The sequence below is a fragment of the Streptomyces sp. NPDC055962 genome (assembly GCF_042270185.1).
In the GTDB taxonomy this organism is placed as follows: domain Bacteria; phylum Actinomycetota; class Actinomycetes; order Streptomycetales; family Streptomycetaceae; genus Streptomyces.
In genome coordinates this window covers 113,569-225,463 of sequence record NZ_JBHJYN010000007.1, presented here as the reverse complement: position 1 = coordinate 225,463, position 111,895 = coordinate 113,569, and the positions used below count along the sequence as shown (strand labels likewise).

General features: G+C 70.6%; 105 protein-coding genes, 2 tRNA genes and 3 pseudogenes (2 of these 110 running past the window's edge). 60 read left to right on the top strand and 50 right to left on the bottom strand.

The window, feature by feature from the left end:
- Positions 1–359, top strand: the 3' portion of a protein-coding gene (locus ACFC51_RS21710) for a polysaccharide deacetylase family protein (protein WP_376530291.1). 409 nt of this gene lie to the left of the window's left edge; the window shows 359 of its 768 coding nt (coding positions 410–768); its start codon lies beyond the left edge, outside the window; the stop codon is at positions 357–359.
- Between the two features lie 125 nt (positions 360–484).
- Here the strand turns inward: ACFC51_RS21710 and ACFC51_RS21705 are convergent, their stop codons facing one another.
- Positions 485–1,624 (bottom strand): PucR family transcriptional regulator, encoded by a 1,140-nt coding sequence (locus tag ACFC51_RS21705; RefSeq protein ID WP_376367807.1) that lies wholly within the window; start codon positions 1,622–1,624, stop codon positions 485–487.
- A gap of 86 nt (positions 1,625–1,710) precedes the next feature.
- Here ACFC51_RS21705 and ACFC51_RS21700 point away from each other — a divergent pair, with 86 nt between their 5' ends.
- Both ACFC51_RS21700 and ACFC51_RS21695 read left to right on the top strand, forming a co-directional pair.
- Positions 1,711–2,766, top strand: a complete 1,056-nt coding sequence (locus ACFC51_RS21700) for a ferredoxin reductase (RefSeq protein WP_376530289.1) — start codon at positions 1,711–1,713, stop codon at positions 2,764–2,766.
- Between the two features lie 7 nt (positions 2,767–2,773).
- Positions 2,774–3,892, top strand: a complete 1,119-nt coding sequence (locus ACFC51_RS21695) for a fatty acid desaturase family protein (RefSeq protein ID WP_376367810.1) — start codon at positions 2,774–2,776, stop codon at positions 3,890–3,892.
- Positions 3,893–3,924: 32 nt separating this feature from the next.
- On the opposite strand, the pseudogene ACFC51_RS21690 reads toward ACFC51_RS21695, so the two are convergent.
- Together ACFC51_RS21690 and ACFC51_RS21685 are read right to left on the bottom strand one after the other, a co-directional pair.
- Positions 3,925–4,050 (bottom strand): annotated as a pseudogene (locus tag ACFC51_RS21690) (NADP oxidoreductase); the annotation flags it as partial.
- 126 nt (positions 4,051–4,176) lie between these two features.
- A complete protein-coding gene (locus tag ACFC51_RS21685) occupies positions 4,177–4,674 on the bottom strand; it encodes a hypothetical protein (RefSeq protein WP_376530286.1) in 498 nt (165 codons plus the stop codon).
- 489 nt (positions 4,675–5,163) lie between these two features.
- Here ACFC51_RS21685 and ACFC51_RS21680 point away from each other — a divergent pair, with 489 nt between their 5' ends.
- Positions 5,164–7,773 carry a hypothetical protein gene (locus tag ACFC51_RS21680; RefSeq protein WP_376530284.1) on the top strand — a complete coding sequence of 870 codons (2,610 nt, stop codon included), beginning with the start codon at positions 5,164–5,166 and terminating at the stop codon, positions 7,771–7,773.
- Positions 7,774–7,926: 153 nt separating this feature from the next.
- Here the strand turns inward: ACFC51_RS21680 and ACFC51_RS21675 are convergent.
- The 9 genes and pseudogenes from ACFC51_RS21675 to ACFC51_RS21635 form a co-directional block, all read right to left on the bottom strand.
- Positions 7,927–8,028 (bottom strand): annotated as a pseudogene (locus ACFC51_RS21675) (DNA-binding protein); the annotation flags it as partial.
- Between the two features lies 1 nt (position 8,029).
- Positions 8,030–8,779: an SDR family NAD(P)-dependent oxidoreductase gene (locus ACFC51_RS21670; protein ID WP_376530281.1), complete on the bottom strand. Its 750-nt coding sequence runs from the start codon at positions 8,777–8,779 to the stop codon at positions 8,030–8,032.
- An 819-nt stretch (positions 8,780–9,598) separates the two neighbouring features.
- Entirely contained in the window at positions 9,599–9,943 is a 345-nt protein-coding gene (locus ACFC51_RS21665; RefSeq protein ID WP_376530279.1) for a transcriptional regulator, read from the bottom strand.
- A 255-nt stretch (positions 9,944–10,198) separates the two neighbouring features.
- Positions 10,199–10,587, bottom strand: a pseudogene (locus ACFC51_RS21660) (DNA-binding protein); the annotation flags it as partial.
- Positions 10,588–10,601: 14 nt separating this feature from the next.
- Positions 10,602–10,832: a hypothetical protein gene (locus ACFC51_RS21655; RefSeq protein WP_376530276.1), complete on the bottom strand. Its 231-nt coding sequence runs from the start codon at positions 10,830–10,832 to the stop codon at positions 10,602–10,604.
- Between the two features lie 132 nt (positions 10,833–10,964).
- Complete coding sequence (locus ACFC51_RS21650) at positions 10,965–11,711, bottom strand: hypothetical protein (RefSeq protein WP_376530273.1); 747 nt, start codon at positions 11,709–11,711, stop codon at positions 10,965–10,967.
- Positions 11,712–11,922: 211 nt separating this feature from the next.
- Entirely contained in the window at positions 11,923–12,555 is a 633-nt protein-coding gene (locus ACFC51_RS21645) for a hypothetical protein (protein ID WP_376530271.1), read from the bottom strand.
- Positions 12,552–12,989: a hypothetical protein gene (locus ACFC51_RS21640; protein WP_376530268.1), complete on the bottom strand. Its 438-nt coding sequence runs from the start codon at positions 12,987–12,989 to the stop codon at positions 12,552–12,554. Before ACFC51_RS21640 ends, ACFC51_RS21645 begins: the two co-directional genes overlap by 4 nt.
- Positions 12,990–13,255: 266 nt before the next feature.
- A tRNA-Gly gene (locus tag ACFC51_RS21635) sits at positions 13,256–13,329 on the bottom strand.
- Between the two features lie 465 nt (positions 13,330–13,794).
- Between ACFC51_RS21635 and dcd the strand changes: the two genes are divergently transcribed.
- Together dcd and ACFC51_RS21625 are read left to right on the top strand one after the other, a co-directional pair.
- Positions 13,795–14,370, top strand: a complete 576-nt coding sequence (dcd, locus tag ACFC51_RS21630) for a dCTP deaminase (RefSeq protein WP_103515797.1) — start codon at positions 13,795–13,797, stop codon at positions 14,368–14,370.
- A 6-nt stretch (positions 14,371–14,376) separates the two neighbouring features.
- Complete coding sequence (locus ACFC51_RS21625; protein ID WP_376367863.1) at positions 14,377–14,877, top strand: phosphoribosyltransferase; 501 nt, start codon at positions 14,377–14,379, stop codon at positions 14,875–14,877.
- 60 nt (positions 14,878–14,937) lie between these two features.
- On the opposite strand, the gene ACFC51_RS21620 is transcribed toward ACFC51_RS21625, so the two are convergent.
- The 3 genes from ACFC51_RS21620 to ACFC51_RS21610 all read right to left on the bottom strand — a co-directional run bounded on the left by ACFC51_RS21620 (position 14,938) and on the right by ACFC51_RS21610 (position 19,149).
- The gene (locus ACFC51_RS21620) at positions 14,938–15,867 is read right to left on the bottom strand and encodes a Yip1 family protein (protein ID WP_376367865.1); all 930 of its coding nucleotides are present in this window, start codon (positions 15,865–15,867) and stop codon (positions 14,938–14,940) included.
- 262 nt (positions 15,868–16,129) lie between these two features.
- The gene (locus tag ACFC51_RS21615) at positions 16,130–18,397 is read right to left on the bottom strand and encodes a (Fe-S)-binding protein (RefSeq protein WP_376367867.1); all 2,268 of its coding nucleotides are present in this window, start codon (positions 18,395–18,397) and stop codon (positions 16,130–16,132) included.
- A gap of 92 nt (positions 18,398–18,489) precedes the next feature.
- Entirely contained in the window at positions 18,490–19,149 is a 660-nt protein-coding gene (locus tag ACFC51_RS21610) for a sugar transferase (RefSeq protein ID WP_376367868.1), read from the bottom strand.
- A gap of 345 nt (positions 19,150–19,494) precedes the next feature.
- On the opposite strand from ACFC51_RS21610, the gene dnaK reads away from it, so the two are divergent.
- The 4 genes from dnaK (at position 19,495) to ACFC51_RS21590 (ending at position 23,724) form a co-directional block, all read left to right on the top strand.
- Positions 19,495–21,348, top strand: coding sequence for a molecular chaperone DnaK (gene dnaK, locus ACFC51_RS21605; RefSeq protein WP_376367870.1), 1,854 nt, complete (start codon positions 19,495–19,497; stop codon positions 21,346–21,348).
- Entirely contained in the window at positions 21,345–21,998 is a 654-nt protein-coding gene (gene grpE, locus ACFC51_RS21600; protein WP_376367872.1) for a nucleotide exchange factor GrpE, read from the top strand. The genes dnaK and grpE overlap by 4 nt, the downstream gene beginning before the upstream one ends.
- A 93-nt stretch (positions 21,999–22,091) precedes the next feature.
- Positions 22,092–23,276 carry a molecular chaperone DnaJ gene (dnaJ, locus tag ACFC51_RS21595; RefSeq protein ID WP_376530266.1) on the top strand — a complete coding sequence of 395 codons (1,185 nt, stop codon included), beginning with the start codon at positions 22,092–22,094 and terminating at the stop codon, positions 23,274–23,276.
- A 1-nt stretch (position 23,277) separates the two neighbouring features.
- Entirely contained in the window at positions 23,278–23,724 is a 447-nt protein-coding gene (locus ACFC51_RS21590) for a heat shock protein transcriptional repressor HspR (RefSeq protein ID WP_014155378.1), read from the top strand.
- A gap of 30 nt (positions 23,725–23,754) precedes the next feature.
- Here the strand turns inward: ACFC51_RS21590 and ACFC51_RS21585 are convergent, their stop codons facing one another.
- Both ACFC51_RS21585 and ACFC51_RS21580 read right to left on the bottom strand, forming a co-directional pair.
- Complete coding sequence (locus ACFC51_RS21585) at positions 23,755–24,759, bottom strand: LuxR C-terminal-related transcriptional regulator (RefSeq protein ID WP_376367971.1); 1,005 nt, start codon at positions 24,757–24,759, stop codon at positions 23,755–23,757.
- 190 nt (positions 24,760–24,949) lie between these two features.
- A complete protein-coding gene (locus ACFC51_RS21580) occupies positions 24,950–25,960 on the bottom strand; it encodes a helix-turn-helix transcriptional regulator (RefSeq protein WP_376367876.1) in 1,011 nt (336 codons plus the stop codon).
- A gap of 125 nt (positions 25,961–26,085) precedes the next feature.
- Here ACFC51_RS21580 and ACFC51_RS21575 point away from each other — a divergent pair, with 125 nt between their 5' ends.
- Positions 26,086–26,373, top strand: coding sequence for a hypothetical protein (locus tag ACFC51_RS21575; protein WP_376367878.1), 288 nt, complete (start codon positions 26,086–26,088; stop codon positions 26,371–26,373).
- Complete coding sequence (locus ACFC51_RS21570; RefSeq protein WP_376367880.1) at positions 26,370–26,690, top strand: (2Fe-2S)-binding protein; 321 nt, start codon at positions 26,370–26,372, stop codon at positions 26,688–26,690. The genes ACFC51_RS21575 and ACFC51_RS21570 overlap by 4 nt, the downstream gene beginning before the upstream one ends.
- 129 nt (positions 26,691–26,819) lie before the next feature.
- Here ACFC51_RS21570 and ACFC51_RS21565 read toward each other — a convergent pair whose 3' ends face one another.
- The gene (locus ACFC51_RS21565) at positions 26,820–27,221 is read right to left on the bottom strand and encodes a pyridoxamine 5'-phosphate oxidase family protein (RefSeq protein ID WP_376367882.1); all 402 of its coding nucleotides are present in this window, start codon (positions 27,219–27,221) and stop codon (positions 26,820–26,822) included.
- Positions 27,222–27,357: 136 nt separating this feature from the next.
- On the opposite strand from ACFC51_RS21565, the gene clpB reads away from it, so the two are divergent.
- The 3 genes from clpB (at position 27,358) to ACFC51_RS21550 (ending at position 32,204) form a co-directional block, all read left to right on the top strand.
- Positions 27,358–29,958 carry an ATP-dependent chaperone ClpB gene (gene clpB / locus ACFC51_RS21560; protein ID WP_376367883.1) on the top strand — a complete coding sequence of 867 codons (2,601 nt, stop codon included), beginning with the start codon at positions 27,358–27,360 and terminating at the stop codon, positions 29,956–29,958.
- 349 nt (positions 29,959–30,307) lie between these two features.
- A complete protein-coding gene (locus ACFC51_RS21555) occupies positions 30,308–31,576 on the top strand; it encodes an MFS transporter (RefSeq protein ID WP_376367885.1) in 1,269 nt (422 codons plus the stop codon).
- Positions 31,577–31,646: 70 nt separating this feature from the next.
- Positions 31,647–32,204, top strand: coding sequence for a YbjN domain-containing protein (locus ACFC51_RS21550; RefSeq protein ID WP_376367887.1), 558 nt, complete (start codon positions 31,647–31,649; stop codon positions 32,202–32,204).
- Between the two features lie 84 nt (positions 32,205–32,288).
- On the opposite strand, the gene ACFC51_RS21545 is transcribed toward ACFC51_RS21550, so the two are convergent.
- On the bottom strand, positions 32,289–33,470 hold the full coding sequence (locus ACFC51_RS21545) for a pyridoxal phosphate-dependent aminotransferase (protein WP_376530263.1): 1,182 nt from the start codon (positions 33,468–33,470) through the stop codon (positions 32,289–32,291).
- 124 nt (positions 33,471–33,594) lie between these two features.
- On the opposite strand from ACFC51_RS21545, the gene ACFC51_RS21540 reads away from it, so the two are divergent.
- The 16 genes from ACFC51_RS21540 (at position 33,595) to ACFC51_RS21465 (ending at position 49,956) form a co-directional block, all read left to right on the top strand.
- The gene (locus ACFC51_RS21540; protein WP_376367891.1) at positions 33,595–33,864 is read left to right on the top strand and encodes a hypothetical protein; all 270 of its coding nucleotides are present in this window, start codon (positions 33,595–33,597) and stop codon (positions 33,862–33,864) included.
- A 313-nt stretch (positions 33,865–34,177) separates the two neighbouring features.
- The gene (locus ACFC51_RS21535; protein WP_376367893.1) at positions 34,178–34,699 is read left to right on the top strand and encodes a DUF2617 family protein; all 522 of its coding nucleotides are present in this window, start codon (positions 34,178–34,180) and stop codon (positions 34,697–34,699) included.
- A 194-nt stretch (positions 34,700–34,893) separates the two neighbouring features.
- Positions 34,894–36,504, top strand: a complete 1,611-nt coding sequence (locus ACFC51_RS21530) for a polyamine aminopropyltransferase (protein WP_376530261.1) — start codon at positions 34,894–34,896, stop codon at positions 36,502–36,504.
- Positions 36,505–36,587: 83 nt separating this feature from the next.
- The gene (locus tag ACFC51_RS21525) at positions 36,588–37,532 is read left to right on the top strand and encodes an SRPBCC domain-containing protein (protein ID WP_376530259.1); all 945 of its coding nucleotides are present in this window, start codon (positions 36,588–36,590) and stop codon (positions 37,530–37,532) included.
- Positions 37,533–37,562: 30 nt separating this feature from the next.
- A complete protein-coding gene (locus tag ACFC51_RS21520) occupies positions 37,563–38,357 on the top strand; it encodes an aldose 1-epimerase (RefSeq protein WP_376530256.1) in 795 nt (264 codons plus the stop codon).
- Positions 38,358–38,387: 30 nt separating this feature from the next.
- On the top strand, positions 38,388–38,927 hold the full coding sequence (gene pyrE / locus ACFC51_RS21515) for an orotate phosphoribosyltransferase (protein ID WP_147958720.1): 540 nt from the start codon (positions 38,388–38,390) through the stop codon (positions 38,925–38,927).
- Between the two features lie 167 nt (positions 38,928–39,094).
- Positions 39,095–40,126, top strand: coding sequence for a class II fructose-bisphosphate aldolase (gene fbaA, locus ACFC51_RS21510; RefSeq protein ID WP_267074899.1), 1,032 nt, complete (start codon positions 39,095–39,097; stop codon positions 40,124–40,126).
- Between the two features lie 82 nt (positions 40,127–40,208).
- Positions 40,209–41,372, top strand: a complete 1,164-nt coding sequence (locus ACFC51_RS21505) for a MalY/PatB family protein (protein ID WP_376530253.1) — start codon at positions 40,209–40,211, stop codon at positions 41,370–41,372.
- Positions 41,373–41,590: 218 nt separating this feature from the next.
- Entirely contained in the window at positions 41,591–43,099 is a 1,509-nt protein-coding gene (locus ACFC51_RS21500; protein WP_376530250.1) for a DHA2 family efflux MFS transporter permease subunit, read from the top strand.
- 3 nt (positions 43,100–43,102) lie between these two features.
- A complete protein-coding gene (locus tag ACFC51_RS21495) occupies positions 43,103–43,516 on the top strand; it encodes a DUF3151 domain-containing protein (protein WP_329230404.1) in 414 nt (137 codons plus the stop codon).
- Between the two features lie 155 nt (positions 43,517–43,671).
- On the top strand, positions 43,672–44,520 hold the full coding sequence (locus ACFC51_RS21490; RefSeq protein ID WP_376367904.1) for a tryptophan 2,3-dioxygenase family protein: 849 nt from the start codon (positions 43,672–43,674) through the stop codon (positions 44,518–44,520).
- Entirely contained in the window at positions 44,513–45,700 is a 1,188-nt protein-coding gene (kynU, locus tag ACFC51_RS21485) for a kynureninase (protein ID WP_376367906.1), read from the top strand. Before ACFC51_RS21490 ends, kynU begins: the two co-directional genes overlap by 8 nt.
- A gap of 115 nt (positions 45,701–45,815) precedes the next feature.
- Entirely contained in the window at positions 45,816–46,691 is an 876-nt protein-coding gene (locus ACFC51_RS21480; protein WP_376530247.1) for an alpha/beta hydrolase, read from the top strand.
- A 74-nt stretch (positions 46,692–46,765) separates the two neighbouring features.
- Positions 46,766–48,076: a histidine kinase gene (locus ACFC51_RS21475; RefSeq protein ID WP_376530244.1), complete on the top strand. Its 1,311-nt coding sequence runs from the start codon at positions 46,766–46,768 to the stop codon at positions 48,074–48,076.
- On the top strand, positions 48,073–48,741 hold the full coding sequence (locus tag ACFC51_RS21470) for a response regulator (protein ID WP_376367912.1): 669 nt from the start codon (positions 48,073–48,075) through the stop codon (positions 48,739–48,741). The genes ACFC51_RS21475 and ACFC51_RS21470 overlap by 4 nt, the downstream gene beginning before the upstream one ends.
- A gap of 9 nt (positions 48,742–48,750) precedes the next feature.
- Entirely contained in the window at positions 48,751–49,956 is a 1,206-nt protein-coding gene (locus ACFC51_RS21465; RefSeq protein ID WP_376530241.1) for a cytochrome P450, read from the top strand.
- Here ACFC51_RS21465 and ACFC51_RS21460 read toward each other — a convergent pair.
- From ACFC51_RS21460 to ACFC51_RS21450, 3 genes are read right to left on the bottom strand one after another with little or no spacing between them, the layout of a single operon-like run.
- The gene (locus tag ACFC51_RS21460; protein ID WP_376367916.1) at positions 49,939–50,325 is read right to left on the bottom strand and encodes a hypothetical protein; all 387 of its coding nucleotides are present in this window, start codon (positions 50,323–50,325) and stop codon (positions 49,939–49,941) included. The genes ACFC51_RS21465 and ACFC51_RS21460 overlap by 18 nt on opposite strands.
- Before the next feature lie 36 nt (positions 50,326–50,361).
- Positions 50,362–52,020 carry an ABC transporter permease gene (locus tag ACFC51_RS21455; RefSeq protein WP_376530239.1) on the bottom strand — a complete coding sequence of 553 codons (1,659 nt, stop codon included), beginning with the start codon at positions 52,018–52,020 and terminating at the stop codon, positions 50,362–50,364.
- Positions 52,017–52,961 carry an ABC transporter ATP-binding protein gene (locus ACFC51_RS21450; RefSeq protein ID WP_376530236.1) on the bottom strand — a complete coding sequence of 315 codons (945 nt, stop codon included), beginning with the start codon at positions 52,959–52,961 and terminating at the stop codon, positions 52,017–52,019. The genes ACFC51_RS21455 and ACFC51_RS21450 overlap by 4 nt, the downstream gene beginning before the upstream one ends.
- A 92-nt stretch (positions 52,962–53,053) precedes the next feature.
- Here ACFC51_RS21450 and ACFC51_RS21445 point away from each other — a divergent pair, with 92 nt between their 5' ends.
- Positions 53,054–53,644: a GbsR/MarR family transcriptional regulator gene (locus ACFC51_RS21445; protein ID WP_376530233.1), complete on the top strand. Its 591-nt coding sequence runs from the start codon at positions 53,054–53,056 to the stop codon at positions 53,642–53,644.
- A gap of 47 nt (positions 53,645–53,691) precedes the next feature.
- Here ACFC51_RS21445 and ACFC51_RS21440 read toward each other — a convergent pair whose 3' ends face one another.
- Positions 53,692–54,528, bottom strand: coding sequence for a diacylglycerol kinase (locus tag ACFC51_RS21440; RefSeq protein WP_376367923.1), 837 nt, complete (start codon positions 54,526–54,528; stop codon positions 53,692–53,694).
- Positions 54,529–54,714: 186 nt separating this feature from the next.
- On the opposite strand from ACFC51_RS21440, the gene ACFC51_RS21435 reads away from it, so the two are divergent.
- Positions 54,715–55,998 carry an adenylosuccinate synthase gene (locus ACFC51_RS21435; protein WP_376367925.1) on the top strand — a complete coding sequence of 428 codons (1,284 nt, stop codon included), beginning with the start codon at positions 54,715–54,717 and terminating at the stop codon, positions 55,996–55,998.
- Between the two features lie 280 nt (positions 55,999–56,278).
- Here the strand turns inward: ACFC51_RS21435 and ACFC51_RS21430 are convergent, their stop codons facing one another.
- Complete coding sequence (locus tag ACFC51_RS21430) at positions 56,279–57,832, bottom strand: PstS family phosphate ABC transporter substrate-binding protein (protein ID WP_376530230.1); 1,554 nt, start codon at positions 57,830–57,832, stop codon at positions 56,279–56,281.
- A gap of 266 nt (positions 57,833–58,098) precedes the next feature.
- Here ACFC51_RS21430 and ACFC51_RS21425 point away from each other — a divergent pair, with 266 nt between their 5' ends.
- Together ACFC51_RS21425 and ACFC51_RS21420 are read left to right on the top strand one after the other, a co-directional pair.
- Positions 58,099–58,986, top strand: a complete 888-nt coding sequence (locus tag ACFC51_RS21425) for a glycoside hydrolase family 19 protein (protein ID WP_376367929.1) — start codon at positions 58,099–58,101, stop codon at positions 58,984–58,986.
- Between the two features lie 98 nt (positions 58,987–59,084).
- Positions 59,085–59,570, top strand: coding sequence for a hypothetical protein (locus tag ACFC51_RS21420; RefSeq protein ID WP_376367931.1), 486 nt, complete (start codon positions 59,085–59,087; stop codon positions 59,568–59,570).
- Between the two features lie 23 nt (positions 59,571–59,593).
- Here the strand turns inward: ACFC51_RS21420 and dnaN are convergent, their stop codons facing one another.
- Positions 59,594–60,712: a DNA polymerase III subunit beta gene (dnaN, locus tag ACFC51_RS21415; RefSeq protein ID WP_376530228.1), complete on the bottom strand. Its 1,119-nt coding sequence runs from the start codon at positions 60,710–60,712 to the stop codon at positions 59,594–59,596.
- Between the two features lie 363 nt (positions 60,713–61,075).
- Between dnaN and ACFC51_RS21410 the strand changes: the two genes are divergently transcribed.
- The gene (locus tag ACFC51_RS21410; RefSeq protein WP_376530412.1) at positions 61,076–62,713 is read left to right on the top strand and encodes a helix-turn-helix domain-containing protein; all 1,638 of its coding nucleotides are present in this window, start codon (positions 61,076–61,078) and stop codon (positions 62,711–62,713) included.
- 5 nt (positions 62,714–62,718) lie between these two features.
- Here the strand turns inward: ACFC51_RS21410 and ACFC51_RS21405 are convergent, their stop codons facing one another.
- From ACFC51_RS21405 to ACFC51_RS21395, 3 genes are all read right to left on the bottom strand, one after another.
- Positions 62,719–64,479, bottom strand: coding sequence for a protein kinase (locus ACFC51_RS21405; protein WP_376530226.1), 1,761 nt, complete (start codon positions 64,477–64,479; stop codon positions 62,719–62,721).
- An 85-nt stretch (positions 64,480–64,564) separates the two neighbouring features.
- Positions 64,565–65,113 (bottom strand): MarR family winged helix-turn-helix transcriptional regulator, encoded by a 549-nt coding sequence (locus tag ACFC51_RS21400; protein ID WP_376530224.1) that lies wholly within the window; start codon positions 65,111–65,113, stop codon positions 64,565–64,567.
- The gene (locus tag ACFC51_RS21395; protein WP_376530222.1) at positions 65,110–65,721 is read right to left on the bottom strand and encodes a DJ-1/PfpI family protein; all 612 of its coding nucleotides are present in this window, start codon (positions 65,719–65,721) and stop codon (positions 65,110–65,112) included. Before ACFC51_RS21395 ends, ACFC51_RS21400 begins: the two co-directional genes overlap by 4 nt.
- Before the next feature lie 176 nt (positions 65,722–65,897).
- Between ACFC51_RS21395 and ACFC51_RS21390 the strand changes: the two genes are divergently transcribed.
- The 3 genes from ACFC51_RS21390 (at position 65,898) to ACFC51_RS21380 (ending at position 68,821) form a co-directional block, all read left to right on the top strand.
- Positions 65,898–67,271, top strand: a complete 1,374-nt coding sequence (locus tag ACFC51_RS21390) for an aspartate aminotransferase family protein (RefSeq protein ID WP_376367941.1) — start codon at positions 65,898–65,900, stop codon at positions 67,269–67,271.
- Between the two features lie 93 nt (positions 67,272–67,364).
- Complete coding sequence (locus ACFC51_RS21385) at positions 67,365–68,081, top strand: GntR family transcriptional regulator (protein ID WP_376367942.1); 717 nt, start codon at positions 67,365–67,367, stop codon at positions 68,079–68,081.
- A gap of 89 nt (positions 68,082–68,170) precedes the next feature.
- On the top strand, positions 68,171–68,821 hold the full coding sequence (locus ACFC51_RS21380; RefSeq protein ID WP_376367944.1) for a hypothetical protein: 651 nt from the start codon (positions 68,171–68,173) through the stop codon (positions 68,819–68,821).
- Between the two features lie 26 nt (positions 68,822–68,847).
- Here the strand turns inward: ACFC51_RS21380 and ACFC51_RS21375 are convergent, their stop codons facing one another.
- Positions 68,848–69,636 (bottom strand): SLATT domain-containing protein, encoded by a 789-nt coding sequence (locus ACFC51_RS21375; RefSeq protein WP_376367946.1) that lies wholly within the window; start codon positions 69,634–69,636, stop codon positions 68,848–68,850.
- Positions 69,637–69,996: 360 nt separating this feature from the next.
- On the opposite strand from ACFC51_RS21375, the gene ACFC51_RS21370 reads away from it, so the two are divergent.
- The 7 genes from ACFC51_RS21370 to ACFC51_RS21340 all read left to right on the top strand — a co-directional run bounded on the left by ACFC51_RS21370 (position 69,997) and on the right by ACFC51_RS21340 (position 76,718).
- Positions 69,997–70,332, top strand: a complete 336-nt coding sequence (locus tag ACFC51_RS21370; RefSeq protein WP_329238763.1) for a YbaB/EbfC family nucleoid-associated protein — start codon at positions 69,997–69,999, stop codon at positions 70,330–70,332.
- A gap of 61 nt (positions 70,333–70,393) precedes the next feature.
- Positions 70,394–70,993: a recombination mediator RecR gene (recR, locus tag ACFC51_RS21365; protein ID WP_073750344.1), complete on the top strand. Its 600-nt coding sequence runs from the start codon at positions 70,394–70,396 to the stop codon at positions 70,991–70,993.
- A gap of 83 nt (positions 70,994–71,076) precedes the next feature.
- Entirely contained in the window at positions 71,077–71,736 is a 660-nt protein-coding gene (locus ACFC51_RS21360) for a DUF5063 domain-containing protein (RefSeq protein ID WP_376530219.1), read from the top strand.
- 344 nt (positions 71,737–72,080) lie between these two features.
- Complete coding sequence (locus tag ACFC51_RS21355) at positions 72,081–73,352, top strand: aspartate kinase (RefSeq protein WP_329230358.1); 1,272 nt, start codon at positions 72,081–72,083, stop codon at positions 73,350–73,352.
- Positions 73,349–74,413 carry an aspartate-semialdehyde dehydrogenase gene (locus ACFC51_RS21350; protein ID WP_376530216.1) on the top strand — a complete coding sequence of 355 codons (1,065 nt, stop codon included), beginning with the start codon at positions 73,349–73,351 and terminating at the stop codon, positions 74,411–74,413. The genes ACFC51_RS21355 and ACFC51_RS21350 overlap by 4 nt, the downstream gene beginning before the upstream one ends.
- A gap of 359 nt (positions 74,414–74,772) precedes the next feature.
- Positions 74,773–75,348 carry a SigE family RNA polymerase sigma factor gene (locus ACFC51_RS21345; protein WP_014155427.1) on the top strand — a complete coding sequence of 192 codons (576 nt, stop codon included), beginning with the start codon at positions 74,773–74,775 and terminating at the stop codon, positions 75,346–75,348.
- Entirely contained in the window at positions 75,345–76,718 is a 1,374-nt protein-coding gene (locus tag ACFC51_RS21340) for a hypothetical protein (protein WP_376367952.1), read from the top strand. The genes ACFC51_RS21345 and ACFC51_RS21340 overlap by 4 nt, the downstream gene beginning before the upstream one ends.
- A gap of 371 nt (positions 76,719–77,089) precedes the next feature.
- On the opposite strand, the gene ACFC51_RS21335 is transcribed toward ACFC51_RS21340, so the two are convergent.
- Positions 77,090–77,881 carry an SURF1 family protein gene (locus ACFC51_RS21335; protein ID WP_376530214.1) on the bottom strand — a complete coding sequence of 264 codons (792 nt, stop codon included), beginning with the start codon at positions 77,879–77,881 and terminating at the stop codon, positions 77,090–77,092.
- A gap of 62 nt (positions 77,882–77,943) precedes the next feature.
- On the bottom strand, positions 77,944–79,812 hold the full coding sequence (locus ACFC51_RS21330) for a prolyl oligopeptidase family serine peptidase (protein ID WP_376367956.1): 1,869 nt from the start codon (positions 79,810–79,812) through the stop codon (positions 77,944–77,946).
- Positions 79,813–79,901: 89 nt separating this feature from the next.
- Between ACFC51_RS21330 and ACFC51_RS21325 the strand changes: the two genes are divergently transcribed.
- Both ACFC51_RS21325 and ACFC51_RS21320 read left to right on the top strand, forming a co-directional pair.
- Entirely contained in the window at positions 79,902–80,738 is an 837-nt protein-coding gene (locus tag ACFC51_RS21325) for a class I SAM-dependent methyltransferase (RefSeq protein ID WP_376530211.1), read from the top strand.
- A 50-nt stretch (positions 80,739–80,788) separates the two neighbouring features.
- Entirely contained in the window at positions 80,789–81,208 is a 420-nt protein-coding gene (locus tag ACFC51_RS21320; RefSeq protein WP_376367960.1) for a nuclear transport factor 2 family protein, read from the top strand.
- A 118-nt stretch (positions 81,209–81,326) separates the two neighbouring features.
- On the opposite strand, the gene ACFC51_RS21315 is transcribed toward ACFC51_RS21320, so the two are convergent.
- Positions 81,327–82,121, bottom strand: coding sequence for an SGNH/GDSL hydrolase family protein (locus tag ACFC51_RS21315; RefSeq protein ID WP_376367962.1), 795 nt, complete (start codon positions 82,119–82,121; stop codon positions 81,327–81,329).
- A 371-nt stretch (positions 82,122–82,492) separates the two neighbouring features.
- Positions 82,493–84,406 carry a molecular chaperone HtpG gene (gene htpG, locus ACFC51_RS21310; RefSeq protein WP_376530208.1) on the bottom strand — a complete coding sequence of 638 codons (1,914 nt, stop codon included), beginning with the start codon at positions 84,404–84,406 and terminating at the stop codon, positions 82,493–82,495.
- 178 nt (positions 84,407–84,584) lie between these two features.
- On the opposite strand from htpG, the gene ACFC51_RS21305 reads away from it, so the two are divergent.
- Positions 84,585–85,814, top strand: a complete 1,230-nt coding sequence (locus ACFC51_RS21305) for a damage-control phosphatase ARMT1 family protein (RefSeq protein WP_376530205.1) — start codon at positions 84,585–84,587, stop codon at positions 85,812–85,814.
- On the opposite strand, the gene ACFC51_RS21300 is transcribed toward ACFC51_RS21305, so the two are convergent.
- Complete coding sequence (locus tag ACFC51_RS21300; protein WP_376530203.1) at positions 85,789–86,433, bottom strand: TetR/AcrR family transcriptional regulator; 645 nt, start codon at positions 86,431–86,433, stop codon at positions 85,789–85,791. The genes ACFC51_RS21305 and ACFC51_RS21300 overlap by 26 nt on opposite strands.
- A gap of 141 nt (positions 86,434–86,574) precedes the next feature.
- Here ACFC51_RS21300 and ACFC51_RS21295 point away from each other — a divergent pair, with 141 nt between their 5' ends.
- Together ACFC51_RS21295 and ACFC51_RS21290 are read left to right on the top strand one after the other, a co-directional pair.
- A complete protein-coding gene (locus ACFC51_RS21295; RefSeq protein WP_376381259.1) occupies positions 86,575–87,132 on the top strand; it encodes an NAD(P)H-dependent oxidoreductase in 558 nt (185 codons plus the stop codon).
- Positions 87,133–87,303: 171 nt separating this feature from the next.
- Complete coding sequence (locus ACFC51_RS21290) at positions 87,304–87,600, top strand: hypothetical protein (RefSeq protein WP_376530200.1); 297 nt, start codon at positions 87,304–87,306, stop codon at positions 87,598–87,600.
- 56 nt (positions 87,601–87,656) lie between these two features.
- On the opposite strand, the gene ACFC51_RS21285 is transcribed toward ACFC51_RS21290, so the two are convergent.
- From ACFC51_RS21285 to ACFC51_RS21270, 4 genes are all read right to left on the bottom strand, one after another.
- A complete protein-coding gene (locus ACFC51_RS21285) occupies positions 87,657–88,109 on the bottom strand; it encodes a DUF5615 family PIN-like protein (RefSeq protein ID WP_355119004.1) in 453 nt (150 codons plus the stop codon).
- Positions 88,106–88,780, bottom strand: coding sequence for a DUF433 domain-containing protein (locus ACFC51_RS21280; RefSeq protein ID WP_355119006.1), 675 nt, complete (start codon positions 88,778–88,780; stop codon positions 88,106–88,108). Before ACFC51_RS21280 ends, ACFC51_RS21285 begins: the two co-directional genes overlap by 4 nt.
- A gap of 249 nt (positions 88,781–89,029) precedes the next feature.
- Positions 89,030–89,103: transfer RNA gene (locus ACFC51_RS21275), tRNA-Pro, on the bottom strand.
- 87 nt (positions 89,104–89,190) lie between these two features.
- Positions 89,191–90,129 carry a metallophosphoesterase gene (locus tag ACFC51_RS21270; protein ID WP_376368712.1) on the bottom strand — a complete coding sequence of 313 codons (939 nt, stop codon included), beginning with the start codon at positions 90,127–90,129 and terminating at the stop codon, positions 89,191–89,193.
- Positions 90,130–90,208: 79 nt separating this feature from the next.
- On the opposite strand from ACFC51_RS21270, the gene ACFC51_RS21265 reads away from it, so the two are divergent.
- Complete coding sequence (locus tag ACFC51_RS21265; protein WP_376530196.1) at positions 90,209–90,673, top strand: GatB/YqeY domain-containing protein; 465 nt, start codon at positions 90,209–90,211, stop codon at positions 90,671–90,673.
- 127 nt (positions 90,674–90,800) lie between these two features.
- Here the strand turns inward: ACFC51_RS21265 and ACFC51_RS21260 are convergent, their stop codons facing one another.
- The 3 genes from ACFC51_RS21260 to ACFC51_RS21250 form a co-directional block, all read right to left on the bottom strand.
- On the bottom strand, positions 90,801–91,190 hold the full coding sequence (locus tag ACFC51_RS21260) for a hypothetical protein (RefSeq protein ID WP_376368710.1): 390 nt from the start codon (positions 91,188–91,190) through the stop codon (positions 90,801–90,803).
- Positions 91,191–91,284: 94 nt separating this feature from the next.
- Positions 91,285–91,860: a PASTA domain-containing protein gene (locus ACFC51_RS21255; RefSeq protein WP_376368709.1), complete on the bottom strand. Its 576-nt coding sequence runs from the start codon at positions 91,858–91,860 to the stop codon at positions 91,285–91,287.
- Positions 91,861–92,368: 508 nt separating this feature from the next.
- Positions 92,369–94,600 carry a transglycosylase domain-containing protein gene (locus ACFC51_RS21250; RefSeq protein ID WP_376368708.1) on the bottom strand — a complete coding sequence of 744 codons (2,232 nt, stop codon included), beginning with the start codon at positions 94,598–94,600 and terminating at the stop codon, positions 92,369–92,371.
- Positions 94,601–94,998: 398 nt separating this feature from the next.
- Here ACFC51_RS21250 and ACFC51_RS21245 point away from each other — a divergent pair, with 398 nt between their 5' ends.
- Entirely contained in the window at positions 94,999–95,373 is a 375-nt protein-coding gene (locus ACFC51_RS21245) for a WhiB family transcriptional regulator (RefSeq protein ID WP_376530194.1), read from the top strand.
- A 41-nt stretch (positions 95,374–95,414) separates the two neighbouring features.
- Here the strand turns inward: ACFC51_RS21245 and ACFC51_RS21240 are convergent, their stop codons facing one another.
- Together ACFC51_RS21240 and ACFC51_RS21235 are read right to left on the bottom strand one after the other, a co-directional pair.
- Positions 95,415–96,848 (bottom strand): ArsA-related P-loop ATPase, encoded by a 1,434-nt coding sequence (locus ACFC51_RS21240; protein WP_376530192.1) that lies wholly within the window; start codon positions 96,846–96,848, stop codon positions 95,415–95,417.
- Positions 96,845–97,879: an ArsA family ATPase gene (locus ACFC51_RS21235; protein WP_376368705.1), complete on the bottom strand. Its 1,035-nt coding sequence runs from the start codon at positions 97,877–97,879 to the stop codon at positions 96,845–96,847. Before ACFC51_RS21235 ends, ACFC51_RS21240 begins: the two co-directional genes overlap by 4 nt.
- Before the next feature lie 71 nt (positions 97,880–97,950).
- On the opposite strand from ACFC51_RS21235, the gene ACFC51_RS21230 reads away from it, so the two are divergent.
- The 4 genes from ACFC51_RS21230 to ACFC51_RS21215 all read left to right on the top strand — a co-directional run bounded on the left by ACFC51_RS21230 (position 97,951) and on the right by ACFC51_RS21215 (position 100,506).
- Entirely contained in the window at positions 97,951–98,109 is a 159-nt protein-coding gene (locus ACFC51_RS21230) for a DUF4177 domain-containing protein (protein WP_019992579.1), read from the top strand.
- Positions 98,109–98,579, top strand: coding sequence for a RidA family protein (locus tag ACFC51_RS21225; protein ID WP_376368704.1), 471 nt, complete (start codon positions 98,109–98,111; stop codon positions 98,577–98,579). The genes ACFC51_RS21230 and ACFC51_RS21225 overlap by 1 nt, the downstream gene beginning before the upstream one ends.
- Positions 98,580–98,752: 173 nt before the next feature.
- Positions 98,753–99,679, top strand: a complete 927-nt coding sequence (locus ACFC51_RS21220) for an NUDIX hydrolase (RefSeq protein ID WP_376368703.1) — start codon at positions 98,753–98,755, stop codon at positions 99,677–99,679.
- On the top strand, positions 99,676–100,506 hold the full coding sequence (locus tag ACFC51_RS21215) for an MBL fold metallo-hydrolase (RefSeq protein ID WP_376368702.1): 831 nt from the start codon (positions 99,676–99,678) through the stop codon (positions 100,504–100,506). Before ACFC51_RS21220 ends, ACFC51_RS21215 begins: the two co-directional genes overlap by 4 nt.
- A gap of 109 nt (positions 100,507–100,615) precedes the next feature.
- Here ACFC51_RS21215 and ACFC51_RS21210 read toward each other — a convergent pair whose 3' ends face one another.
- On the bottom strand, positions 100,616–101,290 hold the full coding sequence (locus ACFC51_RS21210; RefSeq protein WP_031090867.1) for a Crp/Fnr family transcriptional regulator: 675 nt from the start codon (positions 101,288–101,290) through the stop codon (positions 100,616–100,618).
- Positions 101,291–101,681: 391 nt separating this feature from the next.
- On the opposite strand from ACFC51_RS21210, the gene nth reads away from it, so the two are divergent.
- From nth to ACFC51_RS21195, 3 genes are all read left to right on the top strand, one after another.
- On the top strand, positions 101,682–102,497 hold the full coding sequence (gene nth / locus ACFC51_RS21205) for an endonuclease III (RefSeq protein WP_376368701.1): 816 nt from the start codon (positions 101,682–101,684) through the stop codon (positions 102,495–102,497).
- Positions 102,498–102,711: 214 nt separating this feature from the next.
- Entirely contained in the window at positions 102,712–103,455 is a 744-nt protein-coding gene (locus ACFC51_RS21200) for an NUDIX hydrolase (protein WP_376530190.1), read from the top strand.
- A 91-nt stretch (positions 103,456–103,546) separates the two neighbouring features.
- On the top strand, positions 103,547–104,752 hold the full coding sequence (locus tag ACFC51_RS21195; protein WP_376368699.1) for a MarP family serine protease: 1,206 nt from the start codon (positions 103,547–103,549) through the stop codon (positions 104,750–104,752).
- Between the two features lie 97 nt (positions 104,753–104,849).
- Here the strand turns inward: ACFC51_RS21195 and ACFC51_RS21190 are convergent, their stop codons facing one another.
- The 6 genes from ACFC51_RS21190 to ACFC51_RS21165 form a co-directional block, all read right to left on the bottom strand.
- Complete coding sequence (locus tag ACFC51_RS21190) at positions 104,850–105,053, bottom strand: hypothetical protein (RefSeq protein ID WP_376368698.1); 204 nt, start codon at positions 105,051–105,053, stop codon at positions 104,850–104,852.
- Positions 105,054–105,158: 105 nt separating this feature from the next.
- Positions 105,159–106,136, bottom strand: a complete 978-nt coding sequence (locus tag ACFC51_RS21185) for an alpha/beta fold hydrolase (RefSeq protein WP_376368697.1) — start codon at positions 106,134–106,136, stop codon at positions 105,159–105,161.
- Positions 106,133–106,663 (bottom strand): phage holin family protein, encoded by a 531-nt coding sequence (locus ACFC51_RS21180; RefSeq protein ID WP_376368696.1) that lies wholly within the window; start codon positions 106,661–106,663, stop codon positions 106,133–106,135. The genes ACFC51_RS21185 and ACFC51_RS21180 overlap by 4 nt, the downstream gene beginning before the upstream one ends.
- A 39-nt stretch (positions 106,664–106,702) precedes the next feature.
- On the bottom strand, positions 106,703–108,142 hold the full coding sequence (gene nhaA / locus ACFC51_RS21175) for a Na+/H+ antiporter NhaA (protein ID WP_376530188.1): 1,440 nt from the start codon (positions 108,140–108,142) through the stop codon (positions 106,703–106,705).
- A 465-nt stretch (positions 108,143–108,607) separates the two neighbouring features.
- Positions 108,608–110,566 (bottom strand): acetate--CoA ligase, encoded by a 1,959-nt coding sequence (acs, locus tag ACFC51_RS21170; RefSeq protein WP_376530186.1) that lies wholly within the window; start codon positions 110,564–110,566, stop codon positions 108,608–108,610.
- A 244-nt stretch (positions 110,567–110,810) separates the two neighbouring features.
- Positions 110,811–111,895 carry the 3' end of a SulP family inorganic anion transporter gene (locus tag ACFC51_RS21165; RefSeq protein WP_376368693.1) on the bottom strand. It continues 1,423 nt past the right edge of the window, so the window shows 1,085 of its 2,508 coding nt (coding positions 1,424–2,508); its start codon lies off the right edge, out of view; its stop codon occupies positions 110,811–110,813.

The following is a 111,895-nucleotide window of genomic DNA, read 5'->3' as shown; positions in this document are numbered from 1 at the left end:
AGAAGTCCGAGGCGTACCAGTCCCAGCAGATCCTGGATGCCGAGCGCATGATCACCGAGGCGTCCGGAGGCGTCCGTCCGCAGTACTACCGTGCCCCCGGTGGTGCCTTCACCCCGTTCAGCCGGCAGCTCGCCGCATCCAGGGGCATGCGGCCGCTGGGCTGGAACGTCGACACCAAGGACTTCGAGCACCCCGGCGCGGAGGCCATGGTCGCCACCGTCAAGAGCGAGATCTCCAACGGGCCGACCGTCCTCTTCCACGACGCGGGAGGCGAGCGCTCCCAGACCGTTGCCGCTCTGGGCGAGGTGCTGCCCTGGCTCAGGGAGCAGGGATACTCCTTCGGCTTCCCCGTGCGGTAGTCGAGGCCCGGCCCCTCCGCGCGCCCCGACGACCGGAAAGCCGTTTCCCGGGTCGCAGCGGCTCGGCACCGGGAACGGGCAGGATCTCCGGACACTCGCGGAGGCGGCGGCAGACGGGTGACGCGTCAGCGACCCCGGAGACCGACCGCCAGCGTCAGTTCAAGGACCCGGTGTGGTGATGCGAGATCGGGAAACAGCTCCCGGAGCTGCGACATCCGGTATCGGACCGTCTGAGGATGGACGAACAACTCCGCCGCGACCTCGTCCCGTCTGCCCTGGTGCAGCATCCACGCCCGCAACGTCTCCTCCAGCCGTCGTGCGGTCGCGGCAGGCAGGGTCTGCAACGGTGCGAGGGCCCGGGCGCGCAGGTCTGCGAACGCCTCCGCGTCGGCGCTGAGCACCAGGTCGGGCAGGTGGTCCTCGGTGTCGCGGATGTCGGAGGAAAGGGAGCGCGCGCGGAGGGCTCGCGCGTACGAGGCGGACGCGTGGGTCCATGGCCGGGCCGGGCCGACCACGGCGACGCGGTCGGTCAGCTGCCGTAGGAGACGTGATCGGTCGGCATCGGGGACGAGGAGCACACCGGTGGCATCCGGCAGGTCGTCGAGGACGAGGGTGTTCGGGTCGAGTGCCCGGTAGGCGGGCCGGGTCTGGGCGGCGGGCAGCAGGACGGCGGTCAGCGAAACCGGAGGCTGCCACCTGGCCCGTTGGCCGGAGGCCAGCAGCACGTCCGGACTCGCGCCCGCGAGGAGGTCGCGGGCCAGGTGCTCCAGGTGGCGCTCGTGGTCTCTGCCCCGGGCGGCCAGTTCGTCGGCGTGGCCCGCGGCGCTCGCGGCGGAGAGCTCGTCGATGTAGGCGAAGGTCAGCTCGGCGAACTTCGCGACCTCGGCGGCGGGCAGACCCGCGGGTACGGCACCCGCTGCCAGACATCGCCAGGCGACCCGGGCGCCGACGCGGTAGGCACTGAGCAGGGCGTCCATCGAACGGCCGTCGCGCACCTCGCCGCGGCCCAGCTCGTAGGCGGCGTCCCCTGCGTCGCCGCCTGTGGCGTTCCCGCTCGCAAGGTCCAGATAGTGCCCCAGGGCGGTGCGGACGGCCCTGCGGATGGTGGCGCCCATGCGGCCCGACAAGGCACGGGCGTAGGGAGGAACCTCGTCGATGATCGCCTGGACGACTTCGTCGGCGGTGGTCTTCAGCGCGGCCCGAAGGGCGGTGACCGTCGTCTCATCCAGGGTCAGTTCGCTGGCCCTCCGGATTGCATAGCTCATTTTTTGTTCCCTGCGAACAATTCGGCCGACCAGATTTACGTCCTGTGGTCAGGACTTTACGCCTGGAGGCGCAGCAAGCTGGGGCCATGACGAGTACAGCCCTCCGCGGCAGGGCGTGGAAACTGCTGGAGATGGTCACGACGCCGCTGCTGCCGTCGGACTACCTCGACCTGGTCAGCCCGCTCCGTACGGGCGCCGACCTACGGGGGCGCATCGAGGCCGTGCACCCCGAGACGAGTGACGCCGCGACGGTCGTGATCAGGCCGGGGCGGGGCTGGCGCGGCCACACAGCCGGCCAGTACGTGAGGATCGGGGTCGACGTCGACGGAGTGCGCCTGTGGCGTGCCTACTCCATCACCTCGCCGACGAACCGCCGGGACGGCCGTGTCACGATCACCGTCAAGGCGATCCCGGACGGCAAGGTCAGCAACCACCTGGTCCGCAGGGCGAAACCGGGCACGCTGATCCAGCTCGACCAGCCGACCGGCGACTTCGTCCTGCCGCGGGCCAAGCCCGCCAAGGTGCTCTACCTGACGGCGGGCAGCGGTATCACGCCCGTGATGGGCATGCTGCGCGACACCGGACTCGACGACGTCGTCATGGTCCACTGCGCGCCACAGCCTCAGGACGTGATCTTCCGCAAGGAACTGCACCGCCTGGTCGCGGACAAGAGGCTTCGGCTCACCGAGGTGCACACCGACACGGACGGCACGCTCGACATCGCCCGCCTCCAGGAGCTCGTGCCCGACTGGGCCGAGCGCGAGACCTGGGCGTGCGGGCCCGCAGGTCTGCTCGACGCCGCCGAGGAGCACTGGGGAGAACACGGCGTCCATGAGCGCCTGCACACCGAACGCTTCCGCCCCGGCATCGTCGTCGCGGGCGAAGGCGGCGAGGTCACGTTCAGCGTCACCGGCAGGACCATCGGTGCGGACGGCGCCACGCCGTTGCTGGACATCGGCGAGGAGAACGGCGTGCTCATGCCCTCCGGGTGCCGTATGGGCATCTGCTTCGGGTGCGTCACGCCGCTCAAGGCCGGCGCTGTCCGCGACCTGCGTACCGGAGAGATCACCGAGGCCGAACCGGGCGTCCTCATCCAGACCTGTGTGTCCGCCGCGGCGGGCCCCTGCGACATCGAACGGTAGGAGCACCGTGACCGCCATCGACCCCACCGCCCACCTGACCGCGGAGCAGATCGAGGAGCTGGGACGCGAGCTGGATGCCATCCGCGACGAGGTGATCGCCGACCGCGGCGAGAAGGACGCCGCCTACATCCGGCGGGTCATCGCGGCGCAGCGCAAGCTGGAGCTGGTCAGCAGGGGTGTGCTGCTGTTCTCGATCTTCCCGCCCGCGTGGCTGATCGGCACCGCCGGGCTGTCCGTCGCGAAGATCATGGACAACATGGAGATCGGCCACAACGTCCTGCACGGCCAGTGGGACTGGATGCGCGACCCGAAGATCCACTCCACCACCTGGGAGTGGGACCACGTCTCGCCGTCCGACCAGTGGAAGCACTCGCACAACGAGCTGCACCACACGTACACCAACGTGATCGGCAAGGACAACGACCTCGGCTACGGCATCATGCGCGTGGACGAGGACCAGCGGTGGCACCCCTTCCACCTCGGCCAGCCGCTGTGGAACTTCCTCAACGCCTGCTTCTTCGAGTACGGCATCGCGGCGTACGACCTGGAGCTCGGCAAGAACCTCACCAAGCGCCGCCGCAAGAACCCGGAGTTCCGCGCGCGGGCCAGGGCCGTGGGGCGCAAGATCCGCAAGCAGGTGCTCAAGGACTACGTGATCCACCCGCTGCTCTCGGGCCCCTCGTTCCTCACCACGCTCGCCGCCACGTTCACCGCGAACCTGGTCCGCAACCTCTGGACCCACTCGGTGATCATGTGCGGGCACTTCCCCGAGGGCGTACAGGTCTTCGAGCGGCGGTCGATCACGGGCGAGACACGCGGCCAGTGGTACCTGCGCCAGATGATGGGCTCGGCGAACATCAGCGGCAGCAAGGCCATGCACTTCATGACCGGCAACCTGTCGCACCAGATCGAGCACCACCTGTTCCCGGACCTGCCGAGCAACCGGTACGCCGAGGTCGCGGTGAAGGTGCGCGCGCTGTTCGAGAAGTACGAGCTGGAGTACGTCACCGGCCCGCTGCCCAAGCAGGTGTTCTCCGCGTGGCACAAGGTCTTCCGGCTCGCCCTGCCGAACAAGCAGCACAGGGCCGGAACGCCGGACCGCGAGCAGGACCTCATCGCCGCCTGACTCCCCGGCCGCACCTCCGTCCCTTGGCGACGTCACTGCTGCGACACGTTCTCCGGTTCCTCGTGTCCCGGTCCGGCGGCATAGGCCAGTGGGGGTGCGATTGCCTGGGCATCGCACCCTTCGCCGACCCGTAGTCCGATGAAGAGCGCGGCGGTCGCGCAGCCCGGCTGTGTGACCCGTGGTGATCGCCGGGTGGTCACCATCAGTATTCGGTTGCGCCGATGGGCCGGCGGCAGACGCAGCAGGCCGGCTCCTGGGGCGCCCTGCTGCGGTGTGGCCGGTCGTCACCAGGCGGTCAGGTCGACTGCGTGGACACAGTGGGGGTCGGATGTGTCCGTCATCCAGCGTTCCTCCTCGCCGATGAGTGAGGGCAGGGCGGCGAGCAGTGCGGTCAACGCACCGGTGAGCTGTACGTCGGCCGCGATCAGGCCGTCTGCCTTCCCGCCTGCGAGGTAGAGACGCATGCTGTCCTGTCCGGTGAAGAGGAATCCGCAGAGTGCTGGGCTTGGCGGGGCCTCGACGAATGGCCAGGCCAACGTGCGCAGCACGCGCAGCGCTCGATCCGTGGGGGACGAGTCGGCGGGGTCGAGGACGGTGGTGTCCACCGGGATCAGCGGCATGCCCATCACGGTGGCGTCGGTGTGGGGAAGGGAGCCGGATACGAGCGTGCGTGTCCAGGCAAGGACCAGTGGAGCAGTCACCGGCTCCTCGTCCTCGTCCGACAACGGGACTTCGTAGGCGACCAGTTCGTGTGGTGCCACCGCGTCGGCGGCTCCGGTCACGACCCGGACCGCATCCCGCGCCGGCAGCACACCGCGGAGGAAGGTCCCCCCGGCAAGGGGCACCGCTGTCTATCGGTTCTGCCACCACATCAGGCCGCACGCGACGATGGCCGAGCCCGTCGCTGTCGCCGCCCCTCGTACGACACCGAAGAGGACGGTGCGTCCCCATCGGCAGGTGGTGTGCTGTCGCCGCCGCCGAGTCGTCTTCCCCATCACGGCCCCTTCGTCGATTGCGCCCGGAACTGCTCCGAGCCGTCGTCCCCGAGTCTTCTGCCGTGTGTGGAGAGGGGCCCGGAGTAGCGGGAGCACCGGGCGGATTCGTTCTACGCTGCAGTTCGGCGCGTTGCCCGTTGTGCCTGCTGCGGGCAGAGAGAGGGAGGACTGTTGCGGTCCCAGGAGTCCCGGGAACTCTACGAGCGCTTGCGCGCCCTGGAGCGACGAGCGGAGGACGTGCTCAGCCGGGCCGGCGACCGGTACTCACGGAGGAAGGTGAGCCAGGCACTCGGCAAGCCCCCGTACGGCAGAAGGATCGAGAGCCAGCGGATCAGCGCCTGGGTGCCCATCCGCGGCGAAGGAGATCCCCAGGTCCCGAGTGACAGGAGCAGCGACGACGTTCTGGCACTGGTACGGCTGTGGAGCGCCTGGGCCGGGGAGAAGGCTGATGAACGTGACTGGCGGAACCTGTTGGAGAGGGCGCAGCCGATACGGGCACTACGTGCGCCAACGGCTGCCTCCGGGAGGCCGGTTCGTGAGTTCGGGGATCCGTTCGCCCTGGAGGTGCACGAGGCCATCGACGGGGGGTGTGCCGACTCCGAGCTGCCGCTTCTGCCTCCGTATGTGGAACGGGAGCACGACCGACAGCTCAACGACGTGGTGGAAGGTGTCGCTCGGCCGGGCGCAGCGGGGCTGACTAGCGCCCTTGCCGTCCTCGTCGGCAATTCCTCCACGGGGAAGACGAGGGCGTGCTGGGAGGCGCTCCGTCTGCTTCCTCCGGACTGGCGGCTTGCGCATCCCCTCGCACCGAACCCCGCCGAGGCGCTGATCACAGTGCTGGACGACACCGCTCCCCGTACAGTCCTGTGGCTCGACGAGATCCACCGCTTCCTGAGCGACGACCGGGGTGAGCAGGCAGCCGCCCGGCTCCACGAGGCGCTCAACGACCCGCGGCGGAGCCCCCTTCTCGTCCTCGGCACGACCTGGCCCGAACAGTGGTCGGACCTGGTCAGGCCGCGTAGGCAGGGCGACCGCAGGGATCCGCATGCGCAGGCCCGCGCTCTGCTCACCGGCAAGCACCTCAGAGTGCCGGATTCCTTCGAGGGACCGGACATGCCGGAGTTGCGACGCCTGGCCGCGACGGACCCCCGGCTCCAAGAGGCCCTGGACCGTGGTGAGGAGGGGCAGGTCACCCAGTATCTTGCCGGTGGCCGGGCGCTGGTCGACCGGTACGAGACCGCCACGGCCTTGGAGAGGGCTCTGGTCGAGGCGGCCACGGATGCCCGCCGTCTCGGGCACGGCGTGGCCCTCCCGAAGCTGTTGCTGGAAGCATCGATACCCTTCTACCTCACTGCCCATCAGTACGAGGCGGTGGAGGACGGCGACATCGAGCGCGCTTTCGCGGATCTGAGGATTCCGTTGCGCGGTGCCCGTGGTCCCCTCACGCCCGTGACCATCCGCGAACCTGCCGCTTCCCTCGTCGTCACGGACAAGGTCAGACTCGCGGACTACTTGGATCAGCACGGCAGGGAGAAGCGGCACGGCAAGGTTCCACCGGCCCGTCTGTGGGACACCCTGACCGACTACGCGGCACGAGAGTCCCTGATCGCCCTGGCCGGATCGGCACGGGAAAGAGGGCATCTGCGGATCGCGGTGCGTCTCCTCGGGGCCGCAGCCGCGGCGGGGGTGCCGGGCGCCATTGCCGCGGCGTCGCGGACGCTGGAGGAAGAGGGCAGATACGACGAGGCACTGCTGTGGTGTCTGCCTCTCGCCGAGAGGGGAGACCCTGCGGCCATGAACCAGGTCGCCGGGATCATGGAGATGACTCACCAGCCGATCATGGCCGTCGCCTGGCACAAGAGAGCTGCCGAGGCAGGGCGTTGCAACAACTGGCTCTACGCCGGCCTGCTGCTGAAGCAGGCCGGCGACCACCTGGAGGCGGAGGCCTGCCTCAGGCGAGCGGCCGACGCGGGCGTCTACGGCGCGTTCGGAACGCTGGCCGACCTCCTGAAGTCGACGGCCCGTACGGAAGAAGCTCTTGCTTGCTACCAGCAGGAGGCCGAGGGCCACGGCGGACATGCCGTGGTGCAGACGGTCCTCCAGATGCGGGAGCGGGGCGACAGCGGCGCCACCGTACTGTCCTGGCTATTGCCGCGGGTATGGGAGGAGGAAAGCAGGAGTAGGGAGGGCGGTGTGAGGATTCCCTGGGCATCGCACGCGTTGCTTGAGCACCTGGCCCAGCACGCAGCACTTCGATCCAGCTTGCGGAGCCTTCTCGACCCGGGCGGAGAAGACGATGAGGCACAGCGCTGGCTAGTCACTGTGCTGGACTGGTCGGAGGAGATCGCCGGCGGCGGCCACCTAAGGAAGAGCGCGAGTGCCCCCGACGCGCTGAGGAAGGAAGGTCGCCTGGAAGAAGCGCTCGCGCTGTACGAACAGGAGGCAGTCGGCGGCCTGAGGGGTGCGGCGGCGAACGTCGCCGCTGTGCACGAGCAACTCGGCAGGGTCTCGGAGGCTGTCATCTGGTACCAGCGGGCTGCCGAGGAAGGGGACCTGGGCGCCCTGGGACAGACGGCTCGACTGATGACGAAGCTCATAGGGCCGGATGAGTCCTTCGCCTGGCTGAGATCATGCGCAGACCGCCATGTCGAGGACACTTATCCGGATCAGCGGTCCGTCGTAGCCGAACTGCTCCAAGACGCAGGGCGTACGGACGAGGCCCTGGACTGGCTCCGCCACGCTTCGCGAACCGGCGACCCGAACGCCTGGGGCCAGTACGCGAAGGTGCTGGAGTCCGCGGGCCGCACGGCGGAAGCGCAGCAGATGCGAAGGTACGGCTGGGAGCCGGACGGCGAGATCTCGACACCGTGGAGCGCGGCTCCTTAGCCGCCCGGACGACGACGAAGCCCCAGGCCACTGGCCTGGGGCTTCGTCTCTGCGAGCGGGTGACGAGAATCGAACCCGCGCTCTGAGCTTCGGAATCAACGGTTATTGGGCCATCAGGTACGCCTTGACCCGGGCCTTCCCGTTGGGTGGGATGGCTGCCGCTTTCGCCGCTTGTCCGGTGAGTGGCTCCACCTTGACGCGGGACAGAGCCCAGTTCAGGCGAGGCATGTTGGTGCGGGAGTGGCTGACTTCCACGTCAACGCCCCCATGCTGCTCCCCCGTTCACGTGCACGATCTGCGCTGTCATGTACGCCGCTTCAGGTGACGCCACATAGTGCACCGCTGCGGCGATGTCCGAGGGGCGGCCCGCCTGGCCCGTCAGCGACTGCTTGGTCCGAGCGGCGACGAAATCGGGCGTGGCCCGGTCGCCGAAGAACTCGGTGTCGGCGACGAAGCCTGGGGCGACCGCGTTCACGGTGATGCCCTGTGGGCCGAGCTTCTGCGCCAGGTCGACGGTGTAGGTGTTGATGGTGGCCTTGGAGCCGCCGTACGAACCGGGGCCGCGCAGCGCGGCGATGGACGACATCTGGATGATTCGGCCGCCGGGCCGGGTGAGGTGCGGCAGCAATCCTTCGGTGAGCAGCACGGCGGTGAGCACGTTGGCCTCGAAGTTGCGGCGGAAGCTGTCCGCGACGCCTTCGAGGGTGCCGTCGTGGGCCGGTGCGACGTTGCCGCCGGCGTTGGCGACGACCACGTCGACCTGCGCGCCGCCCGCTGTGCAGAATTCCACGGCTCTGCGGGCCTGGCCGGGGTCGCTCAGATCGGCGGCGACCCAGGACGCCGTTCCCGTACCGTGCGCGGCGTCGAGCTCTCCTGCGGCCTTCTCCAGGGGCCCCTCGCGCCGCCCGATGAGGACGACGTGGTCGCCGTCCGCCGCAAAGACCTCGGCCACCGCCCGCCCGATCCCCGTACCGCCACCCGACACCACGACCTTGCGCTGCCCCACGACCCCACCCCATGTGCTCGTTTATGAACGACGGTCACATCTCTGTCCGCCGCACGCTACGACCGTCGACAGCCGGCGTCAACGGGCAGGTGCCGCAGGCTCCTCAGCCGGATGGCGGAGCCGCGATCTGCTCCCGCATCCGCCCCTTCGCCCCAGGTCGCCGATCCGGAACGGATCGCAAGAGGCCTTTGCCGTCTCGATCTTGAGTGCGGTGTGATCGAAGTGCCTGACAGGCCGGGTGATCCCGCGGTCCTTGTGCATGAAGACAGGGCCCCTGGCGCAGTCCGGAGTTACTGAGGCCCGAGTGCGTCAGGAGGCCCTGTTGCCCTTGTTGTACGTGCCGATGCCCGTGGACTTCAACTCATCCGACGTGTCGTGCGATTGTCTCGCTCACCGGTTCGTGAACGCGGCCGACCGGCCCGACCGGTCCGGCCTACGACTCGAATCTGGCGGATGCCGAGTGACAGCGGATCCGGCCGTTGCTGCAGGTGTCCGGGTGGCTGGAGAGCCGAGGGCTCGCCAGACGGTCAAGGCCGACGCGGTTGTTGGCGCCGGCGCCCGGGGCCTTGATGGCGCCAAGAAGATCAACGGCAGGCGCCGGCACCTGATTGCGACACCCTCGGCCTGCTGTTGATGGTTGACGTGACCGCGGCAATGTCCTCCATGCGATCTGGGTTCTCGGTCGCGACATCGAGGTCCTGGCTGAGCCGGTCCACCAGGCGTGTGCCTGGACCGCGTAGCCGACGGCGAGCGCGAGGGGGTACGCGCCGCCCACGGCGAGTACGTCTACATGTAGGCGGCGGTGCAGGTCGGTGAGGTTCACCAGCGACTCGCGCTGCCGCCCAGCTCGTCGAAAGCACTCTCCCAGACGTCACGGACATCCCGGCTGACCAGCCTGCGCAGTGTGGGCCACAGGCCCACGAGAAAGTCCCGATTGAGGTACTGAACCAGGTCGGCGTGCTGGCCCTCGGCCAGGAGGATGCGGTAGTAGCTCATCCGCAACCGGGGCTGGTCGAGGTCGAACATGGTCAGCCCTGACCATGCCAGGTGAAGTGGCAGGCGCACCGTGCCGTGCTCGGGGCCGACAAGCTCGGAGAGCTCTGCGGGCGTTCGCCGGGCGAACTTGGCACGGCGGAGATCAGAAAGACTGGGCTGTGATGCCATACGTCGATTATCCAGGGAGAGGCCACCGAAGCCGACCGGACGCATCCAAGATGACCCAACCAAAGAAGCACCGGGCTTGGGAATCAAAGGATCTTAGGTTGTTGCAGGGGCTCTGACCTGCGATTTCGGATTGGTCAGGTGGGCGGCGCCCGGTCTCTGGGAGTCGTATCCGACCGCTGTTGTCCGCTCTGCTGGGCACGGATGGGGCACGAGAGCTGGCAGTGCGACGCGTGCTCCGGGCGGGCCGACTGGGCAGAGGGGGATGATGCGGACCTGGTTGCCGCAGAGCCTGGCCATGTCGTCGCTCTCGGAGGTCAGCAGGGCGACGGGTTTCCGCTGGCGGAGTGCGACCTCGGCGACCGTGGCGTCGATGGCGTACTTGTGCCCGTGCAGTCCGGCGACTTTGAGGAGCTCAGCCGCTGCTTTCGCCGCCTGCTCGGTGACCGGCTCCACCTTGATGCGGGGCAGGGCCAAGTTCAGGCGGGGGGTGTGCGGGTTACTTCCACGATGGTGTTCGCCCCGATCACCAGGTCGGCTCCCATGTCGTGGAAGACCTGAAGCATGGCGAGGAAGTTGCGGTCGTGCGCGATCCAGGCGGAGAGCCCTTCCGAGTCCAGGACGATGGTCTCGATGCGCTCGCTCACGCGGCGTCCGCGTCCTAGGACGAGCCGGTGGCGCCGAAGATCTTCGCGTGGGCCTCGGCGAGCTCCTCGTCGCTGAAGCCTCCGTGCTCTTCTTCATGCCGGCGAAGGTCGTCGCCCAGAAGCTGGTGCCGGATCTGGCGAGCCACGGCCTCCGCCACGTAGCCGGAGACGTTGTCCGTGAGCTTGCGGAGCTCCGCCACCTGGTCGCTGGGGAGCCTGACGGTGATGCGTGTCGTGGAGGACATATGTCAAGCATGCTGGAGTATGCGCGAGAGGTCTTGGGTTGGCGGCATCGATCGTTCCGGCCAAGGTTTCACGACCGGAGGGTGCACGTTCCGGCGCTGGGAGTACAAGCCCGCGGGCCATGCGCGTATCGGTCAGAAGGGCGGTTCGAGATAGCTGAGGCCGTCGCTATGTGGCCCCCGGTTCCGGGGCTCCTCCACAACAGGCTCAAGGTCAGAGACCTCGTGGCCCCACGCTTCGAGCGCCTTCCGGGCAACACGCCGGTTGGGGGCATCGCCGCCGGTGTCCAGGATGGCGCGCGCGTGCACGGCGAGGTGATCGCGGTGCTCGGCGAGCGCGGGGTGCTCAGCGAGGATGAGGGCGGCAATGACGGCGGCTTCGCGCACGTCCTCGTGGCCGTCTCGGAGGAAGGGCGAGACGGCCCGATAGAGCATCGGGCGCAGGTCTCGGAAGGACGCCACGATGGTGCCGGGGGCGAGGAAGCCAGGGGAGTACTGCTCCGTGCGGCCCACAATCTCGTCGGAGGCGTCGTAGGCCGTGGAAGCCAACCAGTTCAGCAGCGCCGCGCGAACGGGGACGTTGCGATAGGGCCGAGGGGTCGTAGCCGCCGGGTGGGTGAGGATACCGGCGACATACTTGGCGGCGGGGGCAGTGGCTTCGTAGATGGTGTTCTGGTGGCCGACCATCTCACCTAGCTCTGACAGAGCCTTGACCTGGGCTCTGGGGTCGGGCGTCAGCAGCCGTGTGAGGACCTCGGGGAGGTTCTCACCGTCTCCGAAAGGCGTCTCGAGCGAACCCCAATCAGTCTCCGACAGGACTACCTGGTAGGGCGGCAAGTCGGGCTCGCGGGGTGCGCCGGCGTTGGAACGGCTCTGGTTCACAGGTCGATCATCCAGGAAGAGCCGGCAGTGAGCTGCTTGGTCCGCACGCAACACTCCTGTGAGCAGGAGACGGGCCTAACCGACCGCCGCCCGGCTGTGTGGCCAATGGTGATCGCCGGGTGGTCACCATCAGTATTCGACTGCGTCGATGGGCTGGCGGCAGACGCAGCAGGCCGGCTCTCGGGGCGCCCTGGTGCGGTGTGGCCGTTCGTTACCAGGTGGTCAGGTCGACTGCGTGGACACAGTGGGGGTCGGATGTGTCCGTCACCCAGCGTTCCTCTTCGCCGATGAGTGAGGGCAGGGCGGCGAGCAGTGCGGTCAAGGCACCGGTGAGCTGTACGTCGGCCGCGATCAGGCCGTGTGCCTTGTCGACTGCGAGGTAGAGACGCATGCTGTCCTGTCCGGTGAAGAGGAATCCGCAGAGTGCTGGGCTTGGCGGGGCCTCGACGAATGGCCAGGCCAACGTGCGCAGCACGCGCAGCGCTCGATCCGTGGGGGACGAGTCGGCGGGTTCGAGGGCGGTGGTGTCCACCGGGATCAGCGGCATGCCCATCACGGTGGCGTCGGTGTGGGGAAGGGAGCCGGATACGAGCGTGCGCGTCCAGGCAAGGACCAGTGGAGCGGTCACCGGCTCCTCGTCCTCGTCCGACAACGGGACTTCGTAGGCGACCAGTTCGTGTGGTGCCACCGCGTCGGCGGCTCCGGTCACGACCCGGACCGCATCCCGCGCCGGCAGCACACCGCGGAGGAAGATCCCCCCGGCAAGGGGCACCGCTGTGTAGTCGAGGAGGAAGCGCGTGATGTACGCCTGCTGCTCGGCTGTCTCCCCGCCGGGGTCGTTCACTCGTTGATCCAGTCCGGGCACCTGTTCATGCCCTTGCAGTAGGCGGTGATGACGCCGATCTTCTTGCCCCTGCCCGCGTCGTACTCGCCATCGGCCGTGCGGCGCGCGTACTGGACGATGACCACGATCTTGACCAGCTTGGTCTGGTTGCGGGCGACCCCGTAGTACTCGAGTCTGCCCCCGTTCTTCTTGTCGACCTTCCCGGCCAGGGCCGCGTCGACCACCCGAGACTTCTTGATGTTGTGCTTGCCGGAGAAGTGATTCCAGCCGAGATCGGCGTTGCCATAACGCGTTGGGATCACCCGTCCCTCGGGGTCGGTCTCCTCACACTTCACGTTCTTGTTCCAGCGCGCCGCCGCTGATGCCTCGCCCACGGGTGCGGCTGCGAGGCAGGTGCCGACGACAACTGCGGTCAGCGTCCTGATTATCTTCATGACCGGACCGTGCCACCTCACCGCACGGCACAGTCCCTCCCCGCGGACGGAATCGTTTCTCTTCACCTGGATGCATGAGGTCCGGTCAGTGTCGTCAGCTGCCTCGCGCAGGTCACTAATGCGGATCGCGCAGTTATCAAACAGCAGCAAGCGGGGAGGTCGATGAGCTCGGGCTGATGCCGGCGGTCTGCATCGGCCGGATCGCTCCACTCCAGCGCGTCGCGGACATGAAAACAGGCCCAGGTCGTCGACCTGGGCCTTCATCATGGAGCGGGTGACGAGAATCGAACTCGCGCTCTGAGCTTGGGAAGCTCATGTTCTACCATTAAACTACACCCGCGAGGCACGCTGATGATCGGCTGTGCATCGTCCCACACTGTACCCCATCCCGGACCCCCGGCGTGTTCGCCGTGGGGTCCGTGTGTCGTTGTGGGGGGTGGACGCGGGTGTGGGTGAGGGGAGTTGGGGGCGTAGCGTGGGTGGTCGGAGTGCCGCCTGGAGTGGCGTCCTGTTCATCCCCTAATGTGGCGGTCTCGTCCATGGCTGGTTGGGGAAGGGACTTGATGGAGTCGATGGAGCGCACCGTCGTCCGCTGTGCCGAAGGGCACGTTTTTGCTGCCTCGTCGTTCCCGATGCAGCAGCTCGGGTCCGAGCGGATCGGTCCCGGGCGGCTCATCCGCTGCCCGCGCTGTGCGCGGTTGAGGCAGGCCGTTCCTGTGGCGTTCGAGGAGCGCTAGAGGGGTGAGGCAGGCGCGCGGGGCGGTCCGGTTGGGGTCGGCTCGCGCGTTCTGCGTATCCTCGGTGCGTGCTTCTCTCAGACAAGGACCTCCGGGCCGAGATCGATGCCGGGCGGGTTCGCATTGACCCGTTCGACGCCTCGATGGTTCAGCCCTCGAGCATCGATGTGCGGCTGGACCGCTACTTCCGGGTGTTCGAGAACCACCGCTATCCGCATATCGATCCCGCCGTCGAGCAGGTGGACCTGACCCGTCAGGTCGAGCCCGAGGGTGACGAGGCGTTCATCCTCCACCCCGGAGAGTTCGTCCTGGCCTCGACGTACGAGGTCATCTCGCTCCCCGACGACCTGGCGTCGCGGCTGGAGGGCAAGAGCTCGCTGGGGCGGCTCGGGCTGGTGACGCATTCCACGGCAGGTTTCATCGACCCCGGTTTCTCGGGTCATGTGACGCTTGAGCTGTCGAATCTGGCGACCCTCCCGATAAAGCTCTGGCCGGGAATGAAGATCGGGCAGCTGTGCATGTTCCGGCTGACCTCGTCCTCCGAGTTCCCGTACGGATCCGAGCGTTACGGATCGCGCTATCAGGGCCAGCGAGGGCCTACCGCCTCGCGTTCTTACATGAATTTCCATCGGACACAGGTGTGATACGGCATGGCTGGTGAAGCTCGGGAGAATCTGACGTACGAGGCGTTCGGGCACGCCGTACGGGAGCTGGCGCAGACGGTCGCCGACGACGGGTACGAGCCGGACGTCGTGCTGAGCATCGCGCGGGGCGGGGTCTTCGTCGCCGGCGGTCTGGCGTATGCCCTGGACTGCAAGAACATTCATCTGGTGAACGTCGAGTTCTACACCGGGGTCGGGACCACGCTGGAGATGCCGGTCATGCTGGCACCCGTCCCGAACGCCATCGACTTCTCGCAGAAGAAGGTCCTCATCGCCGACGACGTCGCCGACACCGGGAAGACGCTGAAGCTGGTCCGTGACTTCTGCATCGACCACGTGGCCGAGGTGCGCAGCGCGGTGATCTACGAGAAGCCGCATTCGCTCGTGAAGTGCGAGTACGTGTGGAAGAAGACCGATCAGTGGATCAACTTCCCGTGGAGCGTGGAGAAGCCCGTCGTGCGCCGTGAGGGTCAGGTCCTCGACTCCTAGGCGCGCGCGAGACGCAGGAGGGCCCCGGTGCCGTGCACCGGGGCCCTCCTGCGCGTCGGGTCAGATCGTGCCGAGCTTGATGATCGAGAGCAGCGCGATCAGCTGGATGGCCGAGGCGCCCAGGGCCTTCGGCCACGGCAGGTCGTGGGACTTGCTCACCATCGAGGTGAACAGCGCCCCGGCGGCCAGCCAGGTGATCCAGCCGAGGATCTGCACCAGGGAGTTCTCGCCGCCGAGGAACAGGGCGAAGATCAGCCGGGGCGCGTCCGTGATCGACATGATCAGCATCGACAGGCCCACGGTCGGCTGCCAGGAGCCCGTGCCGCCGAGCTGGCGGGCCAGGGTGTGGGTGACCGCGCCGAGGACCAGGCCGCCGACGACGAAGCCGAGGCCCGTGAAGATCACGTACGGGGCGGCCGTCGAGACCTCCGCGTGGATCGCCTCGTCGCGCGCCTGGTCGAAGCCGAAGAGCGCGAGCAGGCCGTAGACGAACGTGACGACGATCGCGGGGCCCCAGACGGGGTAGTCGCGCATCTGCCAGAACGTCGGTCCCGGCCGCATCACGATGCCGCTCAGCAGCTGCTTCCAGGGGAGCCGCGGGCCGGAGGGCTGCACGGGGGCGCTGCCGGCCTGGTAGGTGCTGCCGTCGCCGTACGGGTCCTCGTTGATGCTGAACGCCTGGGTGTGCCCCGGGGCGTTGGCGTACGGGTCCTGCTGCGACGGCTGGTGGTGCGGGTCGCCGAAGTACTCCGGTTCGCCGTGCCCGCCTGTGTGTCCGTGCCCACCCCCGTGTCCGTTGCCGCCGTGCCCGCCGCTGTACGGGGCGCCCTGGGGGCCGCCGTACGGTGCGCCGTTGCCTCCTGCCGGGGGCCACGACTGCCCGCCGTACGGCGGCGGTGACGCCTGCGAGCCGTACGGCTGTTGCTGCTGCTGCGGGTGTTGTTGCGGTGTGCGGTTGTCCCGGCCGCGTCCGATCCTGAATCCAGCCACACATCGAACGTACCTGGTCCGTACGGGTGCGGTGTGAGGGCCGGGGGAACACGGGCCCTTTGCGGCCTAGCTGTGACATCCCCTAAGGGATCCCCGGGGGGTCCCCCGCCCCAGGCCCCGGGGGCCTCCGCCCCGGCCCCCGGGGGGTCCTCCGCCCCAGGCCCCGGGGGCCCGCCGCCCCTGCCCCGGCCTGCCCCGGACGTACGGAAGCGGCCGGTCCTGCCCCCGAGGCAGGTCCGGCCGCTTCCGCGGGCAGGGAGAGTTACTGGACGGGCTCGGGTTCCGGCTGGTCGGCCGTCTCCGCGTCGTCCGCCGGGTCGGCGGGTGTCTTCACCGACTCCAGGAGCAGCTGCGACACGTCGACGACCTGCACCGACTCCTTCGCCTGCCCGTCGTTCTTCTTGCCGTTGACCGAGTCGGTCAGCATGACGAGGCAGAACGGGCACGCGGTGGAGACGATGTCCGGGTTGAGCGAGAGGGCCTCGTCGACACGCTCGTTGTTGATGCGCTTGCCGATCCGCTCCTCCATCCACATCCGGGCCCCGCCGGCGCCGCAGCAGAAGCCGCGCTCCTTGTGGCGGTGCATCTCCTCGTTCCGCAGCCCAGGAACGCTCTTGATGATCTCGCGCGGCGGTGTGTAGACCTTGTTGTGGCGGCCCAGGTAGCAGGGGTCGTGGTACGTGATCAGACCCTCGACCGGCGTCACCGGGATCAGCTTGCCCTCGTCCACCAGGTGCTGGAGCAGCTGCGTGTGGTGGATGACCTCGTACTCGCCGCCGAGCTGCGGGTACTCGTTCGCGATCGTGTTGAAGCAGTGCGGGCAGGTCGCGACGATCTTCTTCGACGCCTTCGACTTCTTGGTCGAGTCGTCCTCGTCGTCCTCGCCGAACGCCATGTTCAGCATCGCGACGTTCTCCTGGCCGAGCTGCTGGAACAGCGGCTCGTTGCCGAGGCGGCGGGCCGAGTCACCGGTGCACTTCTCGTCACCGCCCATGATCGCGAACTTGACGCCCGCGATGTGGAGGAGCTCCGCGAAGGCCTTCGTCGTCTTCTTGGCGCGGTCCTCGAGGGCGCCCGCGCAGCCGACCCAGTACAGGTAGTCGACCTCGCTGAGGTCCTCGACGTCCTTGCCGACGATCGGGACCTCGAAGTCGACCTCCTTGGTCCACTCGACGCGCTGCTTCTTGGCGAGCCCCCAGGGGTTGCCCTTCTTCTCCAGGTTCTTGAGCATCGTGCCCGCCTCGGACGGGAACGCGGACTCGATCATCACCTGGTAGCGGCGCATGTCGACGATGTGGTCGATGTGCTCGATGTCGACCGGGCACTGCTCCACGCACGCACCGCAGGTGGTGCAGGACCACAGCACGTCCGGGTCGATGACGCCGTTCTCCTCGGCGGTGCCGATGAGGGGGCGCTCCGCCTCCGCGAGGGCGGCCGCGGGGACGTCCTTGAGCTGCTCCTCGGTGGCCTTCTCGTTGCCCTCCATGTCCTTGCCGCCGCCGGCCAGCAGGTACGGGGCCTTGGCGTGCGCGTGGTCGCGCAGGGACATGATCAGGAGCTTGGGTGAGAGCGGCTTGCCGGTGTTCCAGGCCGGGCACTGCGACTGGCAGCGACCGCACTCGGTGCAGGTCGAGAAGTCGAGGATGCCCTTCCAGGAGAACTGCTCGACCTGGGAGACACCGAAGGTGTCGTCCTCGCCCGGGTCCTCCCAGTCGATCTCCTTGCCGCCCGAGGTCATCGGCAGCAGCGCGCCGAGCGAGACCTCGCCGTCGGCGTTCCGCTTGAACCAGATGTTCGGGAAGGCGAGGAAGCGGTGCCAGGCGACACCCATGTCGGTCTTCAGGGCGACCGTGATCATCCAGATGAAGGAGGTCGCGATCTTCAGGCCGGCGAAGAAGTAGGTGAGGTTCTGGAGCGTGGACACGTCCATGCCCTCGAGCCAGGAGACCACCGGGTACGAGATGAAGAACGACGCCTCGTAGCCGTCCACGTGGTGCTGGGCGCCTTCGAGGGCGTGCAGCATGAAGATGCAGACGCCGACGATGAGGATGACGGCCTCGACGAAGTACGCCTGGCCGAAGTTGGAGCCGGCGAAGCGGGACTTGCGGCCCGGCTTGTCCGGCCTGCTGAGCTGGCGGATCACGATCAGGACCGCGATGCCGAGCACCGTCATCGTGCCGATGAACTCGACGAAGACGTTGTACGGCGCCCACTCGCCGACGATCGGCAGCAGCCAGTCGGCCTGGAACAGCTGGCCGATGGCGTTGACGATCGTCAGCAGCAGCGAGAAGAAGCCCACCGCCACGAACCAGTGCGCGACACCGACGATGCCCCAGCGGTTCATCCGGGTGTGTCCGAGGAACTCCTTGGCCACGGTGACGGTGCGCTGTACGGGTTCATCGGTGCGGGTGCCCGCGGGCACGTTCTGGCCGAGCCGCATGAAGGTGTAGATCTGCAGGAGGGCGCGGGCGAAAAGTGCCACGCCGACCACGATCAGAACCAGCGACACGATGATCGCGGCGAGTTGCATTTGGGGGCTCCTCGGGCCTGCGAGGGTGGGATCCAGCGCGTACAAGTGATTACTAAGCAGTAACTTAATCAGTCTGTGCTGACACTATCCACTTATTCCGCCACGCTGTAGCCGGGCAGGCGGTGATCTGTGTCGCTCAGGCGAGCCTTCCCCCGGTGGTGCAGCCGGCGTACGGCCGCACGTAGGGGGATGCGTGCGGATTGCGCCAGGATCGCGAGGTCGAGCCCGGTTCCATGATGCTCTGCGTAGTGCGCGTCCAGGAGGGCGGGTTCGTCCCAGGGCATTCCCGACCGGGCGCGCACCTGGGCCAGGCCCGTCAGGCCGGGGCGGAGGCCGTGCCGCCAGCGCCCCGCGGCGGGGCCGAGCAGGGCGTTCTCGTCCGGCGTGAGGGGTGCGGGGCCCACCAGGGAGAGCTCCCCCCTCACGACGTGCGGCAGCCGGGACAGGAGGCCGAGCCGGAGTCGGCGGGTGCGCAGCGAGCGCAGCTCGAAGGGGTGACCGCCCAGGCCGATGCGCGTCTCGCGTACCAGTACGCCTCCCCGGCCGCGCGGCGGCCGCAGCGAGAGGGTGAGGGCGGCGACGGCGAGTGCGGGGGACGTCAGCAGCAGGAGCGCCGAGCCGAGCGTGACGTCCAGGGCCCTCTTGAGGGTGACGGCCGCCAGGGCGCCGGCGGCGCGCCGCGCCTTGGCGGCCACCGCCAGCGCGCGGGGGGAGCGGCCGGCGGTGCGCACCGCCCTCGCCGCGGCGGACATGGCGGGGTGTCGCGTCCGTCGTGCCGCACTCTGCTTCGCGTACCGCATGGCACCTGCCCGAAGTCGGTGACGTGTGACGGTATGACCGTCTCGATGCATTTTGTGACAGAACGATCCCATGGTGCGAGGGTGGGAGGTGGTGTGTGTGACGTGCCGCGCATCCGGGTGTCGCGTGCCGTGGCCGCCACGGCGTGTCCGGATCGGTTCCGGTGGGCGGAAAGTGCCTGCTCAGCGGTTGCGTGAGCACATAAGTTGAGCGTAAGCGGCTCAGGTCCTTTGACTCCGGCAGGGGTGTCATGCATCCTTGAGTCAGATCCACTCAAGTAGTCAGTTGGAGGAATTGAAATGGCACGTGCGGTCGGCATCGACCTGGGCACGACTAACTCCGTCGTCAGCGTTCTCGAAGGCGGCGAGCCCACCGTCATCACCAACGCCGAAGGCGCCAGGACCACGCCGTCCGTCGTCGCCTTCGCCAAGAACGGCGAGGTGCTCGTCGGCGAGGTCGCCAAGCGCCAGGCGGTCACCAACGTCGACAGGACGATCCGTTCGGTCAAGCGCCACATGGGCACTGACTGGAAGATCGAGATCGACGGCAAGAACTTCAACCCGCAGCAGATGAGCGCCTTCATCCTGCAGAAGCTGAAGCGCGACGCCGAGTCCTACCTGGGCGAGAAGGTCGCCGACGCGGTGATCACCGTTCCGGCGTACTTCAACGACTCCGAGCGTCAGGCGACGAAGGAGGCCGGCGAGATCGCGGGCCTGAACGTCCTGCGCATCGTCAACGAGCCGACCGCCGCGGCCCTGGCGTACGGCCTCGACAAGGACGACCAGACGATCCTCGTCTTCGACCTCGGTGGCGGCACCTTCGACGTGTCCCTCCTGGAGATCGGCGACGGCGTCGTCGAGGTGAAGGCCACCAACGGTGACAACCACCTCGGTGGTGACGACTGGGACCAGCGGGTCGTCGACTACCTGGTGAAGCAGTTCGCCAACGGGCACGGCGTGGACCTGTCCAAGGACAAGATGGCTCTCCAGCGTCTCCGCGAGGCCGCGGAGAAGGCGAAGATCGAGCTCTCGTCCTCGACCGAGACCACGATCAACCTGCCCTACATCACGGCGTCCGCCGAGGGCCCGCTGCACCTGGACGAGAAGCTCACGCGCTCGCAGTTCCAGCAGCTGACCGCGGACCTCCTGGACCGCTGCAAGAGCCCCTTCCACAACGTCATCAAGGACGCGGGCATCCAGCTCTCCGAGATCGACCACGTCGTCCTCGTCGGTGGCTCGACCCGCATGCCGGCCGTCGCCGAGCTCGTCAAGGAGCTCACGGGCGGCCAGGACGCCAACAAGGGCGTGAACCCGGACGAGGTCGTCGCCATCGGTGCCTCGCTCCAGGCCGGTGTCCTCAAGGGCGAGGTCAAGGACGTCCTGCTCCTCGACGTGACCCCGCTGTCCCTCGGTATCGAGACCAAGGGAGGGATCATGACCAAGCTCATCGAGCGCAACACCACGATCCCGACCAAGCGGTCCGAGATCTTCACGACGGCCGAGGACAACCAGCCGTCCGTGCAGATCCAGGTCTACCAGGGCGAGCGCGAGATCGCGGCGTACAACAAGAAGCTCGGGATGTTCGAGCTCACCGGTCTGCCGCCGGCCCCGCGTGGCGTGCCGCAGATCGAGGTCGCCTTCGACATCGACGCCAACGGCATCATGCACGTCGCCGCCAAGGACCTCGGCACCGGCAAGGAGCAGAAGATGACCGTCACCGGCGGCTCCTCGCTGCCGAAGGACGAGGTCAACCGGATGCGTGAGGAGGCCGAGCAGTACGCCGACGAGGACCACCGTCGTCGTGAGGCCGCCGAGTCGCGCAACCAGGGCGAGCAGCTCGTCTACCAGACGGAGAAGTTCCTCAAGGACAACGAGGACAAGGTCCCCGGTGACGTGAAGGCGGAGGTGGAGACCGCGCTCACCGAGCTGAAGGAGAAGCTCAAGGGCGAGGACACCGCCGAGATCCGTACCGCCACCGAGAAGGTCGCGGCCGTCTCCCAGAAGCTGGGCCAGGCGATGTACGCCAACGCCCAGTCCGAGGGCGGGGAGCCGGGTGCCGAGGCGCCGGGCGACGGCCAGGCCAAGGCCGACGACGACGTCGTCGACGCCGAGATCGTGGACGACGAGAAGGACCAGAAGGGCGGTGCGGCGTGACCGAGGAGACTCCGGGCTTCGACGAGAAGCCTGACGTCCCCTCCGGCGCCAGCTCCGACGACGTCGAGTCGAAGGCCGCCACCCCCTCCGAGGAGGAGGAGGCGGCGGCCCCGGCCGGGGACGTACAGCAGACAGCGGCCCTGACGGCCCAGCTGGACCAGGTCCGTACCGCGCTCAGCGAGCGCACGGGCGACCTCCAGCGGCTGCAGGCCGAGTACCAGAACTACCGTCGCCGCGTCGAGCGCGACCGGGTGACGGTCAAGGAGGTCGCGGCAGCGGGCCTGCTGACCGAGCTCCTGCCCGTGCTCGACGACGTCGGCCGGGCCCGGGAGCACGGCGAGCTCGTGGGCGGCTTCAAGTCGGTGGCCGAATCCCTGGAGACGGTCGTCGCGAAGCTGGGCCTCCAGCAGTTCGGCAAGGAGGGCGAGCCCTTCGACCCGACGATCCACGAGGCCCTGATGCACTCGTACGCGCCGGACGTCACCGAGACGACCTGCGTGGCGATCCTGCAGCCTGGGTACCGCATCGGGGAGCGCACCATCCGCCCCGCGCGGGTGGCCGTGGCGGAGCCGCAGCCGGGCGCCACGCCCGCCGCGGCGAAGGAAGAGAAGGCAGACGACGAGGAGAGCGGTGGCACCGAAGAGGTCTGACATTCCGTCCGACCACTGCGGTGAACACCGACGGGGCGTGCGGCCGGCCACGGGGCCGGCCGCACGGCCGATCGTCCGGAAGGAGGGACGTCGATGAGCACGAAGGACTTCGTCGAGAAGGACTACTACAAGGTTCTCGGCGTCCCCAAGGACGCCACCGACGCCGAGGTCAAGAAGGCGTACCGGAAGCTCGCCCGCGAGTACCACCCGGACGCCAACAAGGGCGACGCCAAGGCCGAGGAGCGCTTCAAGGAGATCTCCGAGGCGAACGACGTCCTCGGTGACCCGAAGAAGCGCAAGGAGTACGACGAGGCGCGCGCGCTCTTCGGCAACGGAGGGTTCCGGGCGGGTCCCGGCGGCGCGGGCGGCAACTTCAACTTCGACCTGGGTGACCTCTTCGGGGGCGCCCCGGGCGGCGGCCAGACCGCGGGCGCCGGCGGTTTCGGCGGCGGCGGCATCGGCGACGTGTTCGGCGGGCTGTTCAACCGGGGCGGCGGTGGCACCCGTGTCCAGCCGCGCCGCGGCCAGGACATCGAGTCCGAGGTGACGCTCAGCTTCACCGAGGCGGTCGACGGGGCCACGGTCCCGCTGCGGATGTCCAGCCAGGCCCCCTGCAAGGCGTGTTCAGGCACCGGCGACAAGAACGGCACCCCGAGGGTCTGCCCGACCTGTGTGGGCACCGGCCAGGTGTCGCGCGGCACCGGCGGCGGGTTCTCGCTGACCGATCCCTGCGTGGACTGCAAGGGCCGGGGCCTCATCGCCCAGGACCCCTGCGACGTCTGCAAGGGCAGCGGCCGGGCGAAGTCGGCCCGCACGATGCAGGTCAGGATCCCCGCGGGGGTGCTGGACGGCCAGCGGATCCGGCTGCGCGGCAAGGGCAGCCCGGGCGAGCGCGGCGGTCCGGCCGGCGACCTGTACGTCGTCGTCCACGTCGACGCCCACCCGGTCTTCGGCCGCAAGGGCGACAACCTCACCGTCACCGTGCCCGTCACCTTCCCGGAGACGGCGCTCGGCGGCGAGGTGAAGGTCCCCACGCTCGGCGGGCCGCCGGTCACCCTGAAACTCCCGGCCGGCACGCCCAACGGACGTACCATGCGGGCCCGGGGCAAGGGCGCCGTGCGCAAGGACGGCACCCGTGGCGACCTCCTGGTCACCGTCGAGGTGTCCGTCCCCACGGACCTCGGCGCGGACGCCCAGGACGCGCTGGAGGCCTTCCGGAAGGCGACCGCGGGGGAGGACCCGCGGGCGGAGCTGTTCCAGGCTGCGAAGGGAGCTTGAGATGGACGGCCGTCGACGCAATCCGTACCAGCTGACCGACGAATCACCGGTCTACGTGATCTCGATCGCGGCCCAGCTCTCGGGCCTGCACCCGCAGACACTGCGCCAGTACGACCGCCTCGGCCTGGTCTCGCCGGACCGCACGGCCGGGCGGGGCCGGCGCTACTCGGCCCGCGACATCGAACTGCTGCGCACCGTGCAGCAGTTGTCTCAGGACGAGGGGATCAACCTCGCCGGCATCAAGCGCATCATCGAGCTGGAGAACCAGGTCGCCGCGCTCCAGCAGCGCGTCGCCGAGCTCTCCGCGGCGGTCGACGGCGCGGCCGTGGCCATGCAGCAGCGGGAAGCCCAGGTGCACGCCTCCTACCGGCGTGACCTGGTGCCGTACCAGGACGTTCAGCAGACGAGCGCGCTGGTGGTCTGGCGGCCGAAGAGGCCGAAGGACTAGGCAGGCCTGGCAGGGCCCGCCACCGGAGTCTCAGGACCCGGTGGCGGGCCCTTTCCGTGTGCCGGGTCCTTCCACGATGCCGGACCGCACGATGAGGACCCCGAGATGGGTGCGGCTGGTCGCCCCGAGCGCCTGCATGAGCCGGGCGATGTGGGAGCGGCACGTGCGGACGCTGATGCCCAGCTTGCGGGCCACCACGTCGTCGACGTGTCCCTCGCCGAGCAGGCGGGCGATGCTCTGCTGGACGGCCGTGACCTGGACGCCGGGGTCCGAGGCCGGCAGCTGCTGGGCGAAGGGCGTGGCCTGGGCCCAGAGGACCTCGTAGACCTGGACCAGGTACGCGACGATCGAGGGGTGCCGTATCCGCAGGGCGGTCCGGCGGTCGGGCGCCCCGGGGATGAACGCGACGCTGCGGTCGAACACGATCAGCCGTTCCACGGTCTGCTCGGTGGTCCGCACCTGGAGGTCCTGGGGGGAGATCAGGGCGAGGTAGTCGCGGACGGTGGCGCTGTAGCGCGCGGGGTGCTGGTAGATGTGCCGGAGCCTGGCTCCGCGCCCGATGGCCGTCCTGGCGTTGTCGATACCGCTCTGCATCCCTCCGCGCGGCCGGTCGCTGCCCGGCTGGGCCGTGAGCACCTCTTCGCGTACGGCGGCGGTGGCCTCCCGCAGGGCCGAGTCGATCGCCGGCTTCCCCTCCAGGAGCGTGATCGCCACATCGGGATCGGCACTGGCGACCGAGGTCAGGGGGGTCAGCGACCGGCTGAGCGCGGCGGCCAGCTGGACGCGCTCGTCCAGTTCGCGGGTGAGCGGCTGGAGCAGGTGGGCCAGGGCGGCGGACGGTGGTACGGGACGCATCCACGAGTCGTCGCCCGGCTGGGGCTGGACCAGGCCCATGTCGATCAGGCAGGGAGCGGCCGCGAGACCGGCGCGCGGGATGCGCCCCGCGGTCAGCGCCTCCTCGTACAGGCGCAGTCCGGTGGCGCAGAGCTCCGCCGGCCCGTGCGGATGGGTCGTGTTCGCCTCGTCCGTGGTGATGTGACCACCCCTCACTTCATGCACTGCAACAACATGACCGTGGCGTACGCGCGGCTGACGGGGGAGTGTGGAGCTGCCGGGAGTGCGGGGGACTCCCGGCGCCTGCCGGGCGTGACCGTGCTTCCGCGAAGTCCGCGCGGGTGCGCCCTCGGCCCGGGGTGGGGATGTTCCGGGGTGGGCGGGCGCGCGGTCAGGAGTCCTCGTCCAGGATCCCTGACCGCGCGATCAGATAACCGAGCTGGGCGCGGCTCGTACTGCCGAGGGTGGCGGACAGCTTCGCCACGTGGGCCCTGCAGGTGCGTACGTTCATGCCGAGACGGCGGGCTATCGAGTCGTCCACGTGTCCTTCGACGAGAAGCTGCGCGATGGAACGCTGGACACCGCTGATCCCCTTGGTCGGCGGGTCGTAGCGGGCCTCTCCGAGCAGCGGGGACGCTCGGCTCCACAACTGCTCGAAGACCTTCACCAGGTAGTTGACGAGACCCGGGTGGCGGAGTTCGAGGGCGACCTGGTCGTCGTTCTGCGCGGGGATGAAGGCGACCGTCCGGTCGAAGACGAGGAGGCGCTCGATGAGTTCCTCCAGCGTGCGTATCTCCACCTTGTCCTGGGCCAGGCGCGCGGCGTAGGCGAGCGTGCCCTGGCTGTGGCGGACGGTGTGCTGGTACAGCGTGCGCATGCTGACGCCCCGGTTGACCACCGACAGGGCCCGTTCCAGGCCCTCGCTGAGCCGGTCCTCGCCCCGGTCCCCGCCGGGCTGGACGGTGAGCACCTCCGTGCGGCACTCGGCCGTCGCGAGATCCAGCGCCGCGTTGATCCTGTTGCCGCCCTCCAGCACCGTGATGGCGTGGGTCGTCGGGGGGTCCTGGGCGCTGATGTCCATGAACATCTCGAAGGACTCGGCCAGCTCCACGGAGCGCCGCCGGCGCTCCTTTATCTCGCGTTCCAGGGGGTGCAGGCGCTGGGCGAGAGCGGCGGAGGGCGGTACGGGCCGGAGCCATGTCGTATCGTCCGGGTCCGGGTGCAGGAGCGCGAAGTCCATCAGACAGGGTGCGGGGCTCACCTCGGCGCGGGAGATGCGCCCGGAGCGCAACGCGCTGGCATAGAGGCGCTTTCCCTCTTCGCATAGTTCGGTGACCCCGTGAGGATGTGTCTGTGTTGTGTCACTTGTGGTCATATCTCCACCCCCCAGGTTCCTGAACATGCAGGAACATGATGCATCGTCCCAGTGGCGTTGGGGGGCTCGGGTGAGACATCGTCGTGGAGGCGGGGGAGAAGAATCCACAAGTGAGGACGAAGCCGACTATGTATAAGCGAATGCTTCGCTCGGTGCTTGCCGCCGCTTTCGTCGCGGCCCTGGGCCTCGGCGTGGCGGGCGGGGCGGCCGGAACCGGCGAGATCAGTTGGTCCGAGCAGGCGTCGGCGCCTGGCGAGATCAGCTGGTCCGTCCAGGCGGCGTCGGCGCCTGGCGAGATCAGCTGGGGGATGCCCGCGGCTGCTCCCGGTGAGATCAGCTGGTCCGTACAGGCCGCGGCTGCTTCCGGTGAGATCAGCTGGGGGATGCCCGCCGCCGGTGAGATCAGCTGGAGTGCGCCGGCCGGCGCAGCGGCCGCATGACCACCCCACCGGACGACCGCACCTTCCGCCGGGAGATGGCCACGGCGTATCGCTCAGGGTGGCATTTCATCGATCTGCTCACGGCACTCACCCGCCAGGGCGATTCGTTGATGGTCACCCTGTTCGGAGAGCCGATCGTCGTCGTGATGGAAACGGATGACGACATCCGCGCCTATCGCTGTCTTCGCCGGCCCCGCGGGGCGCCGCAGCCGGTTCGCTGTGCCGTGAGGTACGGCATGATTTTCGTGAATCTCGATCAGCGCGACCACGAGCTGTTCGACCAAGAAGCCATTTCCGCCACCCCCCGCAGTGCCTGAACGATTCCCCCGTCTTTCCATATCGTTCCGGCACTTCCCCCACACAGCGGCGCCATCGTGACCTGAACACGATGGCGCCGTTGTGCTGCCCGGAGTCTCTCTGAATTCCTCAGAATTCCTTCGGGCTCCTCACGCGTTTCCGAGAGCCCTGTCGACGGCGATCTCGATGACGATCCGCTCGGGGTTGTGCCGCGGGGTGCGCTCGTAGCGCTCCGCGTAACGGCGTACCGCGTCCTCGACCTCCGCGGGCTCCGTGCGCACGACCGCCCGGCCCTCCAGGGTGGCCCAGTGGCGCCCCTGCATCTGGCAGACCGCGACCCGTGCCCCCTCCGGGCCCGCCGCCAGGACGTGGGCGGCCTTCCTCGTGTTCCGGCCGGTGATGACGCGGGCGATCCGTGTCTCCGGGTCGTACGTCACCCCGACGGGCACCACGTGCGGTGTGCCGTCCGGGCGGAGCGTGGTCAGCGTGCACACGTGGCGTTCCCGCCAGAAGGCGAGGTACTCGGGGGTGAGGTTGCGTACGTCAGGCATGGGGTCAGCCTAGAGAAGAGGGACACCGACGGCCCGAGGAGTACTCTCTCAGCCTTGAGTGGAATAGACTCAACTTTGTACCCGTTGAGTGAGTCAGGGTTTCGATGAGGACCAGTACGAGGAGGAGAGAGAGCCCGTGGACGCCGAGCTGACCAACAAGAGCCGGGACGCCCTCAACGCGGCGACCGGCAGGGCCGTCAAGGACGGTCATCCCGATCTGACCCCCGGGCATCTGCTGCTTGCGCTGCTCGCGGGCGAGGACAACGCGAACATCACCGACCTGCTCGCCGCCGTCGACGCCGACCAGGCCGCCGTGCGCGCCGGGACCGAACGGCTCCTGGGGGCGCTGCCGAGCGTCACCGGCTCGACCGTGGCCCCGCCGCAGCCCGACCGCGAGCTGCTCGCGGTCGTCGCCGACGCCGACCGGCGGGCGAAGGAGCTCGGCGACGACTACCTCTCCACCGAACACCTGCTGATCGCCATCGCGGCGAAGGGCGGCCGCGCCGGTGAGATCCTCGACGGACAGGGAGCCGGTGCGAAGAAGCTGCTGGACGCATTCGAGAAGAGCAGGGGAGGGCGCCGGGTGACCACTCCCGACCCCGAGGGGCAGTACAAGGCGCTGGAGAAGTTCGGCACCGACTTCACGGCGGCCGCGCGTGAGGGCAAGCTGGACCCGGTCATCGGCCGTGACCAGGAGATCCGCCGCGTCGTGCAGGTGCTGTCGCGCCGTACCAAGAACAACCCCGTGCTCATCGGTGAGCCCGGCGTCGGCAAGACGGCCGTCGTCGAGGGGCTCGCCCAGCGCATCGTCAAGGGCGACGTCCCGGAGTCCCTGCGCAACAAGCGGCTCGTCTCCCTGGACCTCGGCGCGATGGTCGCCGGTGCCAAGTACCGCGGCGAGTTCGAGGAGCGCCTGAAGACCGTCCTCTCCGAGATCAAGGAGAGCGACGGTCAGATCATCACGTTCATCGACGAACTGCACACCGTCGTCGGCGCGGGTGCCGGCGGCGACTCCGCGATGGACGCGGGCAACATGCTCAAGCCGATGCTCGCCCGCGGTGAGCTGCGCATGGTCGGCGCCACCACGCTGGACGAGTACCGCGAGCGGATCGAGAAGGACCCCGCCCTGGAGCGCCGCTTCCAGCAGGTCCTGGTCGCCGAGCCGTCCGTCGAGGACACCATCGCGATCCTGCGCGGCCTGAAGGGCCGCTACGAGGCGCACCACAAGGTCCAGATCGCGGACTCCTCGCTGGTGGCCGCCGCGACCCTGTCCGACCGCTACATCACCTCACGCTTCCTCCCCGACAAGGCCATCGACCTCGTCGACGAGGCGGCGTCCCGGCTCCGCATGGAGATCGACTCCTCACCCCTGGAGATCGACGAGCTCCAGCGGTCCGTCGACCGCCTCCACATGGAGGAACTGGCGCTGAAGAACGAGAACGACGAGGGTTCCAAGCAACGCCTGGAGAAGATCCGCCGCGACCTCGCCGACAAGGAGGAGGAGCTGCGCGGCCTCACCGCTCGCTGGGAGAAGGAGAAGCAGGGCCTGAACCGCGTCGGTGAGCTCAAGGAGCGCCTCGACGAGCTGCGCGGCCAGGCCGAGCGCGCCCAGCGCGACGGCGACTTCGACACCGCGTCCAAGCTGCTGTACGGGGAGATCCCGGGCCTGGAGCGCGAGCTGGCCGAGGCGGACGAGGCGGAGCAGGAGGCCGCCCAGGACACCATGGTCAAGGAGGAGGTCGGCCCGGACGACATCGCCGACGTCGTCGGTGCCTGGACCGGCATCCCGGCCGGACGGCTCCTGGAGGGCGAGACCCAGAAGCTGCTGCGGATGGAGTCCGAGCTGGGCAGGCGGCTGATCGGGCAGAGCGAGGCCGTCCGGTCCGTGTCGGACGCCGTGCGCCGCACCCGGGCGGGTATCGCCGACCCCGACCGGCCCACCGGTTCGTTCCTCTTCCTCGGCCCGACCGGGGTCGGCAAGACGGAGCTGGCGAAGGCGCTCGCGGACTTCCTGTTCGACGACGAGCGGGCCATGATCCGCATCGACATGAGCGAGTACAGCGAGAAGCACAGCGTCGCCCGGCTCGTGGGTGCCCCGCCCGGCTACGTCGGCTACGAGGAGGGCGGGCAGCTCACCGAGGCGGTCCGGCGGCGTCCGTACAGTGTCGTGCTGCTGGACGAGGTCGAGAAGGCCCACCCCGAGGTCTTCGACATCCTGCTCCAGGTGCTCGACGACGGCAGGCTCACCGACGGGCAGGGCAGGACGGTGGACTTCCGCAACACCATCCTGATCCTGACCTCGAACCTGGGCAGCCAGTACCTGGTCGATCCGCTGACCGGGCCCGAGGTGAAGAAGGAGCGGGTCCTGGAGGTCGTGCGGGCGTCGTTCAAGCCGGAGTTCCTCAACCGGCTCGACGACCTGGTCGTCTTCTCGGCGCTGTCCGGCGACGAGCTCGCCCACATCGCGGGGCTCCAGGTGGCCCGGCTGGCCGGCCGGCTGGCCGACCGCAGGATCACGCTCGACGTCACCCCGGAGGCCCTCGCCTGGCTCGCCGAGGAGGGCAACGACCCGGCCTACGGCGCTCGGCCGCTGCGCCGGCTCATCCAGACGGCGATCGGCGACCGCCTCGCGAAGGAGATCCTCGCGGGTGACGTCAAGGACGGCGACACGGTCCGGGTGGACCGGGCCGGCGACGGCCTGATCGTGGGGACCGCGACGGCGGCCAAGACCCTGTAGACCGTCCCTCCGGTGTCCCCGGCCCGAGGCCTCGCTCCTCGGCCGGGGACATCGATGTGTGCGACCCGTGCATTGATGTGTGCATTCGGCACGCATCAATGCTGGAGCCGCCCCCGAAGCGCCCGCCAAATCGAGCCGAAAATCTCCATTGCCTGGCCGAATGGCGGACGAGGTGCCGCCCGGACCGCCGTTTTTTGTATCGGGCTGATACATATTCGCACCCATGGCCGAGGCCGTATCGGCGACGGTGCCGGTGAGCGTGTTCCGTGCAATATCGGACACTACGGGCCCTTTTTTCTTTTCTCCGGAGGGCGGCGGAAAGCAATTAGGAAACCGGTAGGGTACGCGCATGACGGAGCGGATACCCGGCGAGGCGAGTGCGGAGCCGAAGGATTGCAGAAGTGAAAGCCTCATTCGCCAGAGAGAATTTCGTACCCTGTGGGCGGCTTACGCGCAGTCGGTCCTCGGCGACCAGCTGGCGCGGGTGGCGCTGTCCCTGCTGGTCTTCGAACGCACCGAGTCGGCGGGGTGGACCGCGGCGACCTACGCACTGACGACCCTGCCCGCCCTGCTCTCGGGCGTGTTCCTGACCGGGCTCGCGGACCGGTTCCCCCGTCGTACGGTCATGATCGGCTGCGACCTGGTGCGCGCCGTCCTCGTCGGGCTGATGGCTCTGCCCGGTACGCCGCTGCCCCTGCTGGCCGGGCTGCTCGTGCTGGCGCAGCTCTGCGAGGCCCCGTTCGGTGCCTCGCAGGGTGCCCTGATGCCGTCCGTGCTCGGCGACCGCCTGTACGAACGCGGCCAGCGGGCCATCGTGATCACGCACCAGGCCGGCCAGCTGGTCGGCTTCGCCGCCGGCGGCGTGCTGGTCGTGTGGCTGGGCAGCCATCTCTCGCTGGGGCTGAACGCGGCGACGTTCCTGGTCTCGGCCGTCCTGATCAGGCTCGGTGTGAAGGCCCGGCCCGTGGAGGAGGGCGCGGACGCGCGGCCGAAGCGGATGCACATCCAGGTGAGGAGCGCGGCCGCACTGATCTGGTCGGACCCCCGGCTGCGGTCGCTCGTCGCGCTCGGCTGGCTGGCCGGCTTCGTCGTGCTCCCCGAGGGCCTCGCCGCGCCCTTCGCGGAGGAGGCCGGGGGGAGCGCCGCGTCGGTGGGCCTGCTGCTCGCCGCCCATCCCGCGGGCATGGTCCTGGGTGCCGCCCTCCTGGGGAGGCCGGGTGTCGGGGCGGAGCGCCGCCGCAGGCTGCTCGGCCCGCTGGCCGTGTGCGCGAATCTCCCGCTGCTCGTCTACTGGGCGGGCCCCGGTGTGACGGTGGCCCTCCTGGTGCTGCTCGTGTCGGGCGTCTGCTCGGCCTACCAGATCACCGCCGGGGCGACCTTCGTCATGCTCACCCCGCCCGACCAGCGGGGGCAGGCGCTCGGGCTGGCCAGGTCGGGGCTGACCGCCATGCAGGGGATCGGTGTCGCCGCGGGAGGTCTGGTGACGGAGCTGTCCGGCTCGTCGGCCCGGACCATCGGCGGGGCGGGACTCGTCGGGACGCTCTGCGCGGTCGTGGTCGCGGTTTCCTGGGCGCGCGCCCGTCAGACGGGCACCGGGACGATTCCCCTGAGCGCGTAGGACTACGGGCCGCGATCGCGGCTAGGGTCGGAGCCAGGAAACCACGCGCGATCCACAGGAGTACCCAGCGATGTCTATCGACCCGTCCTCGATCCCCAACTTCGGGGGCCAGCCCGAACCGCAGGCGTCAGGACCCGAGGGCCCCGTGGTCCCGGACCAGGACCTCGTCAAGCAGCTTCTCGAGCAGATGGAGCTGAAGTTCGTCGTCGACGACGAGGGCGACCTCGCCGCGCCGTGGGAAGACTTCCGGACGTACTTCATGTTCCGCGGCGAGGAGGAGCAGCAGGTCTTCTCGGTCCGGACCTTCTACGACCGCCCCCACGCCCTGGACCAGCGCGCCGTTCTGCTCGACGCGATCGACGACTGGAACCGCCGCACCCTGTGGCCCAAGGTCTACACGCACGCCCACGAGGGCGAGGAGGGCGCCGCGTCCTCCGTGCGGCTGGTCGGCGAGGCCCAGATGCTCATCGGCACCGGCGTCAGCCTGGAGCACTTCGTCTCCTCGACGGTCAGCTGGGTGCGGGCCTCGATCGAGTTCGACAAGTGGCTCGTCGAGCGCCTGGGCCTGGCGCCCGAGGAGAAGGCGGACGAGGGCGGCACCGGCACGGAGCAGTCCCCGGAGGCCTGATCCGGCACGGACGTACGACGGAGGCCCGGGACGGGGTTCGGCCGGTGAGGCCGGCACCCTGCCCCGGGCCTCCGCCGTGTTCGCTCAGCCCGCTCCGAGGCCCTTCAGCCGGGACACCGCCTCGGCGAGCACGTCCGTGCGCTTGCAGAAGGCGAAGCGGACGAAGGGTGCGCCCTGATCCCGGTGGTCGTAGAAGACCGCGTTCGGGACGGCGACGACCCCGCAGCGCTCCGGGAGCGCCCGGCAGAAGGCGAAGCCGTCGCTGCCGCCGCCGAGCGGGCGGATGTCGGTGGTCACGAAGTACGTCCCGGCGGGCTCGTAGACGCCGAAGCCTGCCTCGGCGAGACCGGTGCTCAGCAGGTCGCGCTTGGCACGCAGGTCCGCGCGCAGCCCGTCGAAGTAGCTGTCGGGCAGGCGCAGGGCCTCGGCGACGGCGTACTGGAAGGGGCCGCCGGAGACGTACGTCAGGAACTGCTTGGCGGAGCGGACCGCGGTGACCAGGTCCGGGCTCGCCGTGATCCAGCCGATCTTCCAGCCCGTCAGCGAGAACGTCTTGCCGGCGCTGCTGATGGTGACCGTGCGCTCCCGCATGCCGGGGAAGGACGCGAGGGGGATGTGCTCGCCCTCGAAGACCAGGTGCTCGTACACCTCGTCGGTCACGACCAGGAGGTCGCGCTCGCACGCGAGCGCGGCGACGGCCGCCAGTTCGTCCCGGGTGAGCACGGTGCCGGTCGGGTTGTGCGGGGTGTTGAGGAGGATCAGCCGGGTCCGGGGTGTCACCGCGGCGCGCAGCTCGTCGAGGTCGAGGCGGTAGGCACCCTCGTGGGGCCGGAGTGTGACGGGCACGCGCGTGCCGCCGGCCAGGGCGATGCAGGCGGCGTAGGAGTCGTAGTACGGCTCCAGGGCGACGACCTCGTCGCCGGGCTCCAGGAGGGCCAGCAGGGAGGCGGCGACCGCCTCCGTGGCGCCGGTGGTGACCAGGACCTCGGCGTCGGGGTCGTACTCCAGCCCGTAGTGCCGCCGCTGGTGGTCCGCGACCGCGGACCGCAGTTCGGGGATGCCGGGGCCCGGTGGGTACTGGTTGCCGTGGCCGGAGCGCAGGGCGCGTACGGCGGCCTCGCGGATCTCCTCGGGGCCGTCGGTGTCGGGGAACCCCTGGCCGAGATTGATCGATCCGGTCCGCACGGCCAGCGCCGACATCTCCGCGAAGATCGTCGTGCCGAACTCGCTGAGGCGGCGGTTGAGCAACGGTCGTCCCTGTGTCATGGACGCCATCCTGCGCCGAAGCTCTGGAGTTGCTCAAGTCTGCTTTGGTCCGGGCGGGGCGTGGGAATCCACCGGTCAGTCGAGAAGCGGACCTCGCTTCGGGGGACAGAAGGATGTGAGGTCGATGGAGTTGTTCGTCTTCATCGTGTTCCTGGTGGTCGTGGTGGCGGGGATCGCCGCCCTCGCCTCGGGATCGAGTGGCCGGAAGAAGCCGTTGGCGGGACGCGCCGGGCGTCGGGGGCGCAGCGGCTCGGACAGCGGCGGGGGAGGTGCCTCCGACGGCGGCAGCTGGTGGTCGGGGGACGGCGGCAGCGGCCACTCCTGCGGCGGCGGGCACTCCGGCGGGCACTCCTGCGGGGGTGGCGGCGGCTGCGGCGGGGGCGGCGGCGACTGAGACGGTTCCGCCGGCCCCGTACGGGGGGCGGGACGGGCGGGCCTGAGATGTCCGGCGGGAGTGAACTCCCTCCGGGCATCTTTTCGTTGGGCCCGTCGGGAACAGGTGAACCGTGCTGCCCCCTGAGGGATGGAAACCACGGCAAGTTGGGTAAAAACGCTGTGAGCGCGACGTACTTCGTGATTGCATCGATGTAGAGAACATTCAGCCCCTGGGCCCCAGTTGGGCCGGATCGGGCTCCCCCTCCCCCACGGCGCGCCGCACGGGGGTACCTCCTGTCCATGTGTCCCTGTGTGTTTTGCGGAGCCGATCCATGCTCACGACCCTCCAGACCGCCTACTCCGACACCCGAGCCGCCGACCTCGCATGGACGCTCGGGCGGGAGCCGCTGCCCGCCCTGGCCGTACTCGACCTCGAACTCGGCGGCGCCACGGTGCAGTTGCGGCTTCTCGGCGCCTCCCATCAGGTTCTGCTGGAGGAGGGGCGCCGGACGTGCTCCGAGACCGTCGCCTGCCTGCCGGGCAGCAGTACGCCGCTGCCGCTGGGCGTCGCCGAGTGTCTGGGTGACTGGGACTACGAGTTCGCGGCGCGCGTCGAGACGCTCTCCGCGGGGTCGTTCGCGGTGCGCGCGCAGGAACTGCTCGCGTTGGTGGCCGACCACCCGCACGGTCTGGCGGGGACGTTCCCCGGCAGCCCCTACGCCTTCACGGCGATGCTCGCGCAGCGCACGGAGGGGCAGGTGCGGTGGCGCACCTGGCACGCGTACCCGCAGGAGGGGCAGTTGGTCGTCACCCGGACGAAGGTGGGCGTGCGGGTGCCGGCCGCGGTCGGATGAGGGTGCCGGCCGCGGCGGCGGTCGGGTGCGGGTGCAGCCGGCGGGCGGGCGAAGGTGCCGCCGGTGGCCGGGGGAGGGGCGTGCGCCCGTCGCCGCCCCACGGTGCGCGTCCGGTGGAGCGCGCTTCCCGCGCAACCCACTTACACCCGTGTGGGTGACAAGCGGCGACCATCCGGTCACGTAGCGTTCATTTCATGATCGACCAGCAGATGCCGCTGCGAGGGGGCGCGACGCGGCTCCCCGTCCGGCCGAGGACCGGCCGCTTCCTCGTGCTGGCCACGGTGTTCATCTGTGCGGCCTGCGGTCTGGTGTACGAGCTGGAGCTGGTCGCGCTCGCCTCGTACCTGATCGGTGACTCGGTCACCCAGGCCTCGGTCGTGCTGTCCGTGATGGTGTTCGCGATGGGCATCGGGTCGCTCCTCGCGAAACGTTTACGCAACCGCGCCGCCGTGGGGTTCGGGCTGATCGAGGCCGCCCTGGCGCTGGTCGGCGGTACGTCGGCGCTCGTCCTGTACGCCTCCTTCGCCTGGCTCGGGGAGTCCCGTTGCGCCCTGGTGGGCTTCTCGCTCGCGATCGGGATCCTGATCGGCGCGGAGATCCCGCTGCTGATGACCCTGATCCAGCGGGTCGACCGGCAGGACGCGGGCGGGGCGGTCGCGGACCTCTTCGCCGCCGACTACGTGGGCGCGCTGGTCGGTGGGCTCGCCTTCCCGTTCCTGCTGCTGCCGATGATGGGCCAGCTGACCGGTGCGCTCTTCACGGGCACGGTCAACGCGGCGGCGGGCGGAGCGCTGGTGCTGTGGGTGTTCCGGCGCGATCTGGGCCGCCGGTCACGTCGGCTGCTGGTCCTCGTCAACGTCGTGGTGATCGCCCTGCTGGCCACCGCCTCGGTCCTGGTCGACGACTTCGAGCGCGCGGCGCGGCGCGCGGTGTACGGGGACGAGGTACGGGTCGCGATGCAGACCGGGGTGCAGGAGATCGTCCTCACCGGCCCGGCCCCGGGCCCGGGCAGGGGCCCGCTCGACCTCTATCTGGACGGCCGGCTCCGGGTCAGCTCCCGCGACGAGCACCGCTACCACGAGGCCCTCGTGCACCCGGCGATGAGGGGGAACCACCGGCGGGTGCTCATCCTCGGCGGGGGCGACGGGCTGGCGGCCCGTGAGGTGCTGCGTCATCCCGGCGTGGCGTCCGTCGTCGTGGTCGAGCTCGACCCGGCCGTCACCCGGTTGGCCCGTACGGATCCGGCGCTCTCCGCGCTGAACGGGCACGTGTACGGGGACCCCCGGCTGAGGGAGGTCTCGGGGGACGCCTTCACGTGGCTGCGGGACACCCTCGACCGCTACGACGTGGTGATCTCGGACCTCCCCGATCCGGGGATCACGGCCAGCACCAAGCTCTACTCCGCGGAGTTCTACGGGCTGGTCGCCGGCGCGCTGGAGCCCGGCGGCCGGCTGGTGGTGCACGCGGGACCGCCGAGCAGCCGGCCGGTGACGTTCTGGACGGTGGAGGCGTCGGTACGGGCGGGCGGCCTGTCGACCCGGCCCTACCGCGTCGACGGGCGCCTCACCGGATTCGCGGCGGGCCCGGACCGGGCCGCAGGCGGAGCGGGGGCGCCGCGGGACTGGGGATTCGTGCTGGCCGCCCGGGGTTCCGTGGCCCGGCCCGGCCTCGCCCCCGGCGCGCCCGCCCCACGGACGCTGGAGGAGCGCGAGCTGCTGGCCGGCCTGCGGTCGGTGGAGCGGGTCCGCCGGCACGGGGTCGCGCCGTCGACGCTGGTCCACCCCCGCTACCAGGAGGAACCGTGAGTACGGCGGGCCGGCGCGGCCCCACGGCGTACGGGGCGCGGAAGCGCTGACGGGACGGCCGGGGCTGAGTAGGCTCGGTCGGTATGGAGCATGAGGTGTTCGTTCCGGTTCCGGTCCCGGCCCTGCGGAGGACGCTGGGCGATCCCGCGCGGGTCGCGCGCTGCGTGCCGGGACTCCAGCAGGATGCCGACGCGTCGGCCGGCCCGCTGTCCGGACGGCTGAAATTCCGGGCCGACGGCCACACGATCACGTATCGCGGGGCGCTCACGCTGCTGCCCTCCGCCGGGGGTGGTTCCTTCTCCGTCACGGGGGAGGGCGTGGAGGCGCGGGGTGCGGGTTCGGCGAAGCTGGCCCTGACCATCGGTCTCAGAGAGGCGGACGGGGGGACGACGATCAAATTCACCGGCACGGCGAGCGGTGACGGCCGCATCGTGGAGTTGGACGACGCGGCGGCGCTCGCCGCGGCGCAGCGACTGCTGGACCGCTTCACGCAGCAGCTGGTGACGGAGTCCCTGGCGGCGGAGGGCGGCGCACCCGCAGGCGGTACGCCTGCCGCGGACAACCCGGCGGTGGAAACCCCGGCGGTGGAATCCGCCGACGCGTCCGCCGACGCACCGGACGCCGGGGTGCCGGACGCGGATGTGCCGGACGCCGATGCGGACGCGCCGGATGCCGGGGTGGCCGATGCGGACGCGCCGGATGTCGAGCCGGACTCACCGGACAACTCGCCGGGCAAGGAGTCGGTCTTCGACGCGCCCGTCCCGCCGCCGTCGCTCGACCCGTCCGCGGAGCTGGAGTTCACCGTGCCGGACGAGCCGCCCGCCGAGGCCGCGCACGCCCGCCGCACCATGATCGGCCGCAGTACGGAGGAGGTCGACCACGCCCCGCCGCGCGGTCGGTATGCCCCTGTGCCGTCCCCCGAGGCGGGCGCCGCGGGCATCACGCTGCGCTGGGCCGCTCCGGCGGCCGCCCTGGCGATCGCCTCGGCCGTGGTGGTAGGCCGGGCGCTTCGACGCAGAAGGCCGTAGCCGGGCGCCCCGCGCCAGTAGTGTCGGAGGGTGAGCAGAGTTGCGAAGAACGTCCGGCTGACCGCCGGCGACGTCGAATTGACCGTTGACCCCGAGAACGGCTGCCGGATCGGCAGCCTGCGGATCGGGGGGACCGAACTGCTGCGCCAGGGCGAGCGGTACGGCTGCTTCCCGATGGTGCCGTGGTGCGGCCGCACCGAGAACGGCCTGTTCCGCAACGGCGGCGAGCCGCATCAACTGCCGCTGAACTCGCCGCCGCACGCCATCCACGGCACGGGCCGCGACACCTCCTGGCAGCTCGCCCGGCAGAGCGACACGGAAGCGGCCTTCTTCTACGACCTGGCCGACCCGTGGCCGTACGAGGGCCGCGTGACGCAGTCCTTCGAGCTGACCGAGGAGTCGCTGACGCTGAGCCTCGGCGTCGAGACGTACGGGGACTCCTTCCCGGCGCAGGCCGGGTGGCACCCCTGGTTCCTCCGGAACCTCGGTGGCCAGGACGCGCGGATCGCCTTCGACGCGGCCTGGCAGGAGGAGCGGGGCGACAACCACCTGCCGACCGGCCGCCGGATCGACCCCCTGCCCGGCCCGTGGGACGACTGCTTCGGGATGCCCGAGGGCGTCGACGTGAAGCTCACCTGGCCCGAGCAGCTGGAGCTGACGGTCAGGAGCCGGGACGAGTGGGTGGTGATCTACGACGAGCAGGCCGAGGCCGTCTGCGTGGAGCCGCAGTCCGGGCCGCCGAACGGACTGAACACGGCACCCCGGCTGGTGACCCCGATCGAGCCCCTGGAGATCGCGACGACCTGGAGCTGGGTCCGGCTCTGACCTCCCGCGTCAGCGCTTACCCTCGTTGACATGACTGACGTACGCGCTGAGCTGCTCCAGCAGATCAAGGACAAGGCCGTGGTGCACGGCAAGGTGACCCTCTCCTCGGGTCTGGAAGCCGACTGGTACATCGACCTGCGCCGGATCACGCTGGACGGCAAGGCCGCGCCGCTGGTCGGGCAGGTGATGCTCGACGCCACCGCCGAGCTGGACTACGACTGCGTCGGCGGACTGACGCTGGGCGCCGACCCGGTGGCCACCTCGATGCTGCACGCCTCGGCGGCGCGTGGGAAGAGCCTGGACGCGTTCGTCGTCCGCAAGGCGCAGAAGGCCCACGGGATGCAGCGCCGCATCGAGGGCACGGACGTCAAGGGCCGCCGCTGCCTCGTCGTCGAGGACACCTCGACCACCGGCGGTTCGCCGCTGACCGCGGTCGAGGCGGTGCGTGAGGCCGGCGGCGAGGTCGTGGCCGTCGCCGTGATCGTGGAGCGCGGCGCCGCTCCGGCGATCGCCGAAGCCGGTCTGCCCTACGTCCACGTCTACTCCGTGGCCGACCTCGACCTGGCCTGACCTGCGGCTTCACCGAGGCGCTCCCTGTTTCACGTGAAACAGGGAGCGCTACTCCGACGGGCAGCGTGGAGCCGGCGCGAGAGTCTGGGAAGATAAGGGCGACGATGACGTCGCCCCCAGGTCAGGGACCAAGCACTGCACACCCGCACATCCCAAGGAGCGGACAGATGCCCATCGCAACCCCCGAGGTCTACGCCGAGATGCTCGACCGGGCGAAGGCAGGCAAGTTCGCCTACCCGGCCATCAATGTGACGTCGACCCAGACCCTGCACGCTGCACTGCGCGGCTTCGCGGAGGCGGAGAGCGACGGCATCGTCCAGATCTCCACCGGTGGTGCCGAATTCCTGGGCGGCCAGTACAACAAGGACATGGTGACGGGCGCCGTAGCCCTGGCCGAGTTCGCGCACATCGTCGCCGCCAAGTACGACATCACGGTCGCGCTGCACACCGACCACTGCCCCAAGGACAAGCTGGACGCCTACGTGCGCCCGCTGCTCGACGTGTCCGCGGAGCGGGTCGCCAAGGGTCTGAACCCGCTGTTCCAGTCGCACATGTGGGACGGCTCGGCCGAGACCCTCGCCGACAACCTGTCCATCGGCCAGGAGCTGCTGGCCAAGGCCGCCGCCGCCAAGATCATCCTTGAGGTCGAGATCACCCCGACCGGTGGCGAGGAGGACGGCGTCACGCACGAGATCAACGACGAGCTGTACACGACCGTCGACGACGCGCTGCGTACGGCCGAGGCGCTCGGCCTGGGCGAGAAGGGCCGCTACCTGCTGGCAGCGTCCTTCGGCAACGTCCACGGCGTCTACAAGCCGGGCAACGTCGTCCTGCGTCCCGAGCTCCTCAAGGACCTCCAGCAGGGCGTCTCCGAGAAGTACGGCAAGCCGGCCGGAAGCCAGCCGTTCGACTTCGTCTTCCACGGCGGCTCGGGTTCCACCGCCGAGGAGATCGCCACCGCGCTGGAGAACGGTGTCGTCAAGATGAACCTCGACACCGACACCCAGTACGCCTTCACCCGCCCGGTCGCGGACCACATGTTCCGCAACTACGACGGTGTCCTGAAGGTCGACGGCGAGGTCGGCAACAAGAAGACCTACGACCCGCGCACGTGGGGCAAGGCCGCCGAGGCGGGCATGGCCGTGCGTGTCACCGAGGCGTGCGCCAACCTGCGCTCCTCGGGCACCAAGCTGAAGTAAGTACGTCACGGACGCAGGTGCGGGCCCGGTCTCCCCTCGGGGGGCCGGGCCCGCTCCGTGTCCGAGGAGTGAGGGATCCACCGTGAGCACGCCCGCGCGCTACGACTTCGACACCGTCATCGACCGCCGCGGTACCTGGTGCGTCCAGTGGGACGGGGTCGCCGACCGCTTCGGGGTGGACGGGCTGCTGCCCTTCACCATCTCGGACATGGATTTCGAGACCGCCCCCGAGGTGCTGGCCGCGCTGCGGGGCCGGCTGGAGCACGGGGTCCTCGGCTACACCACCTGGCAGCAGGACGACTTCCGGTCGGCGGTCGCCCACTGGTACGCGACCAGGTACGCCACCCGCATCGACACGGACCGGCTGGTCTACGGCCCGTCCGTGCTCAACCAGCTCTCGCAGCTGCTCCGGATGTGGACCGCCGAAGGTGAGGGCGTCGTCGTCCACACCCCGACCTACGACGGCTTCCGCAAGGCGGTCCTCGGGCTCGGGCGGGAGCTGCGGGGTGTGCCGGTGGGGGACACCGAAGCCCTCGAACGGGAGCTGGCGCGCGCCGACGCGAAGGTCCTGGTGCTGTGCTCGCCGCACAACCCCACGGGGCGGGTGTGGACCGAGGCCGAGCTGCGGGAGACGGCGGCCCTGGCCCGCCGGCACGGGGTGGCGGTGATCAGCGACGAGATCCACGCGGATTTCGTGCACGAGGGGTACACGCATGTCCCGTACTACCGGGTGGCCGGTGACGGGCGCTGGGCCCTCATCACGTCCGCGTCGAAGTCCTTCAACTTTCCGGCGCTGACCGGTTCCTACGGGCTCATCGGGGACCCGGCGGACCATGCGGAGTACCTGCGGCGCATGGAGACGGCGGAGGGGCTCGCCTCGCCCGCCGTGCTGTCGCTGACCGCGCACATCGCGGCGTACCGCGAGGGCGCGGCGTGGCTCGACGAGGTGCGGGCGTACACCGCGGGGAACCTGGCGATGGTGGGGGAGCGGCTGGACGCGGACCTCCCCGAGCTGGGGTGGGAGCCGCCGCAGGCGGGCTACCTGGCCTGGATCGACGTCCGCCCGCTGGGCGTGGACGACGAGGCGCTGCAACGGGTGCTGATCGAGCGGGAGAGGGTCGCGATCATGCCCGGGGCGGTGTACGGGGCGCCGGGGTTCCTGCGGCTGAACGTGGGGTGTGCGCGGAGCAAGGCGGAGGCGGGGGTGGCGGCGCTGGTCCGGGGGATTCGAGCCGTGCGGGCGTGACACCCTGCCGCACGGGGCGGCGGGACCGGGCGTGACGGGCGGCGGGACCGGGCGTGCGGGGGGCCGGACCGGGCGTGACGGGCAGCGCGGCCGGGCGTGGGGCGTGGGGGGCGGCGGAAACGGGTGCGGGGCGGCGGGAAGCGGCGTGGGGCGGGCGGCGCGGCTGGAACAGGCGGTCATGAATGGCCTGCGGACCGGCCGGCGGAGATGCTGCTCCTATGACTGATGCTGAGGGTGCGGGCGGTACGGACGACGACGGGATCCGGGTCGCCTCGCCCGTGGGACGCTGGGTCGTCCTCACCACCGTGCTGGGTTCCAGCATGGCCCTGCTCGACTCGACGGTCATCAATGTGGCCCTCCCGCGCATCGGCGAGGACCTCGGCACCGATCTGGCGGCGCTGCAGTGGACGGTCAACGCCTACATGCTCACCCTGGCCGGACTGATCCTGCTGGGCGGGGCGCTCGGGGACCGCTTCGGGCGGCGGCGGGTGTTCGTCCTCGGGGTGGTCTGGTTCGCCGGTGCCTCGCTGCTCTGCGGGATCGCGCCGAACGCGGAGGTGCTGATCGCCGCGAGGGCGTTGCAGGGGGCCGGGGGAGCGCTGCTCACCCCCGGCTCGCTGGCGATCATCCAGGCGAGCTTCCACCCCGACGACCGGGCCCGCGCCGTGGGGTTGTGGTCGGGGCTCGGCGGGGTCGGGGCCGCCGTCGGGCCGTTCCTCGGCGGGTGGCTGGTGGACGGGCCGGGCTGGCGGTGGGTGTTCCTGCTCAATCTGCCGCTCGCCGCCGTCTGCGTGCCCGTGGCCCTGCGCCATGTGCCGGAGTCCCGGGACCCGGAGGCCCACGGCCGGTTCGACGTGCTCGGAGCCGCGCTCGCCGCGCTGGCGCTCGCCCTGGTCACCTACGCGCTGATCGAGGTGCCGGAGCAGGGCGCCTCCGTCACGGTGATCGGCGCGGCCGTCGGCGGCGTGGTCCTCGGGACGGCGTTCGTCCAGGTGGAGCGGCGCCGGGCCGACCCCATGGTGCCGCCGTCGATCTTCGCTTCGCGGCAGTTCACCGCCGTCAACATCGTGACGTTCTGTGTGTACGCGGCCCTCGGAGGGTTCTTCTTCCTCTCCGCGATCCAGCTCCAGGTGGTCGCCGGCTACTCGGCGCTCGGCGCGGGCACCGCGCTCCTGCCCACCACGGTCCTGATGCTGCTCTTCTCGGCGTCCGCCGGTGACCTCGGACGGCGTATCGGGCCCCGCATCCCGCTCACCGTCGGCCCGCTGCTCGCCGCCGCCGGGATGCTCCTGATGCTCAGGGTCGGGCCCGGCGCCTCCTATCCGACGGACGTCCTGCCCGCCGTCGTGGTGCTGGGCCTCGGCATGGTCACCCTCGTGGCCCCGCTCACCGCCTCCGTCCTGGCCGCCGTGGAGACCGGCCGGGCCGGACTCGCCAGCGGCATCAACAACGCCGCCGCGCGGGCCGCCGGGCTGCTCGCGGTGGCCGCCCTCCCGCTGCTGGCCGGAATGGGCCCGGAGGCGTACCGCGATGCGGGGGAGTTCGCCTCGACGTTCCGGCGGGCGATGCCGATGTGCGCCGGTCTGCTGGTGGCGGGTTCCGTGATCGCCTGGTGGTCCCTGCGGACGGTTCCCGCCGCCCGGGCCGGGGCCCGTCCGGCGTGTTCGACGCACTGCGGGGTGACGGCCCCGCCCTTGGAACCGGAGCCCCGGCCCAGGCACACTTGAACCATGTCCATCCACGAGAACCTGCTCGGGGGCCCCGCCCCGACCCATCTGCCCGACGACCCGGAGCCGCGCGAGCTGCTCGCAGCCGGCACGGCGCCCGCCGATGTCGCCGCGAAGTACCCCACGTCCTCGCTGGCCTGGGCGCAGCTCGCCGACGAGGCGTACGAGGGCGGCCGGGTCATCGAGTCGTACGCGTACGCGCGCACCGGCTACCACCGCGGCCTCGACGCCCTGCGCCGCGCGGGCTGGAAGGGCCACGGCCCCGTCCCGTTCGAGCACGAGCCGAACCGCGGCTTCCTGCGGGCCCTGCACGCCCTCGCCCGCGCCGCGCAGGCGATCGGTGAGCAGGAGGAGTACGAGCGCTGCTCGTCGTTCCTGCGTGACTCCTCGCAGACCGCCGCCGACACCCTGGGCTGAGACGGCCCCCGGCTTCCGGGCCCCGCGGGCGTCGACCTGCGGGGCCCGACGTGTCGGTGGGAAGGCCGTTAGGATGCCGAGCAGGGGACCGGAGCTCCACCACCTCAGAGGAAGGGGCGGACCGCTACCCGGAAGCTCGTGTCGAGGAGACAGAAATGTCGACGATCCACCCCGACCCCGAAGCCACCGGTGCGGAGACCCCGCACCTGGACTTCGCGGGAACGACTCCGTACGAGGACTACGTCCAGGCGGATGTACTGACCCACCTCCAGCACCTGCGCTCGGACGATCCCGGCGAGATGGTCTTCCTGGTCACCACCCAGGTCATGGAGCTGTGGTTCACGGTCATCGTCCATGAGTGGGAGACCGCCGCGCACGCCTTGCGCGAGGACCGGATCCCGGTCGCCCGGGACGCCCTGAAGCGCTCGCTGCGGGAGCTGGAGGCCCTGAACGCCTCCTGGAAGCCGCTGGCCGGCCTCACCCCCGCCCAGTTCAACTCCTACCGGGGCTCGCTCGGCGAGGGGTCCGGCTTCCAGTCGGCGATGTACCGCCGCATGGAGTTCCTGCTGGGCGACAAGTCCGCGTCCATGCTCGTGCCGCACCGGGGCGCCCCCCGTGTCCACGCCGAGCTGGAGAAGGCGCTCCACGAGCCCGGTCTGTACGACGAGACGCTCGCGCTGCTGGCCCGGCGCGGTTACCCCGTACCGCAGTCGGTGCTCGGGCGCGACCTGTCGCAGAAGTACGAGCCGTCGCCCGCGGTCGAGGCCGTCTGGGCGGAGATATACGCGGCCCCGGACCAGAACGACGAGCTCGTGCGGCTCGGCGAGGTGCTGACCGACGTCGGTGAGCTGGTGTGGCGCTGGCGCAACGACCACCTGACCGCCACCCGGCGGGCGATGGGGTCGAAGACCGGGACCGGCGGATCCGCCGGGGTCGCCTGGCTGGAGAAGCGGGCCACCAAGAGCGTGTTCCCCGAGCTGTGGACGGCGCGCAGCCATGTCTGACATCAAGGAGCGTGCCGAGGCGCTCGACGCCGCCGACGAACTGGCAGCACTGCGGGAGCTGTTCACCCTCGACGACACCGTCTACCTCGACGGGAACTCGCTGGGCGCGCTGCCCCGGCACGTGCCCGCGCGCATGCAGGAGGTCCTCACCCGTGAGTGGGGCGCGCTGCGCATCCGCTCCTGGGACGAGAGCGGCTGGTGGACGGCGCCCGAGCGGATCGGCGACCGGATCGCCCCGCTGGTCGGGGCGGCCGCGGGGCAGATCGTCGTGGGCGACTCCACCAGCGTGAACGTCTTCAAGGCCGTCGTCGCGGCGACCCGCCTGGCGGGCGACGGACGCGACGAGATCCTCGTCGACGCGACGACGTTCCCCACCGACGGGTACATCGCCGGTTCGGCGGCCCGCATGACGGGCCACCGTGTCGTCCCGGTCGCCCCGTCCGACGTACCGGCAGCGCTCGGGCCGCGTACCGCGGCCGTCCTGCTGAACCACGTCGACTACCGCACGGGCCGGCTCCACGACCTGCCCGGCCTCACCGCCGCCGCCCACGAGGCGGGCGCGCTCGCCGTCTGGGACCTGTGCCACACCGCGGGCGCCCTGCCGGTCGGTCTCGACACGCACGGTGTCGACCTGGCCGTCGGCTGCACGTACAAGTACCTGAACGGCGGCCCCGGTTCGCCGGCCTACCTGTACGTGGCCGAGCGCCACCAGGAGGCCTTCGACTCGCCCCTGCCCGGGTGGACCTCGCACGCCGATCCGTTCGCGATGACCCCCGGCTACGCCCCCGCGGACGGCTCCGTGCGGGGCCGGGTGGGCACCCCGGACATCCTGTCCATGCTGGCCCTGGAGTCGGCGCTGGACGTGTGGGACGGCGTGCGGGTGGAGGCCGTACGGGCCAAGTCCCTGGCGCTGACGGACTTCTTCCTGGAGTGCGTCGCCGCCCACGTCCCCGAGGGACGGGTCACCTCCGTCACGCCGGTTCCTCATGCGGAGCGCGGCAGCCAGGTCTCGCTGAGGTGCGACGGCGCGGCCGAGGTGATGCGGGTGCTGATCGAGCGCGGCGTGGTCGGCGACCTGCGCCGCCCCGACATCCTGCGCTTCGGTTTCACCCCGCTGTACGTCGGATTCGCCGACGCGGAGCGGGCGGCGCGGACCCTCGGCGAGGTGCTCGCGGCCTGAGCGTGCGCCGCCGTACGGGTCCGTGCTCCGGGCCCGTACGGCGGCGGCCCGCCGTACTGGTACCGTCCCCGCAGGTCAGTCCAGTGGGGCACAGGCGTAGGACGGTTGGAGCAGCATGTCGGATTCTGCCGCGCGTGATCGCGAAGCCTCCGAGACCGAGTCGGCGTTCGCCCATCCGGTGGTCGCCCCCGACGGGTCCGCCGCCTATGGGAGCCACCCCGACCAGGTTGTCGACTTCTTCGCGCCGAGGGACGGCAGGACCGGGGCTCCGCTCGTCGTGCTCCTGCACGGCGGGGCCTGGCGGGCGCCGTACGACCGGCAGCACGTCTCGCCGTTCGCGGACTTCCTGGCGCGGCGCGGCTTCGCCGTGGCCAGCGTCGAATACCGCCGCGGCGGGGAGATCCCGCAGCAGGGCGCCGCGGGCCCGGTCGCCGGGCGCTGGCCCGAGACCTTCGACGACGTGGCGGCCGCCATGGACGCCCTTCCGGCGCTGGCTGCCCGGGAACTGCCCGGAACCGATCTGCGCAAGACCGTGGTCACCGGGCACTCGGCCGGTGGGCAGCTCGCCCTGTGGGCCGCCGCCCGGCATGTGCTGCCGGAGGGGTCGCCGTGGCGGCTGCCCGCCGCGCCGCCGCTGCGCGGCGTGGTCGCGCTGGCTCCCATCGGGGACTTCGCGAGCGCGGTGGAGCTGGACGTCTGCTCCGGTGCGCTCCACCAGCTCCTCGGTGGGAAGGACGACTTCGAAGCGCGGAGCGCTCACGTGGATCCGGCGTTGCTGCTGCCGACGGGGATCGCGACGGCCGTCGTCCAGGGGGTGGAGGACCTGACCGTGCCGCAGGCCGTCACCGAGGCGTTCGTGGACGCCGCGGCGAAGGCCGGCGAGATGGTGGGGCTGACGCTGCTGGACGGAGTGGGGCACTTTCCCCTGATCGACCCCTCCGCGGACGCCTGCGCGGTGGTGGCCGAGGAGATCGCCCAACTGGCCTGGTAGTACTTGCGACGGACGGCCGCGGATCCGCATCACTGGTGACGACCGGGGCACGGGCCGCCGCCTACCGTGGAAACGTGACCGAGACCAAGACCAGAAGCCCGGAGTTCCGGCTGGCCGCAGGGGCGATAGGCGGCCTGCGGCAGGACCTCTTCCACGACGTGTTCGACTACCGCCCGCTCGGGCCGCTCGGCACGGACGGGCCGGTGATCCGCCGGCTTCCGAAGCCGGTCCGGATGCGGGCCGTCTGGTTCCCGCACGCGGTGGTGGGCGCGGTCGCGCTGATCGCGCTGCTCGAAGGCGTCTTCGCTGCGAACACGTACTCCCCGTTCGGGATCGCGACCCTCATCACCGCGTTCCTGCCGGCCGCCACGTTGCTCATGACCCTGCTCCGCCCCGTCCTCGCCTTCTGGGTGTCGATCGCCTCGGCCCCGGTGATGGCCTTCGTGGGCAGCGGGGACTGGCCGTGGGCGCCGAACGCCTTCGTCTGCCACCTGGCAGTCCTGATCGTCGTGGCGGCGCGGACCCGTCCGCGCACGGCGGCCTGGATGTGGGTGATCACCGCGTTCACCGGGACCTCCCTGGAGACCATCGGCCCCTGGAACCCCTCGTCGACCAACAGCGGCATGGTCTTCACGTCCGCCATGGCCCTGCTCGTCGTGACCGTCGTGCAGACCCGCCACGAGGCCCGGCGCGAGGTGACCGTGCAGCGCACCGTCACCGCCGTCGAGCGGGACCGGCGCACGCTGCTGGAGGAGCGCACCACCATCGCCCGCGAACTGCACGACGTCGTCGCGCACCACATGTCGGTCGTCGCCATCCAGGCCGAGGCGGCCCCGTACCGGGTGGAGAACCCGCCGCCCGAGCTGGAACAGGCCTTCCTGACCATCCGGGAGAACGCCGTGGCCGCCCTCACCGAGCTGCGCCGGGTCCTCGGTGTCGTACGCGCCGACGACTACGAGGTGCCGGACGCCCCGCAGCCCACGCTCGCGGAGCTGGACCGGCTGCTGGGCAACGTCCGGGAAGCGGGGCTGGAGACGGACAAGACCGTCACCGGCGCGGTGCGGGAGCTTCCGCAGGGTGTCGAGCTGTCGGCGTACCGGATCGTGCAGGAGGCGCTGAGCAACACGCTGCGGCACGCTCCGGGTGCCGCAGCGAGGGTGGAGATCGGCTATGTGCTCGGCGGGCTCGGGGTGCGCGTCGTCAACGGTCCCGCGCGGGGGCTGGTCAAGCCGTCGCCGGGGGCCGGTCACGGAATCACGGGGATGCGGGAACGGGTCGCGATGCTGAACGGCGAGATGACCGCGGGGTCGACGGAGGACGGCGGGTACGAGGTCGCCGTGTTCCTGCCCGTACCGGCTCAGCGCGACGGCGGTGAGGGCGCGTGAGCGAATCGCCGATCCGGGTACTGATCGTCGACGACCAGATGATGGTCCGCGAGGGTTTCTCCGTGCTGCTCAACGCGATGCCCGGCATCGAGGTCGTGGGCGAGGCCGTCGACGGGCGGCAGGCGGTCTCGCAGGTCGCCGCACTGCGGCCCGACGTGGTGCTGATGGACATCCGGATGCCCGAGCTCAACGGCATCGACGCGACCCGGGAGATCGTCGCCGCCGACGCGGACGCCAAGGTGCTCGTCCTCACCACGTTCGACCTCGACGAGTACGTCTACCAGGCCCTGAGGGCCGGCGCCTCGGGCTTCCTCCTGAAGGACGCCTCGGCACGGCAGCTCGCCGAGGGCGTGCGGGTGGTGGCGTCCGGCGAGGCGCTGCTCGCCCCGACGGTGACCCGGCGGCTGATCACCGAGTTCTCGAAGATCGCCGAGGCACCGCGGCCGCCCGCCATGGCCAGGATCGGCGACCTCACCGAGCGGGAGACGGAGGTGCTGGTGCTGATCGCCCAGGGGCTGTCGAACCTGGAGATCGCCACTCACCTGGTGGTCGCCGAATCGACGATCAAGACGCACGTCAGCCGCGTCCTGGTGAAGCTGGGGCTGCGGGACCGGACGCAGGCGGCCGTGTTCGCGTACGAGGCGCGGCTGGTCACGCCCGGATAGCGTCGGCCCATGCACGTGTCCTTCGACCCCTGGTCCCCGGCGTTCGTCGCCGATCCGTACCCCGCCTACGCCGCGCTGCGCGCCACCGGCCGGGCGCACTACTTCGAGCCGACGCGTCAGTGGCTCGTCCCGCACTACTCCGACGTGTCCGGGCTGCTGCGCGACCGGCGGCTGGGGCGGACGTATCTGCACCGCTTCAGCCACGACGAGTTCGGCGTCGACGCGCCGCCCCCGGCCCACGAGCCGTTCCACACGCTCAACGGGAACGGGATCCTCGACCTGGAGGCACCCGACCACACCCGGATCCGGCGGCTGGTCGCCAAGGCGTTCACGCCCCGCCGGGTCGAGGCGCTCGCCCCGACCGTGGAGCGGCTGGCCGCCGGACTCGTCGACGACTTCGTCGAGGCGGGGGGCGGCGACCTGCTGAGCGCGGTCGCCGAGCCGCTCCCCGTGGCCGTCATCGCCGAGATGCTGGGCGTCCCGGAGGCCGACCGGGGGCTGCTGCGGCCGTGGTCGGCGGCGATCTGCGGGATGTTCGAGCTGAATCCGACGGAGGAGACCGCAGGGGCCGCGGTGCGGGCCTCCGTCGAGTTCTCCGCATATCTGCGCGGTCTGATCGAGGCGCGGCGCGCTGATCCGGGGGCGGACCTGATCTCCGGCCTCATCGCCGCCCACGACGACGAGGACCGGCTGACCGAGCAGGAGATCGTCTCCACCTGTGTGCTGCTGCTCAACGCCGGTCACGAGGCGACCGTCAACGCCACCGCCAACAGCTGGTGGATGCTCTTCCGGCACCCGGAGCAACTGGCAGCCCTGCGGGTGGACCACGGCATGCTGCCGACCGCGGTGGAGGAACTGCTGCGCTACGACACCCCGGTGCCCATGTTCGCGCGGTGGGTCCTGGACGACATCGAGATCGACGGCACCGTCATCCCGCGCGGTGCACAGGTCGCGCTGCTCTTCGCGTCGGCCAACCGGGACCCTGAGCGATTCGCCGATGCGGAGACGCTGGACCTGTCCCGTGAGGACAACCCGCACATCTCCTTCGGTGCGGGCATCCACTACTGCCTGGGTGCGCCGCTGGCACGCCTCGAACTGAACGCTTCCTTCGGTGAGTTGCTGCGCAAGGCACCCGGGATGCGGTTGGCGGCCGAGCCGGAGTGGAACTCCGGGTACGTGATCCGGGGGCTGCGGGCGCTACAGGTCGAGATCTGAGGCGGCGGTGCCGGAGAGCCGTACGTGGTCCGGGTCCCGGGGGTTCGACCAGGTGTGCAGGCCCCACGTGGACAGGGCCAGGACTCCCGCCGTGCACACGGCCGCGACGAGGACCCGGGACCGCTGCCGTGCCCGCCCGCGGAGCAGACGCAGGGTCAGCAGCCAGGAGACCGGGGGGACCAGGGCCCCGGCGAGCAGGACGAGGGGCAGCTCCGTCCACAGGACGGAGAGGTCCCTGCCGTGCCCCTCGAAGCCCATGCCCAGGTGCACTCCGGTGCGGTGGGACGACCCCCAGACGTACAGGGCGGTCACCGCCCCGAGCGCCGCCGCCGCACATCCTCCGTACCCCGCCGTGTCCCTCTGGTCCATACGGGTCAGGACGTCGTCGCGTTCGTGGCCGGTTCCCTACGTGGTCAGCAGGTCCCGCCGCCGGAAGCCCTCCAGGCCGAGCAGGACCAGGGCCGCTGCGACCAGGGTGAGGACGGCCAGGGGCGTCCACTCCATGGGGGCCGCGGGCAGCTGCGGGACATGGCCGAAGGGGGACAGGTCGTTCATCCGGTCCGGGAAGCGGAGCAGCGGGCCCAGGTAGCCGGTCACGAACGCGTACACCGGGACGGCCCACGCGGCCGGGGCCGCCCGTGGCAGCCAGCCGTACAGGACCGCGGTCACCCCGGCGGTGACCCAGAGCGCGGGGGCGTAGGCGAGTGCCGCACCCGTGAGGGAGAGCACCAGCCCGGGGTCACCGGCGGACGCCGCCCCCAGGACGCCGATGCCGAGGCCCGCCGCCGCCAGGAGCGCCGTGCCGCCCGCGACGGCGACCGCGACATGGCTCCCCGCCCACCTGGCGCGGGACAGGCCGGTCGCCAGAAGGGGTTCGGCGCGGCCCGCGCCCTCCTCGGCCCGGGGGCGAAGGGATGCCATGACGACGTACACGGAGGACACGACGGCGAGGATCACCATGATCATCGATGCGAACGACTCGGCCGTGCTCGTGCCGCCGATCCTCCGCAGCGCGTCCTGGACCTGGTCGATGTTCTTCAGCATGTCGTCGGCCTCGCCGAGGATCGACCCGTACATCGCGCCCATCACGAAGAGCCCCGCGCCGAATCCGGCGAGCACCGGGCGGTGGAGCCGCAACGCGAATCCCAGCGGCCGGAGCAGCGCGGCGGACGCCGTCGGGCTGCCGGGCCGGCCGGCGCGGAGTCCCGCGCCTACGTCGCGCCGCGTCGACAGGACGAATCCGGTGCCCGCGCAGAGCGCGGCGAGCGCCACGCAGAGCAGCAGCGGCCACCAGCGGTCGTCCACCCAGGGGTAGGTCCGCTGGACCCAGCCGATCGGGGAGAGCCAGGAGAGCGCGTCGTCACCGCCCGCGTCACCGGCTGCCCGCAGGACGTAGGCGAGTCCGATGACGGCGAGCGCCAGGCCGGACGCGCCCCGGGTGTGGGCGGTGATCTGTGTGGTGATCGCGGCGACACCCGCGAAGACCAGGCCCACTGCTGCGTGCGCGAGGCCGTAGAGCAGTGCGCTCCCGGCGCCGCCCGGGGCCAGGTCCATGGCTCCGAGCCCGACGGCGAGCAGAGCCGCGAGGGCGAGGTCGGCGATCACCGCGACCCACAGCGCGGCGGCCAGGTGCGCGTGGCGTCCGACAACGGTGGAGCGGACGAGCTCGGCGCGGTCGGTCTCCTCCTCGTCCCGGGTGTGGCGGGTGATGACCAGGACGCTCATGAGCCCGACCAGCACGGCGACGAAGCCGAGCATCTGGTGGCCGAGCATCGAGCCGAAGGTGTAGTCGTCCAGGTAGTGCCGGGGCCCGGTCATGGCGAGCCCGGCGGGGCTGTCCATGGTGGTGACGACGGAGGCGCGGGCCTCGGCGCCTGAATAGAGCGTCCTGAACTTGTCGGCGGTGGCCAGCGTGCCGACGAGCAGCGCGAGGATCCACGCGGGAAGCCGGACGCGGTCCCTGCGCAGGTTGAACCGGACCAGGGCGCCGGTGCCCGTCAGCGACTCCGGCCCGGCGAAGGCCCGGGCCGGCGCGGGGGTGCCGGTGGCGGTCGTGGCGCTCATCGCGCGTCCTCGGGGGTGGGGGCGTGGCGGTGGGCGGCGAGCTCGTCGCCGTAGTGGCGGAGCATGAGCTCCTCCAGGGTCGGCGGATGGCTGATCAGACCGCGCACTCCGCATGCGGCGAGCTTGCTCACGGCCCGGTCGAGGTGTCCGCCGTCCACGGTGAACCGCACCCGGCTCCCGCCTCCCGCACCGTCGTCGGTGATCTCCACGGAGTGCACGCCGGGCAGCGAGTCGAGCCCTGCGGCCGGCCGCGCCGTCTCGGCCTCGATCGTCGTGCGCGTCAGATGCCGCATCTCGCTCAGCGATCCGGACTGCACGGTCCTGCCGAGCCTGATGATGCTGACCCGGTCGGCCAGCTTCTCGACCTGGGCCAGGATGTGGCTGGAGAGCAGCACGGTCCTGCCGGCGGCCTTCGCCTCCAGGACGACGTCCTGGAAGACGACCTCCATGAGGGGGTCGAGCCCGGCCGTCGGCTCGTCCAGGAGCAGCAGTTCCGCGTCGGAGGCCAGCGCGGCCACGATGGCGACCTTCTGGCGGTTGCCCTTGGAGTAGGTCCGGCCCTTCTTCGTCGGGTCGAGGTCGAAGCGCTCGATCAGCTCGTCGCGGCGCCGCTCGTCGGCCCCGCCGCGCAGATGGGAGAGGAGGCCGATGGCCTCGCCCCCGGTGAGGCCCGGCCACAGCTCCACGTCACCGGGGACGTAGGCCAGGCGCCGGTGCAGCTCGACGGCGTCGTGCCACGGATCCTTGCCGAGCAGCCGGGCCGCGCCCGAATCGGGGCGCAGCAGCCCCAGCAGGACCCGGATGGTGGTGGACTTCCCGGCGCCGTTGGGGCCGAGGAAGCCATGGACCTCGCCCGTCTCGACGGCGAGGTCGAGGCCGTCCAACGCGTGTGTCCGCCCGAACGACTTGTGCAGTCCGGCGACGCTGATTGCCTTCGTCATGTTTCCGAACGTACGCGGGTTTCACAAAGTTGTGAAGTTAAGGAAGCATATAAAGTTGGGCCGTGATCGGAGCGGAGGAGGCGGCGGAGGGTATGGCCAGCGGGACCGAGGAACCCGGGACGGCGGGAGGCGGTACGCGCGCGGTGCGTGACGGGGATGTGAGCGGTGAGAGGGACGCCGTGCGCGACGAGGACACGGTCCATGGCGAGGACGCCGTGCGGGACGAGGACGCCGTGTCCCGGTTCGTCGAGCGCTTCGCGGCCGACATGACGGAGGCCGGGATGCAGCGGATGGCCTCGCGCGTCTTCGCCGCGCTCCTCGCCGACGACGACGGCTCCATGACCTCGGCCGAGCTCGGCCGCCGGCTGCAGATCAGCCCGGCCGCGGTCTCGGGGGCGGTCACCTACCTCACGCAGGTCAGCATGGTCGGCCGCGAACGCGACCCGGGCTCACGCCGCGACCGCTACCGCCTGCACGACGAGATCTGGTGGGCGGCCTTCGCGAGCCGCGACCAGGTGCTCACCCGCTGGGAGCGCACGCTGAGGGAGGGTGCCCGCTCGCTCGGCGAGGACACCCCGGCCGGCGCGCGGCTCGTGGAGACGGCGGAGTTCTTCGCCTTCCTCCAGAAGGAACTGCTCGGCGTCCTCGACCGCTGGCGCGAGAGCCGCGGCCGGACGGAGTGAGGCGGCGGGGCCGCCCTGCCCTGCCCGGGCAGGGCGCCTGTCACCCGTCACACCGGTTCCGCCGGGAGCACCAGACCCCAGGCACCCGCCCGTACGGTCCAGGTGCGGGTCCTGACGGGGCCCCCGACCTGTATGTCCGCGCGGTAGCGGAAGTCCGGACCGGAGACCGTGACCGCCTTGGCCTCGGCCGTGTGCGTCCCTCCGGAGGCGGTGCGGATCACCACGTCGGCCAGACCACCGTCGCCCTGGGCGCTCACCGAGACGCCCTCGACCGGCCGGTCCAGGTCGTTCAGCAGGACACCGTCCGCCTCGACCCGCAGCCGGTGGGTGCGGGCGGGCCCGGAGGGTGAGGGAGGGGCGGGGCGGACCAGGGAGGCCACGAGGGTGCGGCAGGTGTCCCAGACCGTGTGGGGCGGGCCCGGGGAGGGCCGGGCCGCCGGTATGCGCAGCTCGCCCAGGACCACGCCGTCGCTGTCGTCGACGAGCAGGTCCAGCCGGCGCGCGGTCCCGTCGAGCGCCGTGCGCGCGGCCGCCACGGCGCCCCGGGGCACGCCCAGTGCGTAGCTGAGTTCCAGGGTGTGCGCCGCGCCGACCGGGATCAGGGCGAGCGCGCTCTCCGCGAGCTCCCGCTCGCGGTGGAGCTGGGAGACCGCGCGCAGCAGCGCGTGGTCGTCGCCGACGACCACCGGGCGCCTGGAGCCCCGTCGGGACAGGGCCTTGGCGAATTCGTCGGGGCCGTCCGGAAGGCAGATCTTGGTGTGCGCGCCCGCGCCCAGCACGTCCTTCGCGATGCGCACGGACTCGCCGTCGTAACGGCGGGCAAGGGGGTCGATGAGCACGAGTAGCTGGTGGTCGCCGTCGCCGGGGGGCTCTGCAGCCGACACCTCGGTCCTTCCTCGGGTAGCATCTTGGTGCAAGAGCCCCTTGCGCTATTGCGCCAGGGGCTTGGTCTATTCCGGGGCACCCGGTTCGACGGCTCAGGCTTTGCCGTACATCGTCGTGCGGCAGGTACGACCTTTACGTACGCCCCCTGACCTTGGACATGCCCCGCCCGGAAGGGGTGTACGCCTGTGCCCGCACTTGTGCTGCTCGGTGCTCAGTGGGGTGACGAGGGCAAGGGGAAGGCCACCGACCTCCTCGGTGGATCCGTTGACTATGTGGTGCGTTACCAGGGCGGCAACAATGCCGGCCACACGGTCGTCGTAGGCGACCAGAAGTACGCACTGCATCTCCTCCCCTCCGGAATCCTGTCGCCGGGGTGTACCCCGGTCATCGGGAACGGTGTCGTCGTCGACCCGGCGGTGCTGCTTTCCGAGCTGAGCGGTCTGAACGAGCGAGGCGTCGATACGTCCAAGCTCCTGATCAGCGGTAACGCTCATTTGATCACCCCGTACAACGTCACCGTCGACAAGGTGACGGAACGCTTCCTCGGTAAGCGCAAGATCGGGACGACCGGCCGCGGCATCGGCCCGACCTACGCCGACAAGATCAACCGGGTGGGCATCCGCGTCCAGGACCTCTACGACGAGTCGATCCTGGAGCAGAAGGTCGAAGCGGCGCTGGAGCAGAAGAACCAGCTCCTGGCCAAGGTCTTCAACCGGCGCGCGATCGAGTCGGAGAAGATCGTCGAGGAGATGCTCCAGTACGCGGAGCAGATCAAGCCGTACGTCGCCGACACGACGCTGATCCTGAACAACGCCATCGACGCGGGCAAGGTCGTCCTCTTCGAGGGCGGCCAGGGCACCCTGCTGGACGTCGACCACGGCACGTACCCCTTCGTCACCTCGTCGAACCCGACCGCGGGCGGCGCCTGCACCGGAGCCGGCGTGGGCCCGACGAAGATCAGCCGGGTCATCGGCATCCTCAAGGCCTACACCACTCGTGTCGGTGCCGGCCCCTTCCCGACCGAACTTCTCGACGAGGACGGCGAAGCGCTGCGCAGGATCGGCGGCGAGCGCGGTGTCACCACCGGCCGTGACCGCCGCTGCGGCTGGTTCGACGCCCCGATCGCGCGCTACGCGACCCGGGTCAACGGCCTCACCGACTTCTTCCTCACCAAGCTGGACGTGCTGACCGGCTGGGAGCAGATCCCGGTGTGCGTGGCGTACGAGATCGACGGCAAGCGCGTCGAGGAGCTCCCGTACAACCAGACCGACTTCCACCACGCGAAGCCGATCTACGAGAACCTGCCGGGCTGGTCCGAGGACATCACCAAGGCCAAGACCTTCGGCGACCTGCCGAAGAACGCGCAGGCGTACGTGAAGGCGCTGGAGGAGATGTCCGGCGCCCCGATCTCCGCGATCGGTGTCGGCCCCGGCCGGACCGAGACGATCGAGATCAACTCCTTCCTCTAGGAGACCGCGCGACGGCGGCCGGACCTTCCACGGGGAGGGTCCGGCCGCCGTCGTTCGTCCGCGGCCGTGGTCGTCCTGTGTCCGCCGTCGTCGTTCGTCCGGGGTGCGGGCGTCCGTCCGGCAGCGGGCCGCGCGCGGGAGGAGCCGCCGGCAGGGGCGCCCCCGGGTCAGGGGTGCCCCGCGTCAGAGGCGCCCCGGGCAGGGGAGCTGCCGGAGGAACGCGCACGTCAGGAGCAGGTGCGCGCCACGCGCGCGATGCCGGGGTGCTGTTCCAGGCCCCCTACTCGGGTAGGGGCCGTTCCTCTCCGCAGAGCCGCATCCCCCGCGGTGTCGCGCAGGGCAGGTGGCCGCTGGTGCGCATGATCTCCTCGCCGTAGTTGTCCAGGTAGTTGAGGAAGCCGGCCACCAGCGAGCTCGCGGGCGGCGACCCGTAGGTGTAGGCGTACTCGATCTCGCGGTACGGGTAGCCGCTGGTGGCGATGGTGTCGACGGAGGGGGCGATGCCGTCGATGGTGGTCCGGTGCGCCCCGTCGGGCACGGTGCCGCCTCGCAGTTCGGAGTAGCCGATCGCTCCGTCGAGAGCGGCGACCTCGGCGAGGACCTGGTCCGTGCCGTCGAGCTCGCAGCGCAGCACCGGAGCCTCGCCGTAGTCCTTGGTGGTGCAGTCGCGTGAGGACGTGGCCGGCTCGTTGGCGTCCAGGACGCGCCGCTGGAACACCTCGCGGGTACCGGAGTTGGCGTCGCGGCTGACGAGCCGGATCTCCAGGTCGGGGCCGTTCCCCGTGATCTCGTTCCAGTTGCGGATCTCGCCGCGGTAGATCCGCCGGATCTGGTCGGTGGAGAGGTCCTTCACGGGCACCGAGTCGTTGACGACGAGGGAGAACAGCGAGATCGCGACGGGCTTCCCGTGCAGCGCGGTGAGGGCCGCCGGCCTGGGGCCGTCGGACAGGGCGATCATCGACGGCGAACCGGCCGACCCGGCCTTGCCTCCGGCGGCGTCGAGCTTCCGCACACCGGCGTTGCTGCCGTGGATGTCCAGCGTGATGACGGAGCCCTCGCACTCGTCCTCGTACGTCTGCTTCAGCTCCTCCATGACCGGCCCGAAGGCGGTGGAGCCGGTGACCGTGAGGGTGCCCCGGGCGCAGTCCATCGGGGGCGGGGAATCGTCCCGTACGACGATGATGGCGGCCAGTGTGACGACGCAGGTGGTGAGGGCCACGGTGATGATCCTGGACGCCCGGCCGAACAGCGGGGGCTTCTCGTCGGGGCGGGCCGCCTTGTTCCGCGCCACGACGCCGTCCCGGATGCCCCCGGTGACCTTGATCGGGCCGCCCACGTGCGAACCGGTGAGCAGGACCAGCAGCTTGAAGTGCTCGTTGCGGTTGAGCGGGACGCGCGGCAGCCGGATGACCGAGCCGTCGTGCCGCAGACCCGCCGACGGGGTGAAGTGATCCATCAGGTGTTCGGCGTCCGGGGAGTGGGTCACCGCGATCCCGCGCACCGTGCGACCGGTGAACTCCGCGGTGAGACCGTTGAGTTCGCCCCGCCCGGTGTAGTCCTCGTCGCCGATCGACTGCGAGCCGTCGTTCTCGATGCGCAGCAGGACGAGCGTGGCGTCGGCCATGTCCGGGGTCTCGCTGAAGAGGCCGAGCCGCACGTTGGCCCGGCCCTGGCTGACTTCGCTGCCTATGGGGGTGTCCATCTGCACGCGGTAGCCGATGCGCTTGCGGCGGGGGACACGGCGCTCGTACCAGAGCACACCGGCCGAGGTCGCGACGCCCAGGAGGGCGGTGAGCGTGGCGATGACGTTCTCGGGAGTGAACAGCCCGTCCATGGTGGTGGCGGCCCCTCGTGGGTGCGGTGTGCCGGACGGCGACACCGTACGACCGCGGACCGTGCGGTGGGGGAGGCTCCGGATTCCTTCCGGGGACGTTCGCCTCGCGTTCAACAGGACTCTGCACGGCCGGGGTTGAGGGTGTGCGTGAGGGGGCCGAGTTTTGGTCTAGACCTTGACAGGTCCAGACCATCGCCGCTTGAGTGGGCCGTACCCCCCATGGCGGCGCACGCTCGACGCGGGCGCCGCGACGAAGGAGTGATCGCGTGTTCAAACGTGTCATGAGCCTGATCGCCGCGCTGGGCGCGGTCGTCGCGACGCTCGTCATTCTTCCCGCCACCACGGCGGCGGCCGCCGCCTGCGCCCCGGCCTGGAGCGCCTCCGCCGTCTACTGGGGCGGCGGCTCCGCCTCGTACAACGGACACAACTGGTCCGCGAAGTGGTGGACCCAGAACGAGCGGCCCGGTTCGGCCGACGTCTGGGCCGACCAGGGCACCTGCGGCGGCGGGACGGACCCGGGTCAGCCGAACCCCTCGGGCTTCGTCGTCAGCGAGGCGCAGTTCAACCAGATGTTCCCGAGCAGGAACTCCTTCTACACCTACAGCGGCCTGACCGCGGCCCTGAGCGCCTACCCCGGCTTCGCCAACACCGGCAGCGACACGGTGAAGAAGCAGGAGGCGGCGGCGTTCCTCGCCAACGTGAGCCACGAGACCGGCGGTCTGGTGTACATCGTGGAGCAGAACACCGCGAACTACCCGCACTACTGCGACACCAGCCAGTCGTACGGCTGCCCGGCCGGCCAGGCCGCCTACTACGGCCGCGGTCCGATCCAGCTCAGCTGGAACTTCAACTACAAGGCCGCCGGTGACGCGCTCGGCATCGACCTGCTCGGCAACCCCTGGCAGGTGGAGCAGAACGCCTCCGTGGCCTGGAAGACCGGTCTCTGGTACTGGAACACGCAGTCCGGCCCCGGCACCATGACCCCGCACAACGCCATGGTCAACGGTGCGGGCTTCGGTGAGACCATCCGCTCGATCAACGGCAGCATCGAGTGCAACGGCGGCAATCCCGCCCAGGTGCAGAGCCGTGTCGACAAGTACAAGGCGTTCGCCCAGATCCTCGGCACCACCCCCGGCTCGAACCTGAGCTGCTGAGCCCGGCCCCACCCCGGGGAACGGGGGCGCATCCGGCTCGTGGCCGGGTGCGCCCCCGATTCGTGTTCCCGGGCGGGCGGTTGGCAGGATCACGCACCATGAGTACGGACAGCGACAGCACACCGCCCGCGACCACCGGGGACCGCCTCGCCCTGATCGACGACATCCTCGCCCTGCCCTTCCCCGCGGGCGAGGAGAGCGAGGACAGCGAAGGGCGGAGCAGCGGACCCGGGCACCACCTGTTGATCCTGCGGGCCGGCCAGGACCTCTGGGAGGACCGGTCCCCGGAGTGCGTCGAACCCGCCGAGCAGGAGATCGAGGAGGAGTTCAGCGTCCTGGCGACCGCCCTGAGCGCACGGTGGGGTGAGCCGGAGACCGTGGACCTCTGGCCCTATCTGGAGCGGGAGGACGCGGACACCGTCCCGGAGCCGATGGGCCAGCTCTGCAACCTGGCGGGCAGCATGCAGATCTGGCGCGTGCCCGCGAGCACACGGTGGCTGGGCCTGGCCGTCGGGCAGGCCGACCCCGAATTCCCCATCTGGCTCCTCGCCGCCGTGGGAGAGACGGCGACGCTGCCCGGCTGATGCGCGGGCCCCGCGCGGGACGGTCAGAGCAGCGCAGGCTTCACGGACATCAGCAGGTGCTGGTGGGAGGGTGCCCCGGCACTCTCCCCACCGGTGATCATGGCGCGCTGCCCCGGGCCCATCAGCGCCAGGCGGACCGTGGCGTCCTCGAAGGAGGCCAGGGCCTCCAGCAGGTACGCGGGACTGAACGCCACCGTCATCTCCTCGACGCCCTCCGAAGCCGCCGGAAGCCGCTGCGAGGCCACGTCGTCCTCGAACCCCGCCTGCAGCAGCACCGAGCCGTCCGGGCCCGGGGTGAAGGTCATCTGGAGCGGGCTGCCGCCGTCCGCCACGACGGAGACCCGCTTCACGGCCTCCACCAGGCGTGCCCTGTCCAGCACCACGACCGTAGGGCCGGACAGGGCGAACAGCTTGTCGTGCCGGGGCAGCCGGCCGTCCAGGAGGCGCACCGTCGTCCGCGTACCGGCATGCTCGAATCCCGCCGACCCCCCGTCCACCGCGACGTCGACCCGGCCCGTCCTGCCGAGCGACCGGGCGATCTCGGCCAGCCTGCGGGCCGGCACCAGGACGTCGGCAGCCACGTCGGACGCGGTCCCCTCGAACGGCAGGGTGCGCACCGCGAAGCGGTATCGGTCCGTCGCCGCCAGCGTCATCGTGGAGCCGTCGAGGCCGAGGCGTATGCCGGTGAGCACGGGCAGGCTGTCGTCCCGCCCCGCGGCCACCGCCACCTGCGCGACCGCCGCGGCGAACTCCCCTGCTTCCACCGCTCCGCGTACCTCCGGCAGCGGGGGCGGCGTGGGGTAGTCGTCGAGGGGCAGGAGGGAGAGGCCGAAGCGCGAGCCGTCCCCGGTGACCGTGAGACGGGAGCCCTCCACCGCGCACTCCACAGGTCCCTCGGGCAGCACCTTGCAGATGTCGAGCAGCCGGCGCCCCATGACCAGGACCTTTCCGGTGCGGACGGTGTGCGCCTCCGCGTCGACACGGGCGGACGCCTCGAAGTCCAGCCCGGACACCCGGAGCCGGCCGTCCTCGGCCTCCAGGAGGAGGCCGCCGAGGACGGGGACGGGCGAACGGGCGGGGAGCACCCGGGCCGCCCGGGAGACGGCGTCGGTCAGTGCGCCACGCTCCATGCGGAATTCCACTGCGGGGGCCTCTCGTCCGGTGTGCGACACGGTCGAGAACCACGCTAGGGGCCACCACTGACAACGGCCCCGGGCGACGACAGCGACCACCCCCGTGAGCCGCTGCCGCCGTGCCGTCGGACGTCCCCCGATGTCTTCGGGCCCCCGGTGCGGTACGTCCCGACGCCTCCCGACGTCCCCGGAACGTCCCGGAACACGCTGGGGACTCTAGGGGCACGGGGCCGCGGGCCGGGAGATTCAATTCGCACTGCGTGGCCCGCGACGGGTATCGAACCGCACAACCGCACCGGTACTCTGCACTCCGGTTCGGCGGAGATCGGAGGACACGTGCGTGCTCGGGAACGGGCCGACGACGTGCTGCTGATGTACCGGCTGGCGCGGACCGGCGGATCTCCCGAACTGCTCCGCCGACTGGCGCGGCGGGCCGAGGGCTGGGCCGGGATCGTGGACGGGGACGGAACGGTTCTCCAGGCCGTGGCCGGCAGCGTGCGGTGGCCGGCGCACGAGGCGGCGGATCTCGCCTCGGCGGCGGCACGGCAGCTGACGGCGCGGGGCACCGGCTCGTACTCCCTCGACACGGACGAGTGTGCCGCCCTGCTGCTGCCCCTCGAACGGGCCTCCCAGGAGCGAGCCTTCGACGCCATGTCCTCCCACGACATTGCCTCCCACGATCGGGGCTCCCACGACCGGGGCTCCCACGACCGGGGCTCCCACGACCCGGCCCACCTCGACGGGCCTCCCCAGGACCGGACTTCGCCGGACCGGGGTTCCCAGGACCGGATGTCCCTCGCCCGGGTGTCCGGGAGCCGCGGCCCGGTCCTCGCCGTCGTCGCGCCCAAGCCCCTGCCCGTCGGGCTGGCCACGCTGATGGCCGACGCGGTGATGCCCCTGGCGCTGGCCTGGGCGTCGGAGAACGTCGAACGCAAGCGGCGGCGGGTGGACCTCGCGGAGTCCCGGGGACGCGAGGCGGTCCTCCATCTCCTGATGACGAATCAGCTCTCCATCGCCCACCAGGTGGCGGGCGCCCTGCGGCCGAGGCTCCCCGACCCCGTACGCGTCTGTGTCGTCGAATGCTCCGGCGGACAGCGCGACGAGGTGGCCCGCATCTGCGCGGACGTCTCCGGCGGACGGACGTGGATCGTGCGCTGCCCGGTCTACGCGCGCCATCTGATCCTGATCGCGCCGGCCGACGAGGAGGCACGGGAACAGGAGGCGGGGGGCGGCCGCACGCTCGGCCTGGCCGTCGCCGGGCTGGTGGACGACTGCGTCGTCGGAGTCAGCGAGAAAGTACGGCTGCCCGACACCGCGACCGCCTACCAGCAGGCCTTCCACGCCCTGGCCGTCGCCCGCGGACTCCCCGGGCGCCACGCAAGGTTCGGGGCCGCCGCGGAACCCGCGCTGCTGGTCGGGGCCGCCGGGGCGCGGTGGGCCGACGCCCTGCTCGCTCCCCTCCTCGCCCATCTGCCGCGCCGCTCGCAGGACCCGGGCAGCCAGGAGCTCTCGGCGACCGTCGCGTCCTGGCTGGCGTTCTCCTCGCACGCGACCCAGCACCTGAAGATCCACCGCAACACCCTGGCCGCCCGACTGAAGCTCGTCGGCGAACTCCTCGGTCTAGACCTCAACCAGGTCGCCGACCAGGCGGCCGTCGACCTGGCCCTCCGGATCAGGGCCACCCCGGCGCTGCCCCGCTCCCGTCCCGGGGGCGAGGCGGAGAGCGAGGACCTGGACACGGTCCTGCGCGCCCCCGGTGTCCAGGACTGGGCCGCCCAGCAGCTGCGGCTCCTCGCCGGCGCCGGCCCCACGGGTGAGCAGACCCTGCGGACCTGGCTGGGCTGTGAGGCCCAACTGGCCCCGACGGCCGCCGCCCTGGGCGTCTCCGTGCCGGGTGCGCGCAAGCGCCTCACCCGGCTGGAGGCCGTGCTGTGCCGCTCGCTGCTCCGGACCCCGAGCGCGCGGTACGACCTGTGGCTCGCGTTCCGGGCGGTGGACCTCGCGGCGTGAGCCGCTCAGCCGCCCCGCGTGTACGTCAGGCTCTTCCCGGTGGCGGGGGTCTCGCGGTGCAGGGTGCCGTCGGGCAGCAGCGTCAGGACGGTGGCCTCGCCCGGGGTGCACGACGACATCGGTTCGCCCTGAGTGACCCGGGAGGGGCCGATGCGCACGGGTCCGTCCGAGGACGGCTCGCCCTCCAGGTCGGCCTGGAACACGCAGCGGTAGGAGCCGCCGCCGGCGAGCGGGCCCTCGGCGGTCAGGGAGAGCACGGTGTCGCCCACCTCGCCCTGCTGGAGCACGAGTTGACGGGTGGAGGCCCCTGCACCGCCCTCGACCGCCCCGGACCAGGTGCCCAGGAAGGAGGAGGGGACCGTGCCGTCCGCGCTCGCGCCGTCGGAGCTCTTGTCGTCCGGGCCGGTGCCGTCGGCGTGCGTACCGCGTCCGGACGAGCCGCCGGAGAGGGACGGGCTTCCCGTCGGGGAGGCCGTGGACTCGCCGTCCCCGCTCCGTACGAAGGCGTAGGCCCCCCAGGCCGCCCCCACCGCGACGAGCAGTGCGGCGGTGGCCAGCAGCAGGGCGGAACCGGTCCCGCGGCTGCGCTGCGGAGGCGGCGTACCGAAGCGGACCGGGGGCGGGCCGTAGGCGGGAGTGGGCCCGTTTCCGTAAGCGGGAGGGGTCTGCCGGGGGTAGCCGTACGAGGGCGGCGGCACCGGGGCGGATGGTCCGGCCGGCAGGGGGAGCGTGTGCGCGGCGGCGGCCGCGGGGGGACGCCCCGGCGTGGGAGGAGCCGGCCGCGCCGGCGGGGGGACGGGCCGCACCCGCTGCGTGCCCTCGGCGGGGCGGGGCTCCGGGTCCTCCGAGTCGAGCAGTTCCACGGCGTGCCGGCCCAACTGGGCGATCAGCGAGGCCGGAAGCCACGGTTCGGCCGTGTCCGTGTCGCCCAGGCGCTCCAGGACGGTGTCCGTGGAGGGCCGTGCGGCCGCGTCCTTCGCCAGGCAGTCCTGGATCAGTTCGACGAGGTCGACGGGTACGCCGGTGAGGTCCGGGTCCTCCTGGGCGATCCGGAACATCTGCGCGTGGATCCCGCTGTCCGCCGTACCGAACGGCATCCGCCCGGTCGCCGCGTAGGCCAGCACGGAGCCGAGGCAGAACACGTCGCACGCGGGCGTCACCTGCCCGCCCCGTACCTGCTCGGGCGCCATGAATCCGGGCGAGCCGATCATGGCGCCGGTGCGGGTGAGGCCGCCGTCGGTGGCGGTGTCCAGGGCGCGGGCGATCCCGAAGTCGATGACCCGGGGGCCGTCGATCGTCATCAGGACGTTGGACGGCTTCAGGTCGCGGTGGATCAGCCCGGCGCGGTGGATGTCCTGGAGCGCCCCCGCGAGCCCGGCGCCCAGGATGCGGACGGAGCGCTCGGGGAGGGGGCCGTACGCGCCGGAGGCGGTCACCGGAGCGCCGGGACGCCCCGAGACGATGTGGTGGAGCGAGGGACCGGCGACATAGCCCGTGGCCACCCAGGGCACCGCGGCATCCACCCCGGCGTCCAGCACCGGCGCGGTCCAGGTGCCGCCCACGCGCCGGGCGGCCTGCACCTCCGCCCGGAAGCGGTCGCGGAAATGCTGCTGTTGGGCGAGCTCGGGGCGTACCAGCTTGATGGCGACGGTGCGGCCCCGGTCCGAGCGGGCCAGGAACACCTGCCCCATCCCGCCGGCGCCGAGGCGTCCCAGCAGGCGGTAGCTGCCGATGCGTTGCGGATCGCCGGAGCCCAGCTTCTCCATGGTGCGCTTCCTCCCCCGTACGGCCGTGGCGGACCGTGGGTCGAGAATAGCGGCGGCGCTCCGGGGACCGTCCTCGTCCCCGCCCTCATTCCCCCGAGGGTCCCGGCGGCCGTCCGGCCGGGGAGGCCAGGGTGTCCATGGCGGCCGACAACCGCTCCAGCACCTGCACGGTCAGCGCGAACTGCTCCTCACCCAGCTCCCCGGCCAGCCGCGCCGCGAACTCCGCGTGGCCGGGGGTGATCCGGCTGACCGCCGCCCGGCCATCGGCGGTGGGGCGGAGGAGCTTGGCCCGCCGGTGGGCCGGGTTCGCGACGTATTCGCAGAGGCCCTGTTCCACCAGGAGGTCGGCGATCCGCTGCACGCTCTGCCGGGTGATGCCCATCGAGCGCGCGATCCCCGACACGGGGAGCGGCTCCGTCAGGACCGCGCCGAGGACCTGCCACCGGGCGGCGGTGAGCCCTGCGGGTCCGGCCAGCTCCTCGGCGACGGAGAGGAAGCGGCCGTTGAGCCGGAACACCCCGATCGCGGTACGGCTCAGCCGGTCACCGTTCCCGGTGGACCCGGTGGACCCGGTGGACCCGGTGGACCCGGTGGACCCGGAGGGCCGGGCTGACCCGGCGTCGGTCGCGCTCATCCTTCGAGCACCTCGTAGGCGCTCGCGTCCGAGTCGTGGAAGAGCCGGTACCAGGCGTCCAGCTTCTTCGGGTCGAACACCCCGAGCAGCCCGAAGATCTCGCGGGCGAAGGCGACCGGCTCGGTCGGGCCCGCCGTGACGAGGGCGCCCCCCGACGCCCCGCCCGGGTCCGTCACCGCGTCGGCCTCCACGTAGTGCGCGCCGCCCGCGTACCCCGTGGCGGCGAGGTAGAAGGAGACCGCACTCGTGTGGGCGCGGTCGTCGAGCAGGCCCTCGCGGGCCAGACCCGCGGTCGCCCCGCAGATGGCCGCCACGGGCACACCCGCCTCCAGGAAGGCCCGCGCCGTACGGGCGAAGGGGGCGAGGGTGTCGCCGGTGTCCCAGAGGGAGGCGCCGGTGAGGACGAGCAGCGTGCTGTCGCCGGGATCCAGTTCGCCGAGCGCCAGATCGGGCGTGACGCTCAGCCCGCCCATCGTGGTGACGGGCCCGGTGGTGAGGCCGACGGTGCGCACGGTGTGGCCGTGGCGGGTGAGCTGGGCCGTGGCGAAGCCCGGCTCCCAGTCGGCGAAGGTGTCGTAGACGGCCAGGTGAACGGTCGTGCCGGTCATGGTGACCTCCGGTGGCGAAACACGGGACCTTATGACAGAAGGCTGTCACCATGACAGCATTCTGTCAATGACTCGGCGGTTTCCGGGCGGGGACCCGACAGCTTGCCGAGCCGGGCGGCCCCTGCCGTACAGAGTGGTCATGGAGGACGGCGGTACCCGCCGCATACGCTCGGCGCATGAACTCCGATGCCCCTCGTGCCCCGTACGTCGACTCCGCAGCGGGCGCGGCCGTCAAGGCCGCCGACCGCGCGCACGTGTTCCACTCCTGGTCCGCCCAGGGCCTGATCGACCCGCTCGCCGTCGCGGGCGCCGAGGGGGCGTACTTCTGGGACTACGACGGCAACCGCTACCTGGACTTCACCAGCGGCCTCGTCTTCACCAACATCGGCTACCAGCATCCCGCCGTCGTCGCCGCGATCCAGGAGCAGGCGGGCAGGCTGACCACGTTCGCCCCCGCCTTCGCCGTCGAGGCGCGCTCCGAGGCGGCGCGCCTCATCGCCGAACGCACCCCCGGCGACCTGGACAAGATCTTCTTCACCAACGGTGGCGCGGAGGCCGTCGAGAACGCCGTGCGCATGGCCCGGCTGCACACCGGACGCCCCAAGGTGCTCTCCGCCTACCGCTCGTACCACGGGGCCACCGCGACCGCGATCAACCTCACCGGTGACCCGCGCCGCTGGGCCTCCGACAACGGCTCGGCGGGCGTCGTGCGCTTCTGGGCGCCCTTCCTCTACCGCTCGCCGTTCTACGCGCGGACCGAGGCCGAGGAGTGCGCCCGCGCGCTCCAGCACCTCGAGGACACGCTCGCCTTCGAGGGCCCGTCGACCGTCGCCGCCGTCGTCCTGGAGACGATCCCCGGCACGGCGGGCATCATGACGCCGCCGCCCGGCTATCTCGCGGGTGTCCGCGAGATCTGCGACAGGCACGGGATCGTCTTCGTGCTGGACGAGGTGATGGCCGGCTTCGGACGCACCGGGAAGTGGTTCGCCGCCGACCACGACGAGGTCGTGCCGGACCTGATGACCTTCGCGAAGGGCGTCAACTCCGGTTACGTGCCGCTCGGCGGTGTCGCCATCAGTGCCGAGATCGCCGCCACGTTCGAGACCCGCCCGTACCCGGGCGGACTCACCTACTCCGGCCACCCGCTCGCCTGCGCCGCCGCCGTCGCCACGATCAAGGTCATGGAGGAGGAGCGGATCGTCGAAGGCGCCGCCCACCTCGGGGAGCACGTGCTCGGCCCAGGGCTGCGCGAGATCGCCGGACGTCACCCGTCCGTCGGCGAGGTGCGCGGGATCGGGGCGTTCTGGGCGCTGGAACTGGTCCGTGACAGGGAGACCCGTGAGCCCCTGGTCCCGTACAACGCGACCGGGGAGGCCAACGCGCCGATGGCGGCCTTCGGCGCGGCCTGCAAGCGGAACGGCATCTGGCCCTTCATCAACATGAACCGCACCCACGTCGTCCCCGCCTGCAACATCACCGAGGCGGAGGCGAAGGAAGGGCTCGCGGCCCTGGACGCGGCCCTCTCCGTCGCCGACGAACACACCGTGTAGACGCCGTCGGACGTGACGCCCTCCCCCGTGCCCGGAACCGGGCACAACCCCCTGGCTTAAGGTGACCCAAGCCGAGAACGGGAGGGGGGCGTCATGAGTGCGAGCGGAGGCGTGACCCGCAGTACGCTGCGGCAGCAGATCGCCGACGCACTGCGTGACGAGGTGCTCGCGGGGCGTCTGCAACCGCGGGTGGAGTTCACCGTCAAGCAGATCGCCGAGCAGTACGGCGTGTCCGCGACGCCCGTCCGCGAGGCGCTCTTCGACCTCTCCGCGCAGGGCCTGCTCGAATCGGACCAGCACCGCGGCTTCCGGGTGCGTGAGTTCAGCGTCGCCGACTACCGGTCGATGGTGGAGGCGCGCGCCCTGGTCATAGACGGGGTGTTCCGGGGCATCTTCGACGGCACCGGATCCGCGGCCGCCGTGATCGACGCCCACCGGACCGCCCTCGTCTCCGTACGCCGCCGGGCGGAGGAGGCGGCACGGGCGGCGCGCGGCGGCGACCTCGACATCCTGATCGGCTACGACCTGAGGTTCTGGCGGGAGCTCGGCGCGGTCATCGGCAACACCTACATCAACGACTTCCTGCAACGGCTGCGGATGCAGGCCTGGGCCTTCGCCGTCCCCTATCTGCGCGGGGACGGCGACGACGTGCGCGACTGGCTCTGGAACGGCCACCAGGAGCTGGTGGAGGCGATCACGGCCGTCGACGGGCCCGCGGTGCGCGCGGTGCTGGACGCCTACCTCCAGCACGGGCTGAACTGGGCGGACCGGCTGGCCGCCGGAAACCCCCCGCGCCCGGACCACGGCTGAGCGGTTACCGGCCCGCACCCTGTGCGCGGGGTGCCGCCCGCATTACGCTGTCCCGACCATCGCACGAACCCGTTGGAGAGCGAGACTTCGTGGCCTGTGACCTGTGGCTGGTCCCCCTCGTCGATGTGCTGTGCCACAGCCCCGACAACCCGTTCGCCGAAGAGATCGCCGTCTACGACAAGGCGCTGACCGAGGCGGGGCTGCCGCCCGTGCCCGTCTACGCCTACATGCCGGGCCTCACCGGGGACGTCGCCCCGGTCGCCGGCTTCGACTACGACGCCCTGCACTTCCTCCGCCGCGCCTACCTGCTCCAGCTGAGCGGGCTCGCCGTCACCCCGGTCGACGAACTGGGCGGGGACTACGAGCAGTTGCTGGAGATGTTCGAGCAGAGCGCGCAGGCGTCGCACCTCGTCTGGCACTACGACCACGCCGGGGCGTACGTCCCCCTGGACTTCCCCCGTCCGCTCTCCGACGACCAGCTCCTGGAGGGCGGCGGCCCGCTGGGCTCCTCCCACGGGCTGCTGCGGGAGCTGGAGTTCGTCGCCCCGTCCATCGGCATCGACCCGGCCAACCCGCCGGCCGCCCCGCTTCCCCCCGCCGGTCCGACCTCGCTGGAGGAGCCGGCCGCCCCCGTCCCGTACGACGAGAATCCCTTCGCCAGGGAGCGGCACGTCTGGCTCGGTCTGCACGCGGCGGCCACGCGCAGCCTCGCGCAGGGCTCGATGATCATCTTCAGCTGACGGCGCCGCGCCGGTCCCGCCCGGTCTCACCTGGGCGGCTCCGGCGGCCGCTGGCGCGGCATGTTCGGCCGGGCCACCGCGGGCATGGTGAGCCGGCCGGGCAGGGCGCCCTGCTCCGGGCGTCCGCCGGGCCCGCCCGAGACCAGCGACTGCATGCCCATGGGCGCGGGCCCGGCCCGGAACTCCACCATCCAGTCGGCCGTCTCCATGCGGACCAGCTCGGTGATGTCCTCCGAGAAGCGGCGCAGCACCCCGAGGCACCGCTCCGCGGCCTCGCTGGCGGTGCCCTCGGTCGGCCCCAGCACCTCCCGGACGGACTCGGACGACCAGTCGAACTGGAGCACCTGGAGACGCCTCTGCACGGCCTGTGCCGTCGCGAGATTCCTTATCCAGCCGGAGGTCAGGCCGAAGTACCGGTCGCACGCCATGCAGGCGGCGCCCAGGAGCAGCGAGAGGTACCCCCAGCCGGCCGACCCGTGCAGTTCGCCGGTCAGGTCCAGCAGCGGGAGCGCGGCGCCTGAGACCACCCCCGCGGCCGTGCCGAGCCGGAGGATCCTGGCCGTGCGCCGCTTGCGGATCCGGTCGCGCAGGTACCAGTCGGCGGTCTCCAGGGCGCCGGCCTCGACCCAGCGGTAGAGCTCGTCGAGCCGCTCGGCGGGTTCGCCCCAGTCTCCGAGGGGGAAGGCGCGGCCGGTCAGGTCCCGGGGGCTCAAACCGAAGCGCGGACCGGACCGATCAGTTCCGGTACCTGCGCCGGATCCCGCGCCGGACTCCTTGCGGGGCGGCCCTTCGGGCTGCATCTCCGGCTGACTCACCGGGGCACTCCTCTGCACTCTGCGTTCGGCGCGTATCGACGCGGATCGGCACGGTTGTCGGTCACGGAGGGGGCGGACCCGGCATATGACCGGGGCCCTCATCCGTGTAACTCTGCGTTACCTCCAGTGTGCGTACGGGGACGGACACCCATGCTCTTCCTACCGCCGAATGGTGGGCCGCGGGGTCGAAATCGCGGGATTCCCGGGTGGGCACGGCCTCTGGTCAGGTATAGGAGCCCGGCAGGCAGTTCTCAGAACTCACTCGAAAGAGTTGGTCCCCGGCGGGTGGGGCGCCGGGTCCGGTGAACACGTAGGCTCGGCATACCGAAACAATCCGTCGTCGAAATGCCAGGAGTGACCGTGATTCCCGGTGGTGGCCAGCCCAACATGCAGCAGCTGCTCCAGCAGGCCCAGAAGATGCAGCAGGATCTTGCCGCGGCCCAGGAGGAGCTGGCCAGGACCGAGGTCGAGGGACAGGCGGGCGGCGGCCTCGTGAAGGCCACCGTGACCGGGTCCGGCGAGCTCCGCGGTCTGGTCATCGACCCGGGCGCCGTGGACCCGGAGGACACCGAGACGCTGGCCGACCTCGTGGTCGCCGCCGTCCAGGCGGCGAACGAGAACGCCCAGCAGCTCCAGCAGCAGAAGCTCGGTCCGCTGGCGCAGGGCCTGGGCGGCATGCCGGGTCTTCCGTTCTGACCCCTGTGTCCATCCGGGCGTACGGGCTACGGTACGAGCAGGAAAGAAGAGAGGCGTTCCGTTGTACGAAGGCGTGGTCCAGGAACTGATCGACGAGCTGGGCAGGCTGCCCGGCGTCGGTCCCAAGAGCGCGCAGCGGATCGCCTTCCACGTCCTGCAGGCCGAGCCCACCGACGTACGCCGTCTGGCCCATGCCCTCCTCGAGGTCAAGGACAAGGTCCGCTTCTGCGAGGTCTGCGGCAACGTCGCCCAGCAGGAGCAGTGCGGCATCTGCCGGGACGCCCGCCGCGACCGCACGGTCATCTGTGTGGTCGAGGAGCCCAAGGACGTCGTCGCGATCGAGCGGACCCGGGAGTTCCGGGGCCGCTACCACGTGCTCGGCGGCGCGATCAGCCCGATCGAGGGCGTCGGTCCCGACGATCTGCGCATCAGGGAGCTGCTGGCCCGGCTCGCGGACGGCTCCATCACGGAGCTGATCCTCGCGACGGACCCCAACCTGGAGGGCGAGGCCACCGCGACGTACCTCGCCCGGATGGTCAAGCCGATGGGCCTGCGGGTCACCCGGCTGGCCAGCGGGCTCCCGGTGGGCGGCGACCTGGAGTACGCGGACGAGGTCACCCTCGGCCGCGCCTTCGAGGGGAGGCGGCTGCTCGATGTGTGATCCGGCGTCTGACGGCGCCTTTACGTTCGGCGGCGCTATGTTCTACCCACCGTTCGCGACCGTGCCCACGGGAGGTCCCCTCGATGTCTGACGCCACGCTGAATTCCGTCACGCAGGACCCGGACGACTTCGCCGTCCAGATCGCGGACCAGATCAAGACGTTCATCGTCGCGGTCGGCGAGGTGTCCAAGGCCGAGGAGCCGGAAGAGGCCGTTCCGGTCCTGCTGCTCCAGGTCTCCCAGCTCCTCCTGGCCGGCGGCCGGCTCGGGGCGTACGAGGACATCCTCCCGGAGGAGCGCTACGAGCCGGACCTGGGTCCCGAGCCCGACGCCGACGGGCTGCGTGAGCGGTTCGCGGAGCTCCTGGAGCCCATCGACGTCTACTCCGAGGTCTTCGACCCGTACGAGCCCCGCAAACCCCCCGTACCCCACCGCATCTCCGACGACCTGGCCGACCTGGTCACGGACCTCGGGCACGGCCTGGCGCACTACGAGGCGGACCGCACGGCGGAGGCCATGTGGTGGTGGCAGTTCTCGTACTTCTCGAACTGGGGCTCCACCGCTTCGGCCGCCCTGCGCGCCCTCCAGTCCCTGATCGCCCACATCCGGCTGAACCAGCCGCTCCAGGAGCTCGACGGCCTGGACACCGACCAGGACCCGGGTGACGGCGACCTGGCCGAGGAGGCGGGGCGCGTGATGGCTGAGGAGATCGCGGGCCCGCTGGGCCTGCGCCCCGTCCTGTAGGGCGGTCGGTCCGCGCGGGCGCAGGGCCCGTGCGCTTGTCCGGCGGGTCCCGTCCGCGGGGCTGGCGGGTCCCGTCCGCGCGGGCTTCGGCCCCGGGCCGGCGTCTGCGACTCCTGGGCCCCGCGTGGCCCTCGCACCGGCTGTGACCTGCTGCGCACGCTGTGGCCTGGGACACAAACAGGCGTGGGGCGGAGGGAAGCGGGCAGCAGCCCGGAACGAGCAGTTCGGGGCGACACGCCGTACCAGGTGGTGGGCGGGACATCTCACCATCCGGTACCGACGGGTCGATTCCGGGCTGCTCGTTAAACTGAGCCGACCGCACCATTATTGAGCGAGGAGCGCACGTGGGCCTTGTCGTGCAGAAGTACGGAGGCTCCTCCGTAGCCGATGCCGAAGGCATCAAGCGCGTCGCCAAGCGAGTCGTGGACGCCAAGAAGAACGGCAACCAGGTGGTTGTCGTGGTGTCCGCGATGGGCGACACGACGGACGAGTTGATCGATCTCGCCGAGCAGGTATCCCCGATGCCTGCCGGTCGGGAGTTCGACATGCTGCTGACCGCCGGAGAGCGGATCTCCATGGCCCTCCTGGCGATGGCGATCAAAAACCTGGGCCACGAGGCCCAGTCGTTCACGGGCAGCCAGGCCGGTGTCATCACCGACTCGGTCCACAACAAAGCGCGCATCATCGACGTCACGCCCGGCCGCATCCGGACCTCGATCGACGAGGGCAACATCGCCATCGTCGCCGGGTTCCAGGGCGTGAGCCAGGAGGGCAAGAACATCACGACCCTCGGCCGCGGCGGGTCGGACACGACCGCTGTCGCGCTGGCAGCCGCGCTGGACGCGGAGGTCTGTGAGATCTACACCGATGTCGACGGTGTCTTCACCGCCGACCCCCGGGTCGTGAAGAAGGCCCGGAAGATCGACTGGATCTCCTTCGAGGACATGCTGGAGCTGGCGGCCTCCGGTTCCAAGGTGCTGCTGCACCGCTGCGTCGAGTACGCACGCCGTTACAACATCCCGATCCACGTCCGCTCGTCCTTCTCCGGACTGCGCGGCACCTGGGTCAGCAACGAGCCGCAAGGGGACCAGCAGGTGGAGCACGCCATCATCTCCGGAGTCGCCCACGACGTCTCCGAGGCCAAGGTCACGGTCGTCGGTGTCCCCGACAAGCCGGGCGAGGCCGCCGCGATCTTCCGCGCCATCGCGGACGCCGAGATCAACATGGACATGGTGGTGCAGAACGTCTCCGCCGCGTCGACCGGGCTGACGGACATCACGTTCACCCTGCCCAAGGCCGAGGGCCGCAAGGCCATCGACGCCCTGGAGCGCGCACGGGCCGGCATAGGGTTCGATTCCCTGCGTTACGACGACCAGATCGCGAAGATCTCGCTCGTCGGCGCGGGCATGAAGACCAACCCCGGCGTCACCGCGGGCTTCTTCGAGGCCCTGTCCAACGTCGGAGTGAACATCGAGCTGATCTCCACGTCGGAGATCCGCATCTCGGTGGTCACCCGTGCCGACGACGTCAACGAGGCCGTGCGCGCCGTGCACACCGCCTTCGGTCTCGACAGTGACTCCGACGAGGCCGTCGTCTACGGAGGCACCGGCCGATGACCGGACGCCGCCCTTCGCTCGCGGTCGTCGGCGCGACCGGGGTGATCGGCGGCGTCATGCTCCAGATCCTTTCGCAGCACGAGGACGTCTGGGGCGAGGTCAGACTCGTCGCCTCCCCGCGCGCGGCCGGCACCAAGCTGGTCGTGCGCGGGGAGGAGACCGAGGTCCTCCCGCTCACCGAGGACGTGTTCGACGGGGTGGACGTCGCCCTGTTCCTGGTGCCCGACGAGGTGTCCGCGCAGTGGGCGCCGGTGGCCGCCGCCCGGGGCGCCGTGGTCGTGGACGACTCGGGCGCCTTCCGTACGGACGACGACGTGCCCCTGGTCGTCCCGGAGATCAATCCCCATGCCGCGCGGCTGAGGCCTCGCGGCATCGTCGCGTCCCCGGCCTGCACGACGCTGTCGCTGATCGTCGCGGTCGGTGCGCTGCACGCCGAGTTCGGGCTGCGGGAGCTGATCGTCTCGTCCTACCAGGCGGTGTCGGGCGCGGGCCGGGACGGCGTCGTCGCGCTCCGGGAGCAGCTCGCCCTGGTGGCGGGCACGGAGCTGGGCACACGCCCCGGCGACGTGCGGCGTGCGCTGGGCGACGGTGACAGGAGTCCCTTCGCCGCTCCGGTGGCGCTGAACGTGGTGCCGTGGGCCGGCATCGATGCCGGGGACGGCTGGTCGTCCGAGGAACGGGCGATCCGCGCGGAGTGCCGGAAGGTCCTGGGCCTGCCCGGCCTGAAGGTGACCGCGACCTGCGTGTACGTGCCCGTCGTGGCGACGCACTCCATGTCCGTGCACGCGCGCTTCGAGAACGAGGTGCCCGTGGACCGGGCGCACGAGGTCCTGGCGACCGCGCCCGGAGTGGTGCTCTTCGACAGCCCGGCGACCGGCGACTTCCCCACGCCGTCCGACGTCGTGGGCACCGACCCGACCTGGGTGGGCCGGGTGCGGCAGTCGATGGACGATCCCCGCGCCGTCGACATGTTCATCTGCGGCGATAATCTGCGAAAAGGTGCGGCCCTCAATGTGGCCCAGATCGCGGAGTCGGTGGCCGGGGAATTTCTTCGTACCTGATCGAACCTCTTTTGTAGGATCTGTGTGCGCCCTGTGGGTAAATCGCTGGTCTGAAGCTCTTGAGCTGGGGCGTTGTCTTATCCGACGATGATCTCCTGGCCCTCCGCAACCGCTGAGCGGATGCGATGCGTCTACGTCGTCACTTCTTGCGTGGCTGGATGTGTTTTCGGGGCATTTGGGGAAGAGCAGGTACGAATGAGGGCATGTCGCACAGCATCGAACGCGGTGCCGTTGGCGTACAACCCTGACGGGGGGAAGCGTGTCCAACTGGCGTGGCAGAGGTTCTCGACATCACAGTGGTGGGCCCGTTGCGAGGCGCTTCGGTGCGTCCGCTCCGGAGGCCCCGCGCACCCGGCGGCATGCCGGTGATCGCGCCCATGCCCGCTGCACGGTCCACCCGGCTGCCGTCGCAGCGCGAGGGCGCTGAGGGGACGGTGGCGGCGGGGACGACGGTCGACCATCTCACCGAGACGTATCGCGCCCATTACCGGTCGCTGCTGGGGCTCGCCGCGCTCCTGCTGGACGACACCGCGTCCTGCGAGGACGTGGTGCAGGAGGCGTTCATCCGGGTGCACTCGGCCCGGAACCGGGTGCGCGATCCGGAGAAGACCCTCGCCTACCTCCGCCAGACCGTGGTCAACCTGTCCCGCTCCGCGCTGCGACGGCGCATCCTCGGACTGAAGCTGCTCTCCAAGCCCATGCCCGACATGGCGAGCGCGGAGGAGGGCGCGTACGACCAGCTCGAGCGGGACGCGCTGATCAAGGCCATGAAGGGTCTGCAGCGCCGCCAGCGCGAGGTGCTGGTGCTGCGCTACTTCTCGGACATGACGGAGGCCCAGGTCGCCGAGACGCTGGGCATATCGCTCGGTTCGGTGAAGGCGTACGGCTCCCGGGGCATTGCGGCACTGCGCGTGGTGATGGAGGCGCAGGCATGAGCAGGCCCGAGCACAGGCACGACGATGACCGGACTGGAAACGGAATTGTGAACCACGGGCCGGAGAGCACCCCGAACACCGATCCGGAGCAGGACGGTGAACGGAAGCAGGACGCGGTCGACGGCGCGGACTCCGTCTCAGGGAACGCCGCTCCGCGTGAGGACGCGGACGGTGACGGCGCGGGCGACCGCAGTCCGGGCGGGACTGCGGACCGGGCCGGCGGCGGGACGCTCACCGAGCTCTTCGCCGGCAGGGGCGGCAGCCTCTTCGAGGACGCGGGCCGGTCGGTCGGGCCAGCGGGCGCCGCAGGGCCCTCGGGCTCCGCGGACGCCGGGGGCGACGTCGTCGGCGGGGGCATGGACGAGGTCGCGCTGCGCCGCATGCTCCAGGGCGCCGTCCAGGGCCTCGAACCCTCCGACGGCACCCTCGACCATCTGCACCGTGCGGTGCCCGCCCGGCGCGCCAGGCGCCGCCAGGGCGTGGTGGGCGCGGCGGCGGCGGCGCTGCTGATCGGCACGGCGGTACCCGCCTTCGTCCACGTGGCGAATTCGGAAGGCTCCGCCACCGCCAACCCGGCCATCGCCGGGCACGGCGAGCAGGCTCAGGGAGGCAGCGGCGAGGACGCGGGCACCGATGCCGGCGGTGGACGGCCGGCGGGTCCTGAGGAACGCCGGAGCGAGGGCGCCGGAGGTGAGGACGGTGGCTCCACGGCCCCGTCCAAGGGCTCGGAGCCGGGTGCCGAGGGCAGTGGGACCGAGGGGCTCGGCGACGACGCCGCGGCCGAGGCGGCAGCCGCCACGGCTTGCGAGCCCGGCCAGCTCGGGGTCGCCTCGGCCGCTGCGGGCCCTGCCGGCGCCGACGGAACGGTGTACGGGACGTTCAGGATCGCCAACGAGTCCGGCGCCGCCTGCTCGGTGACCAGCAACGGCACGGTCGGCTTCCAGGCGGCGGGTGCCGCCGATCCGCTGAAGATCACGGTGGTGCAGCACACCGCCGGTGATCCCGCGGCCGGTCTGCCCGATCCCTCCCTGGAGCCGGGGACGGTGCTCCTGAGGCCGACAATGGCCTACGAGGTGCGCTTCGCCTGGGTGCCGTCGGACACCTGCCCGACCACCGGCGGCTCGCCCAGCCCGACGCCCACGGACGGCGACGGGAGCGGCGGAGGCAGCGGGGGCGGCGGGGACACAGCCGGGACCGCAGCGGGGGCGTCCGACACGGCGGTGCAGTTCGGCAGCGCGGACGAGGGCCCGGCGCAGGGCAGCATCGCGGTCACGCACACCCCGGAGGCGGGCGCGCCGACGGCGGCGGCCACCATCGACAACGCCTGCGCGGGCACGATCTACCGCACGGGCGTACTGGACGCCTCGTAGCCTGACGCGGCCCGGCCCGGTCGTTCCGGCGCGGACCTGAATCCGTGGGCGGCCTGGATCCGTGGGCGGACCGGCCGGGCACGCGCACCGCCCCCGGGCGCGAACACCGCACGCCGCGGGGGCCGCACGCGGCGGGTACTGGACGCCGCGGGTACCGGACGCGGGTCTCCGCACGGGTGCCGTGGCGGGGCGGCCGTGGTCAGCGGACGCAGTCGTGGATACGGGATACGTGCAGGGGCCTGCCCGGAACCAGTGAGTTCCGGGCAGGCCCCTGCCCGTATCCACAGGTGTTCGTGCCGGTGCCCGGTGCCCGGTGCCCGGTGCCCGGTGCCGGCACCGGGTGTGGGTTCAGGTGCCGGTGTCGGCGCGGGTCAGTCGGCGTCGGCGGCGAGTCCGAGCCGCAGGTCGCGGGCGGCCTCCGACTCGCGGCGCAGCAGGCGGAACCACATGAAGAGCACGAAGCCGCCGAAGACGAACCACTCGCCCGTGTAGCCGAGGTTCTGGAAGGCCTTGAGGTCGAGCCCGCTGCCCTGCGCCGCCGCCGCGGGCACCGGCTTCAGCCCGTCCGTGCCCGCGTCCGTCCCGGCGTCGGGCCCCGGTGCGGGCAGGGTCACCCAGGCGTCGTACACGTCGTACGGGACGAGGTTCACCAGGGACGCCGCACTGATCATGCCGAGCTGCCCCTCGGGGAGCCCGCCGCTCAGATCGACGCCGTCCGTACCGCTGTTCTCGGAGGCCTGGAGATCGCCGGTCACCGTGACCTCGCCCTTCGGCGCAGCGGGAACCTCCGCGCCGCCCGGCGCACCCGCCAGCCAGCCGCGTACGACGGGCAGTGCCTTGCCGCTGTCGGTGCGCAGCAGATCCAGCACGTAGAAGCCGTTACGGTCGTCCAGCTTGCGGCCGGGCACCAGGAACTGGTCGGCGTACGTCCCCGTGGCCACGGCGGGACGCCCGGACGTGTCCGTGCTCACGGGCAGCAGCGCGTCGAGCGGCTCGGGGGAGCGGGTGCCCGGATCGGGGCGCTCCTCGGCCTTCTCGTGCGTCTGGACGCGGTCCTCGAAACGGCCGAGCTGCCACGTGCCCATGAACACGCAGAAGGGGATCGCCAGCACGACGAAGAGGTTGATTCCCCACCACCGCGGGGTCAGCAGGAACCGGTACACCCCTCCACGGTACGGTTCCCCGCTCCGGGCGCCCGGAGCGGGGTGCACCATTTATCCGGGCCTTATGCCGTCGGCCTCCGCGTCTCCGGGCTCCTCTCCGCATCCCCGGCCCGCGCCGGACCGAGGTGGCGGAGCGTGAAGTCCAGCTCGAGCCGCACCTGTTTGATCCGTTCCTCCACCACCAGCGAGCCGTGCCCCGCGTCGTAGCGGTACACCTCGTGGACCGCGCCGCGGCCGGCGAGCCGCTCCACGTAGTTCTCCACCTGACGGATGGGGCAGCGCGGGTCGTTGACGCCCGCGGAGATGTAGACCGGTGCGCGCACGGAGTCCACGTAGGTCAGCGGGGACGAGGCCTCGAAGCGCTCGGGCACCTCCTCCGGAGTCCCGCCGAGGAGCGTGCGGTCCATCGCCTTCAGGGCCTCCATCTCGTCGTGGTAGGCGGTGACGTAGTCGGCGACGGGGACCGCCGCCAGCCCGAGGGCCCAGGCGTCGGGCTGTGTGCCGAGCCCGAGCAGCGTCAGATAGCCGCCCCACGACCCACCGGCCAGCACCAGACGCTCCGGATCCGCCAGACCGGACCTCACTGCCCAGTCCCGGACGGCCGCGATGTCCTCCAGCTCGATCAGGCCGACCCGGTGCTTGAGTGCGTCCGTCCACGCGCGGCCGTACCCCGTCGACCCCCGGTAGTTGACCCGCACGACGGCGAAGCCGTGGTCGACCCACGCGGCGGGTCCGGACGCGAAGGCGTCGCTGTCGTGCCAGGTGGGCCCACCGTGTATCTCGAAGACCGTGGGGAACGGTCCGTCGCCGGTGGCCGGTGCCTGCACGAGGGCGTGGATACGGCCGCCGGGGCCGTCCACCCAGGCGTCCCGCACCGGCACGGAGGCCGGCGCCTTCGCGCCCGGCGGGTCGAGCACGACGGAGCCCGTCGTGGAACGCACCACCGGCGGCTGTGCGGCCGACGACCACAGATACTCCACCGTGCCGTCCGGACGAGCCGTGGCGCCCGACACCGTCCCGGCCGGGGTGTCGACCCGCACGGGCTCCGCGGCACCCGGCTCGTACCGCCAGAGCTCGCTGCGGGCCTCGAAGCTGTGCTCGATCAGCAGCGCGGATCCGTCCGGATACCACTCGGCGCCCGCGTCACCGGGCAGGTCGACGTGGAGGTCGGTCTGCGTCCCCGCGACCGGGTCCCAGATCATCGGTTCCCACCGACCGCGCCGCTGATGCGCGACCAGGAGCCGGGTGTCACCTGCCGACGGGGCGAAGCCCAGCACCGAGAGACCGAGCTCCTTCGTGCCGCCCTCGGTGTCGTCCAGCTCCGCGACCGTCGAGCCGTCGGCGCGGACTACACGCAGCGCGGAGTGCATCGCGTCGCCGTGCTCCGTGTGCTCCAGGGCGATCAGGGTCCCGTCGTGGGAGAGGTCGCCCACCCCGGCGGACTCGCGGTGCCGGTAGATCTCGACCGGCTCCGCCCCCGCGCGGACCAGGTGGACCGTCGTGCCGTCCTCGTCCGTCGAGCGGCCGACCACCGCCGTGCCGTCCCGCCCGATGGCGAGCCCCGCCGGGTACGAGGCCTCCAGGCCGGGCGCGGCCGGCTCGTCGGCACCGCCGTCGAAGGGCTGCCGCATCCACACGCCGAACTCGTCGCCGTCGGTGTCGGCGAACCACCAGACCGCACGGCCGTCCGGCGTCAGCACTCCGTCGGTCGTCCCGTTGGGCCGGTCCGTGACCTGGCGCTGCTTCCCGGACGCCCGGTCCCAGGCGTACAGCTCGTACGTGCCGGTCGCGTTGGAGACGAAGAGCGCCCGGTCGGGAGCGTCCTCCGCCCAGTCGGGCAGGGACACCCGCGGGGCACGGAAGCGCTGCTCCCACTGAGGGGGCTCCTGCTCCCGCTCCGGGACGGACGGGTCGTTCTGTGTGTCGCTCATGACCCCATCCAACCCGATGTGGCCATACAACCGGGCGGCCTGTGGATAACTGTTCGCAGGCACCCCCGGTCCGTGGGTGACGTCCTGGCATGTACTCATCGACCCCCGAGGACTGGCACGAGGCCGATCGCGCACGCCGGGACGAGCGCGTCGCCATCCACGCGGCCGGCGACTTCTACGACCTGGACGCCTTCCTGGCGGGCAAGGACGCCCTGCGCGGCTTCGAACTCGCGGAGGTCGGTGACGTGACGGGCCGCACTCTGCTGCACCTTCAGTGCCACATCGGCCTCGACACCCTCTCCTGGGCGCGCCATGGTGCCGCCCAGGTCGTCGGCCTCGACTTCTCCGAGCCCGCCGTCGACACCGCCCGCGGTCCGGCGCGCTCGCTGGGCCTGCCGCCGGAACGGGCCGCGTTCGTCGTCTCCGACGTGTACGACGCCGCGCAGGGGGTGCCGGACACCGCGCACGACATCGTCTACACCTGCCTCGGCGCGCTGAACCGGCTTCTGGAAAGACGCCGTTGGGCGGAGACCGCTGCCTCGCCGGTCGCGCCCGGCGGATTCCTCCACCTGGCGGAGTTCCATCCCCTGACCGACTGCCTGGACGACGAGACGGGCTCCACGATCACGTACGACTACTTCAGCCCTGACCCCTGGGTGGACGAGTCGCCGGGCACGTACGCCGACTTCGGTGCGGCCACGGTCCACAACCGCAGCGTCGAGTGGCAGCACACGGTGGGCGAGGTCGTGTCGGCGCCGGCGGCGGCCGGGCTGCGGATCGAGTTCCTCCACGAGCACGACGCTTCGCTGTTCGCCCGCTACCCGGCGCTGGTGCGGCACGCGGACGGCTACTACCGCTTCCCGGCCGACCGTCCCCGCATCCCGATGACGTACTCGGTCAGGGCGTCCCGCCCCGCCGGCGGCTGACCGCCCCGTCCCCCGCCCGATTGTCAGTGGCGGGCGTCATCATCGGGAGCATGACGGAGACAGCCGGCGGAGCCGGTGCCACAGGGGCGACGGCCGGGGTGCGTGCCGCCGTCGAGGCGTACCGGGCAGCGGCGGACGCCCGTGACTGGGAGGCGTTCGCCGCCACTCTCGCCGACGACCTGGTGTACGACCTGCCGCAGAGCCGTGAGCGCATTCTGGGCAAGGAGCGCTACCTCCGGTTCAACCAGGAGTGTCCCGGCCACCGGCGTGTCCGGATCGAGCGGATCGTGGCCGACGGGGAAGGCCGGCAGGCCGCAGTCCGGACGCTGTTCACCGTCGGTGCGGAGGAGAGGCACGCCGTTCACTTCTTCACCTTCGACGCCGCAGGAAGGATCACCGGTGTGACGGACTTCTGGCCCGAGCCCTACGAGCCCCCGGCCGGCCGGGGGCACCTGGTCGAGCGGTACTGAGCCCTGGCCCGAGGGGGTTCGGCCGGGGCCCCCGCAGGCACCGCCCGGGTGCGGCGGCGCCCCCGGTGGATCCGGTGGGGGCACCGCCGCGTGATCCGGGCGGACCGCTCGACGCGCGTTACGCCGCAGATCTGAAGGCGGGCAGGTATCCGTTCGACTGCCCGATCGCCTTCGGGTGGTACGAGTTGGTGACCGGGATGGACACGCTGTGGATCCACGCGTCACCCGAGCAGAGTTCGTGCCCGGTGAACTCGTCGGCCACGCCGGAGAAGGTGAACCCCGCGTCTGCCGCCCGCTTGGCGAGCACTCCGTTCAGCACGTCCGACGCGTTGTTGATCGCCCCGCGTTCGGTCTCGGTGAGACCGGCGATGCATGTCCCCGACAGCTTGTAGAAGCGCGGGTACCCCAGGACCACCACATGGGCCTGCGGCGCACGCGAACGGATGCCCGCGTAGAGGGAGTCGAGCCGGCCCGGCAGCGAGCTCTGCATCTGGGAGACCGCTGTGTCCACCCGGCTCACACAGGTGGCCTCGCTCTGCAGGACACATGTCTGCATGACGTCCGCGAACCCGACGTCGTTGCCGCCTGCGGTGAGGCTGACGAGCGTGGTCGACGAACTCAGCGCCCCCAGCTGGCCGCTGGCGACGGAGCTCGTGGTGGCGCCCGAGCAGGCGACGAAGGAGAAGGACGACGGGCTGTTCGCGTTCGCCCAGAGGTACGGGTAGGCGTTGGTGCTGCGCTTGCAGTCGCCGCTCTCGGAGGTGTAACTCCCGGCGCCGACACCGGAGGAGTAGGAGTCACCGAGAGCGACGTAGTTGCCGCCGGCGGCGGATGCTGGTTGTGCGACGCCGAGTGCGGCCACGGCGGCGATCGCGAGAGTGAAGACGGACGCCCGGAAGGTTCGTACTGACATGGCTGCCAGCCCTTCGAAGTGTGGGGGACGAGTGGGGAGTTCGTGGGGCGAGCATGTTTTTAGCAGCTCCCGGTACCCGGCGGTAATGGGCGCGGGGAAAGTCGTCTGATATGCCCGAAGGATCGTTCGGTAGACGATGCTCCGCGCGTAGATAAACCCCCGACGGGCCCTCGAAAAGGTGAAGTTCCGGGTCCTTCCGTCACCCCGTGTGACTCCGCTGCGTCATCTCAAGGGGTGCGCCACCCGTTCGAACCGCGGCGCCGTCCCGCCGCCCGCCTGTCCCTCGTCGGCTTCACACCTGACGCCGCACCGCACGCACGACGGCCGCCAGGGATCCTGGCGGCCGTCGTGCGTGCGGGGGCGGTCCGGGTCTACAGCGTGCGCTCCAGACGGTCCGCCATCAGCCTGCTGAAGCGCGAGGGGTCGCTCAGCTCGCCCCCGTCGGAGAGGAGCGCCAGGCCGTGGACGAGCTCGGCCGTCTCGGCCAGTTCGTCGGTGGTGCCCTTCTCGGCGCTCTGCTCGGCGTGGGCCTTCTTCAGTCCGCTGATCAGCGCGTGCGAGGGGTTGAGTTCGAGGATGCGCTTGATCTGCGGCACCTCCTGGCCCATGGCGCGGTACATGTTCTCCAGGGCCGGGGTGACATCGTGCGTGTCCGAGACGATGCAGGCGGGCGAGACGGTGAGGCGTGAGGAGAGACGGACCTCCTTCACGGTGTCACCGAGCTGCTCGGTCATCCAGGCCAGCAGCCCGGCGTAGTCCTGCTGCTGCTTCTCGCGCTCGGCCTCGACCTCCTTCTTCTCCTCGTCGGTGTCCAGGTCGACCTCGCCCTTGGAGATGGACTGGAGGGGCTTGCCGTCGAACTCGGGAACCGACTGGACCCAGACCTCGTCGACGGGGTCGGTCAGCAGAAGGACCTCGAACCCCTTGGCGCGGAAGGCCTCCATGTGGGGCGAACTCTCCATGGCCGCGCGCGACTCGCCCGTCATGTAGTAGATCTGGTCCTGCCCCTCCTTCATCCGCTCCACGTACGCCCGCAGGGTGGTCAGCCCTTCGTCGTCCTGGGTCGAGGCGAACGAGGAGATCTCCAGGATGGCGTCACGGTTCTCGAAGTCCTGGAAGAGCCCTTCCTTGAGGACCCGGCCGAATTCCTTCCAGAGCGTCTCGTACTTCTCCGGGGCCTTGGACCGGATGTCCTTGACCGTCGAGAGCACCTTCTTGACCAGGCGGCGCCGCATCATCTCGATCTGGCGGTCCTGCTGGAGGATCTCGCGCGAGACGTTCAGCGAGAGGTCCTGGGCGTCGACCACGCCCTTCACGAAGCGGAGATAGGTCGGCATGAGCGCTTCGCAGTCATCCATGATGAAGACGCGCTTCACGTAGAGCTGGACGCCGCGCTTGTGGTCCTGCATGAACAGGTCCTGCGGCGCGTGGGCCGGCAGGAAGAGCAGGGCCTGGTATTCGAAGGTTCCCTCCGCCTGCATGCGGATGGTTTCCAGCGGGTCGGTCCAGTCGTGGCTGATGTGCTTGTAGAGCTCGCTGTACTCCTCGTCGGTCACGGAGTCCTTGGAGCGCGCCCACAGGGCCTTCATCGAGTTGACCGTCTCGGCCTCGGGTTCCGCACCCTCCTCGCCCGCGGCCGCGGCCATGCGGATGGGCCAGGTGATGAAGTCCGAGTAGCGCTTGACGATTTCCCTGATCTTCCAGGGCGAGGTGTAGTCGAAGAGCTTGTCCTCGGCGTCCTCGGGCTTGAGACGCAGGACGACCGAGGTGCCCTGGGGGGCGTCGTCGACGGTCTCGACGGTGTACGTGCCCTCGCCGGTGGACCGCCAGCGGGTTCCCTCGGCCTCGCCTGCACGCCGGGTCAGCAGGGTGACCTCGTCGGCGACCATGAAACTGGAATAGAACCCGACACCGAACTGCCCGATCAGTTCCTCGGACGCGGCGGCGTCCTTGGCCTCCTTGAGCTCCTGGAGGAATTTCGCCGTACCGGAATTGGCGATCGTCCCGATGAGCTGCACGACCTCGTCGTGCGACATCCCGATGCCGTTGTCGCGCACCGTCAGGGTGCGCTCCTCCTGGTCGGCCTCGATGGCGATGTGCAGGTCGGACGTGTCCGCCTGGATCTTCTCGTCGCGGAGCGATTCCAGTCGCAGCTTGTCCAGCGCGTCCGAAGAATTGGAGATGAGCTCACGCAGGAATACATCCTTGTTCGAGTAAATCGAATGGATCATCATCTGCAGGAGCTGGCGCGCTTCTACCTGAAACTCGAACGTCTCGGCCGGCATGGGTAGGGGATCCCTTTCCTGGGGTGAGTCAGCTGAACCGCTGCATATCGTAACCAGGCCTCGTTCTTCCATGTGCCCGTCCGGCCGGGGCCGTTGGACCGCGGTGGCCGCGCAGGTGGTGGACACGCGCGACCGGGGCCGGGGGTCCGGCCTGCCCTCACCAGGCAGACTGGGGCGCATGGGCGATACGCGAGTGACTTCCGGGGCCGTGCGGGACTCCGGCCTCCCACCGGTGATCACGTGCCGGGAGCAGGGCAGCTTCGCCCGCGGCGTCATGGCCGAACGCCATCCGGCCCTGATCGCGCAGGTGCGGGACGCCTTCCCGTACGGCCCCGGGCAGCACCGGGCCCTGGACGCCCTGCTGGACGAGGTCCTCCACGGCGTCGTCGAGCCGCTCGGCCCCGGCAGCCCGGACCGTGCGCTCTGGCTGGAGTGGGGGGAGGAGTACGTCGGACGCCCTTGGTTCGACGCCCCGTTCCTCTGGTCGGAGAGCTACTTCTACCGCAGGCTCCTGGACGCGGTCGGCTACTTCGACGAGGGGCCATGGCAGGGCGTCGACCCCTTCGCGCCCTTCAAGCGTGCCGAGCTCCGCGGCGACGCGGTCGAGGCGGAGCTCCGCGCGCTGGACGATCTCGCAGGCGTCCCCGCGGGCGAGCGGGCCACCGCACTCCTCCAGGCCTCGCTCTGGGGCAACCGCGCCGATCTCGGTTTCCGCGGGCCTTCGGGCGAATCCGTACCCGGCGAGGCGGATCCCCGCCTGGTCGCCGACGACAGTGCGGCGCTCTGGTCCCTCCTGCCGCCCGGATCCCCGGCCACGGTCGCCTTCGTCGCGGACAACACCGGACGCGAGCTGATCCCCGACCTCGTCCTCATCGACCACCTGCTCGGACACGGGCATGCCGACCGGGTGGTGCTGCACGTCAAGCCGTGCCCCTACTACGTCTCGGACGCGATGACGGCCGACGTCGTCGACTGCCTGCGCCGGCTGAGCCGCGCACCCGGCGAGGCGGGCGCGATCGGCTCGCGCGTCTGGGCGGCCATGGGCTCGGGCCGGCTCGACGTGCGTGCCCACGCGTTCTTCCGGGCCCCGTTCCCGTACGAGCGGATGCCGGGGGACCTCAGGGCGGAGCTCGCCGCCGCCACGGTCACGATCCTGAAGGGCGACCTCAACTACCGGCGCCTGGTGGGGGACCGGCTCTGGCCTGCCACCACCCCGTTCGCCGACCTCACGGCGTACTTCCCGGGGCCCGTCGCCGCGCTGCGCACACTGAAGTCTGATGTCGTCGTGGGGCTCGAACCGCGGTCCCTGGAGCGGCTGGAGTCGTCGGGCCGGGCATGGCGCACCAGTGGCACGCATGCCCTGGTCCAGGTGCGCGCCTCGCTCAGCGCGCCACCTCGTACCGGGTGAGGAGGTCGTGCCAGCCCTCCTCCAACCGGTCGATGGGGAGCCCCCGTTCGCACGTCAGATGGTGCACGAGGGGGGCGTCGACCGACCCGAGCAGGGTGTGCGCGAGCAGCTCCGGTTCACCCGCCGCGTGGGCCTGGCGCAGGAGCAGGGCGACGTGGCTGAGCCGCAGCCGCTGCGCGGGGACGGTGTAGGTGCGCAGCGGATCGGTGCGGGAGGCCAGGATCAGCTCGTGGTGGTCGCGTTCGTGACGCATCACGGCGGGCCCGAAGGCGTGCAGCCGTTCGGCCGCGGGGGCGTCCGGGCCCATGGGCGGCGGCCCGGAGAGGAAGGCGGCCTGCAGCAGGGCCTCGCGGTGGTCGAGGAGTGCGATGAGCAGGCCGGTGCGGTCCTTGAACCGGCGGAAGACGGTGCCCTTGCCGACTCCGGCGGCGGCGGCGACCGACTCCATGGTGAGGTCAGCCGCCCCGCAGCGGGCGAGGAGGCGGGAGGCGGCGTCCAGCAGCAGGGCCCGGTTGCGTGCCGCGTCCGCCCGCAGCAGCTCCGGTCCGCCGACGGCGGCGAGCGCGAGGTTCGTCCGCGTCTCTCCAGGGTCGGGCGGCGGGAGCAGGGGAGCGGTCATGCCTTCAGGGTAGCGCCGGGCGGCCGTAAGTGGACCGCGGTCCGTTTAGGTGGTACAACTTTAAACGGACCGTGGTCCGGTTGTTTCGCGGGATCCTGGTCCGTCTACTTCTGCAGTCTCCGTCTTCCGGGAGCTTCCCCCATGTCTGTACGCATCCTCGCCCTCGTCGGCAGCCTCCGCGCCGGCTCCCACAACCGTCAGCTCGCCGAGGCGGCCGTCAAGCACGCGCCCGAGGGTGTCGAGGTCGAGCTGTACGAGGGCCTCGTCGACGTCCCCTTCTACAACGAGGACCTCGACGTCGAGGGCGACGTCCCGGCTGCCGCCGCCGCGCTGCGCGAGGCGGCCGGCCGGTCCGACGCGTTCCTGCTGTTCTCGCCCGAGTACAACGGCACCATGCCGGCCGTGCTGAAGAACGCCATCGACTGGCTGTCCCGCCCCTACGGCGCCGGCGCCCTGACCGCCAAGCCGGTCGCCGTGGTCGGTACCGCCTTCGGCCAGTTCGGCGGCGTGTGGGCCCAGGACGAGGCGCGCAAGGCGGCCGGCCTTGCGGGCGGTGCGGTCCTGGCGGACGTCAAGCTCTCCATCCCCGGATCCGTGACCCGCTTCGCCGAGCTCCACCCGGCGGACGACGCCGAGGTCGTCACCTCGCTGACCGAGGTGCTCCGCCAGGTCGCCGAGGGCGCCGCGGCGACCGTCTGATCGTCCCCGGCGGCGCGTCGAGGACTCTCGCCGCCGCCCTCGTGCCGTCCGGCACGGCAGAAGGGCCTGCCACCTCTCCCGGGAGAGGTGGCAGGCCCTTCTGCCGTCGGGGGCCGGCCGCCGCGCGGGTGGTGCGACCTCCGCAATATGGCAAACAGAATCCGTAAGAGCATGGAGGAGGTCCTCGTGGTCGCCGGGCAGCGCGAGGAGTGGCTAACCCGCTGCGAACAGGGCCTCATTACCGCAGGGTTCAAGGACGTGCGGACACTCGCAGACCTCGGGCAGGTGACGAGAACGTACAGAAGGTTTTCCACCTGGGGCGAGCTCACGATCACGGTCGTCCCGGGCGCTCAGTCGGGACACACGCGACTGACGCTTCGCTCGACCGCCGCAGTCGACAACATGTACGCCATTTTCTCCAGCCCGAACAAGAAGGTCCTCGAGGCTGCGAAGGTCGGTTTCGCGTGAGCACGGCACCGTCTGGAACTTCGAGGTTACGGCGCGGTCGGAACAGCCTTTGCGGGTCAGCCCGTGGGCCAGAATTTGGGTGCGTCCACCTGAGGATCGACGGTGCGGACACGGGTGGCGCGAGTTGGGTCGACAGAGGTGAGGGAGACAAGACGTTGGCCGTCTGCGACCGATAGCTCGGCCAGAGCGTGGGGGAGGCCCGCGCAGACCGTGGCGATGGCCGAGCCGAGGCCGACCAGCCCGCCGTGCTTGTTGTTCTGGCGGTACTCGATCCGATGGAGCCCGGATGCGGCGATCGCCGCGACTTCAAGGTGCCGGCTCATCTGCTTGGTGTCGTTGGTGAGGACTGCGTCGAAGCCCTCAGCGCGGGCCCTCTCGAACAGCTCGATGTCCTTGGTGCCAGCCCATCCGGGCAGGTCATGCACGTGCAGGACGTCATGAGCTTTGAGGAGGATGCGGACGATGTCGGCCATAGGACGCGGCACGTTCTCGTCGAGCAGCAGTTTCAAGCGGCGCCTCGGCTCGCACCTGCGCCAGCACCGGTTGACGTTCCGGTGTAGCTGTCGACGTAATCGGTGAAGTCGGTTGCTTCGAGTGCTGCTCCGGCACTGACCCCGGGAAAGAAATCGGCGATCTGCTCCGGCGGAATTCCGTCTCGGATCAGGGCTGCGACCTCGGCTGCGGGGACGCGGGTGCCACGGATCACCGGCTCACCGCCGCGTACGGATGGATCCACGGCGACATCTGGGCGGGGAGACAGCAGGTCGGGAATGTGCCGGCCGTTCCGATAGAACGGGGCAAGAACATCGACGAGCTGGTGGATGACGAGGTTGCTTTTGCCACCCTTGCGGCCGATCAGGTCGACGGCATGATCAGGGTCGGCCAGGTACACCGTGCCCCCGTCGGTGACGAGCTGGTAGGCCGAGAGGTGCTCTCGCTCGCCCAGATCGTCCCTGAGGGAGTCCACTGCGCGACGGATCCGCTGCAGCGAGGTCTCCTGCCGGAGGCGCACGCAGGTTCGCAGTGCAACGACATCTCGGAAGGAGTACAGGATGGGCCGTAGAGCCGAGACCTCCGGGACGAGGACGGCGCCTCCCGCCCCTGAGGCGCGACGCCAGTGAGAGAGCTGGGCCATCGTCGCGCCGGACAGCGCCGCTGCGAGCTTCGGTTCGTACGACATGAACCCTCCTCTCTGTGCCTACCCGTCTGAGCGCGACCGTACTGCATTCTCTGCCGAGGCCCCGCTCAGAGCGACCCTTCGAGGCAGGGGAGCCTGAACGTCTTGCTGCGCGGCGGCGCCCCTGCAGCGCCGGGATCGGGGAGCCGCCTCCCGCACTTGGCTCCGAAACGGCTCCCAGGACGCCCCCAGGAACGAGTCAGGGGCCTGATCCACTAAGTGGATCAGGCCCCTGATCTGGTGTTTCAGCTGTCGGGGTGGCGGGATTTGAACCCACGACCTCTTCGTCCCGAACGAAGCGCGCTGCCAAGCTGCGCTACACCCCGATGTCCACCGGTTGTCCCGGCGACATCGATAACCTTAGCCCACCCGCGCCCGGAGGCGAAATCCGGTTTTCGTGCAGGGCCGGGGGCTCAGTCCCGGGGCGTCAGGGTCAGCAGGGTCGCCTCCGGCGGACAGGCGAAGCGGATCGGGGTGTAGCGGTTCGTGCCGCAGCCCGCGGAGACGTGGAGGTAGGAGCGCCGCTCGCCCACCGTGTGGCCGGAAAGGCCCTTCACCCGGTCCGTGTCCAGGTCGCAGTTGGTGACGAGGGCGCCGTAGAACGGGATACAGAGCTGCCCGCCGTGGGTGTGACCCGCCAGGATCAGTGGGTAGCCGTCCGCGGTGAAGGCGTCCAGCGAGCGCAGGTACGGGGCGTGGACGACGCCGATCGAGAGGTCCGCGCCCGTCTCGGGGCCGCCGGCGACCTCGGCGTACCGGTCCCGCTTGATGTGGGGGTCGTCCAGCCCGGTGAAGGCGATCTCGAGCCCGTCGGCCTTGATCCTGCCCCGCGTGTTCGAGAGGTTCTGCCAGCCGGCAACGTCGAAGGCGTCCCGCATGGGCTCCCACGGGTTGTGGACGACGTCGACCGCCGGTGCGTTCCCGTTGAGCCCGTGCTTGCCCTGCGCCTTCTCCAGGAGGTAGCGCACCGGGTTCCGGAGCTTCGGGCCGTAGTAGTCGTTGGAGCCGAAGACGTAGACCCCGGGGAACTCCATCAGCGGGCCGAGCGCGTCGAGGAGCTCCGGCACGGCCTCCGGGTCGGAGAGGTTGTCACCGGTGTTCACCACGAAGTCCGGACGCAGCCCCGCCAGCGACTGCAGCCAGGCGCGCTTCTTGCGCTGTCCGCTCACCATGTGGATGTCGGAGACCTGGAGCACGCGCAACGGGCGTGCTCCGTGCGGGAGTACGGGAATCGTGATGCGGCGGAGGCGGAACGAGCGGGCCTCGAACCCGGCCGCGTAGGCGAGGCCGGCGGCACCGACCGCTGCGCCGACTGCCGTGACTTTCAGGGGTACTCCGTAGCGTGCGCGCATGGGCCCATCGTCGCAGAAACGGCGCGGTGCGACGAAAACAGGCGGGCGGTGAGTGCCCCGTACCTGTCACAATCGCCGCATGACCTCGCTCAAGTCCAAGCTCAAGGAAGACCTCACCACGGCCATGAAGGCGCGTGACGAGCTCACCTCGTCCACCCTCCGGCTCACGCTCACCGCGATCACCAAGGAAGAGGTCAGCGGCAAGACGTCGCGCGAACTCTCCGACGACGAGGTGCAGAAGGTGATCGCCAAGGAGGCGAAGAAGCGCCGCGAGGCGGCGGAGGCCTTCGCGCAGGGCGGCCGGACGGAGCAGGCCGAGCGGGAGAAGGCGGAGGGCGAGCTGCTCGACGCGTACCTGCCCAAGCAGCTCAGCGACGACGAGCTCGACGCGATCGTCGCGCAGGCCGTCGCGGAGGCGAAGGCCGCCGGCGCCGAGGGGCCGCGGGCCATGGGCGCCGTCATGAAGATCGTCAGCCCCAAGGTCGCGGGGCTCGCCGAGGGCGGCCGGGTCGCCACCACGGTGAAGAAGCTGCTCGCCGGCTGATCACAGCCGCGGAAGCCTGCGCACCGGTGTCGCGAAGCCCACGGACCACGTCGCGTTGACCGGCGTCCCGTCGCGAAGCCCGTGGGCCGACGTGCTCGAAGCTCGTCGGGCCCACGGGCGACCGGGATCAGCTGAAGGTCGTCACGTGCTCCATCATGTGGTCGTAACTGTCCCAGTGGATGCCACCGGTCGTGGTTCCGTCCCAGACGCCCGTGTAGGCCACCAGGGTGATGTGGCGGTCCTCGGGGAGGGACATGTCCACGTGGCGGGTGGAACCGGCCTTGGTCCGGTTCCAGTAGTAGTACGTGGTGTCCCCCTGCACGATGAGCCGGGCCACGGTCGACTTCCCGTCCGAGACGAGGTCCGTGACGTAGAGGTGCTCGCCGTACGGTTCGAACTTCGCCTGCCCCAGCTTGGACGCGGTGTAGATGCTCACGGCAGGGTCGTCGGCCTGTGCCGAGGACATCGTGATTCCTCCCGCCAGCGCGAGTGCGGAGGCGATGGTTATGGCACGCATGACGTTACGCATATGGACCTCTTCCCGTTGGGCATGTGAGATGCAGATAAGCGGATCGAGTGACTGAAGAAGCCTGAGAGATCTCTCTTCCTCATCATTCGGACGGAGATTTCGGAGCGGTGCGGCATTTCGCCGAGATGCGCATCAGAACTTTTTCATCGGCCCGGAACGGTTTTCCCGCGGCAGGGGACTGGGAGCACACCCGCCAATTCCTCGCCGTTGCGGAATCGAGCCGCCCCGAGGGGTCCCGCTGATCCTGGGCCGTCATACGGTCGGGCGAGAAGCCGGTGGATGCCATCAGCGCCGCGGCCTCGGCGCTGGTCCTGCCCGTGACGTCGGGGACCGGAGGCCTGGGCACGACAGCACCCTTCTCCGCGGGACAGGCTTCCGCCGAGGGCACCACGAACAGGTCGACCGCGCCGTAGTCCGGCTTGTCCTCCGTGAAGCAGACCGTGTACTCCCGGGTCAGTTCCGGAGGTATGTATCTGTTCAGGAAGGTCGCGTCACGGAGGGACAGACCCAGCCCTGCGGCTGTCACCTCGTCCACAACCTCCAAGAGCGGAGTCCCCGGCCTCACATCCCGAAACGCGATCCCGGCCCCGGACTGTGAATCCTGGGAGGATCCGCAACCTGCGGTCACGAGAGAAGTCACTATCAGGAGTGAGGCCACTCTTGCCCTGTCAATCAATCGCAACCGTCTTTACGTCCTCGTCCTGTGTGCTTCCGCAGCTGCACGGATATCGTCCGCACCGCTTTGTTCGGTCGATCATAGGTCTGCTTGATGAATTTTCACACGCATTATTTTCGGAGTGACCGGAACGGGACGGTCCGGTACTGCGCTCGGTGAAATGCGTTGGTCGCAAAGTCTTCTGTGCGGGGAATTTTCTGATTCGCGACCGGGGTGGGGTCCCGCTTTCCTCACCAAGAGTCACGTGAGGTCCGTCACGCCTGCGCCGGGTGTGGTGCGGGCCGACGAGGGCGATGGCTGCGCGAGGCGGGCGGCCGGGGCGCGCCCGGACCCGCCGACCCGCGCATGCGGTGGGGCGTACGGCATGACGAGGGCCGGGACGTACGGCATGACGAAGAAGGAGGGCGCCTCCCCTGTCAGGGGAGGCGCCCTCCTTCATGATGTCGGCGCGTGACCCGGACGCCGGAAGGCCGTCGCACGGGCGTGACGGTCAGGGACCGTTGCCGCCGCGCCCGCCGCCGTCGTTCCCGCCGATGATGCCGGGCGGCAGGGTGATCCCGCCGATGGGGTCGGAGGTGCCGGGCTTGCCGTCGCGGCCGTCGCCCCTGCCGCGGCCGTTGTCCTTCGCCTTGTCCCCCTCCTTCTCCTTGGCGCGCGGCACCGAGACCGGGTTGAAGGCCGGGGTTTCCGAGGCGTACAGGGCGCCGGTCATCGCGGTCTTCCAGATGGGGCCGGGAAGGCAGCCGCCACAGACCTTGTCGTAGTACTGGCCACCGATGGTGATGTCGTACATCGGCACCTTCTTGCCGACGTCCGCACCCACCCACACCGCCGTGGAGAGGTTCGGCGTGTACCCGACGAACCAGGCGTCCACGCGGTCGTTGGTGGTACCGGTCTTGCCCGCGTTGTCGCGGTCCGTCAGGCCGGCCTGGGTGCCGGTGCCGTCCTCGACGACGCCCTTGAGCATGTGGTTGATGGTGTCGGCCGTCTTCTCGCTCATCGCCGACGAGCACGAGGACTTGGGAACCTTGAGCTTCTTGCCGTTCGCGTCCGTGATGGCCTCGATGGCGACCGGCGTGCAGAACGTGCCGCGGTTGGCGAACGCCGCGTACGTGGAGGCCATCCCGAGCGGGGTGCTCTCCGTGCCGCCCAGTGTGATCGACGGGTGGCTGTCCGAGACGGGCTTGCCGTCACCCCGCTCGTAGCCGAGCTTCTTCGCCATGGTGACCGTCTCGCACAGTCCGGCCTGCTGTTCCAGCTTGGCGAAGTAGGTGTTGATCGACTTGCCGAGCGCGCTCGTCATGTCGAAGGCGCCCTTCTCGGACTCCAGCTCGTTCTGGAGGTCCCAGCTCCCGGTGCCGACCGGTGATCCCGCGCAGTTCCGATAGGAGTCCATCGGCATCGAGATCTTCCAGTCGGAGCTGTAGCTCTGCGCCGGGTTGATGCCCTTCTCCAGGGCCGCGGCGGCCGTGATCGGCTTGAAGGTGGAGCCGACCTGGAAGCCGTAGGTGCTGCCGCCCATCTTGTTGCTGACGGCGAGGTTGAGCATCGTCTGGTGCTTCTTCTGATCCAGGCCGTAGGGCCTGGACTGGCCCATGGAAAGGATCTTCCCGGTGCCGGGCTCGACCTGCACCACCGACGCGGCGACCTTGTCGCCCTTGTTGACCTTCGAGGTCGCGGCCTCGTTGGCGGCTTTCTGCGCGCGCGGCGAGAGAGTGGTCCTGATGGTGAGCCCGCCGAGGTTCCAGAGCTTGGTGCGCTCCTCGTGGGTCTTGCCGAAGGCAGGGTCGTTCAGGACGGTCTTGCGCACGTAGTCGCAGAAGAAGCCGGCGCCGCTGACGGCCGTGATGCAGCCGCTGTTCGGCTTGCTGACCTTCAGCTTGATCGGGGTGTCGATGGCCTTCTGAGCCTCGGCCTGGGAGATGTCGCCGACGGCGGCCATGCGCAGCAGCACGGTGTTGCGGCGCTTGGTCGCCTCCTCGGCGTCGTTGACCGGGTCGTAGCGGGTCGGCGACTGGACGAGGCCGGCCAGCATCGCCGCCTCCTCCAGCTTCAGGTCCTTGGCGTGCTTGGAGAAGTAGCGCTGGGAGGCCGCCTCGATCCCGTAGGCCTGCTGCCCGAAGAACGTGATGTTGAGGTAGTTCTCCAGGATCTTCTTCTTGCCGAGCTCCTCCTCGACCTGGATCGCGTACTTGAGCTCGCGCACCTTGCGGCCCAGGGTCTGCTGGGTGGCCTCGGCGACCTTCTCCGGGTCGTCGCCCGCTTCCTCGACGAAGACGTTCTTCACGTACTGCTGGGTCAGGGTCGAGGCGCCCTGCGCGGCGCCGCCCGACTGCACGTTGCGGTTCATCGCGCGCAGGATGCCCTTGAGGTCCACCGCCCCGTGCTCGTAGAAGCGCGAGTCCTCGATCGCGATGATCGCGTCCTGCATGTACGGGGAGATGTTCTTGAGCGGGACGACGGTGCGGTCGCGCGAGTAGTCCGTCGCGATCAGCCCGCCCTCGCTGTCCAGGATCGTGATCCGCTGGCTCAGCGGCGGTGTCTTGAGGTTGGAAGGGATCTCGTCGAATCCCTCGACCGTCCCCTTGGCCGCGAGCCCGAGCGCGCCGGCGGCCGGCAGCGCGATGCCTGCCAGCACAGCTCCGGAGAGTGCGGCGACACCGAGGAACTTGGCGGCCTGCTGGGTCGTCGTCAGACCCCCGCCTGAGCGCTTCTTTGGCATGGGGGCAGCCTACGTTCTCATTCGCCGGACATACGTATAGGCCTTGGCCTAAGCTGCTCTCAACTGTCACAGCAGTCCGGTTTCGTATCAACCCCTCTGCACGGCCCTCACCGGAATTCAGCCACCTTCCGAGGCGTTCCCGAATTCGCCTCGTATGCCGCCGAATGTCCGTTGCGCTTTGGGGTTCCTGTCCCGATTCTGTCGGGATAGTCACGCATGTCCTCGCATCACTCCCCTGGGTGATCTGCCGCGTACGCATAGTCCGTTCGGGCCATTCAAGATTGGGCCCGAAGGGGGTGTTGCGCTGTCGCCACCTTCCGTAACGTCCTCAACTGGCAGCGGTGAATATGCCGCTACCGCCGTGGGGGAGCCTCGATTCGGGAGAGGACGGCGCCGGCATGGGCTGGGTAACCGACTGGAGTGCGCAGGCAGCCTGCCGCACTACCGATCCGGATGAACTGTTCGTACAAGGGGCAGCGCAGAACAGGGCCAAGGCGGTGTGCACCGGATGCCCGGTGCGGACCGAGTGCCTGGCCGATGCGCTGGACAATCGCGTCGAGTTCGGCGTGTGGGGTGGAATGACGGAGCGGGAGCGCCGCGCACTGCTGAGGCGACGGCCCACCGTGACCTCCTGGCGCCGCCTGCTGGAGACCGCGCGCAGCGAATACGAGCGGTCGACGGGCATGCTGCCCGCAGCGGTGGGTCTGGACGGCCTGCACGACGACGATCTGCACGACGGTGAGCTGCACGAGACGTTCGCCGCCGTGGGGTAGTGCCACGGGGGCTGCCCGTGCGGGTGGCCCGGTGGTGGGCCCTACGCAGCTCCGGCCGGGGTGGAACCGGTCGCGAGCCGTTCCCCGATGGCCCTGAGGCCTGAGAGGTCGTGCACGTCACCAGGGAGTGCGGCCACCTCGGTGACCGGGACCTCCGGGTGGAGTGTGGTGAAGCGCTCGCGTGTGTGCTGTTCGCGCGCGACCACCTGCATCCGCTCGGCGTGCAGCCGCAACAGGCCTGCGGTCAGCTGCTCGACGGACGCAAGGTCCGGGTCGGCCTTGTCGTGCCCGTCCGCCTCCGCGCCCGCGGGGGGCCCGGACGGATCAGTCGACTTTCGGCCACGGCTCTGCGGCTCAGGGGTACGCGACGTGCGGTCGTGCCGGGGCGGCTCCTGCTGTAGCGGCTCGTGCGGAGAGGACTCGTCGTCGTGCTCGGGGGAGAGGGGCGACTCCGGGGCTTCGGGAGAGGTGGCGGCCACCGGGTCCGTCGGGTCACCAAGGCCAGCCTTCCCGGCCGCCTGATCCACAATGCCGCCGTCTTCAAGATTTTCCGCAGCGGCCAGCGCCCGCTCCGCAGAGAGCCGGGAGGCCTCGCTGCCGTGCACCCGGTTGAGCACCAGGCCGGCCAGCGGCATCTCCTCCGCGGCCAGCCGTTCCACGAAGTAGGCGGCCTCACGGAGCGCGTCGCGCTCCGGCGTCGCCACCACGAGGAACGCCGTACCGGGCGCCTGGAGCAACTTGTACGTGGCGTCGGCCCGGGTACGGAATCCGCCGAACATGGAGTCCATCGCCGCGACGAACGTCTGTACGTCGCGCAGGAACTGGCCGCCGAGCAGCTTGCCGAGCGTCCCCGTCATCATCGACATGCCGACGTTGAGGAACTTCATCCCGGCCCGCCCGCCGATCTTCGCCGGAGCGATCAGCAGCCGGATGAACTTCCCGTCCAGGAACGAGCCGAGACGTTTCGGCGCGTCCAGGAAGTCCAGCGCGGAACGGGACGGCGGAGTGTCGACGATGATCAGGTCCCACTCGTCGCGCGCCCTCAGCTGCCCCAGCTTCTCCATCGCCATGTACTCCTGCGTGCCCGCGAAGCCGGCCGACAGCGACTGGTAGAAGGGGTTGTCCAGGATCGCGCGGGCCCGCTCGGCGTCCGTGTGCGCCTCGACGGTCTCGTCGAAGGTGCGCTTCATGTCGAGCATCATGGCGTGCAGCTCACCCTCGCCCTCGATGTCCTCGACGCGGCGCGGGACGTTGTCCAGCTGGTCGATGCCCATGGACTGGGCGAGTCGGCGGGCCGGGTCGATGGTGAGGACGACGACCTTGCGCCCGCGCTCGGCCGCCCGCACGCCGAGCGCCGCAGCGGTCGTGGTCTTGCCCACGCCGCCTGAGCCGCAGCACACGACGATGCGGATCGCCGGGTCGTCCAGGAGCGCGTCCGTCCTCAGCCCCGGTGCGATGTCCGTCTCCGGCGTCATGCCCCCACCCCTCGTCCGGAGCCGCGTCGCTTCCCGCCCGGGGGCGTCTGCCCCGCCGCGTCCGCGGTCTCGTCGCCGACACCCTGTTTGCGGAACTCCTCCGCCAGCTCGTACAACGCCGGCAGGCTCACTCCCTCGCCCATCAGCGGGAGCTCGGCCATGGGCAGCCCGAGTCCGGCGAGCACCGCGCGCTGCTCCCGCTCCAGCCCGACCCGCTGGGCATGCTCGGCGGCCTGCTCGACCAGCGGCCTGACCAGCGCGGCTGAACCCGTCACGCCGGCCCGGGTGAGCGTCTTCGCGATCTCCTTGCGGCGGCCCCCCGACGCCGTGCGCAGCGCCTCCTCGTCCAGCAGGTGGGGCCGCACCATGTTCACCACGACCCGGCCCACGGGCAGTTCGGCGGCGCGGAGCTCGGCGATGCCGTCCGCGGTCTCCTGGACCGGCATCTCCTCCAGGAGCGTCACCAGGTGGACGGCCGTCTCGGGCGATTTCAGCACCCTCATCACGGCCTGTGCCTGATTGTGTATCGGGCCGATCCGCGCCAGCCCCGCCACCTCGTCGTTCACGTTGAGGAAGCGGGTGATGCGGCCGGTGGGCGGCGCGTCCATGATCACGTAGTCGTAGACGAACCGGCCCTGCTTGTCCTTGCGGCGTACGGCCTCGCAGGCCTTGCCGGTCAGCAGGACGTCCCGGACACCCGGCGCGATGGTGGTGGCGAAGTCGATCGCGCCGAGCTTCTTCAGCGCCCGGCCCGCGCTGCCCAGCTTGTAGAACATCTGGAGGTAGTCGAGGAGCGCGCGCTCGGCGTCGATCGCCAGGGCGTGGACCTCGCCACCCCCCGGCGCGACGGCGATCCTGCGTTCTTCGTAGGGGAGGGCATCGGACTCGAAGAGCTGGGCGATGCCCTGCCTGCCCTCGACCTCGACGAGGAGCGTGCGCCTGCCCTCGGTCGCGAGGGCGAGCGCGAGTGCGGCGGCGACCGTGGTCTTACCGGTCCCGCCCTTGCCGCTGACGACCTGGAACCTGCTCACGTCTTCGAGCCTAACCAGTCGGCAGGCAGGCTACGCACGAGGCCGCGTGTGCCAGGCATTACAGTCGGCTCATGACCAAGTGGGAATACGCGACCGTGCCCCTTCTCGTGCACGCGACCAAGCAGATTCTGGACACCTGGGGCGAGGACGGCTGGGAGCTGGTCCAGGTCGTTCCCGGCCCGAACAACCCCGAGCAGCTCGTGGCCTACCTGAAGCGGGAGAAGCCGTAGTGGCGGGCGCCGTCGAGGCGAAGCTCGCCGAACTCGGCCTGACGCTCCCCGACGTCGTACCGCCGCTGGCGTCCTACCAGCCGGCCGTGCGGTCCGGGGTGTACGTCTACACCTCCGGCCAGCTCCCGATGGTGGACGGCAAGCTCGCCGTGACCGGCAAGGTCGGCGCCGAGGTGACGGCGGACGAGGCCAAGGAGCTCGCGAAGACCTGCGCGCTGAACGCCCTGGCGGCCGTGAAGTCGGTCGCCGGTGACCTGGACCGGATCGCCCGTGTCGTGAAGGTCGTGGGCTTCGTCGCCTCGGCTGCCGACTTCACCGGGCAGCCGGGCGTCATCAACGGAGCGAGCGAGCTGTTGGGCGCCGTGCTGGGCGACAAGGGTGTGCACGCCCGCAGCGCCGTGGGCGTCGCGGTGCTGCCGCTGGACGCGCCGGTCGAGGTCGAGGTCCAGGTCGAGCTCGTCGACGCCTGATCCGCACCGCCCGATCCCGCACTCCTCGATCCCGTCCGGTCCCCGACCGGGCGGGATCGCGCACGTCATGTCCCTGGCGGGGTCATGCGTGTCGGGCCGGCCATGCGTGTAAGGGGCAGACATCGATCTGCGGACCCCTCGAACATCGGCCCGGTTCCGGATAGCCTCCGGCCATGTCGAACGGTCAGTGGTACCCACCGGAATGGCCCGCCCGGATCCAGGCCCTCGCCAGCGGCGAGCTGACGGCCGTGGCCCCCAGGCGTGCGGCCACGGTGATGCTGCTCCGGGACGACACCTCGGGGCCGGGCACCGCCGGTCCGTCCGTCCACATGCTGCGCCGGCGCACCAGCATGGCCTTTGCCGGGGGCGCGTACGCCTATCCGGGTGGCGGCGTCGACCCGCGCGACGACGACCATCTCGTCGACTGGGCCGGCCCGTCCCTGGAGACCTGGGCCGGCCGGCTGGGCGTCGACTCGGCTGCGGAGGCCCAGGCGGTGGTCTGCGCCGCGGTCCGGGAGACGTACGAGGAGGCGGGTGTCCTGCTGGCGGGGCCGACCGCCGACACCGTCGTGAGTGACACCACGGGCGCCGACTGGGAGGCCGACCGCCAGGCCCTCGTCGACCGCGAGCTGTCCTTCGCCGGCTTCCTGGACCGCCGGGGCCTGGTGCTCCGCTCCGATCTGCTGGCCGCGTGGGCACGCTGGATCACCCCGGCCTTCGAACCGCGGCGCTACGACACCTGGTTCTTCGTGGCCGCGCTCCCGGAGGGCCAGCGCACCCGGAACGCCTCCACCGAGGCCGACCGGACGGTGTGGATCCGTCCCGCGGACGCCGCCGACGGCTACGACAAGGGCGAACTGCTGATGATGCCGCCCACCGTGGCCACCCTGCGGGCGCTGAGGCCGTACGGGACGGCCGCGGAGGCGCTGGAGGCAGCGGATTCCCAGAACCTCGCTCCCGTGCTGGCAGAGGCCCGTATGGAGGGTGACGAGCTGGTGCTGAGCTGGCCGGGGCACGACGAGTTCACCCGGCACGTCCCGACGGCCGGCGGACCCGTTTCCCCCGCCGAAGGCACAGGCACGGACGGGAACCCCTCATGAGCGACGCGGCCGCCCTCCCCGGACAGCCCCGCGGCGGGGTCCTCTCCGGGCCCGCCACGGCCCGCACGGCCAACGTCCTGGCCCCCAACGCCTCGGCGATGACCCTGGACGGGACCAACACCTGGATCGTCGCGGAGCCGGACTCCGACCTCGCGGTCGTGATCGACCCCGGTCCGCTCGACGACGTACACCTGCGGGCCGTCATGGACACCGCCGAGAGGGCGGGGAAGCGCGTCGGACTCACCCTGCTCACCCACGGGCACCCCGACCACGCGGAGGGCGCGGCCCGCTTCGCCGAACTCACTTGCACGAAGGTGCGCGCCCTGGACGTGGCGCTGCGCCTGGGCGACGAAGGACTCTCGGCCGGTGACGTGATCACCACGGGAGGGCTCGAACTCCGCGTCGTCCCCACCCCGGGGCACACCGCGGACTCGCTCTCGTTCCATCTGCCCGCCGACCGGGCGGTGCTGACGGGCGACACGATCCTCGGGCGCGGGACCACGGTCGTCGCCCACCCGGACGGCCGGCTCGGGGACTACCTGGACACCTTGCGGCGCCTGCGCTCGCTGGCGGTCGACGACGGGGTGCACACCGTCCTCCCGGGGCACGGGCCGGTGCTGGAGGACGCGCAGGGCGCGGTGGAGTTCTACCTCGCCCACCGGGCGAACCGCTTGGCCCAGGTCGAGACGGCCGTGGAGGCGGGACACCGGACGCCCGTCGAGGTCGTGGCGGCGGTGTACGCGGACGTGGACCGTTCCCTCTGGCCGGCGGCGGAGCTGTCGGTGCGGGCCCAGATGGAGTACCTGACGGAGCACGGCCTGATCTGACGGGAGCGTGTGCGCACGCGAAAGGCCCCACCGGGTGGTGGGGCCTTCTCGGCGGCGGTGCCGCATGCCGTGGCCTGTTTCGGTCACCGCGTGCGGGCGGGCCGGGGCGTCAGCGCGAGCGCTTCGCCAGCCGCTCCACGTCCAGCAGGATGACGGCGCGGGCCTCGAGCCGGAGCCAGCCGCGGCCCGCGAAGTCGGCGAGCGCCTTGTTGACCGTCTCGCGGGAGGCGCCGACCAGCTGGGCCAGCTCTTCCTGCGTCAGGTCGTGCACGACGTGGATGCCCTCCTCCGACTGCACGCCGAAGCGGCGCGACAGGTCGAGGAGCGCCCGGGCGACGCGCCCCGGTACGTCGGAGAAGACCAGGTCGGACATCTGGTCGTTGGTCTTGCGCAGGCGGCGGGCGACGGCACGCAGCAGCGCGGTGGCGACCTCGGGGCGGGCGTTCAGCCAGGGCTGGAGGTCTCCGTGGCCGAGGCCGAGGAGCTTGACCTCGGTGAGCGCGGAGGCCGTCGCGGTGCGCGGGCCCGGGTCGAAGAGCGACAGCTCGCCGATGAGCTCACCGGGGCCGAGGACGGCCAGCATGTTCTCCCGGCCGTCGGGGGAGGTGCGGTGGAGCTTCACCTTGCCCTCGGTGACCACGTACAGGCGGTCGCCCGGGTCGCCCTCGTGGAACAGCGCGTCGCCGCGCGCGAGGGTCACCTCACTCATCGAGGCGCGGAGCTCCGCGGCCTGCTCGTCATCGAGCGCCGCGAAAAGCGGGGCGCGCCGCAGAACGTCGTCCACGAGTTCTCTCCTTGTCGGCCTGTTCAGGGAAGCGTGGTTTCCATGATGCCGGACGGTAAAACAGTGCGATCGATCACAAACCAGTTTGACGCACGGGCGTGCCGGACCCTACGGCAGGGGGCCGATTGGGCGTGGATACGCGGTGACCGGGGCGGATGTCAGCCCCTGGCTCTAGGCTGGCCGGGTGTCCGGAACGCCGGTGAGAGTGCAGGCCAAGGGGGCTGATGGGGTGTCGGGAGACAGGAATTCCGCTGTGGGCGAACAGGGTGGTCGAAGTGGTGAAAGCGCCGCAAATCGTCCAACGGAGGTGACCCCGTCCGCGCGCTCCGGCAAGGCGCCGGGGAAGCCGGTGAAGGCGTCGGACAGACCTGGCGAAAGGGCGGGCAGGCCCGTGAAGGCGTCGGCCGCGGCGAAACCCGCGAGGTCCGCGAAGCCCGCCAAGCCGGAGTCGCACCTCGCGATGGTCCGCCGTGCCCGCCGGATCAACCGCGAGCTCGCCGACGTCTATCCGTACGCCCACCCCGAGCTGGATTTCCGAAACCCCTTCGAGCTCCTGGTGGCGACGGTCCTCTCCGCCCAGACCACCGACCTGAGGGTCAACCAGACGACTCCCGCGCTCTTCGCCGCATACCCCACGCCGGAGGACATGGCCGCCGCAGTCCCCGAGAAGCTCGAGGAGATCATCCGGCCGACCGGCTTCTTCCGGGCCAAGGCCCGCTCCCTGATGGGCCTGTCGGCCGCTCTGAGGGACGACTTCGGGGGAGAGGTCCCCGGCAGGCTGGCGGATCTCGTGAAGCTGCCCGGCGTCGGGCGCAAGACGGCCAACGTCGTCCTCGGCAACGCCTTCGGCGTCCCCGGCATCACGGTGGACACCCACTTCGGCCGGCTCGTCCGCCGCTGGAAGTGGACGGAGCAGGAGGACCCCGAGAAGGTCGAGGCGGAGATCGCGGCGATCTTCCCCAAGAGCGAGTGGACGATGCTCTCGCACCGCGTGGTGTTCCACGGCCGTCGCATCTGCCACTCCCGCAAGCCTGCCTGCGGGGCCTGTCCGATCGCCGCGCTCTGCCCCGCCTACGGAGAGGGCGAGACGGACCCCGAGAAGGCGAAGAAGCTCCTGAAGTACGAGATGGGCGGCTATCCGGGCCAGCGCCTCAGCCCGCCCCCGGACTACCCGGGCATCCCCGCCCCGCCGCTGGGAGCCGGGTGAGGGGCCGCTCCTCGCCGTCCCCGCGGACGGGGCGCCGGCGGCCCGCGGGCGCGGAGGAGCGGCACCCCCGTCCCCGTCGCCCGGAGAGCCGGACGGATGAGCGGCGCGCCACCTCCGGCGGCCGGGCACGGGAGGGAGCGCACCGCGTCCGGGCCGGCCGGATCCGCGCGGAACGAAATGGCCGACGACAGGCGTTGCAACGACGGGGGTGCCCATGACGCACACACAGAACAAGCGGGCCACGCCGGACGCGGCGGCCCCGACAGGGGCGGGCGGGCAGCTCGGCGAGCGTGCGCCCGCCGTCTCGGCCGACGGGCTGCCCGCCTGGCTGGAGCCCGTCGTCCGGGCGGCGCGGACCGTGCGGGCCGGGCAGCTCAGCCGCTTCCTGCCGCCGGAGAACGGCGCGGGGCGCCAGTCGGCCGTGCTGATCCTCTTCGGCGAGGGGGAGCGCGGTCCTGAGCTGCTTCTGATGGAGCGCTCCGGCACCCTGCGCTCCCACGCCGGCCAGCCGTCGTTCCCGGGCGGCTCCCTCGACCCCGAGGACGGCGACCACATGACCACCGGGCCGCTCAGGGCCGCGCTGCGGGAGGCCGAGGAGGAGACGGGCCTCGATCCGAGCGGGGTCCAGCTCTTCGGCGTGCTCCCCCGGCTCTACATCCCGGTGAGCGGCTTCGTGGTCACGCCCGTCCTCGGCTGGTGGCGGAAGCCGAGCCCGGTGGGTGCCGTCGATCCCGCCGAGACGGCACGGGTCTTCACCGCCACCGTGGCGGATCTCACGGACCCCGCCAATCGCGTCACCGTCGTCCATCCGAGCGGCCACCCGGGCCCCGCGTTCCTGGTCGAATCCACTCTGGTCTGGGGATTCACAGCCGGTGTGATCGACAGGATTGTGCACCACGCGGGGTGGGAACGCCCCTGGGACAGGACCAGGCAGGTGCCGCTCGACTGGCGCGCATGACAGGCTGACTCCCGTGCTGCGCTGTTCCGGGTCTGGCCCGGACCCCGTCGAACCGGACGGGCCAGGTGACGAATCTGCGAGGCTATAGACGGTGAACGTGCTGGACATCCTGCTGCTCGTCGGCGCCGTGTGGTTCGCGGTCATCGGGTACCGCCAGGGTTTCGTCGTCGGGATCCTGTCCGTGGTCGGCTTCCTGGGCGGCGGTCTCGTGGCCGTCTACCTGCTGCCGGTCATCTGGGACCAGGCGACCGACGGGTCGGAGGTCTCCTCCACCGCCGCCATCGTCGCGGTCGTGATCGTGATCGTGTGCGCCTCCGTGGGCCAGGCGTTCACCACGCACCTCGGCAACAGACTCCGCCGGCACATCACGTGGTCACCGGCGCGCGCCCTGGACGCGACGGGCGGCTCCCTGGTCAACGTGGTGGCCATGCTCCTGGTCGCCTGGCTGATCGGCTCCGCACTGGCCGGGACCTCCCTGCCGACGCTGGGCAAGGAGGTCCGCAGTTCCTCGGTCCTGCTCGGGGTCTCCCGGGTGATGCCCGATCAGGCCTCCACCTGGTTCACCGACTTCTCCTCCGTCCTGGCGCAGAACGGCTTCCCGCAGGTCTTCAGCCCCTTCGCCAACGAGCCCATCACCGAGGTGGAGCCCCCCGACCCGGCGCTGGTCGGCAGCCCCGTCGCCGCTCGCGCCAAGAAGTCCATCGTCAAGGTCGTCGGCATGGCACCGGGCTGCGGCAAGGTGCTCGAAGGAACCGGCTTCGTCTTCTCCGACCGCCGTGTGATGACCAACGCCCACGTGGTCGGCGGCGTCGACGAGCCGACCGTCCAGATCGGCGGCGAGGGCCGGCTGTACGACGCCAAGGTCGTGCTCTACGACTGGCAGCGGGACATCGCCGTACTGGACGTCCCGGACCTGGACGCCGAACCGCTGCGCTTCACCGGCAGCGACGACGACGCGGGGAGCGGTGACAGCGCCATCGTCGCCGGATTCCCGGAGAACGGCGCCTACGACGTACGTTCCGCCCGTATCCGCGGCCGCATCGACGCCAACGGCCCGGACATCTACCACCGGGGCACCGTGCGGCGCGATGTGTACTCGCTCTACGCGACGGTGCGCCAGGGCAACTCCGGCGGCCCGCTGCTCACTCCGGACGGCAAGGTGTACGGAGTGGTGTTCGCCAAGTCCCTCGACGACCCTGACACGGGCTACGCCCTGACGGCCGACGAGATCCGTGGGGACATCGAGGCCGGCAGGTCGTCGGCCCAGGAGGTCGACAGCCAGGGCTGCGCGCTCTGAGGTCCTGCCGTACGGGTGTCACGCACGGGCCCCGGACCTCGAACTGACCGAGGGCCGGGGCGTGCGTACGGAGTGTGCTGTTCTTGCGGTTCCTACGTCATCCGCGGGGGTGGCGCAGGCGGGCCGAAACCCAGCGTGCCCGGCGGTGGAGAATGCGCGGAATTCCCAGCCGCAGATCATGGAAATTGCTCACATCGTGCACCCGGCTCCGCGAGCCGTCCCCCTCGTGAATGCTCGGACCGGCAAGAGCGGTCGAGCGGTGGTTGCGTGCTGCGTCATCGAAGTCGCGCGTCCAGCCCATACCCCGACGTCTGCCCGTGACCCAAGGTCGGTAATCGTGCGTGAGTCAGCCAATTGGCTTATGCGGAAGGCAATTGGCCAACCGTCGGACACGTGTGCGCGTCGACTACCGGTCGGGTTCGGGGTCCTTGAGCCAGTTGATGAGTTCGGTCGAGAACCCGGCCGGATCCTCCTCGTGGGGGAAGTGCCCCAGACCGTCGAAAAGTCGCCACCGGTAGGGCGCCTCGACGTACTCGCCGGAACCCGCTGAACTACGGGTCCGGATCGCCGGATCGAGGGAGCCGTGGAGGTGCAGCGTGGGCACGCGCACCGGCCGCTTCATCCGCCGGTTGAACTGGACGCCGTCCGGCCGGGCCAGGGAGCGCACCATCCATCGGTACGGCTCGATCGAGCAGTGCGCCGTCGACGGGATGCACATCGCGCGCCGGTAGACGTCGACCGTCTTGTCGTCGGGGAAGTCCGGCGTACGGGGTCCCGACCAGTCGCGGATCAGCCGGGCGACCAACGCGGCGTCGTCCGCCACGAGCTGGCGCTCCGGGACCCACGGCCGCTGGAAGCCCCAGATGTGCGAGCCGGCCCGGGACTGCGCGAGGTCCGAGAGCATCGAGGAGCGCCAGCGGCGCGGATGCGGCATCGACGACACCACGAGCCTCCGCACCAGCTTCGGACGCATCACGGCGGCCGTCCAGGCCAGGTAGCCGCCCATGTCGTGGCCCACGAGCGCCGCGTCCGGCTCGCCGAGCGAGCGGATCACGCCGGTGACGTCGAGCGCCAGGTTCGCCGGGTCGTAGCCCCGGGGCGTACGGTCGCTGCCGCCGACCCCGCGCAGGTCCATGGCGACCGCCCGGTAGCCGGCGTCGGCCAGGGCCGTCAGCTGATGGCGCCAGGTCCACCAGAACTGCGGGAACCCGTGGAGCAACAGCACCAGTGGGCCGTCACCGAGTTCGGCGATGTGGAAGCGCGCACCGTTGGCCGCCACGTCACGGTGGGTCCAGGGCCCGTCGATGCGGACAGGGCCGCCGGAACCGGGAGCGGGCCCCAGCGGGCCCACCGGACCGGATGCGCTGAAATCGGGGTCGGTCATGTGGACGAGCGTGTCACAGGGAGCGCCTTGTCCTGGACAGGCCGGCTCTCGATGGCTTGGCCCGCCAGTGTGCTGCCCTGCGCCTGTTCGATCGCACGTGCGGTCACCACGGGACGGGGGTGAGGCTTGACGCCCTGCAGGACGGCCGCGGTCTGCTTGGCCGAAGCGATGGACTTCTCCGGGGGCTTGACCTTCTTGAACTTGGCGAGCCCGAAGAGGGCGAGCAGGACGCCCAGCAGGATGAAGGCGCCGCCCACGATCAGGAACGACCAGGCGAGACCGAGGCCGAGGTTGTGGATCCCGTAGGCCGCGGCGAAGCTCAGCACGGGGATCGCGAACAGGATCAGCACACCCGTGACGATGAACGCCACGCTGCCGATCACGCCGCGCTTGACGTCCTGACGGACCTCGGCCTTGGCGAGGGCGATCTCGTCGTGCACCAGCGCGGACATCTCAGCAGTGGCCGACGCGAACAGCTGTCCGAGACTACGGTCGGTGCTGCCCGCGTAGTTGCCGGGGTCGCTCATCCCTGACTCCCTCTCCTCTTCGGTACATCCGATGTCAGATCATGCCGGACTGTCCGGCTTGCTGCTCGCTGCCCCCGCCTGTTCGGCAAGGCGGCGGTGCTCGGCGGCCTTCTTCTCGTGGATCGCGGCCATGCGCAGGTGATACTGGGGATCATCCTGTTCATAGACGTCGGGCACCCCCGATTCGTCCTCGTCGAGCTCCTCGGCCTCGTACAGCGTCCTGTATCTGCGTACCCGCAGTTTCAGCAGTACACCGGAGAGTACGGCGGCAATCAGGGAACCGATGAGGACCGCGGCCTTGACCTCGTTGATCATGTCCTCGTCGCCGGTGAAGGCCAGCTCCCCGATGAGCAGCGACACGGTGAATCCGATACCGGCCAGCGTGGCCACGGCGAAGACATCCGCCCAGGCCAGGTCCTTGTTCAGCTCGGCCCGGGTGAAGCGGGTGACGAGCCAGGTGCCGCCGAAGATGCCGATGGTCTTGCCGACGACGAGACCGAGGACCACTCCGAGCGTTTCGGGCCGGGTGAAGACGCCGGCCAGGGCATCGCCCTTCAGGGTGACACCGGCCGAGAACAGAGCGAACAGCGGAACCGCGACACCGGCCGACACGGGGCGCACGAGGTGCTCGATGTGCTCACCCGGGGAGTGCGCCTCACCCTCCTGGCGGGTGCAGCGCAGCATGAGGCCCATGGCGACGCCGGCGATCGTGGCGTGGACGCCGCTGTTGTACATCAGCCCCCAGATGACCAGGGCGAGCGGGAGATAGATGTACCAGCCCCGCACTTCCTTGCGCAGCAGGACGTAGAACACGGCCAGACCGGCGAAGGCACCGCCGAGTGCCAGGAAGTTGATGTTCTCGGTGAAGAAGACCGCGATGATGAGAATCGCGAAGAGGTCGTCGACGACGGCGAGCGTCAGCAGGAAGGCCCGCAGCGCGGCAGGCAGCGACGTGCCGATGACCGCGAGGACGGCCAGGGCGAACGCGATGTCGGTGGCGGTGGGGACGGCCCAGCCGGAGACGGAACCTCCGCCCAGCACCGCGGTCAGCGTGTAGAGGAGAGCGGGGACCGCCATGCCGCAGAGCGCCGCGGCGACGGGCAGGGCCGCCGCCCTGGGGTCGCGGAGTTCACCGGCGACCAGTTCACGCTTGAGCTCCACGCCCGCGACGAAGAAGAAGACGGCGAGGAAACCGTCGGCCGCCCAGTGGGCGACCGAGAGATTCAGCCCCAGTGCCCCTGGGCCGAAGTGGAAATCGCTGACGGACGCGTAGCCGGAGCCGAAGGTGTTCGCCCAGATCAGCGCAGCAACGGCCGCGACCAGCAGGAGGACGCCGCCGACCGTCTCGGTGCGCAGCGCCTCGGCGACGTAGTTGCGCTCGGGGAGCGAGAGCCGGCCCAGCAGGGTGCGGCGGCCGGCAGGGGGTACGGGCGGGGCCACGAGGAAGACCTCCGGGTCGGATTGCGGCTGCGGTGGCATGGCGGATACACATGCCGACCAGACTTCCCGGCGCCCCTGTGGAGATTTCTTGTGAAGTTGTCGGGCCGTGCTGTCGCGGCGTGCTCGTGTCGGCCTGTCGGCGCGAACGTACTCGCATCCGGCGTACTCGCCGTCACGCTACGAACCCGTTGTGCTCGGGTCGACGTGTTCCGCTGACGGAAAACCACTCTACCTGGGCTGTCGGAAACCTGTCCGGATCCGCCGGCCGTCGCCTGACGGCGTGAGCCGTCACCGGACGGTTCCTGCACGGGCCCGCACTCGGTCCGAACGGACACCCTCGCCCGGGACACGGGACGGTTCCTGCATGGGCCCGCACCCGGTCCGAATCGACACCCTCGCCCGGGACACGGGAAGGGGCACCCGGACGGCTTCCGGGTGCCCCTCGACGGCGTGCGGACGGACCTGCTCCGAGAGGAGGTACGCGTGCCCGCCTCCCTCTGTGCCCTAGTCCTCGGAGGAAGCGGAGGGCAGTTGTGTCTGGATGAGGGACATGACCGAGGAGTCGGTGAGGGTGGTGACGTCCCCCAGCTCGCGGTTCTCGGCGACGTCGCGCAGGAGGCGGCGCATGATCTTGCCGGACCGGGTTTTCGGCAGTTCGGCGACCGGGAGGACCCGCTTCGGCTTCGCGATCGGGCCGAGGGTGGCGCCGACGTGGTTGCGGAGCTCGGCGACGAGTTCCTCGGAGGCGGTCGCGGTGCCGCGCAGGATGACGAAGGCGACGATGGCCTGACCGGTCGTCTCGTCGTTCGCGCCGACGACGGCGGCCTCGGCGACCGAGGGGTGCGAGACGAGCGCGGACTCGACCTCCGTGGTGGAGATGTTGTGCCCGGACACGAGCATCACGTCGTCGACGCGGCCCAGCAGCCAGATGTCGCCGTCCTCGTCCTTCTTGGCACCGTCACCCGCGAAGTACTTGCCCTCGAAACGCGACCAGTAGGTGTCGATGAACCGCTGGTCGTCGCCCCAGATGGTGCGCAGCATCGACGGCCACGGTTCGGTCAGCACGAGGTAGCCGCCCCCGCCGTCGGGGACCTCGCGTGCCTCGTCGTCGACGACGGTGGCGGAGATGCCGGGCAGGGCGCGCTGGGCGGAGCCGGGCTTGGTCTCGGTGACCCCGGGGAGCGGTGAGATCATCATCGCGCCGGTCTCGGTCTGCCACCAGGTGTCCACGATGGGGCACTTGTCGGCGCCGATGTGCTTGCGGTACCAGACCCACGCCTCAGGGTTGATCGGCTCGCCCACCGAACCCAGCACCCGCAGCGAGGAGAGGTCGAACTTCGCGGGGATGTCGTCGCCCCACTTCATGAACGTCCGGATCGCGGTCGGCGCGGTGTAGAGGATCGTGACGCCGTACTTCTGCACGATCTCCCAGAAACGTCCCTGGTGCGGGGTGTCGGGCGTGCCCTCGTACATGACCTGCGTCGCACCGTTGGCCAGCGGACCGTAGACGATGTAGGAATGTCCGGTCACCCAGCCGATGTCCGCGGTGCACCAGTACACATCGCTCTCGGGCTTCAGGTCGAAGACCGCGTGATGCGTGTAGGCCGCCTGCGTCAGATATCCGCCCGAGGTGTGCAGGATGCCCTTCGGCTTCCCCGTCGTCCCCGACGTGTAGAGCACGAACAGCGGCTGCTCGGCGTCGAAGGCCTCAGGGGTGTGCTCGGCGGACTGGCGTGCGGTGATCTCGTGCCACCACACGTCCCGCCCCTCCGTCCAGGCGGTGTCCTGCCCGGTACGCCGGACCACCAGGACGTGCTCGACGCTCTCGATGCGGGAGACGGCGTCGTCGACGGCCGGCTTCAGGGCGGAGGGCTTGCCGCGCCGGTAGCCGCCGTCGGCGGTGATGACGACCTTGGCGTCGGCGTCCTGGATACGGGCGGCGATCGCGTCGGCGGAGAAACCGCCGAAGACCACCGAGTGCGCGGCGCCGATGCGGGCGCAGGCCAGCATCGCGACGGCGGCCTCGGGAATCATCGGCAGGTAGACGGCGACGCGGTCGCCCTGGACGACACCGAGCTCGGTCAGCGCGTTCGCCGCGCGGGAGACCTCGTCCTTCAGCTGGGCGTAGGTGATCGCGCGGCTGTCGCCGGGCTCGCCCTCGAAGTGGATGGCGACCCGGTCGCCGTTGCCCGCCTCGACGTGCCGGTCCACGCAGTTGTACGCGACGTTGAGCTTCCCGTCCGCGAACCACTTCGCGAAGGGCGGGTTGCTCCAGTCGAGTGTCTCGGTCGGCTCCGTGGCCCAGGACAGGCGGCGGGCCTGCTCGGCCCAGAAGCCCAGCCTGTCCGCCTCGGCCCGCTCGTACGCCTCCGCCGTCACGTTGGCGTTCGCGGCCAGATCGGCAGGCGGCGCGAACCGCCGCTCCTCCTTGAGCAGATTGGAGAGAGAGGAAGGCTCGCTCATGCTGCGGTCTCCTCCTCGAGCAGATTGGCCAGGCTTGCGTTGCTCACGACATCTCCCATTCCCAGGGTGTCCGTTGTGTCCCGGAGGACAGCTCATCAGGCCGCGGGCCAGGTGACAAGTGTCTGCCGGGAATTGGTTTAGACCTGTGTCTCGTGTAAGGAGTCAGCGGTCCCGCCTCCGCGAGCAGTGCTCTGCGTCGCGAAAGCGGGACCACAAGGTCTCACGGACCGGGTAGGGGAGTGGTTCAGGCGCCGACGGTGGTGCCGGGAGCGGCGTGCAGCGCTTCGGCGTCGGACTCCGCGCTCCATTCCTCGCCCGGGGCGACCCGGGCGAAGACCTCGTCTGGCCCGGTTCCGGAGCTGGCACCCTCGGTCAGCAGATAGGCCTGCGCCTCACCGACATGGAAGTACATGCCGTGCAGTTGCAGGGTGCCGGCCGCCAGCCTGCGTGCCACCGACTCGTGCGCTCGAAGGTGCTCGAGTTGCTGGACCACATTGGTCAGACAGAGCTGCTCGACCGCGTCGGTGGGCAACCGCCCGGCGATGCGCGCCCAGGAGTGATGACGGGAGCGCATGCGTTCCAGGCTGGGCAGGCCGTGCCGCAGCCAGCGCCACAACGGTGTCCGGGGAGTCTCCGGTCCCGCACCCAGCAGGGCTTGCATCGCCCCGCACCCGGAGTGGCCGCAGATGGTGATGGACTCGACCTCCAGCACGTCCACGGCGTACTCGATGGCGGCAGCCACGGAATCGTCGTTGCTGGTCTCGTCGCACGTGCCCGGCGGTGGCACCAGATTGCCGACGTTCCGCACGGTGAAGAGGTCTCCCGGGCCACTTGCCGTGATCATGCTGGTGACCAGGCGGGAGTCCGCACAGGTGAGGAACAGCTGCGAAGGGCGTTGTCCTTCGGCAGCGAGCCTGGCCAGCTCCTCTCGCACCAACGGTGCGGTGGTCCGCTGGAACGAGCTGAGGCCGCTGAGGAGCCGATGGGCGCCCCGCCGAGGGCGGGGGGAACCCGCCCTGTCCGTGGGAGGGGTGCCCGGGAGCGTGTGCGTGGCCGCCACGGAGTGGGCCGGCACGGCGTCCTGCACACCGTCGTGACAGTGGTGGTTACGCCACGGTGTCCAGGGGCGGCAGCAGGAGTGGGCCGCCGATGCGGGCTCGGCGATCCGGCCGCCGGAACGCCCGGTGAACTCGATCCGGCCGCCCATCGCGGTCTGTGCCGCGTACCAGTCCTGGATCGTCTCGTACGCGGCGTGGTCCATGAAGAAGCCGTCCAGCTCGACCACGGCGTCGACCCCGTGCGGGAGTCGTCCGAGCAGGCGGCTGAGGC

Excerpts from the sequence above, each read along its gene's own strand:
- ACFC51_RS21445 (WP_376530233.1), top strand. The coding sequence starts at position 53,054 with ATGGCCAGCGGGACCGAGGAACCCGGGACGGCGGGAGGCGGTACGCGC.
- ACFC51_RS21535 (WP_376367893.1), top strand. The coding sequence starts at position 34,178 with ATGCTCACGACCCTCCAGACCGCCTACTCCGACACCCGAGCCGCCGAC.
- ACFC51_RS21490 (WP_376367904.1), top strand. The coding sequence starts at position 43,672 with ATGTCGACGATCCACCCCGACCCCGAAGCCACCGGTGCGGAGACCCCG.
- ACFC51_RS21400 (WP_376530224.1), bottom strand. The coding sequence starts at position 65,113 with ATGAGCGCGACCGACGCCGGGTCAGCCCGGCCCTCCGGGTCCACCGGG.
- nhaA (WP_376530188.1), bottom strand. The coding sequence starts at position 108,142 with ATGCCACCGCAGCCGCAATCCGACCCGGAGGTCTTCCTCGTGGCCCCG.
- ACFC51_RS21495 (WP_329230404.1), top strand. The coding sequence starts at position 43,103 with ATGTCCATCCACGAGAACCTGCTCGGGGGCCCCGCCCCGACCCATCTG.
- dnaJ (WP_376530266.1), top strand. The coding sequence starts at position 22,092 with ATGAGCACGAAGGACTTCGTCGAGAAGGACTACTACAAGGTTCTCGGC.
- ACFC51_RS21590 (WP_014155378.1), top strand. The coding sequence starts at position 23,278 with ATGGACGGCCGTCGACGCAATCCGTACCAGCTGACCGACGAATCACCG.
- ACFC51_RS21465 (WP_376530241.1), top strand. The coding sequence starts at position 48,751 with ATGCACGTGTCCTTCGACCCCTGGTCCCCGGCGTTCGTCGCCGATCCG.
- ACFC51_RS21460 (WP_376367916.1), bottom strand. The coding sequence starts at position 50,325 with ATGGACCAGAGGGACACGGCGGGGTACGGAGGATGTGCGGCGGCGGCG.
- ACFC51_RS21405 (WP_376530226.1), bottom strand. The coding sequence starts at position 64,479 with ATGGAGAAGCTGGGCTCCGGCGATCCGCAACGCATCGGCAGCTACCGC.
- ACFC51_RS21200 (WP_376530190.1), top strand. The coding sequence starts at position 102,712 with ATGACGCACACACAGAACAAGCGGGCCACGCCGGACGCGGCGGCCCCG.
- dnaK (WP_376367870.1), top strand. The coding sequence starts at position 19,495 with ATGGCACGTGCGGTCGGCATCGACCTGGGCACGACTAACTCCGTCGTC.
- ACFC51_RS21215 (WP_376368702.1), top strand. The coding sequence starts at position 99,676 with ATGAGCGACGCGGCCGCCCTCCCCGGACAGCCCCGCGGCGGGGTCCTC.
- ACFC51_RS21315 (WP_376367962.1), bottom strand. The coding sequence starts at position 82,121 with ATGTCAGTACGAACCTTCCGGGCGTCCGTCTTCACTCTCGCGATCGCC.
- ACFC51_RS21340 (WP_376367952.1), top strand. The coding sequence starts at position 75,345 with ATGAGCAGGCCCGAGCACAGGCACGACGATGACCGGACTGGAAACGGA.
- ACFC51_RS21190 (WP_376368698.1), bottom strand. The coding sequence starts at position 105,053 with ATGGGCTGGACGCGCGACTTCGATGACGCAGCACGCAACCACCGCTCG.
- ACFC51_RS21390 (WP_376367941.1), top strand. The coding sequence starts at position 65,898 with ATGAACTCCGATGCCCCTCGTGCCCCGTACGTCGACTCCGCAGCGGGC.
- ACFC51_RS21250 (WP_376368708.1), bottom strand. The coding sequence starts at position 94,600 with ATGCCAAAGAAGCGCTCAGGCGGGGGTCTGACGACGACCCAGCAGGCC.
- ACFC51_RS21665 (WP_376530279.1), bottom strand. The coding sequence starts at position 9,943 with ATGGCATCACAGCCCAGTCTTTCTGATCTCCGCCGTGCCAAGTTCGCC.
- ACFC51_RS21345 (WP_014155427.1), top strand. The coding sequence starts at position 74,773 with ATGCCGGTGATCGCGCCCATGCCCGCTGCACGGTCCACCCGGCTGCCG.
- ACFC51_RS21230 (WP_019992579.1), top strand. The coding sequence starts at position 97,951 with ATGACCAAGTGGGAATACGCGACCGTGCCCCTTCTCGTGCACGCGACC.
- ACFC51_RS21545 (WP_376530263.1), bottom strand. The coding sequence starts at position 33,470 with ATGACACAGGGACGACCGTTGCTCAACCGCCGCCTCAGCGAGTTCGGC.
- acs (WP_376530186.1), bottom strand. The coding sequence starts at position 110,566 with ATGAGCGAGCCTTCCTCTCTCTCCAATCTGCTCAAGGAGGAGCGGCGG.
- ACFC51_RS21320 (WP_376367960.1), top strand. The coding sequence starts at position 80,789 with ATGACGGAGACAGCCGGCGGAGCCGGTGCCACAGGGGCGACGGCCGGG.
- ACFC51_RS21640 (WP_376530268.1), bottom strand. The coding sequence starts at position 12,989 with ATGAAGATAATCAGGACGCTGACCGCAGTTGTCGTCGGCACCTGCCTC.
- htpG (WP_376530208.1), bottom strand. The coding sequence starts at position 84,406 with ATGCCGGCCGAGACGTTCGAGTTTCAGGTAGAAGCGCGCCAGCTCCTG.
- ACFC51_RS21625 (WP_376367863.1), top strand. The coding sequence starts at position 14,377 with ATGGCTGGTGAAGCTCGGGAGAATCTGACGTACGAGGCGTTCGGGCAC.
- ACFC51_RS21455 (WP_376530239.1), bottom strand. The coding sequence starts at position 52,020 with ATGAGCGCCACGACCGCCACCGGCACCCCCGCGCCGGCCCGGGCCTTC.
- ACFC51_RS21420 (WP_376367931.1), top strand. The coding sequence starts at position 59,085 with ATGAGTACGGACAGCGACAGCACACCGCCCGCGACCACCGGGGACCGC.
- ACFC51_RS21410 (WP_376530412.1), top strand. The coding sequence starts at position 61,076 with ATGTACCGGCTGGCGCGGACCGGCGGATCTCCCGAACTGCTCCGCCGA.
- ACFC51_RS21270 (WP_376368712.1), bottom strand. The coding sequence starts at position 90,129 with ATGCGCGCACGCTACGGAGTACCCCTGAAAGTCACGGCAGTCGGCGCA.
- pyrE (WP_147958720.1), top strand. The coding sequence starts at position 38,388 with ATGACTGACGTACGCGCTGAGCTGCTCCAGCAGATCAAGGACAAGGCC.
- kynU (WP_376367906.1), top strand. The coding sequence starts at position 44,513 with ATGTCTGACATCAAGGAGCGTGCCGAGGCGCTCGACGCCGCCGACGAA.
- ACFC51_RS21565 (WP_376367882.1), bottom strand. The coding sequence starts at position 27,221 with ATGCCTGACGTACGCAACCTCACCCCCGAGTACCTCGCCTTCTGGCGG.
- ACFC51_RS21450 (WP_376530236.1), bottom strand. The coding sequence starts at position 52,961 with ATGACGAAGGCAATCAGCGTCGCCGGACTGCACAAGTCGTTCGGGCGG.
- ACFC51_RS21300 (WP_376530203.1), bottom strand. The coding sequence starts at position 86,433 with ATGACCGCTCCCCTGCTCCCGCCGCCCGACCCTGGAGAGACGCGGACG.
- ACFC51_RS21395 (WP_376530222.1), bottom strand. The coding sequence starts at position 65,721 with ATGACCGGCACGACCGTTCACCTGGCCGTCTACGACACCTTCGCCGAC.
- ACFC51_RS21540 (WP_376367891.1), top strand. The coding sequence starts at position 33,595 with ATGGAGTTGTTCGTCTTCATCGTGTTCCTGGTGGTCGTGGTGGCGGGG.
- ACFC51_RS21615 (WP_376367867.1), bottom strand. The coding sequence starts at position 18,397 with ATGCAACTCGCCGCGATCATCGTGTCGCTGGTTCTGATCGTGGTCGGC.
- ACFC51_RS21480 (WP_376530247.1), top strand. The coding sequence starts at position 45,816 with ATGTCGGATTCTGCCGCGCGTGATCGCGAAGCCTCCGAGACCGAGTCG.
- ACFC51_RS21185 (WP_376368697.1), bottom strand. The coding sequence starts at position 106,136 with ATGACCGACCCCGATTTCAGCGCATCCGGTCCGGTGGGCCCGCTGGGG.
- ACFC51_RS21500 (WP_376530250.1), top strand. The coding sequence starts at position 41,591 with ATGACTGATGCTGAGGGTGCGGGCGGTACGGACGACGACGGGATCCGG.
- ACFC51_RS21550 (WP_376367887.1), top strand. The coding sequence starts at position 31,647 with ATGTCTATCGACCCGTCCTCGATCCCCAACTTCGGGGGCCAGCCCGAA.
- ACFC51_RS21265 (WP_376530196.1), top strand. The coding sequence starts at position 90,209 with ATGACCTCGCTCAAGTCCAAGCTCAAGGAAGACCTCACCACGGCCATG.
- ACFC51_RS21280 (WP_355119006.1), bottom strand. The coding sequence starts at position 88,780 with ATGTCGTACGAACCGAAGCTCGCAGCGGCGCTGTCCGGCGCGACGATG.
- ACFC51_RS21700 (WP_376530289.1), top strand. The coding sequence starts at position 1,711 with ATGACGAGTACAGCCCTCCGCGGCAGGGCGTGGAAACTGCTGGAGATG.
- ACFC51_RS21220 (WP_376368703.1), top strand. The coding sequence starts at position 98,753 with ATGTCGAACGGTCAGTGGTACCCACCGGAATGGCCCGCCCGGATCCAG.
- fbaA (WP_267074899.1), top strand. The coding sequence starts at position 39,095 with ATGCCCATCGCAACCCCCGAGGTCTACGCCGAGATGCTCGACCGGGCG.
- ACFC51_RS21290 (WP_376530200.1), top strand. The coding sequence starts at position 87,304 with ATGGAGGAGGTCCTCGTGGTCGCCGGGCAGCGCGAGGAGTGGCTAACC.
- ACFC51_RS21245 (WP_376530194.1), top strand. The coding sequence starts at position 94,999 with ATGGGCTGGGTAACCGACTGGAGTGCGCAGGCAGCCTGCCGCACTACC.
- ACFC51_RS21570 (WP_376367880.1), top strand. The coding sequence starts at position 26,370 with ATGACCACCCCACCGGACGACCGCACCTTCCGCCGGGAGATGGCCACG.
- ACFC51_RS21530 (WP_376530261.1), top strand. The coding sequence starts at position 34,894 with ATGATCGACCAGCAGATGCCGCTGCGAGGGGGCGCGACGCGGCTCCCC.
- ACFC51_RS21180 (WP_376368696.1), bottom strand. The coding sequence starts at position 106,663 with ATGAGCGACCCCGGCAACTACGCGGGCAGCACCGACCGTAGTCTCGGA.
- ACFC51_RS21295 (WP_376381259.1), top strand. The coding sequence starts at position 86,575 with ATGTCTGTACGCATCCTCGCCCTCGTCGGCAGCCTCCGCGCCGGCTCC.
- ACFC51_RS21610 (WP_376367868.1), bottom strand. The coding sequence starts at position 19,149 with ATGTCCGCCGCGGCGAGGGCGGTGCGCACCGCCGGCCGCTCCCCCCGC.
- ACFC51_RS21655 (WP_376530276.1), bottom strand. The coding sequence starts at position 10,832 with ATGTCCTCCACGACACGCATCACCGTCAGGCTCCCCAGCGACCAGGTG.
- ACFC51_RS21555 (WP_376367885.1), top strand. The coding sequence starts at position 30,308 with ATGACGGAGCGGATACCCGGCGAGGCGAGTGCGGAGCCGAAGGATTGC.
- ACFC51_RS21240 (WP_376530192.1), bottom strand. The coding sequence starts at position 96,848 with ATGACGCCGGAGACGGACATCGCACCGGGGCTGAGGACGGACGCGCTC.
- ACFC51_RS21330 (WP_376367956.1), bottom strand. The coding sequence starts at position 79,812 with ATGAGCGACACACAGAACGACCCGTCCGTCCCGGAGCGGGAGCAGGAG.
- ACFC51_RS21580 (WP_376367876.1), bottom strand. The coding sequence starts at position 25,960 with ATGTTCAGGAACCTGGGGGGTGGAGATATGACCACAAGTGACACAACA.
- ACFC51_RS21350 (WP_376530216.1), top strand. The coding sequence starts at position 73,349 with ATGACCGGACGCCGCCCTTCGCTCGCGGTCGTCGGCGCGACCGGGGTG.
- ACFC51_RS21705 (WP_376367807.1), bottom strand. The coding sequence starts at position 1,624 with ATGAGCTATGCAATCCGGAGGGCCAGCGAACTGACCCTGGATGAGACG.
- ACFC51_RS21360 (WP_376530219.1), top strand. The coding sequence starts at position 71,077 with ATGTCTGACGCCACGCTGAATTCCGTCACGCAGGACCCGGACGACTTC.
- ACFC51_RS21305 (WP_376530205.1), top strand. The coding sequence starts at position 84,585 with ATGGGCGATACGCGAGTGACTTCCGGGGCCGTGCGGGACTCCGGCCTC.
- ACFC51_RS21260 (WP_376368710.1), bottom strand. The coding sequence starts at position 91,190 with ATGCGTGCCATAACCATCGCCTCCGCACTCGCGCTGGCGGGAGGAATC.
- ACFC51_RS21385 (WP_376367942.1), top strand. The coding sequence starts at position 67,365 with ATGAGTGCGAGCGGAGGCGTGACCCGCAGTACGCTGCGGCAGCAGATC.
- ACFC51_RS21525 (WP_376530259.1), top strand. The coding sequence starts at position 36,588 with ATGGAGCATGAGGTGTTCGTTCCGGTTCCGGTCCCGGCCCTGCGGAGG.
- ACFC51_RS21430 (WP_376530230.1), bottom strand. The coding sequence starts at position 57,832 with ATGGACGGGCTGTTCACTCCCGAGAACGTCATCGCCACGCTCACCGCC.
- ACFC51_RS21325 (WP_376530211.1), top strand. The coding sequence starts at position 79,902 with ATGTACTCATCGACCCCCGAGGACTGGCACGAGGCCGATCGCGCACGC.